Here is a 115,343-nt window from a genome sequence, read left to right as displayed (position 1 = left end):
GGTCGAGGCGCTCATGGGCATCGTTCCGGGTGGTGGCGGCACGCAGTACTTGCGTGAGCGGGTCGGGCGCAACCGCGCTCTGGAGATCGTCCTGGCCGCAGACCTGTTCGACGCCCAGACCGCCGCGGCTTACGGCTGGATCAACCGGGCTGTGCCGGCCGCCGAGCTGCGCGGTTTCGTCGATCGGGTCGCCCGCAACATCGCCGCGCTACCCGACGGGGTCATCGCCGCGGTGAAGCAGGCTTTGCCCGCCGACGACCTCACCGCCGGATACCTGCGCGAGCACGACGCGTGGGCGTCTCAGGTCGAATCGCCGGCCGTGCAGAAGCTGATGGCCGCGGCGGTGCCGAACGGGGTTCAGACACGCGAAGGTGAACGCGACCTCGAAACGCTGATGCGCACCATCGCCCGCTGAGCCTCGGCGGACATTCCGGCGGCGTGGAGGGGCTTGCCGATGCGCGTTGCTCTACGACGGCTGGAGGCCTGACATCGACGGCGTCGGGCCGTACAGCGGCTACCGCGCGACAGCTGCGTCGGGCCAGACGTACTCGGGGGCGCACAGCTCAATCACGGGCGCCGAGCTATTACCTGTCCACGTGCTCGGAGGAGAGCATGTCGCAATGGGTCGGCGTGAGCAATGACCATGTCAGACCTGGACAACGGCCGGAGCTTCTCGGGATTCTGGACTCATCCCAACGGCGGCGCTACGGACTACCTTCAGCCCTTCGCTGACTTCGTGTCCGAGCGACTCACGTACGGCAGTCAACTCGGCCAGTACATGAACCACCCGGATGTCCGGTTCCGCACGGCGACGGTCAAGATCTACAACGGGAGTGACGCTCGGCTGTCCATCCAGCGACCCGGGCAATGGATCATGCTTTCGCCGGGTATCGGAAACAAGGTCTGTCCAATACGGACCCGTTGGAAGTCAGCGCCAGCAACTTCACCGAACACTGGGCTCGATGCGGAGCAGTGGCTGAGCCGGACTTGGTGTTGTCGTCGGCGGCGCCAGCGAGACCAGGCCCAGACGTGGTCGACTGCGTCGGTGACACGCAGGATCAGCTTGGTGGGCAAGCGCCGGATGTCCGCTAGCGTGAGTCCGATCATGCCTGGCTCGCCGACACCGATTCCCCTTTCATAGCCAGGGATCGGGAGACGGCGAGCCAGGCGCGGGTGAGCGGGATGCCGTAGGCGGCGGGGAAAGTGCTGATGTGACGGCGATGGGCCTGGTATTGCTCGGCGAGGGTGGAGGGGGACCGGCCCTGAGCTTGGTAGAGGTGGCGGAACGTGGGTGTAACATCTCGCGGCACGCGACATGGTGATCTTCTCTGACCTGCGGGTTCAGGGGCTATCTCACCTCGCAGGCGTAGTAGACGAAGCCACGGCACTGGCTCTACAACCGGGCCGACGCGAAACCCGAGCCCGTGCACTGTGAACTGGCAGGCCCGTCGGGCAGTAGGTCCATGACAGCCGCGATCGCTGACGGCTGGAGTGAGAAGACTGGGCCCATCACTGCTGTCCACCGTCCGACGGCGCATGTCACGGCGACGATTCGGCGTGCCTGTGCGACGTGACCGGCCGCCGTCACGGCGGTGGCCAGTGTGGACAATGCCCGCGTCTGTGAGTCCGGGTCGGTGATCGAGCGGGCCATGGTTTCGGACTGCTCGTGCCGACCGGCCGCCGCCAAGGCGGTCGCGACGTCCGAGAGGGCCTGCGCCTGCTTGATAGGTTCGGTGATGGCGCGGGCCAGGGTTTCTGCATGGTCGTGCCGGCCGGCTTCGGCCAGTTCTTTCACCACCGTGAGCATCGTACTTTCCTGGAACGTTGAATAGGTGATGGCACGGGCCAGGGTTTCTGCATGCTCGTGACGGCCGGCTTTGGCCAGTTCCTCCGCCACCGCGGACATCCCTTGTGCTCGTGGGTATTCGTCCTCGATGGTGCGGGCCACGGCCTCGGCCTGCTCGAACTGGCCGGTCGTGGCCAGTTCTCCGACCACCTCGAGCGTCACGTATCCCCGCCACGACGGGTCGGCGATGGCGTGCTCCAGGGTTGTGGCCACATCGAGGTGACCGAGCTTGGTGTAGGTCCTTGCCACGGCGGACATCACCACCAATTGGTGGAGCGCATTGGTCACGGCGCGGGCCGCGGTCTCGGCCTCGTATGTCAGCTGTACGGCCCGCTTGTGCTGGCCGGCTGACATCAAGGCGTTCGCGAGGTCGCACAACGCCCACGCTTGTGGCTCCGGGTCGGTGAGCGACCGGACCACGCGCTCGGCTCGGACGACGACCTTCGTGGCCGCCCGGGGCTTGCCGGCCTTGGCCAGTTCCTCCGCCACCCCAGCCAGATCGCGCGCCGGAGAATCCGGGTCGGTGAGCGCACGTGTCATGGACTCGGCTCGTGCGAAGACTCGCGCGGCTTGTCTGCGCCGGCCGGCTTTCGTCAGCAGCACCGCCAAGTCCAGCGTTGCTCGCGTCTGCTCGTCTGGGCGGGTGATGAGGCGGATCGCCGCTCGAATGTGGCCGGCGACCTGGGCGGCCTGTTTGTGCTGACCGACCTCGATCAGCGCGGCCGCCACTGCGGACAGTGCTGCCGCCTGCCGGTTGGGGTCGTCGATCGAGCGGGCCACGGTCTCGGCTCGCTGGTGCAGGTTGTCCTGGCTCAGCGCTCGCGCTACCGCGGTCAGCTCTTCCGCCCGCGACGCCGTGTCGATGAGCGCCCGGGCCGCGGTCTCGGCCAGCTCGTACTGGCGGGCCTGGACCAGGGCGTCCACCAGGGCCGATGTCACCACGGCCACTTCGTCCACGTCGGTGACGGTTCGTGCTGTGGTCTCGGCCAAGGCCGCGAGGCGGCCGGCTTGCTCATGTTGACCGGTGCCGCCCAGCACTCCGGCCAGCTCGGCCAACGCCTTGGCCCGCCGTTCCGGGTCGTTGATCGACAGGACGACGGCCTCGGCGCGTGCTGAGGTCTGTTCGGTGCCGGCCAGCGCGACCGCGACCTCCGACAACGCCGATGCCTGTTGGTAAGGGCCGTCGATGGAGCGGGCCAACGTCTCGGCCTCCTGATGGTGACCTGCCTCGCTCAGCGACTTCGCCACCCGGGACAACGCCCTCGCCTGTCCATCCGGATCGTCGATCGAGTGGGCCACACGTTCAGCCCGCTCGTGTTCGCCGACCTCGGCCAGCACCCGGGCAAGGACGGCCAACGCCGTCGCCCGCTTCTTCGGATAGGCGATCGAGCGGGCCACGTCTTCGGCTTCCTCGTGTTCGCCGGCCTTCGCCAGGGTTTCGGCCAGGTGTGACAGCGCCGAGGCCTGCTCCTCCGGGTCCACGATCGCCCAGGCCATCGCTTCGGCCTCAACGTACCGGCCCGCGTGGGCAAGCACTTCCGCCAGGTTTGAGAGTCTCTCCGCCGGCTCGTCCGGGTCGTCGGTCGAGCGGGCCAGGGTTTCCTGCTCGGCGATGATCCGCAGTGCTCGCTCGTGCTGGCCGCCTTCGGCGAGTGCGTCCGCCACCGCGATCACCATCCGTGCCTGCCGCGCCGGATCTTGGATCGACCGCGCCAGGGTCTCGGCCCGCTCGTGCTGGTCGGTGTAGAGCAGTTCCCAGACCAGATCCGACAAGGCCCTGTTCTGGGCCTCCAGGTCGGCGATAGCGCGGGCGAGGGTCTCGGCCTGGTCGTACTGACCCAGACGGGCATGCACTCGGACCGCGGCGTATGTCGCGTCCGTCCGCTGCTTCGGATCGGTGATCGCCGAGGCCGCCGCGACAGCCCGGGCAACGACCTGGGCGGCCTGCTCGGGCTTGTCTGCCTCGATCAGCGCTTCCGTCAGCGCCGTCAACGCCTGCGCTCGGTGATTTCGGTCGATGATGGTGAGGGCCACGGCTTCAGCCCGCTCGTACTGCTCGGTCCGGACCAGAGCTCCCGCCAGATCTTCCAACGCCGATGCCAGATAGGACGGATCGGTGATGCCGCGAGAGATGGTTTCGGCCCGCTCGTGCTGTCCGTCCTCGGCAAGTGCACTTACCAAGGCCGCCAATGCGGAGGCCCGATCACGCGGATTCGTGATGGCAGCGGCCACGGTCTCGGCCTCCGTGTACTGCCCGGCCTCGGCGAGTGCTTTCGCCAGGTGCCCCATCGCGGCTGCGTGCCAGATCGGGTTGGTGATGGAGTTGGCGAGGGCTTCGGCGCGCGCGTACTGACCGATCGTGGCCCAGACGCCGGGCAGCTCGGAGGGGATGTGGCTGTTGCGGTCGGCGAGGCCGTCGCGGTGGCGGGCGAGGAGGAGAGCGGCTGTCAGGTCCGGGTCGTCCTGGGCGGCGATCGCCTCGTGAGCGGCGGCGATCTCGGCAAGTGCGGCGGCGTCCCCGCCGGTCAGGTCGAGCATCCTGTCATGCCGGGCCGTGTCCAGGGCGCAGGTGATGAGTCTGCCGGTGTCGTCAGTGGCCCGCAGCAGCTGGAAGTAGCCACGCAGCAGGTAGACAGGGCTGTCGGCGGGCCAGTCTTGCGCGCGGTACTGGTCAGCCCAGGCGTGCAGCCGGTTGCGGTACCCGGCAAGGATCTCCCCGCCGAGTGCGTCCCGGGCCGCGGTCTGCAGGTTTTCGTGGGCCAGCAGGTAGACCCGCTGCGACCCGTGATAGGTGGTCCTGGCGGTGAACGTGCGCCCGCTGACCTCCTTCAGGATCTGGCCGATTGCGTACGGCGCCAGCTCGGTCAACGCAGCCAGGTCCGCGGCGGTCAGGCCACCGCCTGCCGCGACGAGCAGGCCGAGCAGGTCCCGGTGGACGGTCGGGGCGTCGGCGAGCAGGTTATGCAGCTCGTGCTCGGCGGCGTCCTTGATAGCCAGTGCGAACGAGGAAGTGGACAGCGGATGGATGATCCGCGGATCGCGCAGTGGATGGTCCTGCGACACGTCGTGGGGGATGTCGGGGTTCAGCCGTCCCGCCACGACCACTTTCAGGCCGTGGCCGAGCTGCTTGGGCAGCAGGCGGGCGATACTGGACTGGCCCGTTGCCGGGCCGCGGTCCTCGTCGAGGCCGTCCACCACCAGTACCAGCCGTCGACCCGCCTCCGCGCAGCTTCGCGCGGCCCTGCGCAACAGCAGCCGACGGTGCCGGTCGCGTTCTGCGGGTGTGAGTCCCTCGGGCACGCTCTGCCCGAGCAGCTCTTCCAACTGGCCGAGCAACGATTCGGTGAACGCGGCTGCGTTGTCCTGGCCGGCCTGGCGGGCGGTGATGAAGAACGACACCACGACCACCCCGGCCGGCGGGTTCAGGACGAACGTCGACATCAACGCCGACTTGCCTGCCCATGCCGGTGCTCGCCACCACGTGTACCCGGCCTCGCCACGGCAGAAGGCGGCCAGCTCGGCCAACTCCGCCGACCGACCCCGCAACCCGTCGACGGGGGCGATCTCAGCGACCAGCTCGAGCTGCTGGCGGTACCCCGATCGCGTCACCGGCCGCGCCGAACCCTGGTACACGGGCCCGGTGTAGTGGTGGAGCGTGTCGATCGAGTGCGCGGCCACCGCGCCGCCGGAGGCACGAATCCCACCGGACACCGCCGGCGTAGGCCGGCCGGGATCGGTTCGCCCGGGGTGCGACGAGATGCCGGGGGAGCCGGGTGCGGTCAGCCGCGTGACCGGCCCGGCGCCGAAGGGTCCGGTGGCGGGGTCCCGAGATGGACCCCGCCGGTGATGTTCCAGGCCGCCACCGAGCCGGATTCGGCGTGCACATCCACATCGCCGGCGATCGCCGTAGAGCCGGCGCCGACGGCAGTCGGTCCCTCCGCGGCCCGCAGCTGTGTCACGAGGTCCGTGACGGCTTTGGTGAATTCGGCATCTTTGGCGGCAGCGGCCTGGATGGCCAGCTCGACTCGTTGCCGGGTCAGGTCGCTGACCTGCTCGTCAGTCGCGGCCTCGTCCCTCAGGTCCTTCCATGCAGGATCCAGCCCGAGCTTGGCGGCCACCATGTCGTGCAGCCGATCCAGACTGCCGTCGACGACCGCGTTCACCTCCGCGTCCAACCGCCCCGCGGCCCGCCGAACCTTGCGCACCACCCAAGCGATCCCATACCCGACGACGACACCCGCCTCGACCATCACGTCGCCCACCTCACCGTCTCGTATTCGACTGGTTACATCTTGCCTGATCAACAGCAGGCTCGGCTCGCACTCGATCCGGTGGTCGCCCGGTCACCGCGGGCCATCGGAAATCGCGCGAGGGACCGGTCGCCATGGACAGGTCAAGGGGTGTCGCTCGTCGACCAGCTCCTCGACGTCGTAGACCGGGCGGCCCTTCTCACCGCCGGCCAGCTGCGCGCGGGAGATCACCCGGCACAGCCGGTGATACCCCTCCTGCTGCCTGGCGATCACCAGCAGGTGTGATCCAGCGGGGTCCGGTTCCCCGTTCTGGGGAGATCCGGCGGCGGTGGTGGCCGCCGGTGGCGTTGCTGATGATCGTCCCGACGTTCGCGCTGCACCAGTGCGTCCAGCTTGATCAGTTCAAGCTCGCCGCCCGTACCGATCCGCGCACGGGGCTCCTGAACGCCGTCACTTGGCACGAGCAAGCCAGGACAGCGCTGGACCGTGCCCGCGCGACCGACGGACGGGGTGGTGTCCTGATGATCGACCTGGACTGGTTCAAGCGCATCAACGACACCCACGGCCATCCGGCGTCGACGAGGACGAAGCCCATGCCATCGCCGAACGCATCCGTACGCGGATTCGCGTCGATGGTCTCGTCGGCTCGGTGCGGACGAAGCATGCCGGCGGCGAAGAAAAGGATGCCCGCCGGATCAGTCGTCGAGCAGTTCGGCGAAGCGCTCCGGGCTGATGTTGCCGCCGCTGATGATCACGCCGACCTTGCCCGGCGCGGTGACCTGGCCGCTGAGCAGTGCGGCGATACCGGTCGCCCCGCTGGGTTCGAGGACGAGCTTCAGTCGCTCGAAGGCGAACCGCATTGCGTCCCGGATGGCGTCGTCGGTGACCAGCGCGATCTCGTCGACGAGGTGCCGGTTGATCGAGAACGTGAGCTCGCCGGGGATCTCGGCGGCCTGGCCGTCGGCGATCGTGCGGGGCACGGGGATCGTGACGCGGTCGCCGGCCGCCAGCGAGCGCTTGGTGTCGTCACCCGCGGCCGGCTCGACGCCGACGACCCGGATGCCGGGCTGCAGCGCCTTCGCGGCCGTGGAACTGCCCGCGATGAGGCCACCGCCGCCGACCGGGACGACCAGGGTGTCCAGGGAACCCGCGTCCTCCAGCAGTTCCAGGGCCGCGGTGCCCTGTCCGGCGATGACGTGCGGGTGCTCGTAGGGCGGGATCAGCGCGAGCCCGCGCTCGGCGGCCAGCGCCTGCCCGATCGCGACCCGGTCGCCGGTGTAGCGGTCGTAGGTGACGATCTCGGCGCCGTAGCCCCGGGTAGCATCCACTTTGGACTTCGGGGTGTCTTCCGGGACGAGGATCACCGCGCTGCTCCCAAGTTCCCGCGCGGCGAGCGCGACGGCCTGGGCGTGGTTGCCCGAGGAGTAGGCGGCGACGCCCTTGGCCAGCTGCTCCGGTGTGAGCCGCGAGACGGCGTTGTACGCGCCGCGGAACTTGAAAGCCCCGATGCGCTGCAGGTTCTCGCACTTGAGCAGCACTTCGGCGCCGACGAGGTCGTCGAGGGTGCGCGAGCGCACCACCGGGGTCCGGTGCGCGACGCCGGCCAGGCGGACGGCGGCGTCGCGGATGTCGTCGAGGGTCACGGGCGCGGTCATGGTGCTCCTGGGGTGCGGATGTCGGAGAGGTAGTTGTAGGCGGAGGCGCGGGAGATGCCGATGCGGGCGGCGACCTGCGGGACCGCCCGCCGCACGGCGAAGACGCCGCGGGCGTGCAGGCTGCGGAACAGGTCGAGCCGCTCGTCGCGGCTGAGTGCGGCCCAGGGTTTGTTCAGGCGCAGCTGGTGCTCGTCGACGATCGCGTCGACCACGGCGTCGATGTCGTCGCCGAAGGTGGTCGTCGGTGGTTCCGCGGTCGTGCCGACGTCGGCCAGTTCGCCGACGAGGGTCCGCAGCTGGCCCAGCGCGGTGACGTCGAGGTTCACGCAGAGCGCGCCGAACACCGCGCCGCCGCTGTCGCGGACCAGCATCGTCGAGGACTTCACCAGCTTGCCGGAGGCGGTGCGGGTGACGTAGTTCAGCTGGTCCTCGGCGTCGTCGCCCTGGGCGAGCAGGCCCATGCCGATCTCGCTCATCGAGCCGCCGACGGTGCGTTCGGTGACCGAGCCGGCGATCGCGACGACCGAGCTGTCCGGCTGCCGGAAGTCGTGCACGACGACCTCGCAGAACGAGCCGAGGGTCGCGGCGATGCCGTCGGCGACCGGGGCGAGCGCCGCGAGGATCGCGTCCCGCTCGGGAACCTCAGGCATCCCGCACCCGGGCGAGCGCCTCGACCTCGACGACGGCGCCGTAGGGCAGCGACGCCACTCCGACGCAGGTGCGCGCGGGCCGTGGTTCGGCGAAGAACTCCTCGTAGAGGGCGTTGAGGCCGGGCCGGTCGGCGATGTCGGTCAGGTACGCCACGACCTCCACCACGTCGGCCCGGCTCGCGCCCACCGACCGCAGTGCGGCGTCGAGGTTCGCGAAGGCCTGCGGGCATTCGGCGTCGAACCCGCCCGGTACCAGGTCGCCGGTTCCGGTCACGCCGAGCCGTCCGGAGACGGAAACCAGGTCGCCGCTGCGGAAGGCCGGCGGGTAGGGGTGCTCGTTGGTCATGGACATAGCGTATATCGAGTGGACGGACTGTCCAGATGGCCTGCGTCACGCCGGTCGCACGTACGCTCCGGCGTCGATGGGGCCCGGCTCCGGCTCGTGGTGCCGGGCCCCCTGACGTGGAGCGGATCAAGCCGCGGCGCAGGCTGCCGTGACGCCGTCGGCGCTTCCCGTTCCCTGGAAGCCGAATTCGGTGGACTGCCCGGCCGCGACGCTGCCGTTGTAGCTGACGTTGGTCCAGTTCACCGTGCCGCTGGTGCCGCTGTTGCCGGCGCTCCAGCCGTTGGTGACGGTCGCGCCGGAGGGCAGGTTCGTCGTCACGGTCCAGCCGCTGAGGGCGGTCGTTCCCGCGGTGACCTTGACCGTCGCCACGAACCCGCCGTTCCACGAGTTGAGGGAGACCGAGGCGCTGCACCCGCCGGACTGGGGGGTGGTCGTCGTCGTGGGTGTGGTGGGAGTCGTCGGGGTGGTCGGTGTCGTCGGCGTGGTGGTCGCGCCGCCGGCGTTCAGGGCGTCGAGGACACTCGTGTAGGCGGCCTTCTTGTTCCCGTTGCTGTCGAACAGGAGCGGGTTTTCACCCGTGCGCCAGGAGTCGCTGTCGCGAATGCCCCAGACGGTGATGCCGGCGCAGCGGGCGACGGCCATGCAGGCGCGCGTGACGGTGCCGTAGACGCTTGCCTGGTTGGAGCCGGAGATGTCCAGTTCGGTGATCTGGACTTCGACGCCGAGGTCGGCGAACCGCTGCAGGTTGGCCTGGTAGTCGCCCGGAGCGGAGTTGGAGAGGTGGGACTGGAAGCCGACGCAGTCGATCGGGACGCCGCGGGACTTGAAGTCCTGCAACATGTTGTAGATTCCGGTGCTCTTGGCGTTGACCCCGTCGGTGTTGTAGTCGTTGTAGCAGAGCTTCGCGCCGGGATCGGCGGCCCGCGCGGCGCGGAAGGCGGCTTCGATCCAGTCGTTGCCGGTGCGCTGCAGGTTCGAATCACGCCGGCCACCGCCGCCGCCGTCGGCGAAGGCCTCGTTGACGACGTCCCACGAGTAGACCTTGCCTTTGTAGTGGGTGGCGACCTGGGTGACGTGGTTGATCGCGGCTTGGCGCAGGGCGGAGCCACTGAGGCCCTGGGCCCAGCCGGGTTGCTGCTGGTGCCACAGCAACGCGTGCCCGCGGACGCGCTGGCCGTTGCTCACCGCCTGGTTGAGGATGCGGTCGCCGCCGCTGTAGCTGAACTGGTTCTGGTTCGGCTCGGTGGCGTCCCACTTCATCTCGTTTTCCGCGGTGACCATGGTGAATTCGCGGTTCAAGATGCCCGTGTAGGTCGCGTCACCGAGCTTGCCGGCCGAGACGGCGGTGCCGAAGTACCGGCCGGTCTGAGCGGCCGACGCACCCAGCGTCGTGGCGGCGCCGGCCGAGGTGGCGAGCACCAGCGAAACCCCGAGCGACGTCGCCAGGAACGTCGAGGCGATTGCCGCACGGGACAATGACCGCGATGTCATCTTCATGTTCACACCTTCCGGAGTGCACCTGGGGGCCAGGCGGGGACGAGCTTCAGTTGACGTTGGCCGAGAACGAGTTGACCGCCAGGCCGACTCCGCCGCTCCACGGCTCGAAGCCGGCTTGGACGCTGGTCAGGTACCAGGAACGATCGACGCGGGTGCGGGCGTCGACGTCGTTGACGAAGTCCATGACGTTGAACGACCAGCCCGCGATCGGGGACTGGGCGACGTAGGAGACCACGTCGTTGCCGCCGTTGTTGCCCTGCCACACTTCCCAGCTCCGGCCGCCGAGACTGGTGGTGCCGACCCGGCCGCCGACCGGTTGCACCGATCCGGTGCGGTTGAACCAGATCATCAGTTCCATCTGGTTGACCCCCGTGGTCTTCGCGGTCGGGTCCATCCAGATGTCGTAGGAGGCGTCGAAGGTGGACCCGCCGACGTAGGTGTAGGAGATCGAAGACGGGGCGCTGCCGATCCGGTTCAGCTGGCGCGGCAGGTTCGTGCCGGGGGAGCAGTTCCCGTAGTGGCAACCGACGTAGACCGCCGGGTACGACAAGGGGGCGCCGCCACTGGTGGATCCCTGCTGGGTCTGGATCCGGAAACCGCTGCCGGTGACGTTGATGCACTGCTGGGCGCTGCTGCCCCATCGGTTGTTCATGACGACGTACCGGCCACCGATCGTGGTCGTCCCGTACTGGTCGCAGATCAGGGTGTCCGCGTGTGCGGCCGGTGCCGCCGTGAGGGCGGGAGCCACGAGCCCGGCTGTGATCAGTGCTACCGCGGACAGAGCGTGCTTCAGTTTCACGTGCCGCCTCCACCTCGTCGTGGGAGTGTGCCTGGGAGCGCTCTCAGGCGGGCCGCTTCCGATGAAACCACAGGGGAACCGGTGAGCAAAGAGTTCACCCGTGATCAATTTTCCTTTCTTCCGAAGAAAGTTCGCCGGTGATTGCCAGGGGGCCTGGGTGGCGGCTACCGTGCTGGGAGCGCTCCCAGTCCGGATCACCATCGACGCCGACGAAGACGAGGAGATGGCGTATGCGGGCAACGAAGTCGCGGGCCGGTCTGGCCCTGCTGGCCGCGGTGGCGCTCGGGGTGACGGCGATCGCCGTGCCCGCGGCGGCCGCGGACTACGAGCGGGTGCTCAACGGCACCTTCTCCGGCGGCACCCTCGACCCGTGGTGGGCCGGGGCGGGCACGAGCGGCCGTGTCACAGCCGGGGAGTTCTGCACGGACGTGCCCGGCGGCACCGCCAACGGTTACGACGCGCTAGCGGGCCAGAACGGGGTGCCGTTCGAGGCGGGACAGCCGTACACCCTGAGCTTCGACGCGCACGCGACGACCACCCAGCAGATCTCCGCCGTCGCGGGTGAGGCCGTGTCGCCCTACCGGCAGATCTCGCGGACCGACCTGACGGTGACCCCGTCGACGCAGCACTTCACGGTCACCTTCTCGTCCACTTTGGACTTCCCGGCCGCCGGTAACGGCCAGCTGGCGTTCTGGTTCGGCGGTCAGGCCGCCGCCAACACCGTGTGCCTGGACAACATCTCCCTCGTCGGCGGCGTCGTGCCGCCCGGCGGCCTGCCGCCGACGAGCGGCATCCGGGTGAACCAGGAGAGCTACGTGCCCGGACTGCCCAAGCGGGCGACGCTGATCAGCGACTCGACCTCGCCGCTGACGTGGACGTTGAAGAACGCCGCCGGGAGCGCGGTGGCCACCGGCCGGACCACACCGCGGGGCGCGGACGCGGCCTCCGGTGAGAACATGCACGAAATCGACTTCTCCGCCTACGACACCGCGGGCACGGGCTACACGCTGAGCGCCGGGGCCGAGACGAGCTTCCCGTTCGCCATCTCCGCCGACGCGCTGCAGAAGCTACGTCAGGACTCGCTGGCGTTCTTCTACCACCAGCGCAGCGGGATCGCGATCGACGCCGCGTACGTCGGGGCCGCCTACGCGCGCCCGGCGGGGCACGTGAACGTCGCGCCGAACCAGGGTGACGACAACGTCCCCTGCCGTTCGGACCTGAACTGTGGCTACACCCTCGACGTGCGCGGCGGCTGGTACGACGCGGGCGATCACGGCAAGTACGTCGTCAACGGCGGGATCGCCGCCTGGGAACTGCTGGACCAGTACGAGCGGGCGCTGCGGCTGGGGGACGCGAGCGCATTGGGAGACGGCAAGCTGGCGATCCCGGAGCGGGCCAACGGCGTGCCCGACATCCTCGACGAAGCCCGCTGGGAGGTCGACTTCCTGCTGAAGATGCAGGTGCCGGACGGCAAACCTCAGGCGGGCATGGTGCACCACAAGATCCACGACGCGCAGTGGACGTCCCTGCCCACCCGGCCCGACCAGGACAGCCAGCCACGCCGGCTGTCCCCGCCGAGCACCGCGGCGACCCTGAACACGGCGGCCGTCGCGGCGCAGGCGTCCCGGCTGTGGCGGACCATCGATCCGGCGTACTCGGCGAAGCTGCTCGCCGCGGCCGAGAAGGCGTATGCGGCGGCGAAGGCGAACCCGAACGTCCTGGCCGACCCGAATGACGGCACCGGCGGTGGGACGTACAGCGACAACACCGTGACCGACGAGTTCTACTGGGCCGCCGCCGAGCTGTTCACGACCACCGGGAAGAGCGGCTACCGCGCCGACGTCACCGGCTCTTCCCTCTACCGCGGGAAGAGCTTCACCACGCACGGCTTCGACTGGGCTTCGACGGGCGCGCTCGGGGACATCACGCTCGCCGTGGTGCCCACCGACCTGCCGGCGGCGGACGTCACGGCGATCAGGACGGCGGTCACCACGACCGCCGACAGTCACCTGGCGCAGATGGCGTCGATGGGGTACCCGGCGCCCTACCGCACCGCCGACGGCTCGTACGAGTGGGGTTCCAACGGCCTGGTGGCCAACAACGGCGTGGTCCTCGCCCTGGCGTACGACTTCACGAAGCAGGACAAGTACCGGGACGGCGCGTTCGCGGCGATGGACTACCTGCTGGGCCGCAACCCGGCGAACTACTCCTACGTCTCGGGCCACGGTGACCAGCCGGTGAAGAACGTGCACCACCGGTTCTGGGCGCACCAGCTGGACGCGTCGCTGCCGACCGCCCCGCCCGGCGCGCTGTCGGGCGGTCCCAACAGCGGCCTGCAGGACCCGACCGCGGCGCGGCTGCTGGCCGGCTGCGCGCCCCAGCGGTGCTTCGTCGACGACATCCAGGCGTACTCGGTCAACGAGGTCGCGATCAACTGGAACTCGGCGCTGGCCTGGCTGGCCGGCTGGACCGCCGAGAAGTCGTCCTCCACAGTGGACACGACGGCTCCGACGGCCCCGGGCACCCCGGTCGTGTCCGCGATCTCCAGCGGCGGTGCGACGCTGACGTGGACGGCGGCCGAAGACCCGGAGAGCGGTGTCCGAGGCTACGACGTCGTCCGGGTGACCGGCTCGGCCCGCACGGTCCTCACCACCGTCACCGGAACGACGGCGACGGTGACGGGGCTCTCGCCGTCGACCGCCTACACCGTGGTCGTGGTGGCGCGCAACGGCGCGGGCCTGGGGAGCGCGGACTCGCCTGCCGCGCAGTTCACCACCCGGCCGGCCACCCCGGCGGGCGGGTGCCAGGTGACGTACGCGGCGAACACGTGGGACGGCGGCTTCACGGCCACCGTCACGCTGAAGAACACCGGCACGACCGCGTGGACGACCTGGAAGCTGGGCTTCACCTTCCCAGGCACCCAGAAGGTGACGCAGGGATGGTCGGCGACGTGGGCGCAGTCCGGCGCCAATGTAACCGCCACGGCCATGCCGTGGAACGGCTCGGTGGGCCCGGGGCAGTCGGTCGCGATCGGGTTCAACGGCAGCTACGTGGGGAGCGATCCGAATCCGTCGGCATTCGCGGTCGACGGAAGGGCGTGCGGCTGACGACCGACCCGCTCGCCGGAGCCCCGAGGATCCGGCGAGCGGGTGTTGTCGTCCGTGAGCCGGGCGGGTGGTGGCCGCGGAACGCGTACCTGTTTCGTCGCTCGCATCGTTTCCCACAAGCGTCGACGACCGGGAGCGTGCTGCGACCGGGGGAAGGCCGGCGGGAGGGACGCTTTCAGCGCAGCGTCCACCGCTGGTTCGCTTGCCCGCCGCAGGCCCAGAGGATCAGCTGGGTGCCGTTGGCCGTGCCCTGCCCGTACGCGTCGAGGCAGAGGTTCGACTGGACCCCGGTGATCGTGCCGTCGGCGTTGACGGTCCACTGCTGGTTGGCCTGGCCGTGGCAGTCCCAGACGATCACCGGAGTGCCGTTGGCCGTGCCCTGGCCGGACGCGTCGAGGCACTTGGTCCCGCCGACGGTCAGCTCCTGGCCGGTACGGGTCCACGCCTGGCCGGCCTGTGCGCCGCAGTCCTGCAGCCGAACCTGGGTGCCGTTGGCCGCACTCGCGGCGTCGAGGCAACGGCCTGACTGCGTGCCGACGATCTGCCGGGCCGTGGACGTCCCCGGCGTGCCGATGCTCCCGGGCACGGACTGCAGGGCCCCGAACCAGGTGGCGGCCATCTTGTCGTACCCGGTGGCGGTGGGGTGGATGCCGTCGGTCAGGTCGGCGGCGGTCAACGCGGCGTGCATGTCGACCAGGTGCACGCGCTTTCCGGCGTTCCGGTTGCTCTGCACGATGCCGGGGATCGCCGAGTTGAACGTGCGGACGGCGGACTCCTGTCCGGAGTTGGCGAGCGGGATGATCGTCGCGACGAAGACCTCGGCGTCCGGTGCCGTCGCGGTGATGTGGTCGATCAGCCCGGACAGCCGGGCGGGCGCGCGGCCGACGTCGTAGTTCTGCAGGACGTCGTTGGTGCCGATGTGCAGCAAGACCGTGTGCGAGCCGGTGTTCCGCAGCCAGGTGACGACGTTCGCGTCGATCTGGTCGATGCGCCAGCCCGGGTGGCCCTCGTGGTCGTGGTCGCCGAGGGCGGCCGGGCCGTTGTACTGCGAGCCGGTGAAGTCGACCTGGTAGCCGCCTGCGCTCAGGCGCTGCCACAGCCCGATCCGGTACCCGCCGGGCACCTGCGTGCCTTCGGTGATGGAGTCGCCCAGCGGCATGACCCGGACGCCGCCGTTGGACTCGGCGGCCGCCGGGGTGCCGGGGAGGAACGCGCTGAGGAACAAGGCCGCGGCGGCCGCGGCGAATCGGATTCTCATGGCTCTCCTCGATCGTTCAGCCGAAGGTCCACTTCTGGTTGGCCTGGCCGGTGCAGGTCCACAGCCGGACGGCGGTGCCGTTGGCCGTGGCGCTGCCGGTCACGTCCAGGCACAGTCCGGATTGGACACCGGTGACGGTGCCGGCCGAGGTGACCTGCCAGCGCTGGTTGGCCCCGCCGTTGCAGGTCCAGATGACGATCTTGGTGCCCGGTGTGGTGCCCTGCCCGGAGGCGTCCAGGCACCGGGCGCTGTCACCGCTGTAGACGGTCAGTTCCCCCGCGGTCGTGCGTGTCCAGGACTGGTTGGCGCCGCCGGTGCAGTCCCAGATCTGCACCTGGGCGCCGGGGGTGGTGCTGACGCCGTTGACGTCCAGGCACCGGCCCGGGCCGGCCGCGCGCACCGGGCTCGCGGCCGGCCCGGTGCCGCCCGGGCCCGCGGCGGCGATGACCTGCTGGGCGCCCGAGGGCCAGCTGGTGCCGCTCACCTGGACGTTGCCGCTCAGGACGTTGTTGTGCGGCGACCCGGTGGCCACGTTCGTCGCGCCGCCGTTGTACCAGTTGCCGCTGAAGGTGCTGTCATTGGTGTTGTTGGTGCCGCTCGCGTTGGTGAAGGCCCAGACCCCGGAGTCCTGGATCACGTTGGCCGACAGGGAGACGTAGCGGGAGCCTTCGTCCAGGTACAGGCCGACCGTGTGGTGGTTGTCGTACACGTGGTTGTGGTCGATGGAGCTGCCGGGATTGGCGGAGAGGTTGTAGAGGCTGCCGCCGTCGTGCATGAGCTTCTTCGTGCCGTGCACCCGGTTGTAGCTGACGACGGTGCCCCGCAATGTCGTCGCCGTGGAGTACACGGGCTGGTAGTCGTACAGGCCACGGTTGCGGTAGTCCTGGCTGCCGCCCGGGTCGTTCGCACCCCAGCCCCAGCCGACGTCGATCCCGTCGTAGGTCAGGTTCGAGACGTCGTTGTGGGTGATCACGGCGTGCGCGACGTAGGTCGACAGGATGCCGGCCATTTCCCGGTAGTCCAGGGCGACCCGGCTCACGGTGTTGTTCGACAGCGTGATGTCGCGGTTGGTCATCGCCGGGTTCGACGGGTGGTGGGCGTCCGGCCGTACGCCGCCGGCCACGATGCCCGCGCCCGAGTCCTCGGTGAAGGTGTTGTGGTCCACGGTGATCGACGACGCTCCGAGGCCGACCCCGGACGCGTGCGCGTTCGCGTCGTTGCCGATGCCCAGTGCCACCTGCCCGAGGTGGGTGAAGGTGTTGCCGCTGAACGTGATCCCGGTGGCGGCCGAGACCTGGACGGCGGCCGGTGCCTGCGCCCAGCTGTTGCGGGCGCCCTCGAACAACGGGCAGCCGGACTGACAGGAGCTCAGGAAGTCACCCGGCATCGACGCCGCGGCCGGGAGGAACGTGCCGCTCTGCTGGTTGGCGTAGCCGACCGACGTGCCCGGCGTGAGCCAGGTGGTGTGCTCGAAGTGCAAGCCGCTGAAGGTGAGGCCGCGCACGGGGTTGTCGTAGCTGCCGCTGATCCGCAGCAGCGACGTCAGCCGCGGCAGCTCGACGTCGTGACTGCCGGGCACCCAGCCGCTCGGCGCCTTGTAGTAGAGCTTCCCGGCCTGCGGGTCCAGGTACCACTGGCCGGTGTTCTTGAGGAACGAGTAGGAGTTCTCGAGGAACAGCTGGCCGCCGCCGAAGGGTTTGGCGAGGGTGTCGTAGCCCCAGTTGTTGTTGTTCCACGCGGGTTGCTGCATGACGATCGACGTACCGCTGACGTGATCGACGGGGGAGTAGCGGTCGGTGAAGGAGTTCTGGCTCTCCACCTCGATCCGGTTCTGCTGCGGCAACGTCGCGAGGTAGTTCAGCGCGGAGTTGACGATGGTCATGCCGGACGTCGTGATCTGCACGTCGCCGCGGGAGATCGGGATCGACGCGCGCGGCGCCAGCGCCCCGTCCACGAACAGCTGCCGCGAGTCGGCGCCCTGCGGCACGGACGCCGCCCAGATGTTCTGGCCCGGGTCCTGCACCGCCCAGCCGGTGACCTGCGAGCCGCCGGACAGGATCGGCGTCTGGCCGGAAGCGGCCTGCCAGGTGACGGTGTGGCCGTTCTGCCCGGAGTCGGCGCTGGTGAACGTCAGCGGGGCGGAGAGCCGGTAGGTGCCGCCCGCGAGCTGCACGACGACGTCGTTGGCGGCCGACCGGTCGCGGGCCAGATGCTGCGCCTTGGCCGGGGTGGCGACCGGCTGGTCGAGCGTGCCGGGGTCGGCGTCGTCGCCGGTGGGCGCCACGGCGATGGTGACGGTCGCGGCGTGGGCGGGCGGCGCGGCGAACGCGGTCACCACGAGGGCGGTGACGAGCGCGGCGGCCACGGATCCGGTGCGCGGCGGCATGGCTGTACCTCTCCGGGAACGGGGGACATCGGGCGCCGGGTGTCCACAGTGGACTGAGGAGCCGGCGAGGATGTGTACGACTCATACGAGGCCAAGGTGGGGCCGTCGTCAAGAGACGAAAGGAGGCATCGCCGCCGTTCGATCTTTCCACCTGGGGGAACGCATGTAAGTTTCATTCCGCGCGCCGGCGCTGTTGACCGGACCGCCGGGCCGCGAGGTACAGTCACTGGCCGGCGCCCACTGAGTCATACTCATCGGGTGACCCGCAACGAGGAAGCCGCACCGCCCGCGCCGTACCGGCCCGGCTACGAAGTGGTGGCCGAGCAGATCCTGCACCTGATCGCCGAGCTGGAGCTGCGGCCCGGTGACCGGATGCCGACCGAGGTCGAGCTGGCGGCGCGGATGGGAACCAGCCGGACCGTGGTGCGGGAGGCCGTGAAGATCCTCTCGGCGATCGGCCGGGTACGCGCGCACAAGGGACGTGGGCTTTATGTGTCCGACGACGAGGGCATGCTCGGTGCTTCCCGCTGGGGCGGTTTCTTCCTGCCCACCGATCTCGACCACGTTTACATGCTCTTCGAGTTCCGCCGGGTCCAGGAGACCGCGGCCGGCCGGCTGGCGGCGGCGAACGCCACCCCGTTGGAGCTGCGTGCGATCGAGACCGCCGCCGAGACCTGCCGGCAGGGTCACCTGAGCGGTCAGTCGGACCTGTTCGACCGCGGCGACGACGACTTCCACCTGTGTGTCGCGACCGCGTCCCACAACCAGTTCCTCGTCGCGGCCGTACGCGAAGCCCGTCGCCTGCAACGCCAGACGAACATCATCGGGATGTCCGGCGCGGTCGGGGGGCACGCCGCGAGCGCGATCGACGAGCACGCGGCGATCTACCGGGCGATCCGGGACGGCGACCCGGAGGAAGCGGCCCGGGCGGTCGCCGTCCACCTCGACAACACCCTGGAGGACTACCGGCGCGAGATCCAGCGGCGGCTCTTCGACCAGTGAGCGCGGGAGTGCGTACCCGGGGACCGGCTTCGGGTACGCAGTCCTGTGCTCATTCCTTTGTGGACATCCGTGATCGAGGGACGGCCGCGATGCGTTGCGGGTGAGTAAGTTTCACCGCGCATTGACCTTTGCCGCCGCGCACTCCTATCTTGGCTTCAGGTTCGGTAACCGAGCGATTTCGGAGCGCGCATCCCGCGCACTCCTTTCCACTCCTGAAGAGGAGTACCCGTGACGACGCTGTCCCGTACTCTCCGCGTGGTTGTCCTGGTCGCCGCCGTGGTCCCGGGGTTCGCGGCCCCCGTGTCCACCGCTGTCGCCTCGCCCGCGGCGGCCTTCAAGGTCCTGGTGTTCTCCAAGACCACCGGCTTCCGCCACGACTCCATCCCCGCCGGGATCGCCGCGATCCGGCAACTGGGGCAGCAGAACGACTTCGCGGTCGACGCCACCGAGGACGACGCGGTGTTCACCGACGCCGGCCTGGCCCCGTACGCCGCCGTGGTCTTCCTGTCCACGACCGGCGATCCGGTCGGCACGCAGGCCGGGAAGGACGCCTTCCGGCGGTACATCGAGCACGGCGGCGGGTTCGCCGGCATCCACACCGCGTCCGACAGCGGGTACGACTGGGCCTGGTACGGCCAGCTCGTCGGCGCCTACTTCAAGCAGCACCCCGCGCAGCAGAACGCACTTGTCAAGGTCGAAGACCAGAACCACCCGTCCACGCAGGGGCTGCCGGCCCAGTACACCCATTACGACGAGTGGTACGACTTCCGGGCCAACCCGCGTCCGTCCGTGCACGTGCTGACCACTGTGGACGAATCCAGCTACTCGGGCGCCGCGATGGGCGCGGACCACCCGACCACGTGGTGCCACGACTTCGACGGCGGCCGCGCCTGGTACACCGGCATGGGCCACACCAACGAGAGCTTCGGCGAACCGAACTTCCTGCACCTGCTGCTGGGCGGGATCCGGACGGCGGCCGGGGCGCTCTCCGCGGACTGCTCGGTCCCCACCGCGCCGCCACCGTCGGGCAAGCAGGTCGTGGGTACGCAGTCGGGCCGGTGCGTGGAGGTGCCGAACGCCTCGACGGCGAACGGGACGCAGGTGCAGCTGCGGGATTGCGCGGTGGGCCAGGCGAACCAGACGTGGACCTACACCGCGGGCAAGCAGCTGATGGTCTACGGGAACAAGTGCCTGGACGCGTCCGGCCGGGGAACGGCCAACGGCACGCCGGTGATCATCTGGGACTGCACCGGCCAGCCCAATCAGCAGTGGAATGTTAACGCGAACACGATCACCGGTGTCCAGTCGAACCTCTGCGTGGACGCTTCCGGCCGCGGTACGGCCAACGGTACGAAGGTCATCCTCTGGTCCTGTGGCGGCCAGGCCAACCAGCAGTGGAGCCTGCGATGAGACGTCTGCTCGTGTTCCTTCTCCTGCTGCCCCTCGCCGTCGCCGGGGTGGTCCTGACCGCCGGTCCGGCCGCGGCCGCCGGTCCGGCCGCGGCCGCCGCGCTGACCCGCGTCACCGGCTTCGGCGCCAACCCGACCAACCTCGGCATGTACCTGTACGTGCCGGACGCTGTGGCGCCCAAGTCGGCGTTGCTCGTGCTGGTGCACTACTGCGGCGGCTCGGCGAGCGCGATCTTCAACGGCAACGGGCACGACTACGCGACGGCCGCCGATCGCTACGGCTACCTCGTCGTCGTCCCCGAGGCGACCCGGGACGGCCACTGCTTCGACGTGTCGACGAAAGCGGGCCTGACCCGCGACGGCGGCAGCGACACCACCGGCATCATGGCGATGGTCGCCTGGACCCGCCAGCACTACAACGTGGACCCGGGCCGGATCGTGGTCAGCGGATTCTCTTCGGGCGCGATGATGACGAACGTCCTGGCCGCGCAGTACCCGGACGTCTTCGCCGCCGGATCGGCGTTTTCGGGCGTGCCCGCGGGGTGCTTCGCCACCACCGACGGCTCCCTCTGGAACAGCCAGTGCGCGGGCGGCAACGTCGTCAAGTCCGCGCAGCAATGGGCCGATCAGGCCCACGCGATGTACCCCGGTTACACCGGTGCCTACCCCCGGATGCAGCTGTGGCACGGGAACCAGGACACCACCCTGGCCTATCCGAACTACGGCGAGGAGATCAAGCAGTGGACGGCCCTGCGCGGGCTGAGCCAGACGCCGTCCTTCACCGACCATCCGCAGTCGTCCTGGACGCGCAACCGCTACGGCGACACCGGCACCCAGGCCACCGTCGAGGGCATCACGATCGCGGGGACCGGCCACACCCTGCCGCAGACCGGGATGATCGCGTACGCCCTCTCCTTCCTCGGCCTCGACAGCGGTGGCGGCGCGACGGCCACCGGCGGTCCGGTGCGCTCGGTGGCCGCGGGCCGGTGTCTCGACGTCCCGGGCCAGTCGACCACCCAGGGCACGCGAACCCAGGTCTGGGACTGCCACGGCGGCACGAACCAGACGTGGACGACCACCGCGGCCGGGGAGCTGACCGTCTACTCCGGTGGCGCGCTGCGCTGCCTGGACGCCGAGGGCGGCAGCACCGCACCGGGCACGGCCGCGATCATCTGGGCCTGCCACGGCGGGGCCAACCAGAAGTGGCTGGCCAACTCCGACGGCACCGTCACCTCGGCGCAGTCGGGCCTCTGCCTCGAGCTCGCGGGATCGACCGCGAACGGCACCGCCGTGCGGCTCGGGACCTGCACCCACGCCACGACCCAGTTATGGACCCGGAACTGACCGGAGGGAACCGCATGATGACGAAGTTCAGACGGCTGTTCGTGTCCGTCGCGATCGGCGCGCTGCTGGCCATGGCCGGGAACGCCGAAGCCGCTGTGCCCCGCGAAGCGTCGACGTCGGCGGCGACCGCGGGCTGTGGCCAGGCCCCCGGCCTGGCGAGCGGCAGCCATACGATCTCCAGCGGCGGCCAGAACCGCAGCTACATCCTGCGGGTCCCGGCCGACTACGACAACTCCCACTCCTACCGGCTGTTCGTGGGGCTGCACTGGCGGGGCGGCACGGCCAACGACGTCGACTCCGGCGGGACCGACGGGTACAACTGGTCCTACTACGGGCTCCGGCGGCTCGCGGACAGCGCGGGCAACAACACGATCTTCGTGGCGCCGCAGGGCAACGGCAACGGCTGGGCCAACCCGGGCGGCCAGGACGTCACGTTCGTCGACGACCTGCTGAAGCAGCTCGAGGCGGCGCTCTGCGTCGACACCTCGCAGGTCTTCGCGGGCGGGTTCAGCTACGGCGGCGCCATGAGCTACGCGCTCGCCTGCGCGCGGCCGACGGTCTTCCGCGCGGTCGCCGTCTACTCCGGGGCGAACCTCAGCGGGTGCAACGGCGGCACCCAGCCGGTCGCCTACATCGGGATGCACGGCATCGGGGACAACGTCCTGCCCATCGCTTCCGGCCGTTCGCTGCGCGACCAGTTCGTCCGGAACAACGGCTGCACCGCGCAGAACCCGCCGGAACCCTCGAGCGGCAGCCATACCCACATCGTCACCGCCTACTCCGGCTGCCGGACCGGGTACCCCGTGGTCTGGGCCGCGTTCGACGGCGGCCACGACCCCGGCCCGCGCGACGGGTGCACCTGCAGCGGCTGGCAGACCTGGACGTCCGGCGAGGTGTGGAAGTTCCTCACGCAGTTCGACTCGTCGACCCCGCCGGCCGGGGCGCCCGTGCAGGTCGGGGTGAACTACACCCTGGCCGCCGAGCACAGCGGCAAGCTCCTGGACATCAGCGGCGTCTCCACCGCGGCCGGTGCCCTGCTGCAGCAGTGGCCGGCCACCGGCGGGCAGAACCAGCAGTTCGACTTCCTCGACTCCGGCGACGGCTACTACCGCGTCCGGGCCCGCCACAGCGGCCTGGTGCTCCAGGTGGCCGGGACCGCCACCGGCGCGGACATCAGCCAGCAACCGGACTCCGGCGCCGCCGCCCAGCAGTGGCGCGTGACCGACCTGGGCGGCGGGGTCGTCGGCCTGGTCAACCGGCTGAGCGGCCTGTCCATGGACGTGTGGGGAGCCTCGACCGCCGACGGTGCGCGGATCTCCCAGTGGAGCGCCACCGGCGGCGCCAACCAGAGATTCCGGGTCCAACGCGCCTGAAACGCCCGTTACCCGGCGGTATTCTCAGTGAGCCCTGCAGAGACAAAGACGTCTTGGGAGAGCGAACGTGTCGTCCGTCGAGTTGCCCCAGCTCCGTCCGACCCTGGCCGACGTCGCGCGGGCGGCCGGGGTGTCCACCGCCACCGCGTCCCGCGTGCTCAACGGCTTTCCGCGGGTCCGGCCGAAAACGCGCAAGCAGGTGGAGTCGGCGATGTCGGCTCTGGGTTACGCCCGGCAGAGAGCCGCGCGGGCGACGGCGGGGCGCACCGGATCGGTCGCGCTGGTCGTGTGCGAGGAGGTGCTGCGGCTGTTCGCCGACCCCTACTTCGCCCGCATCTCCGCCGGCGCCGGGAAGGAGCTGACCGAGGCGGGCCTGCAGCTCGTCCTGCTCACCGTGCCCGCGACGGAGAACTACCAGGCCCCGGTGGTGCGCTACCTCGACGGCGGCCACGTCGACGGCGCCCTCGTCGTCGGCATGCACGGCCGCCGCCCGCTCGACCTCGACTGGCTCGGCATCCCGGTGGTGTTCGGCGGGCGCCCGGTCCGCGAAGGGGACTGCTCGTCCTACGTCGACGTGGACAACCGGGGAGGTGCGCAGCGGGCCACCCAGCGGCTCATCGACGCGGGCCGGCGGACCGTGGCGACCATCGCCGGACCGCAGGACATGACCGCCGGCGTGGACCGGCTGCTCGGCTACCGCCAGGCGGTGGCGGGTGCCGGGCGCGGCGACCGCGGGCTGGTGGTGTTCGGCGACTTCGGCCAGGCCTCCGGCGAGCACGCCACCACCCGCCTGCTGGACCGCCGGCCGAAGGTCGACGCCATCTTCGCTGCCTCCGACATGATGGCGGTCGGCGCGATGCGAGCCCTGCACCGTGCGGGCCGGCGGGTGCCCGGTGACGTGGCCATCATCGGGTTCGACGACCTGCCGATCGGCCGCCGTACTGATCCGCCGCTCACCACCGTGCGCCAGCCGATCGAAGAGATGGGCGCCCGGATGACGGGCGAGCTGCTCGCGATGCTCGGCGGCTCGGCCACGCCCCGCTGTGCCGTGCTGGACACCAAGCTCGTCCTGCGTGCGACGGCATGACTTTTGTGTTAGCGCTAACAATCCGTTGCGGAGCGATCCGCAGTGCTCGAAGGAGGATTCGTGACCACTCGAGTCAAGCCGGTGCGCGCCGTCCTGGTGCCGGCCGCGTTGCTGGCGGCCGCGCTGACCGGCGCGCCACCGGCGTCCGCGGCGTCGACGTCCCTCACGAGCGCGGCGTCAGGGCGGTGCCTGAACGTGACGGGCGGCGTCGACACACCAGGCACGGCGCTGGAGATCCGGGACTGCACCGGCCAGGCGAGCCAGAGCTTCGAGTTCAGCTCCACCGGTGAACTGCGGGCGCTGAGCGGGACGCGGTGCGTGGACGCCTACGGCAACCAGACGGCCCCCGGCACAGCGGTGATCATCTGGTCCTGCACCGGCGGGGCGAACCAGCAGTGGCGGCAGAACACCGACGGGTCGATCACCGGGGTCCAGTCGGGGCTGTGCCTCGATGTGAACGGCGCCGGCACGGCCAACGGCACCGCGGTCATCCTCTGGACGTGTCATGGTCAGAGCAACCAGCGGTGGAACGCCGGGGTCCAGCCGTCGGGCACGGGCCCGTGCGACATCTACGCCTCGGGCGGCACGCCGTGCGTCGCCGCGCACAGCACGGTCCGCGCCCTCTACGGCTCCTACAACGGAAATCTGTACCAGGTCCGGCGAGCGTCCGACAACGCGACCCGGAACGTCGGCGTCGTGGCGGCGGGCGGTGCGGCCGACGCCGGGGCCCAGGATTCCTTCTGCTCCGGCACTTCCTGCGTCACCACGGTGGTCTACGACCAGTCCGGGCGCGGGAACGACCTGTGGTACCAGGGATCGAGCGTCGTTCCGGGCTCCAGCCAGAGCAGCCCGGCGAAGGCGACCACGGAGTCGCTCACGGTCGGCAGCCGGAAGGCGTATTCCCTGTACATCAACCCCGGCAACAGCTACTGGCGGGACGGTCACTCGACCGGCGTGCCCACCGGCAGCGCCCCCGAGGGCATGTACATGGTGACCAGCGGGACGCACGTCAACAGCGGCTGCTGCTTCGACTACGGCAACAGCGAGACGACCAGGAAGGCCGACGCGGCCGGCGCGATGGACGCGCTCAACTTCGGCAAGCAGTGCTGGTTCGGCGGGTGCTCCGGCAGCGGCCCGTGGGTGCAGGCCGACCTCGAGTGGGGGCTCTACCCCGGCGGCAGCCAGTCGTGGAACCCGAACCAGCGCGCGTTCACCAGCAAGTTCGTCACGGCGGTGCTGAAGAACAACGGGACGTCCCGGTTCGCGATCAAGGGCAGCGACGCCCAGTCCGGCAGCCTGACGACGCTGTGGGACGGCGGGCTCCCGAGCGGGTACAGCCCGATGAAGAAGCAGGGCGCGATCGTGCTGGGCAGCGGCGGTGACTGCTGCAAGCCCGGTGGCGGCGCCAACCTGAGCGCCGGCACGTTCTACGAAGGGGCGATGGTCGCGGGTTATCCGTCCGACGCGACCGAGAACGCGGTGCAGGCCAACATCGTGGCGGCCGGTTACCGCTGAGGCCGCATTCCCGGGGAGAACCGAACGCCCGAGCCGCGACGGCTCGGGCGTTCGGTCTTGCCGGCGGCTCGGTAGTGCGGGCTGATGGTGGCTCGCGTGGTCCACGCGGGGATCTTCCGGCTGGAGGCGCGGCCCGGGAGGTGACGATGGAGGATTGGGGACGTTGGGTGGCCAGAATCCTCCATCTTCGAACGCGGAGGGCTCGTGCTTTCGGCTGCTTGCCGGGTGGTTCAGACGCGGCTCCACCGCTGGTTCGGCTGCCCGTTGCAGCTCCAGAGGATCGCGTGGGTCCCGTTGGCGGTGCCCGCGCCTTCGGCGTCCAGGCACAGTCCTGAATGGACGTTCCGGACCGAGCCGTCCTGGCCGATCGTCCACTTCTGGTTGTCCTGACCGCTGCACGGCCAGCTGATCACCCGGGTGCCGTTGGTGGTGCCCTGGTGGTCGGCGTCGAGGCACTTGTCGCCGAACACGCGGACCTCGCCGTTCTCCCAGGTGGTCCAGAGCTGGTTCGCCGCGGTCTGGCAGTCCCAGATCAGCGTGCCCGCGCCGGCGGCCGTCGAGGCGCTGTCGACGTCCAGGCAGCGCCCGGATCCCGTGCCGCGCAGCCGGGACGTCGTGGCGGCCAGCGGGGAACCGCCGGACACGCGGTACGCCGCGACGCCGTGGGCGGGCACGCTCGCGCTGATCGGGCCGCCGGTCGTGGACGTCGCGCCGGTCCACACGTCGGTCAGGGTGAACGCCGTGCCGGAGAGCCCGATCTGCGCGGCGGTCGTGCTCACGGTGGTCGTGGCGCTCCCGCGGTTGAGCAGCGCGACCGCGACCGTCCCGTCGGCCAGCGGTTTGGCGAAGACCTCGGCGTTGCCGTCGTCGCGCACCCGGCGGCCCCCGGCGCCGAGCCGGTCCTGGTCGATCGCCAGCAGACGCGGGTTCCGCAGCACGGCGCCGATGTCGGCCGACATCGTGCGGATGTCGTTGCCCGCCATCAATGGCGCGGCCATGAGCGCCCACAGGGCGAAGTGGGCGCGGGACTCGGTCAGTGACAGCCCGGGCCGGCCGACCACGAGCATGTCCGGGTCGTTCCAGTGCCCCGGGCCGGCCTGCGCGGCCAGCGGCGCGGTGACGTCGAGGACGTTGCCCACGCCCATCGGGTAGCTGTTGGTGTTGCCGTTCTGCCAGATGTCCAGCAGGTCTTCGGTGGTGCGCCAGAGGTCCGCGACCTGGCCCCAGTCGTACTTGTCCCCGGTGATGGCGTGGTAGCTGTTGGGGTTGATGCTGTAGACGATCGGGCGCCCGGTGGCCCGCACCGCGTCACGCATCACCGTGAACCGGGCCACCTGCTCGTCGCGCGTGCCGGCGGGGGAGCACCAGTCGTACTTGAGGTAGTCCACGCCCCACGACGCGAACGTGGTGGCGTCCTGGACCTCGTGCCCCGCGCTGCCGGTGGAACCGGGGTAGGTGCCGGTCCGCTGGGCGCAGGTGCGGTCGGTCGGCACCTGGTAGATACCGAACTTCAGGCCGAGGCCGTGGATGTAGTCGCCCAGCGCCTTCATGCCGCTCGGGAACTTCGACGAGCTGGCGCGCAGAGCGCCCTGGGAGTCGCGTTGCGGGTCGAACCAGCAGTCGTCGACGACGACGTACTGGTAGCCCGCGTCCTTCATCCCGGACGAGACCATCGCGTCCGCCGCTTGGCGGATGGCGGTCTCGTTGACGCCGCAGCCGAAGCTGTTCCAGCTGTTCCAGCCCAGCGGCGGGGTGAGCGCCGGGCTGCCGGGCGCGGCCACGGCGGCCGGCGCGGCCGGTGTCACGGTGGCCAGAGCCAGGGCGGTGAGCAGGTACAGGATGCGGTGACGCGGTCGAACGGGCATCGTCGCCCCTTTCCGTGTGTGGAGGCGCGAAGTCAGGCGGCGAACTGCCACCAGTTCACGTTGAACAGGTAGCCGCTGCCCCCGGTGAACCGGAGGTACAGGTCGTGCGTGCCGGTCGCCCCGGTCACCGGGCAGGACACGCTCGTCCAGGTCTGCCAGCCGCCCGTCCCCGGCACGGTGCAGGTGCCCGCCAACGTGCCTCCGGTGCTGTCCAGCCGGAGTTCGATCCGGCCGCCGGCGGCCGCGGAGGCCACTCGCGCGGTGAAGGACCGGGCACCGGAACCGAATGCGGCGCCCTTGACCTTGATCCAGTCACCGTTCTCGAGGTAGCCGACGTTCATCCCGCCCTCGGTGGACGGCTCGGTCTCGACGCCGGACTCCCCGGCGATCGTCTCCGCTTCCTGTCGCGTGAACGGGTTCAGCGTGCCCACCTGCGGTGCGCCCGCCGCGGTCATGGTGATGGTCGGGATGCTGCCGTCGGAGTTGTACGTGAACTTCTCCACGGCGACCGAGCGCGTGTAGCCACCGCCGCCCGGCAACGCGCCGTTGTGGTAGAAGAAGTAGGAGTTGCCGTTGAAGTCGATCACGCCCGGGTGGTTGGTGAAACTGGCGCCCTGGGTGGGCATGACCGTCCCACGGTATGTCCACGGCCCGGTAGGGCCGGGAGCGGTCGAATAGCCGATGAACTCCGAGCAGCAGTTCGCCGCGAACACGTTGTAGTACAAGCCGTTGCGCTTGTAGACCCAGGGCCCTTCCTCGAACAGGGTCGGCCGGCTCGCGTTCCCCGTGCGCGTGCCGAACCCGGTGGTGGTGAGGGGGATCTGCGTCGGTCCGCTCGAGTAGGAGATCATGTCGGCGTTGAGCTTCACGTACCACAGGTGCGGGTTGCCCCAGTACAGGTAGGCCTGCCCGTCGTCGTCGACGAACACCGTGGGGTCGATCTCGCCGTTGCCGACGAGCGGGTGCCCGAGTGCGTCGTGGAACGGCCCGGTGGGGCTGTCCGACACGGCCACGCCGATCGCCATCGCGCCGGTCGCCCGGACCGTCATGGGGACGTACCAGTAGAACTTGCCGTTGCGGTAGACGGTCTGGCCCGCCCAGGCGTTGGCGCTCGCCCAGGTGAAACTGGCCAGGTTCAAGGGGGAGCCGTGGTCGGTCCAGTTCACCATGTCCGCCGACGACCACACCCGCCATTCCTTCATGGTGAAGTACGTCGAGCCGTCTTCGTCGTGTCCGGTGTAGAGGTAGACGCGGCCGTTGTACACCAGCGGCGCCGGGTCGGCGGTGTAGATGGTCTGGACGATCGGGTTGTCCGCCCGGGCCAACGCCGGGAACAGCCCGAGAAGGCAGAGCAGTCCGGCGATCAGCGCGAGTCCACGCCGGGGTTTGAAGATCGCCGAAGGTGAGGACGCGACTTTCACAGGTGCTCCTTGGGTTGTGGTCACCGTTGCTCGCGCTCCAGAGCCAGGCGAAAAGCAGTGTGGCACGGTGCTGTTCACGCTCACAAGGATTCGTCACGGCGCATGAAAGTTTCACTGTGCCCGCACGGTCCACGCTGGGGTTTCGCCGCGCGTTTCGATTGGTTTCGCCGCTGGGGTTGACCCTCGGCTTCACCTGCGCCTAAACAGTGTTAACGCTAACGTTCCGGAGCCGAGGAGGCATTCCCGCCATGCCCGAGTTCAGCCGCCGCACGATGCTGGGTCTGATCACGGTGAGCGGCGCGGCGACGGCCGGCCTCCTGCGTGGCGGGGCCGCGTGGGCCACCGCCGGGCCGGGCAGCTACACGCCCTCGTGGTCGTCGGTCGACCAGCACCCGCCCGCGGCGGAATGGTTCCAGGACGCTAAGTTCGGCATCTACTTCCACTGGGGTGTCTTCAGCGTCCCGGCGTTCGGCAACGAGTGGTACCCGCGGAACATGTACGTCGGGGGTTCGGCGGAGAACAACCACCACCAGGCCGTGTACGGTGACCCGTCGGCGTGGCCCTACCACAACTTCGTCAACGGGGCCCGCGACAAGGCCGGGAACTGGGTGCAGTTCGCGCCGAAGCTCGAGTCCGCGGGCGGGAACTTCGACCCGGGGGAGTGGGCGCAGCTGTTCGCCGACGCCGGCGCCAAGTTCGCCGGACCCGTCGCCGAGCACCACGACGGTTTCTCGATGTGGAACAGCGTCGTCAACGAGTGGAACTCGGTCGCCAAGGGGCCGCGGCTGGACCTGGTCCGGCTGCACGCCGACGCGATCCGCGCGCGGGGCCTCAAGTTCATGGTGTCGCTGCACCACGCCTACCACTTCACCGGCTACTACGACCACGTGCCTTCGCAGTCGGACTCCAGCCTGCGCAAGCTCTACGGCCAGCTGGGCTCGACGGCGGAGAACCAGCTCTGGTACGACAAGCTGGCCGAAGTCGTCGACGGCTACCAGCCGGACCTGCTCTGGCAGGACTTCAACCTGCCCCGGGTCGACGAGTCCCGGCGGCTGAACTTCCTTTCGTACTACTACAACAAGGCCGTCGCGTGGAACAAGGACGTCGTCGCGACCTACAAGGACGGCTTCGACAACCGCGGCGAGGTCTTCGACTTCGAGCGCGGCGGACCGGCCGACATCCAGAACCCGTACTGGCTGACCGACGACAGCATCTCCAGCTCCAGCTGGTGCTACACGAGCGGAATCGGCTACTACTCGATGAAGGCGATGCTGCACTCGCTGATCGACCGCGTCAGCAAGAACGGCACCATGCTGCTGAACATCGCGCCGATGGCCGACGGCACCATCCCGTCGGGACAGCGGACGATCCTGCTCGGCATCGGCGACTACCTCGCCCGCTTCGGGGAATCCGTCTACGCGACCCGCGCCTGGTCGGCCTACGGCGAAGGCCCGACGCAGATGGGCGGCGGTTCCTTCACGACGCCGCGCGAGGGCACCAGCCGCGACATCCGGTTCACCCGCAGCAAGGACAACACCGTCCTGTACGCCACGGTCCTGGGCTGGCCGGGCAGCACGCTGGACATCGGGACGCTCGGCTCGGGCCGGATCAACCTCGGTTCGCTGCAGTCCGTCCGGCTGCTCGGCGCCACCGCCGGGTCCTACACCGACCTGCCCGACCGCACCCAGGACGGGTCCGGGCTGCACATCCGGCTGCCGTCGGCGCCGTTCAGCGCCCCGGCGTACGTGGTGAAGCTGACCTTCGCCGGCCAGATCCCGGCCCCGGGGTCCGGTCCGCTCCCCACGAGCTGGGCCCGGATCGCGAACGTCACGACCGGTCTCGTGCTCGACAGCGGCGGGAACGTCGCGGCCGGATCGGTGCTCAAGCAGTGGTCCTACGACGGTTCGGCCAACCTGCACTGGCAGCTGGTGGATCTGGGCACCGGGTACCACCGGATCGTCAACCGCACCAACGGCATGGTCGCCGACAGCGGCGGCCGGACGGGCAACGGCGTCAACGCGGTGCAGGCGGCCTGGACCGGGAGCGACAACCAGCAGTGGCGGCTGGCCGGGCTCGGGAACGGCCGCTACCAGATCGTCAACCGGGGCACCGGCACCGCGCTCGACGGCGCGGGCACCACCACGGCCGGCTCCCCGGTGGTCCTGTGGGCGCCGAACAGCAGCACCAACAACCAGTGGACCGTCACAGCCGTCTGAACCCTGCGTCGGAAGCGAGAACAGCCATGCCAACCCTGTTCCGGAGGGTGCGAGCCTCGATGGTCGCCGTCGTCGTCCTGGCCGGCGGTGTGGTGGCCGGTGCCGCGCCGGCCGAGGCCGCCACCTCGATCACGATCAACGGCGGTTCTGCCGGCCGCACGTTCGACGGCGTCGGCGCGGTCAGCGGCGGGGGTGGCAACAGCCGCCTGCTGATCGACTACCCCGAGCCCCAGCGCGGCCAGATCCTCGACTACCTCTTCAAGCCGGGGTACGGCGCCGCGCTGCAGATCCTCAAGGTGGAGATGGGCGGGGACACCAACTCCACCAGCGGGGCCGAGCCCAGCCACGCGCACTTCCGCGGCGACCTCGACTGCAACCGCGGGTACGAGTGGTGGCTCATGGAGCAGGCCAAGGCGCGCAACCCCGGCATCAAGCTCGTGGGTCTGCCCTGGGGCGCGCCGGGCTGGATCGGCAACGGCACCTTCTTCTCCAATGATTTGACCGGCTACTACCTTTCGTGGCTCGGGTGCGCCAAGCAGCACGGGCTGACGATCGACTACCTCACGACCGTCCAGAACGAGAAGCAGTGGAGCGCCGACTGGACCGTCACGATCCGCAACGCGCTCAACGCCAACGGGTACAGCGCCGTCAAGCTCATCTCCGGTGACTCGTGGCCGGGTGACTGGGGACCCGCGAGCGCCGTCTCGACCAACACGGCCTACCGCAACGCGACCGACGTGCTCAGCGCCCACTACACGTGCGGCTACCTCAGCGCGCAGACGTCCTGCAGTGTCCCGTCCAGCGTCACCAACACGGGCAAGACCCTGTGGTCCAGCGAGAACGGCTCCCAGGACTACAACGACGGCGCCAAGCCGCTGGCCCGCGGCATCAACCGCGTCTACCTCGACGGCAAGATGACCGCGTACCTCAACTGGGACCTCATCGCCGCCACCACGCCGAACATCCCCTGGCCGACCGTGGGCCTGGTGCTGGCCAACCAGCCGTGGTCGGGCTACTACTCGGTCGGCAAGGACGCCTGGGCCCTGGCGCACACCACCCAGTTCACCGCACCCGGCTGGAAGTACCTCGACGCCTCCAGCGGCTACCTCGGCGGCAACCGCGCCAACGGCAGCTACGTCTCGCTGAAGTCCCCGAGCACCACCGACTACAGCACGATCATCGAAACCATGGACGCCACTTCGGCCCAGACGCTGAACCTGAACGTCACCGGCGGCCTGTCCACCGGCCAGGCGCACGTGTGGGCGTCCAACCTGAACTCGAACAACCCCGCGGACCACTTCGTGCACACGACCGACATCACGCCGTCCGGCGGAGCCTTCTCCCTGACCGCCCAACCCGGCTACCAGTACACGATCACGACCACCACCGGACAGGGCAAGGGCACCGCGACCAGCCCGTCGCAGGGGTCGCTGAACCTGCCCTACAGCGACAACTTCGACGGGTACGCGAAGGGCAAGGAAGCCAAGTACCTGATGGACATGGAGGGCGCCTTCGAGACGTCGTCGTGTGGCGCCGGCCGCTCCGGCACGTGCGTGCGCCAGGCCGCGCCGCAGAAGACGATCCCCTGGAAGAAGTTCGTCGATCCCTACGCGCTGCTGGGCAACGTGGCCTGGAGCAACTACACGGTCAACGCGGACGCGCTGCTGGAGAAGTCCGGGTACGTCGAGCTGCTCGGCCGGGTCGGTTCGCAGGACACGGGCAACCAGGGCGCGGTGAACGCCTACTACCTGCGGGTCAGCGACACCGGCGCGTGGTCGATCCGGCGCAACAACACCAGCCAGCAGGTCACGACCCTGCGCAGCGGCACGACGACCGGGCTCGGCACGAACAGCTGGCACAAGCTGTCACTGGGCTTCTCCGGCAGCACCATCACCGCTTCCGTGGACGGCGCCGTGCTCGGCACGGTCACCGACAGCACCTTCCCGGCCGGCCAGGCCGGGATCGGCACGAGCACGGGGGAGACCGCCCAGTTCGACAACCTCGCCGTGACGGGCTCGGGCGGCGGATCGACCTCCGTGCTGCGCAACACCGCTTCGAGCCGGTGCCTCGACGTCCCGAGCGCGTCGCAGACCAACGGCACCCAGGTCACGTTGTGGGACTGCAACGGCGGCGGCAACCAGCAGTGGACGCTCACCTCCGGCAAGCAGCTGGAGGTGTACGGCGCCAAGTGCCTCGACGCCGAGGGCGCGAGCACGGCGGCCGGCACCCGGGTGATCATCTGGGACTGCACGGGCGGCACCAACCAGCAGTGGAACGCCGGCACCGACGGCATGATCACCGGAGTCCAATCAGGACTGTGTGTCGGCCCGAGCGGCACCGGGAACAGCGCACCGGTGACCCTGCAGGCCTGCACGGGCAGCGATGCTCAGAAGTGGGCCCGAAGCTAGCCCCGGTGTCCCGCCGAGGTCACCGTGTTGGCCACTCCGGTCGTCATGTTGGCCACTCCGGTCACTGTGTTGGCCGTTGCGGTCGTCACCGGAATCGTCGCGCAGGCGTCACGGCACCCGGAACGGCCAACACGCCAACCGGAGTGGCCAACACGCCAACCGGAGTGGCCAACACGCCGACCGGAAGGGCCAACACAGAAGCGTAAGAGAAGCCGGATCGCCTGGTACTCGTTCGTCCGGACAAAGGAGTTCGCTGATGGTCGCAAAAGCACGATGGAGAAGGTTGTCGCAAACCGCGGGTGCCGTGGTGGCGCTCGCCGCGGGCGCGCTGGCCGGCCCGGCCGTACCGGCGCAGGCCGCGACGCAGGGGCCGTGCGACCTCTACGCCGCCGGCGGCACGTCCTGCGTCGCCGCGCATTCCACCACGCGCGCCCTGTACGGCTCGTACAACGGTGCCCTGTACCAGGTCCGGCGGTCCTCCGACAACGCGACGCGGGACGTCGGCGTCCTGAGCGCCGGCGGTGTCGCGAACGCCGCGACCCAGGATTCGTTCTGCGCGGGCACGACGTGCCTGATCACCGTCATCTACGACCAGTCCGGCCGCGGCAACCACCTGACTCAGGCCCCGCCGGGCGGGTTCTCCGGCCCGGCGGCCGGTGGGTACGACAACCTCGCCAACGCGGCCGCCGCCCCGATCACCGTCGGCGGCCAGAAGGCCTACGGCGTGTTCGTGGCCCCCGGCACCGGCTACCGCAACAACAACGCCACCGGCACCGCGACCGGCGACCAGCCGGAGGGCATGTACGCGATCTTCGACGGCACGCACTACAACGGCGGCTGCTGCTTCGACTACGGCAACGCCGAGCGCAACAGCCGGGACAACGGCAACGGCACCATGGAGGCCATCTACTTCGGCAACATCAAGGTCTGGGGCTACGGCGCCGGAAACGGCCCGTGGATCATGTCCGACCTGGAGAACGGCCTGTTCTCCGGAATCAACCAGCGGTACAACGCCAACGACCCCAGCATCAGCCACCGCTACCTCACCGCGATCATCAAGGGCGAGTCCAACCACTGGGCCATCCGCGGCGGCAACGCGCAGTCCGGTGGTCTGTCCACCTTCTACGACGGTGCCCGCCCCAACGTGTCCGGGTACAACCCGATGCGGAAGGAAGGCGCGATCATCCTCGGCACCGGTGGTGACAACAGCATCGGCTCCGCGGGCACCTTCTACGAAGGCGTGATGACGTCGGGCTACCCGTCGGACGCCACCGAGAACGCCGTACAGGCCAACATCACCGCCGCCGGGTACGGCACCGGCGGCGGCGGCACCAGCACCGGGCCGCTGCACGCGGTGGGCGCCGGCAAGTGCCTCGACGTCCCGGGATCCACCACGACGGCCGGCACCCAGCTGCAGATCTACAGCTGCAGCGGCCAGGCGAACCAGACCTGGACCCGCACGTCGTCGAACCAGCTGACGGCCACCGTCGGCGGGCAGACGCTCTGCCTGGACGCCTCGGGCAACGGGACCAGTGCCGGGACGAAGGTGGTGACCTGGTCCTGCAACGGCCAGGCCAACCAGCAGTGGACCGTCAACTCGAACGGCACGGTCACCGGCGGGCAGTCCGGTCTGTGCCTGGACGTGACGAGCGCGTCCACGGCCAACGGCGCGCTGGTCGAGCTGTGGACCTGCAACGGCGGCAGCAACCAGCAGTGGACGCTGGGTTAGGACCATCGAAGGAGGAACGAGGTTGTCATGACTACCAGCCCATTCCGGTGGCGGACCGCGCTCGCCGCCACCGCGACCGCCGGTCTCGCGGCGAGCGCCCTGGTGTTGTTCCCCGGCGTCGCGGGAGCGGCGAGCACACTCGGGGCCGCGGCGGCGCAGAGCGGAAGGTACTTCGGCGCCGCGATCTCCACGAGCCACCTCGGCGAATCGGCCTACGTGAACACGTGGACGTCCGAGCACAACGGCGTCACCCCGGAAAACGAGATGAAGTGGGCCACGGTCGAGCCGAACCGCAACCAGTTCAACTTCGGGCCGGGGGAGCAGATCGTCAGCCAGGGCCGCGGCAAAGGGATGAAGATCCGCGGGCACACGCTGGTGTGGCACGGGCAGCTGGCCGGGTGGGTGAGCGGGCTGGACGCGAGCAACCTGCGCTCGGCGATGCTGAACCACATCAGCCAGGTGGCCGGCCACTGGAAGGGCCAGCTCTACGCGTGGGACGTCGTCAACGAGGCGTTCGAGGAGAACGGCACCCGCCGGCAGTCGGTGTTCCAGCAGAAGCTCGGTGACAGCTACATCGAGGACGCGTTCCGCGCGGCTCGCACGGCCGACCCGAACGCCAAGCTCTGCTACAACGACTACAACACCGACGGCGTCAACGCGAAGAGCACCGGGATCTACACCATGGTCCGGGACTTCAAGAGCCGGGGCGTGCCGATCGACTGCGTGGGCTTCCAGAGCCACCTCGGCTCGAACTCCAACCTCGGCAGCTACCAGGCGAACCTCCAGCGCTTCGCCGACCTCGGCGTCGACGTGCAGATCACCGAGCTGGACGTCGGCGGCTCGGGGTCCGGTCAGGCGAACGTGTACCGGCAGGTCGCGCAGGCCTGTATGGCGGTCTCACGCTGCACCGGCATCACCGTCTGGGGCGTCACGGACAAGTATTCGTGGCGTTCGGGGGACACACCGCTGCTGTTCGACGGCAACTACGGCAAGAAGCAGGCCTACACCGCCGTCCTCGACGTGCTCAACGGCGGTGGCGGAAGCGGCGGTGATGGCGCGGTGCGCGCCGTGGCCGCGAACCGGTGCCTGGACGTGCCCAGCTCGTCGACCACCGCCGGTACCGCGCTGGCGATCTGGGACTGTCACGGCGGCACGAACCAGCAGTGGACCCGCACGAGCACCGGGGCGTTGACCGTCTACTCCGGAAGTTCGCAGCGGTGCCTGGACACCGCGGGCGGCGGGACCGCCGCCGGCACCGCGGCGGTGATCGCGAACTGCACCGGCGGCAACGGCCAGAAGTGGACGTCGAACTCCAACGGCACCCTCACGAACGGCCAGTCGGGCCTGTGCTTGGACGTCTCCGGCGCGGCGACCACCAACGGAACCGCGGTGATCGTCTGGACCTGCAACGGTGGGACCAACCAGCAGTGGGCCGGTGGGTGACTCAGATCGTCACCCGGCACTCATCCGCGTGGATGAGGCGGGTGGCGCACCACCCGGGGGTCCAGGTCCTTTCGGGCTCCCGGTCCGGGCACCTGGTAGGTCCGGGCGGCGTTGTGGTGGAAAACCGCTTCGGCGGCCGCGGCGGGGTGGGTGGCGAGCGCGTCGCCGATCAGGTCCCGCCACGCCCCGTGATCCGTGGCCAGGGTCAGGACGGGCCAGTCGCTGCCGTACAGGCACCGGCTGGGGCCGAACGTGTCCAGGGCTTCGCGCACCGCGTCGACCACGACCGGGCGAGCGGTGCCCGGGGTGGCCTCGGTGGCCAGTCCGGACAGCTTGCAGAGGACGGTGGCGTGCCGGGCCAGCCGGCGCAGGTCCCGGCGCCACCGCTCGTACCCGGGGCCGCCCGGCGTGGGCTTGCCGAGGTGGTCCAGGACGATCGTGGTCCGCGGGCAGGCGGCCGCCAGTTCGGTCAGCTCGGGCACCTGGTGGGCGCGGACGCACGCGTCGAACGGCAACCCCGCCTCGCCCAGCAGCCGCACACCCGCCCGGAACCCGCGGTCGCGGAGGAAACCGGGCGCTTCGTCCTGCACGTTGCGCCGGACCCCGACCACGAACGGATCACCGCCGTACCCGGCGAGGAACCGGTTCGTCGCTGCCGGGCTTTCGACGTCGACGTGCGCGACCATGCCGCGGATCCACGACCGCCGCCGCGCTTCCTCCCGCAGCCACCCGATCTCGCCGGCGGCATCCGCGGGCGCTCGTCCCGCCTCGACGACAATGACGTCGCTCCGGAGACGTCCCGGGAAGTCGCCGGGGGTGAACGGCCGGTTCAGGGCCGCGATGCCGTCGAGCCAGGGGTAGCGCAGCTTCCGCGGGTCCCAGAAGTGCACGTGCGCGTCGAGGACCCCGGTCACACCGGCGCTCCCCGCAGCCGGTTCTCCGGGCGGCCGCTGGGCCACGGGAGATCGCGGACCGGTTCGAGGCAGGCTTCCTCCGGCTCGGTCTCCCCGAGCGTTGTCCGCTTCACGGAGCGCCTGCGGAGGCCTGCTCGTCGAACGGGGTGGCGTAGGACGGCGGACGGGCACGCAGGGCGAGCCGCAGGGTCAGGCGGACGCGGGTGGAGCGGGGCAGCTCCACCTCCAGCCACGGGCCTTCGACGTCGATCGACGCGGACGTCACCGCCGGCTCGCCGTGGCCGTAGTCGTAGAGATCGCCGATCCACGACGGGTCGTCGCAGACGCTGTGGCGGGCGGTGCGGATGTGGTGCTCGGCGAACGCGCCGGCCTGCACGATCACCGTCCGCCGCTCTTCCGGGTCGAGGTTGACCAGGTCGAGCACGGTCGCGTCCGGGTCGATGCCGGAAACCAGGGCCGACACCGACGGCGGCAGCCCCGGGCGCCGCGCCTGTGCGTCGTAGTAGCGCACGCGGGCCTGCTGCAGGCCGCCGTTGTAGACGACCTGCGGAGCGCCCCAGGTGAGCTGCACCAGCGCCTCGGTGACCACCGGGTTGGACTGCTGCCACAGGTGGATGTCGGCTTCGGGGACGTCCCGGTCGCGGTAGCGCTCCATGCGGGTCAGCCGGTGGCGCACCTGGGCCTGCGCCGCGGCCAGGATCCGCTCCGGGTAGCCGGGGTCGTCGCCGGCGAGGAAGGCGAACCAGGGCTCTTCGTGACCGGCTTCTTCCTTGCTGCGGAAAGGCCGCACGGTACGCCAGTCGTAGCCGCTCGCGGTCCGCAGCCGGTCGAGGCGGTCCCGGTCGCCGGCCGAGGCGGAGTGGTGCCACAGGGCGACCGGGACGCCCATCAGCATCGGGTTGTAGTCGAACCAGCCCCGGTCGTCGTGGCGGAAGGGAACGTGCAGCGTAGGCGTGCGCACGTCCTCGCACAGCTGGACCGACCACTTGGAGCCGAGGCTGGAGTCCGCTTCGGTGAAGGCCATCACCTTGCCCTGGGCGATGATCTCGTCCAGGGCCGGGCGCACCAGGTCGGTGAACGTGTCGTCGCCCGTGGCGAGCGCGGCCGCCAGCGCGCCGACGACGGCGGCGTGCCCGACGCTGTACCAGCCGTGCGGCCACGACCAGCCGTAGTGCCCGCCGTACCAGCGACCCTCCAGCAGCCCGCCCACGGTGCCGTCGGGCGCGACGTTGTCGGGCAGGATGCCGCCGTTGGCGGCCGCGCGCTCACGCCAGGCGCCCACGTACTCGGCGAGCCAGTCGCGGTAGCGCCCCTCGCCCGACAGCAGCAGGGCGTTGAAGACCAGCCCGGACGCCGCGAGGTTGACCGCGGTGTCGCCTGTCCCCATCCGCCGGTGCATCTGCTCGCCCAGCGCAGAGTCGTCCGGTGGCAGCCACTCCAGCGGGAAGCCGTACGTCATGGCCTCCCGGGGCAGCCATGGGTACGCGCCGCCGTCGAAGAGCCCTTCGCGCGCCGGGTCGCTGCCGTTGTGGGGACGCCGGATGATGCGGTGGACGGGATCGTAGTTGCCGTGCGCGGGATCGACGTAGAGCTCCGCGAACCGCAGCGCCCGGTCCCGCCACCGCCCGGGCGCGGCCATGCACAGGAAGTACAGCAGCAGCAGGCTTTCGCCTTGGTGGAACCAGTCGTAGCCGCGTTCGTATTCGTCGTGCAGCATGCCCAGCTCGGTCAGCTGCCGGGTGACGCCCTCCCAGTGGTGCTCGGACTCGGTGAGCAGGTCGTCGGCGCCGCCGAGCAGGTAGAGCTGGGGCCAGTTGAAGAACGTCTCGTAGAAGTCGTCCACGCCGTCGCGGGTGGTGAGAACGCCCTCGTACCGCAGCCGTCCGTCCGGGCCGGTGAAATCACGGGCGAACCGGCGCCACGCCCGGTCGAGCAGGGCGAACAGCTCGCGTTGCGCGATCGCCCAGCCCGGCGGTTCGAGCAGGGGTACCGAGGCGGTGATGACGGGAGGCATCAAAGTTCTCCATGGAGGTCACTCCTTAATTGCGCCGGCGAGCATCCCGGCGACCAGGAAACGTTGGGAGAAGAGGAAGACGACGAGGACCGGGGTGATCGCGAGCAGGGTGGCCAGCGCCAGTTCCGGGCGCTCGACCGCCGCGGTGCCGGCGGTCGGGTTGAACTGCGGGACGGCGTCGAGGAGGGTGCCCAGGCCGACCTGGACGGGGAACTGGCCGCTTTCCGGGAGCAGAACGTACGGCAGGAAGTAGTTTGTCCAGTTGGCGACGAAGCTGAAGAAGCCGACGAGGGCGACGATCGGTGCGGCCAGGGGCAGGGCGATGTGGCTGAACGCGCCGAACTGCGAGCAGCCGTCGAGCTTCGCCGCGTCGATCAGGTCGCGGGGGAGTGCGGTGGAGAAGTAGATGTAGGTCAGGTACACGCCGAACGGGTAGAACGAGTACGGCAGGATGATCGACCACATCGAGCCGATCAGGTGGACGGCGTTGACTTCGAGGAACAGCGGGACCACCAGCGTCGCGTTCGGCATCAGCATGACCACCAGCGTCGCGACGAGCAGCGTGCGCCGGCCGCGGAACCCGGTCATCGCGAGGGCGTAGCCGGCCGGGATCGCCACGCACAGCGTGATCGCGAGCGCGATGAAGGAGTACAGCGCGGAGTTGCCCAGCCACCGGAAGATCGCGCCGTCCCCGAACGTGGTCAGCGCGGACCAGTTGTCCCCGAGAGCGTCCCACGAGCCGAACGACAGCGGGTTGCCGTGCACGAGCTGGTCGTCGGTCTTGGTCGCGGCCAGCAGCAGCCACAGCACCGGAAGCACGAAGAAGATCGCGAACAGGGCGAGCACCAGCACCGAAAGCGGGTTCGGCAGCTTCCGGCCGGGGCTAGTCGGCATCGAAGAACCCCGATCGGGCCACGAACACACCGGCGACGGCCACGCCGATCACCAGCAGCTCCACCGAGATGGCCGCGGCCGTGTTCACGTTGTCGTTCTGGAACGCGAAGTCGTAGGAGAGCTGGTTGAGCGAGTAGTCGCGGCCGGCGACCCCGACGCTCGCCTGCGAGAGCAGCTGCGGTTCGACGAACAGCTGGGTTCCGCCGGCGAAGGCGAGGATCACCATGTAGACGATCCACTTGCGCAACAAGGGGATCTGGATGCGCCACGCGGTCTGCCACGCGCCCGCGCCGTCGATCCGCGCCGCTTCCAGCAGGTCGGGGGAGATGGTGTTCAGCGCGCCGTACATCACGACGATCCAGCCGCCCGCTCCCGTCCAGAAGGCGATCATGGTGAACAGGACCGGCAGGTGCCCGGGTGCGACGACCTCGCCGAAGGTGTCGAAACCCAGCGCCCGCAACAGGAAGCTCACCGGGCTCACCGACGGGTCCAGCATGAACAGCCAGACCAGCACGCCGGCCGCACCGGCCAGCGCCCCGGGGATGTAGTAGAGGAACCGCAGGGCGGTGCCGGCCGCCCGGGAGGCCAGCCGGTGCAGCACCAGGGCCAGCCCGACGACGAACACCACCAGCGACACCAGCCAGCACAGCAGGTAGAGCGCCACGTGCCCGACAGCGGAGAGGTACCGGAAGTCACCGGCGGCCTCGACGAAGTTGGACAGGCCGGCGAAGCGGTCACCCGCGTCGGTGAACGCGAAGTAGATCGCGTAGACCGTGGGCACGACCCCGAACGCGACCAGCAGGACGACGTAGGCCGCGACGAAGAGGTGCCCGGCCCGGCCCGGCCAACGGGTCCGTCGCCGGGACGGCTGGGTAGCCGTGGTCACTGGCTGACCTCGTACCCGTTGGACTTCGCGTAGTCGGTGATCGCTTTCTGCCAGTCGGGCAGCAGGGAGACGATCGTCTTCCCGGCGGTCTGGCCGGTGGTGACGGTGGCGGCCCAGATCGCCTCCTGGCTGAACTGCCCGTAGCCCCAGCCCGGCCACACCTGTGCGGCGGCCGTCTGCAGCGGCCCGGTGATGTCGCCGGCGTAGTACCCGCTGGCCGTCTGCTTCGCCAGCCAGGCCTTCGCCGCGCCCGTGTTCGCCGGGTAGCCCGGTGCGACCTGGCCCTGGTAGTCAGGCGCGGTGGTCACCCAGGTGAGGAAGTCGGTGGCGTCCTTGAGGTTGGCGCTGTGGGCGGACAGCAGCCAGGTGCCCCCGCCGACGTTGCCGACCGACGGGGCGGTTTCGCCGGCCCACTGCGGCATCGGCGCGACGCCGATCTGGCCCTTGGGCGTCTTCAAGGACTCCTGGAAGATCGACCCGCCGAACCAGGACGGCCCCGGCAGCATGAGGATCTTGTCGCCGGAGTTCTTGTCGAAGTCCGAGCTGAACACGCTGCTGGTGGACATCGAGCGGTTCGCGACGAGGGTGTCGAGCAGCGCCGCCATCCGGGTGCAGGCCGGGCTCGTGGTGTTGACCTTCACCGCCTTCGGGCCGGTGATCTCGTTGGCGCCGCACTTGGCGGCCCACAGGTAGATCTCCGGGGTGAAGTTGTCCCCGGCCGTGCCGACCAGGTAACCGAGGTGCTCGGTGGCGACGCGCTGACCCAGCGCCTGGTACTCCTCCCAGGTCTTGGGCACCTGGTAGTTCCACTGCCGCATCAGCGAAGCGTTGTACCAGAGCACGGTCTGGGCGAGGTCGTTGCGCAGGCAGTAGAGCGTGCCGTCCACGGTGCAGGGGGCGTTGGCGCCGGGGGCCCAGCCGCTCAGCGTCGCGTCGGGGATCTGTCCCTTGTTCAGGGGCGCGGTGAAGCCGGCCTGCACCGCCCACGAGGTCTCGTTGTTCTGGGTGCTGAACACGACGTCCGGCCAGCCGCTGCGGGTGCGGTTGAACAGACTGACCTTGGTCCGCAGGTAGTTGGAGCCGTTGGCGTCACCGTCGTAGGTGACGATGTTCAGCTTCGTCGCCGGGTGCTGCTTCTGGTAGAGCTGCGCGGCGGGCAGCCGCGTCGAGTCGATCCACACGGTGAGCGGTCCGCCGGTCTGCTGGACGGGCTGGAACCCGGTCGGGGCGCCGGTGCCGCTGCCGCCGTTCCCGCACGCCGTGACCGCCGCGAGGACGGCCGCGACGCCGAGCGCCAGTCCGGCGGACCGCCGGCGGCGCTGAGCTGATCTCCTGGCTCCGGGGGCTGGGGCTGTCATGAGCTACTCCACTCCATCGTGGTGCCCGCAAGCCGAACTGATCAGACAACGGCATACGGCCATGTGTCGGACACATCTCGTGTTGCTGGATGCGGCTTCCATGAGAGTCCGTCCGATGTCCGTAGTCAAGAGGGGGCGAGCCCAAAAATTGGTAGGACTTATCTGCGGATCATCAATCCGAATGTATGCTTCACACCGACGGTGAGCGGGAGGTGCGAGTGGTGGACGGCGGGCACGCGTCGATCGACCCCGGTCCGGCCCGCGGCGACGCGCCGGAGACCCGATCGCCGACGTCGTACCGGCCCGGTTACGAGCTCGTCGCCGAGCGGATCCTCCGGCTCATCACCGAGCTGCGGCTGCGGCCGGGGGACCGCATGCCCACCGAGAACGAGCTGGCGTCGCGGCTGGGCAGCTCCCGCACCATGGTGCGGGAGGCGGTCAAGATCCTCTCGGCGATCGGCCGGGTACGCGCGCAGAAGGGACGGGGCCTGTACGTCGCCGATGACGAGGGGATGCTCGGCTCGGCGCACTGGGGCAGCCTGTTCCTGCCGACGGACCTCGAGCACATCTACATGCTGTTCGAGTTCCGCCGGGTCCAGGAGATGACCGCCGGCCGGCTGGCGGCGACCCGGGCCACGCCGGGCGAGCTGCGGGTGATCGAAGCGGCGGCGGAAACCTGCCGGCAGGGCCACCTCACCGGCGAAGCGGCTTTGTTCGACCGCGGCGACGACGAGTTCCACCTCGGCATCGCGGCCGCGTCCCACAACCAGTTCCTGCTGGCCGCCGTGCGTGAGGCGCGGCGGTTGCAACACCAGTCCAGCACGATCGGCCTGCACGGCACCGTCGGCGAACACGCGGCGGAAGCGGTCGAGGAGCACGTCGCGATCTACCAGGCGATCCGGGACGGCGACCCGGAGGCGGCCGCGCGCGCCGCCGCCGTCCACCTGGACAACACCCTGGAGGACTACCGCCGCGAGATCCAGCGGCGGGTTTTCGGCTGAGCTCACCGCTGGGTGGCGGCCTCCACACCGCGCCACCGGTGATCGAGTCGCCGCTCGAGACGGTGGGGATTCCCCGCGGTGGCGGCGATGCGGTCCCGGATCATCGTGGCCCGCGCGTCGCCGGGTAGTCACTAGCCCTGCCGGTCCAGCCATTCTGAAATCACTTGGTTTGTTTCTTCGGGCATTTCCTGCTGGATCCAGTGACCGCAGTCCAGGCCGGCCACTTCCACGTTGGGAACGAACTCTGCCAGTTTTTCGAACCTCGGGACCGCGAGGTCCCGATCGCCGTAGATCATGAGGGTGGGCTGCTTGATGATCGGGTCCGCGTCCGCCAGCTGGTGCCAGTTGCGGTCGAGGTTCCGGTACCAGTTGATGCCGCCGGTGAACCCCGACGTCTCGAACGCGGAGACGATGACGGCCAGGTCGCTGTCGCTCATGACGGGCTCACCGAGTGGTGTTTCCGCCTTGGCAAGATTGATGAATTCCATGCCCGGCTCAGGGGGTGCGGGGGGGGGGGGGGGGCACGTTCTTCCGGTAGAGGTTGCGGATGAACTGGGAGGTGTTGTCATCGAACACGGCGTCCGCGACGCCCGGCTGCCGGTTGAAGTGGACGAAATAGAAGTCGCCGCCGAGGAAGGTTTCCATGACCTCGATCCACGGTGTTTCTCCGCGCTCCTGGTAAGGCAGGCTCATGGTGATCAGCTTGTTCACCCGGTCGGGGTGCAACAGGGTCAGCCCCCAGACGACGAACGCGCCCCAGTCATGGCCGACGAAAGTGGCGTCCTCGTAGCCATGGTGATCCAGGAGCGCGACGAGGTCGCCCGTCAGGTGTTCGATGTCGTAGTCCGTCACCTCGGTCGGGCGGGAGGAGTTGCCGTAGCCCCGCTGGTTCGGTGCGATGACGTGGTAGCCGGCTGCGGCGAGGACGGGCATCTGGTGACGCCAGGTGAAGGCGTGCTCCGGCCAGCCGTGGCAGAGCACGATGGGTTTTCCCTTGTTTTCTCGGCCTGCTTCGAATACTTCGAGTTCCACGCCGTTGACTGGAACAATGGCGGGCTCGGGAAAATCGGCTGGATCGAACATTGAATTTTTCCTAATCTTTCATGGTTTCAGGCGACGAAAGCACTCCGGCGATGGCGTCGGCGCACCCCGACGGGCCGAGGGCCGGCACGTCGTGGGTGGTCGGACTCGTCGATGAGGCCGCGACACCCATCTTGCCGGCTAAACCGGTCACCCCATGACCGGTTTTATGTGGAATTGTGGCCACCGTGCGAACCGACCGGCTGGTGGCCGTCCTCCTCCTGCTGCAACGGCGCGAGCAGGTGACAGCGGCTGAAGTCGCCCAGGAGCTGGAGGTCTCCGAGCGCACCGCCCGCCGCGACCTCGACGCCCTGGCCATGGCCGGGGTGCCCCTGTACCCCATACAGGGCCGAGGCGGTGGCTGGCGCCTCGTGGGCGGCGCCCGCACCGACCTGTCCGGGTTGACCGCGGGTGAAGCCCGCGCCCTGTTCCTGGTTGCCGGCCCGGCCTCGTCTGCGACGCCGGCCGTGAAAGCAGCCCTGCGCAAGCTCGTCCACGCCCTGCCGGAGCCCTTCCGGGTGCAGGCCGAGGCAGCGGCGTCGTCGTTGGTCATGGACCCGCAACAGTGGGGGTCGGATCGGGTCGAGCGCCGACCACCTCGTTTCCTCGACGAACTCCAGGACGCGGTGATCCGCGGCGTCCAGGTGCGGCTCGGCTACGTCGACAGCAACGGCGCCGAAACCGAGAGGGCCGTCCACCCGCTGGGCATCGTCACCAAAGGTCCGTCGTGGTACCTCGTCGCCGGCACCGAGGCCGGCCGGCGGACCTTCCGGATCGACCGCGTGTCGTCCGTCGAACCGACCGGCGATCCCGTGCACCGGCCCGAGGACTTCGACCTCGCCGAGAGCTGGCACGAAATCGCCGGCGAGATCGACCGCAAGCGAATGCCGCTGGAAATCCAGGCGGTGTGCGTGCTCCACGGGATCGGCCTGCTCCGGATGGGGCTCGGCAGCCGGCTCCAAGTGGGCGGCGCCACGACCGACGGCCGCGTCAAGGTCATGATCCGCGGCTACGACGAGTACACGCTCGCCGGCGAACTCGCCGGACTGGTCGAATGGCTCGAAGTGACCGGCCCTCCGGGCGTGCGAGACCACCTGGCGTCGATCGGCAACGCACTCGTCGCGCGATACGACTGAGGCCGTCCCACAGCGTCGAGGCCTTTGAGGAACATCGGAAGAGAATCCGACCGCGCCCGCCTGCAGGCTCGCCTCGAACCGCTGGAACGACGCACGCATCCGTTCACGGTGGCACCGCCCCGCGCGGACGTGGCCCGGGTCCGCTGGGTCGAATCCGAGCTCGTCGACGAGGTCGTGTCTCGCACGTTCACCAGCGCCGGTCGCGTCCGCCACACCGCCTGGCGCGGCCTACGCGACGATCGCAAACCCGGCGAGGTCATCGCCCCCGGGAGCGGTGCCGGCACCCGCCACGGCAATGAGGCCGACGCCGTCTGCAACGGTCGCTGCCGAGCGCCCGAAAGCGGCACACGCAGAGCCGGCGCTGCTGGGGGACAAGGTGACGGTTCAGGTCGTGAACCGGCGGCTGACCATCTCGAACCTCGGCAAGTTCCGCTACCCGCAGGCTGGGTTCACCAAGGGCGAGGAGATCAACTACTACTCACGGGTCGCCCCGGTCCTGCTGCCGCACATCGCCGACCGTCCCGTGACATTCATCCGCTTTCCCAAGGGAGTGGCGGCCAGCAGTTCTTCGAGAAGAATGTTGCGAGCGGCGCTGCGCACCGTCCGGCTGCCCACCTCCGGCACACGCTCCGGTCGCGGGGAGGAAGTCATCGAATACGTCTTTCTGGACGAGCTGGCGGCCCTGGTGTGGGCGGCAAATACGGCCGCGCTCGAGCCGCACGTCCCGCAATGGCAGATCGATCCCGGCGGCGGGCGCCTACCGCCGGATCGCCTGGTGCTCAACCTCGATCCGGGGTCCGGGCGTCGATTGTGGAGTGTTGCCGGGTCGCTGAGCGGCTCCACGCTCTCCTGGAGGCTCACGGACTCACCCCCATTGCGAAACTTCCGGATCGAAGGGAATGCAGCTTTACGCTGCGACGAATCGGCGCACCGGCCGCGTGTTCATCGACTGGTCGCAGAACAACCCGAAGAAGACCACGATCGCCGCGTACTCCCTGCGCGGTCGCGACCGTCCCACCGTCTCGACACCGATCACCTGGGCCGAAGTCGCAAGCTGTTCCCACGTCACCCAGCTCACTTTCACCGCCGACGACGTCCTCGACCGCATCCAGAGATACGGTGACCTCCTCGCCTCGCTTGATGACAGCACAGCGCCACTGCCCGAACGGTGATGTAGTTCCGGTCTCGCGCTTAGCCTGTGGCAAAGGTAGGGCCCGGCGACAGACCGCGGTGGGATCTGCCACCAAGCCAAACTACGACAACCAGGTCGTCGGCATCGCCCGCGCGCTGACGCCGTCGCCGCGCGGCGAGCTGGAGATCACCGACGTCAACCTCACCTACGTGCGCCAGGACCGCGCGACGCTGGTCGAGCTGAGCCGCGGGTTCGCCTGGCTCGACACCGGCACGCACGATTCGCTGCTCGAGGCCGGGCAGTTCGTGCAGGTGCTGGAGCACCGGACTGGTGTGCGCATCGCCTGTCTCGAGGAGATCGCGCTGCGGATGGGCTTCATCGACGCCGACGAGTGCTTCACGCTGGGCTCGGAGCTCGCGAAGTCCGGCTGCGGCGACTACGTCAAGGTCGTCGCCGTCGCAGCCGGAGCTTCGGCCTGAAGCTTACGGGTAGACCCGCAACGCCGAGGCCTTGTCGTTCATGCTGCCGAGCCCGTAGCACGTGTAGCAGGTGATGCTGGCGCCGCCGGGGCCGGGCAGGTCGTAGAGCGTGCCGTGGCTGCACGTCCCGACACCCTCCCAGGACGACAGGACGTTGTTCTGGACGATGGTGCTCCACGTCCAGGTCCGGCCGCCCGAGCAGCCGGGGCTCGCGACGTCGAACCACCAGCAGGTTCCTTCGAAGTTGCTGTCACGGCATCCGTAGCCGACGTGCACGTTGGCGGCCACCGTGTCCGGTGCCGCCAGGGTAGCCGGCCCGCACAGGGTGCGTGCCGCCGTGACGACGTTCGTGTTCCCCTGCTGCTCGAATGCCGTCGCCTGGATCGTGCAGGCCTCGCGAGCGGACGCGGCGGCCCCGGAGCTCGCAGTGGTCGTCGCGGACGCGGGTGCCACCAGCCCCACCGCCAGCAGCAACCCGGCGGCCATACTCAGTAATACGGCGATCGGCCGACATTTCACCATGGACTTCTCCCCATCGTCGAGGTTGTCAGAACCGGACGGCTCGATCCTCGCGCCGTTCCCGGTTTCCACCACACCTTTCGACCAGGTTCGAGGTCTCCGCGGTCACCATTGTCCGACCGGGGTCGGCCGGCCGTTCAACAAGGCGACGCCCGTGGCCGTGAGGTGGTGCATCACCGAGGCGCCGTCGCGATTGCTGGTGATGAGGCCGGCGTCTCGCAGGATTTTCGTGTGATAACTGATCGTCTGCGCCGAAATCCGCAATCGGCCGGCGATCGCGCCGGTGGCGAGCGCGCCGTTTCCGGCCAGGTCGAGAATCCTGGCTCGGGTGTCGCCGAGCAGATCGCCGAGCGTTTCCCCGGCTGCCGCGCACCGGCCGTTCCCTGACAGCCACCGGGGATCGTGCCGGATCGGCAGGACCAGCACCGGCGCGAGGTCGCGGTCGAACAGCGTGACCGGGCGGCGGACACAGCAGAAGGACGGGACGAGCAGCAGTCCCCGGCCGTCGAGGTGCAGGTCGCGGTCATGGGGGTAGCGGACCAGCAGCGACGGTGGCTGCCAGGCGCAGCCGGGACCGAGCGACCGCAGCAGCGCCTCGCTGCCCCTGGTGGTCGTGACGCGGGCGTACTCCTGGCGCACTTCCGCCAGCCGCAGGTCGATCAGCGACCGGAACGGGGCGATCGCGGCGTCGTAATAGGTCCGCAACGCGCGGCAGACGTGCGCGACCGCGTCTTTGTCGCCGGTGGCGAGCAATCGTGCTCGCGGTGGGAGGAATCGCGCGTGGGCCAGCCGGGTGAGCTGGATCGAAAATTGCGTCTTGGGGGTGCACCGCACCGCGTCGATGCCGGTGGCGATCTCCCCCGTTCCGGTCACCGGGGTGAGGAAATCCGGAAAGTAGTGTGCGCTGGGGTTGATGACGTTGAGGAAAGCCACCACCGCTGCCCAATCGGGCGACCGGAATTCGGCCAGCCTCCGTCGCCAGGGGTCGAACACGAGGTCCGGCTCCCCGGATTGCAACAAGTGCAGGCTCAGCACCACTTCCCACATCCAGTCCGTGGCCGTGGCCAGCCGCAGCCTGCCCTGGTCCTCGGCCGTGAAATGGATGCGCAACAACCCCTCGGTGTTCACCGGCTCCCCCTGAGCGATCCTGGCGCGACAACCGTCGGCGCCTTGGCGTGAAGTGCACCGTCCAAGTGTGGGATCGCATTCGGGCGCCGAAGTGCTACTCGGCGCGGTTGAGCCGCCGGGGCCCGCAACCCGGGTCAGAACGGGCGGCGTGCCATCTCTTCGAGCCGCCGGATGCCATCCGCGATCGGCGGGTGGGTTGAGAACAGCTTGCTCAGGCCCTCACCGGGGCGGAACGGGTTCGCGATCATCAGATGCGACTGCTACACCAGCTGCGGCTCGGGCGCTACGGCGGGCGCGCGTTCCCGCGTCCCGCGTCCGCAGCGCCGACGCCAGGCCTGGCGGGTCGTCGGTCAGCTTCGCGCCGGTCCGCGTTGGCCTGGTACTCCCGCGACCGGCTCACGCCCATCCGGATGACCGCCGCCGCGATCTGGCCGACGAAGATCAGCAGCAGGTGACCAGCGGGCTGCTGTCGCGGTTACCGCCGCCGAAGAACAGCGCGATGTTCGCGAGCGCGTTGGTCACGCCGGCCAGCTCACCTTCACCGCCGACGACGTCCTCGACGATCCGTGGATCGTCTCGCTGCGCCTCGAGAAGCGCGGGCTGAAGCGCCTGAAAGTTCGCCATTCGTGACGAGTGCGTGGCGATGCTCCGGCCGGACCGCCTACCTCGAGAACAATCCGGGGAGCGTCCAGCAGTTGTTCGGGCAGGGCCAGGTAGCGCGCGACAGCGACGAGCGCTGCGGCGGCGTCCGGCAGGCGCGCCTTGTCGCGGCGCTTGGTGCGGGCATGGCTGTTGCGGGCGTCGGCACGCTCGGCGGAAAAGGCAGCTCGTCGCGGACGGCCGCCGACCGGGCCCCTCGTCGGGGCGGCAGCTCAACGCCGTCCCGCGCCGAGCGCCGAACGTCGTCCGCCCGGCGCGGCCGGGCCGCCGCGTCGGCCTGCTCGAACGCAGCCGCCGAGCTGACGTTGACCGGCTCTCAGGGGGTCTCGTTCGCGAGGCGGTAGAAATCCGCGGCCGACACGGTGTCCGGCACTCCGAGCTCGGCCGCGATCGCGGCGATCCCGGTGGCGCCGGTTGCGAGATCGGCTTGGCCGTCGGTGGTGAAATACGGCGCGATGAACCTGTCGTAGTGGGCGCGGGCCTCCTGCTCGGTGTGCCCCCCGAGGAATGTCCGCAGGTGCCGCACCGTGGTGTCGGGATCCTCGTGGAGCACTCGCAGGGCGCGCCGGTGGGCGCGGACGACGGCCCGCACCGCGGGGTCGTCCGGCGAGACGTAGGTGGGGTCTACGGCCACGCCCACGGTGGGGATCCGGAAGTGGTCGCCGATCCAGCCCAGCAGCTGCCAGCCGTGTTCGGCGGCGACCGCTTCCGGGGCCATGGTGCTGCCGACGTAGGCGGCATCGATCTCACCCGAGCGCAGGCGGCGCAGGTCCATGCCGTAGTCGCCGGGCTGCCGCACGACGCACTGGACGTCGCGGTCGGGGTCGAGCCCGGCCTGGCGCAGCACGATGCGGGCGAAGCAGCCGGGCGGGGTGTGCGGGGCGTGCACCGCCAGCCGCTTTCCGGCCAGGTCGGCCAGTGAGGTGCCGGACCGGGCGAGGAACCAGAACAGCGGGCGGTCGGTGTTGACGGTCAGTGCGACCCAGGGGGTGCCGTCGGTCAGCCGGGACAGCAGCGCGCGGCCGAGCCCGATGGTGGCGCCGTGGCGCAGCCTCGCGATGTCCCAGGCGCAGCCGTCACGCAGCGCGACGTGCACGTTTTCCTCGGCGTAGAAGTCCTCTTGGTCGGCGATGTAGGCGACGAGTTCTTCGTGCAGGCCTCGTCCGACGTAGGCCAGATCGATGGTGGGCATGCGCGTCCTTCCTCAGTACATCGCCATGCCGCCGTTGACCGCGGCGGTGGTACCGGTCATGAAGGCGTTGTCCTCACCGGCGTAGAACGCGACGACGTGGGCCACGTCGGCCGGGACGGCCAGCCGGCCCAGTGGGGTGGCGGCCACCTGCCGGCGCTTCTGCTCGTCGTCGAGCACGTGGGAGATCTTGGTTTCGGCCACCGGGCCGGGTTCGACGACGTTGACGGTGATGCCCTGTGGGCCGAGTTCCTGGGCCAGGTAGCGGGCGAACTGGGTGAGCGCGGCCTTGGCCGTACCCAGCGCGATCATGCCCGCGCGCGGCCGGCGGCTCAGGCCGGTACCGAGGTAGATCAGCCGGCCCCAGTTCTGCTCGGTCATGGCGGGCAGCACGGCTTTGGTGACCACGAACGCGGCGCGCAGCTCGCCGTCGAGCTTGCCGCCCAGCTCGTCCCAGGTCATCTCCTGGAACGACTTGATCGCGTAGGGGGTGAGCGCGTTGTGCACGAGGACGTCGACGTCGCCGCCCCAGGTATCCCGGACCCGATCGAGCATGGCGTCGACGGCCGCGACGTCGCGTACATCGGCTTGGACAGCGATGGCCTGGCCGCCCGCGGCGTCGATCCCGGCGACGACTTCCTCGGCCGCCTGGGCGCTGCGCAGGTAGTTGACCACCACCCGCATGCCGCGTTCGGCCAGCAGCCGCGCGGTGGCCGCGCCGATTCCGCTGCTGGCTCCGGTCACCACTGCGACCCTGCCGGGTGCCCCGGTCATGACGTGACCTCACTTTCGCTGCCGGAGCGGATCGCCCCGTGAAGGATGGTGTCGATGGTCGCGCGGAGCACATCGGCCGCGGTGCAGCCGAGCTCGCGCGGCAGCGGCGAGTTCAGCAGCCGCTCCACCGCGCCGCGGGTGATCTCGCCGAGCAGCGCGGGGGGAGCGGAGAGCAGGCCACGCCGATGACCGTCTCGGAACAAAGCGTCCAGCCGCTGGTAGACGACCGCGTCGATGCGCTGTTCCACGTGCCGGCGCAGGACCACGTCACCACGCCCGGTCGCGAGCTGCGTCGCGCCGATCCGCTCGAGTTCACCGCACGCCGCGATCAGGAATTGCCGTACCTGCTCGCCGAACGACGTGTCGCGGGCTTCCTCGGCCGCCGCGGCCAACGTGCGCTCGACCGCGGCGAACTGCCGGTCGAGCACAGCGGTCATCAGGCTGCGCTTGTCGGGGAAGTGCCGGTAGATCGTCTTCTTGGCCATCCCCAGGTCCCGGGCCAGCTCGTCCATGCTCACTCGCCCGGGGCCGGGCGCGGCGAACAACCGCCCGGCCGCCTCGAGGATGAGATCGGCGCGCCACTGCTCAGAAACCGAGGAAACTGCTCTGGTTTCCATAGTTTCGATAGTGGCCTCGCGGCTGCCCGATGTCAATGCGGGGTCGAACTTCGAGGCTGTGCCGGGCCCGCCGAGCGGTCGGTCGGCGCAGGCGTGCCGAGGCGTGCTCCGCAGTTGGAAAACGGGGGTTGCCGTGTTGGAAAATCACCAGGAAAGTCGAAGATTCCCTATTGATCAAGGTAATCTCCCGCTATGTGAGATTTCGTCGTCCGGTTGGCCATTTGTCGGATTCTCTTCCCGGCTCTGGATCTGCTTTCTGTGATCTTTGTCGCCGCATCCGCGTTACACGCCAACCGGGTGATCCCGGAAGGTAGAACAGCGCGGCTCTATTCGCGTTGGCAAGTTGCGGATAGTCGCAGGTCGACAGGCTTTCGGGACGTTAAACCCGTCATTGGTGGTATAGATTCGGCAGAAGGGTGAAGCGGTCGTCGTGATGTGACGTCCGTTGAGTGACGGACTTCCTGCGCTTTTCTTGAAATCTGCGCCGATGCTCCGTTTGGCGGTACGAGGCTGATCTCGACTGGGTAACGTGAATGGGGAATCCGGCTATTGGGGGATCACGGAACGCTGGATCGACCTACTTTTCGTTCGGGTGAGCCGGCTCGCCCGGCATCAGAACGTGTTCCGAAGTTTGCTGCTGTACCGTTGAGGTGAGAAAGGATCTTCCGCATGTGTTCGCGATCAACACTGCTCTGCGTCGCCCCGCTTTATTGACAGGGTGGCAAAAACTCTTCGGCGCTGGTAGACGCGGTTCGCCGCGCTCTGGGCAAGTGGCCCACGCAGGCCGATACCACATCGGGAAATCTCGATAAACCCGACTTTCGTATTTTCTTTCGCCCGGCTTGTCGGGCGCTGATGCCATCGTGCTCGAAAGGTTCTGGAATGCCGTTATCTGACGTCCCGGTCGTCGCGACCGGGGCGGCGTCCGTCAGCGAGCCGACGCCCGCGCACCTCGCCGAACTGTTCCAGGCGCAAGCCGCTCGCACTCCTCTCGAACCGGCTTTGACCGGCGCGGACGGGACGCTGACCTACGCGGATGTGAACGTCCGGGCGAACCGGCTGGCACGGGTGCTCATCGAGCGCGGCGCCGGGCCGGAACGGATCGTCGCGCTCGCGCTGCCGCGGTCGGCCGATCTCGTGGTCGCGCAGCTGGCGACGGCCAAAGCCGGGGCGGCTTTCCTGCCGATCGATCCCGGCCACCCCGCCGAGCGGATCGCTTTCATGCTCGCCGACGCCCGGCCGGTGCTCGTCGTGACCCGCTCGACGGCCGATCCGGCCGCCGCCGAGCCCGCCGAGTCCGCCGACTCCATGGCCACGGTCGCTCTCGACGAGCCCGGACTGCTCGACGGCCGGTCCGGCGACGACCCCACGGACGCGGACCGGACGCGCCCGCTGCGCGTCACCCACCCCGCGTACCTGATCTACACCTCCGGCTCGACCGGCGTACCCAAGGGCGTGCTCGTCACCCACCGCGGCCTGGCCGGCTTCTTCGCCGCGATGCGGGACCGGTACGACGTGCGGCCCGGCGACCGGGTCCTGGAGTTCTCCTCGCCCAGCTTCGACGCCTCGATCCTGGAGCTCGGCATGGCGCTGCCCTCGGGGGCAGCGCTGGTCGTCCCGCCCGCGGGCCCGCTGCTGGGCGACCGGCTCGCCGAGGTCCTCGCCGCGCACCGCGTGACCCACGCCCTGATCCCGCCGGTCGCGCTGGCGACGTTGTCGCCCGCGCACGCCGCGGCCCTGCCCGACTTCCGCACGGTGATCGTCGGCGGTGACGCCTGCCCGCCCGAACTGGTCCGGACCTGGGCGCCCGGCCGCCGGATGATCAACTCCTACGGTCCCACCGAGTCCACCGTCGTGGCCACCTGGAGCGACCCGCTCGTGCCCGGGGGAACGCCGCCGATCGGCCGGCCGCTGCCGGACACCACGGTGTACGTCCTCGACGAGTCGCTGCGCCCGGCCACCACCGGTGAACTCCACCTCGCCGGGCCGAGCCTGGCCCGCGGCTACCTCGACCGGCCGGGACTGACCGCGAGCCGGTTCGTGGCCGACCCCTTCGGCGCACCGGGCACCCGGATGTACCGCACCGGTGACGTCGTGCGCCGCACCGCGTCGGGCGAGCTCGAGTTCGTCGGGCGGACCGATCACCAGGTCAAGATCCGGGGCTTCCGGATCGAGCCCGGCGAGATCGAAGCGCTGCTGCTGAGCCGCCCGGACGTCCGCGAAGCGGTCGTCGTCGCCCGGGAAGACCAGCCTGGCGTCAAACGGCTGGTCGCCTACGTCGTCGGGGACGCCGATCCGGCGGCGCTGCGGACGGCCGTGGCCGACCGGCTCCCGCCGTACCTGGTCCCGGCCGCTTTCGTGCCACTCGACCGGATGCCCCTGACCGGGCACGGCAAGCTCGACCGCGACGCCCTGCCGGAGCCCGACTGGGCGGCGCAGGTGCGCGCGACCCACACCCCGCCGCGGACGGCGGCCGAGCGGATTCTGGCCGAGATCTGGGCCGACCTGCTCGGGGTGCCCGACATCGGGGTGGACGCGGACTTCTTCGAACTCGGCGGGGACTCGATCCTCGGCGCGCGGGCCCTGGCCCGGATCCGTGCCCGCTTCGGCGCGGACCTGTCACCGCGGGTGGTGTTCGACGCCCGGACCATCGCGAAGCTCGCCGCGCTCCTGCCCGACGGCGACCGGCCGGCGAGCGGCCGGATCGAGTACGTGACACACGAAGACGTCGTGCCGATTTCGCCGGTCCAGCGCCGGCTGTGGCTGCTCGACGAGCAGAACCCGGGCAGCACCGAGTACAACGCCGGTGTCGGGCTCACCCTGTCCGGTCCGCTGGATCGCGAAGCCCTGCGGACCGCGTTGGCCGGCCTGGTCGCGCGGCACGAGGCGCTGCGGACGACCTTCCGCACCGTCGACGGGCACGGCTTCCAGGTGGTCGCCGAGACCGCCACGATCCCCTGGCGGGAGGTCGACGCCGGCGCCGACCTGGACGCGCTGCTCGCGGCCGAGCTGGACCGCCCGTTCGACCTGGGTCGTGGACCGCTCACCCGGGCCACGCTGATCCGTCTCGGTCCCGGCGAGCACCTCCTTCTCCTGTGCCAGCACCACATCGTCACCGACGGCTGGTCGGTCGGCCTGCTCGTCGACGAGCTCGCCGCGCTGTACGCGGGGGAGGAGCTCGCTCCGGCGCCGATCGGGTACCGCGACTACTCCCGGTGGCACCACGAGCGCCTGGCCGGTCCGCTGCGCGAGCGGCAGCTGACGTACTGGCGGGAGCGGCTGGCCGGGCTGGAGCCCTTGGAGCTGCCCACCGACCGGCCGCGTCCGCCCGTCCGCGAAACGCACGGCGCGATCCGCCGTTACCCGCTGCCGGACGGACTCGCCGCGCTCGGCCAGGACACCGGCGCCACCCTGTTCACGACGCTGACGGCGGTGGTCCAGCTGCTGCTGGCCCGCTACACCGGCCAGGACGACGTCGCCGTCGGCACCGCGGTCTCCGGCCGCGACCACGACCAGCTCGAGCGCCTCGCCGGGTTCTTCGTCAACACGCTCGTCCTGCGCTCCGCCGTCGACCCGGCCCAGTCGTTCGACGTCTTTCTCGGCCAGGTCAAGGAAACCGCGCTCGCGGCGTTCGCCGCCGGCGAGGTGCCCTTCGACCAGGTCGTCGACGACCTGCGGCCGGCCCGTGATCCGGGCCGCACGCCACTGGTGCAGGTCCTGCTCGTGCTCCAGCAGGACCTCGTCCGGCCCCGGGAGGCGGGCGCCCTGCGTCTGGGCGAGCACGATCTGCCCCGCCCCCGGGCCCGGTTCGACCTCGTGCTGGAGTTCCAGCCGCAGGGTCGCGGCGTCGCGATCGAGTACGACACGGCCCTGTTCGACGCCGCGACGATCGACCGCTTCGCCGGGCACCTGCGGGTGCTGGCCGAAGCCGTCGTCGCCGACCCGCACCGGCCGGTGGCCGAACTGTCCATGATGGACGACGCCGAACTGGCCCGGCTCGGCGACCTCGAGCGGGGCCCGGCGGTCCCGGTCCCCGCGCTCACCCTGCCCCGCCTGTTCGAGGCCCAGGTGACCCGGACGCCGGACGCGGTCGCCGTCGTCTGCGACGGCCGGCAGCTGACCTACCGGGAACTCGACGACCAGGCCAACCAGCTGGCCCGGGTCCTGCTCGACCGGGGCGCCGGGCCCGAGCGGCTCGTCGCCGTCTCGCTGCCGCGCACGGAACGGATCCTGGTGGCGCTGCTCGGCGTCCTCAAGTCCGGCGCCGCGTACCTGCCGGTCGACCCGGCCTACCCGGCCGACCGGATCGCGCTGATCCTCGACGACGCCGCCCCGGTCCTGCTGCTGACGGCCGACGGCGAGGGACCCGGGCCCGCGCTGGCGTTCGACGACCCCGGCCTGCTCGCCGGCCGGTCGACGGCGCCGGTCGGCGGCGGGCCCGACCCCGCCAACCCGGCCTACGTGATTCACACGTCCGGCTCGACCGGCCGCCCCAAGGGTGTAGTGATCGCCCACCGCAGCGCGGCGAACCTGATGGCGTGGGCGGCCGCCGACTTCGGCGCCGTCCTGCGGCCCGGGTCGACCGTCGTCGCGTCGACGTCGCTCAACTTCGACGTCTCGGTGTTCGAGATCTTCGCGCCGCTGATGGCGGGCGCCACCGTCGAGATCGTCCGGGACGTGCTGGCCCTCGGCGAGCAGGCTGACGCCGGCCGGGAAGTCGGCCTGGTGAGCGGCGTGCCGTCCGCGTTCGCGCAGCTCCTGTCTCAGGGCGCCGTTTCGGTGCGGCCCTCGACGGTGGTCCTGGCCGGTGAAGCCCTGACGCTGCACGCGCTGCGGGACATCCGGAAAGCCTTGCCGGACAGCCGGATCGCGAACATCTACGGGCCCACCGAGTCCACCGTGTACGCGACCGCGTGGTACCACGACACCGACCGCACGCCGCCGATCGGCCGCCCGGTCGCCGGGATCCACGCCTACGTGCTCGACGCCGGGCTGCGGCGCGTGCCCGTCGGCGTCCCGGGGGAGCTGCACCTCGGCGGCGCGGGTGTCGCCCGCGGTTACCTCGGCCGGCCGGGCCTGACCGCCGGCCGGTTCGTCGCCGATCCCTTCGCCGCCCCGGGTGCCCGGATGTACCGGACCGGCGACGTCGTGCGCTGGACCGCGCGAGGCGAGCTGGAATACCTGGGTCGCGCGGACGACCAGGTCAAGATCCGCGGTTTCCGGATCGAGCCGGGCGAAGTGGAGGCCGCGCTGCGGCAGCACCCGGACGTCGCCGAGGCGGTCGTGGTCGCGCGCAAGGACGCCGGGCACCAGCGGCTGGTCGCCTACCTGGTGCTCGGCGGTTCGGTCACCCCCGCGCAGCTGCGGGAGTTCCTCGCCGGCTCGCTGCCCGCGCACCTGGTGCCCGCGGCGTTCGTGCCGCTCGACCGGCTGCCGCTCAACCCCAGCGGCAAGCTCGACCGGCGCGCCCTGCCCGCCCCCGACTGGGCGGGCACCACCACCCGCGTGGCGCCGCGGACCCCGGCCGAACGCCTGCTCGCCGGGATCTGGGCCGAAGCGCTCGGGCTGCCCGAGGTCGGCGTCGAGGACAACTTCTTCGAGCTGGGCGGCGACTCGATCCTCAGCATCCGGCTCGTGTCCGAGGCCGCGAAAGCCGGCCTGAAGATCACCACCCGCGACGTCTTCCGGCACCAGACGATCGCCGCGCTCGCCGCGGCCGCCGGCACGTCGGCCCCGGCCGTGGCACGACAAGCGGCGACCGGGGCGGTGACGCCGACCCCGATCCAGCGCTGGTTCCTCGACGGCGACCCGGCCGATCCGGACCAATTCGCGCAGGAGCTGAGCGTCCGGCTCGCCGACGACGTCGACGAGGCACGGCTGCGGGCCGCGGTGAACACCGTGGCCGGGCACCACGACGCCCTGCGGCTGCGGTTCCGCCGCACCGAGGCCGGCTGGACGCAAGCCCACGCCGAACCGGGCGACACCGACGTCTTCGGCGCGACGATCGACCTCGAGCACGGCCCGCTGCTGCGCGCGGACCTGACCGGGACGACGTTGCGCCTGGCCGTGCACCACCTGGTCGTGGACGGCGTGTCCTGGCGGATCCTCCTGGAGGACCTCGACCACGCCTACCACGGCCGCGAGCTGAGCCCCAGGACGACGTCCTTCCAGGACTGGTCGGCCCGGCTCGCCGCGCACTCCTTCGACGAGGACCTCGACCACTGGCGCGCCGTCGACGGCGCCCAGATCCCCCTCGACGCCGACGGCGTCGACACCGTGGCCGGCACCCGGACCGTCACGACCCGCCTGGACGCCGAGCTGACCCGCACACTGCTGCAGGACGTCCCGGGCGTCTACCGGACCCAGGTCAACGACGTCCTGCTGGCCGCGCTCGGCCGCGCCCTGGGCCGGTGGACCGGCACCGAGCGGGTCCTGCTCGACCTCGAAGGCCACGGCCGCGAAGAGCTGTTCGACGACGTCGACCTGTCCCGCACGGTCGGCTGGTTCACGTCCCTGTTCCCGGTCGCGCTCGACGTGCCCGGCGGCGACTGGGGCGAAGCCCTGAAACGGACCAAGGAACAGCTGCGCGCGATCCCGGCTCGCGGCCTGTCCTACGGCGCCCTGCGCTACCTGACCGGCACCGCTCCCGAGGTGACGCCCCGGCTCAGCTTCAACTACCTCGGCCGCTTCGAGGTGGCCGGCGACCTCTATCGGGGCCTCGAACGGGACCTCGAACTGTCGCAGAGTCCCGACGCGATCCGCGCGCACGCCGTCGACGTCGTCGCCCGCGTCACCGACGGCTGCCTGGAGATCACCTGGTTCTACTCCGACCGGCTGCACCGCGAAGCCACCATCGGCGCGGTCGCCGACGACCTCGTGCACGGCCTGGCGGAGATCGCCGCCCACTGCGCCGACCCGGCCGCCGGCGGCCGCACGCCGTCGGACTTCCCGCTGGCGCACCTGGATCAAGCCGGCGTGGACACGATCGCCGGCGACGGCCGCGATGTCGAAGACGTCTACCCGCTCACCCCGGCCCAGACCGGCATGCTCTTCCACGGCCTCACCGGCGACGCCCGCTCCGCCTACCTCCAGCAGATCGCGTTCGTGCTGACCGGCGTCCCCGACCCGGCCGCCCTCGCCCGGGCGTGGCAGCACGTCGTGGACCGGACCCCGGTGCTGCGCAGCCGGGTCGTCTGGGACGGCGTCGACGAGCCCGTGCAGGTCGTCCACCGCCACGTCACCCTGCCCGTCGAGCACCGCGACTGGACGACCGAGCCCGAGGACCTGGACGCCGTGCTGGCCGCCGACCGCGCCGCCGGGCTCGACCTGACCGCGGTACCGCTGACGCGGCTGCTCATCGCCCGCCTCTCGGCGACCGAGGTCCGGGTCGTCTGGACGTTCCACCACCTGCTGCTGGACGGCTGGAGCCTGTTCCAGGTGCTCTCCGACGTCTCGGCGGCGCACGCCGGCCGGGCGCTGCCCACCCGGCGCCCGTTCCGCGACCACGTCCGCTGGCTCTCCGAGCAGGACCGGCCCGCCGCGGAAACGTACTGGCGCGAGCAGCTTTCCGGGCGTCCCGAGCCCGTCCGGCTGCGGCCCGACCGCACGCCCGAGCGGCACACCGTCGAGTCGACGGCCTCGCTGCGGGCCGCCGTGCCGGCCGGACCGCTGCGCGCCGCCGCGCAACGCCACGGCCTGACCCTGAACACCCTCGTCCAGGGCGCCTGGGCCGTGGTGCTGGCCCGCTACGGCGGCCGGCCGGAGGTCTGCTTCGGCACCACGGTCGCCGGGCGGCCCGCCGGACTGCCGGGAGCCGACGAGATCACCGGCATGTTCATCACCACACTGCCGCTGGTCACCGACGTCGACGACCGTGCCCGGGTGTGCGACTGGCTCCGGGACCTGCAAGCCGCGCAGGCCGACGCCCGGCGGTTCGAGTACGCGCCGCCGGTGACCCCGTTCGACACGCTCCTGGTCTTCGAGAACTACCCGGTCACCGACGGGCTCGGGCTGCGCGAGCTGCGCGGCGTCGAGAGCACCAACTACCCGCTCAGCGTCGTCGCCTACCCCGGCGAGGAACGCCTGGACCTGGCCTTCGGCTACGACCCGGCGCTGTTCGACGCCGAGACGGTCGCCGGGTTCGCCGGGCACCTGCGCACTTTGCTCACCGAGCTGGCGGCCGGCCTGGACAAGCGCGTCGCCGACCTGCGGATGCTCACCGACGCCGAGCGGTACGACGTCCTGGTCCGGTGGAACGACACCGCGCACGACCTCCCGGCCGCGACCGTGCCGGAGTTGTTCGCCGAGCAGGTCCGGCGCCACCCCGATGCGGTCGCCGTCACCGGCGGCGAAACCCTGACCTACGCGGAACTCGACGTCCGCGCCAACCGGCTGGCCCACCGGCTGATCGCGCTCGGCACCGGCCGGGACGACCTGGTCGCGCTGCTGCTGCGCCGGTCGGCGGACGTCGTCGTCGCCCAGCTCGCGGTGCTCAAGGCCGGCGGCGCGTACCTGCCGCTGGACGCCCGCGCGCCCCGCGAGCGGCTGACGGCGCTGCTCGACGGTGTGCGGGTACTGGTGACCGACGACGCGAGCCGGACCATCCACAGTGGACCGACCGTGCTGGTCGGCGAGCCCGTCGACACGCCGGCGGAGGCGCCGGATGTGCTGCTGCGCCCGGAAAACCTGGCCTACGTGATGTACACGTCGGGGTCGACGGGCACACCGAAGGGGGTGGCGGTGACCCACCGGGACATCGTCGGGCTGGCCCTGGACCGGTGCTTCGCCGGACCGGCGCACCGGTCCGTGCTGATGCATTCCCCGCAGGCGTTCGACGCGTCGACGTACGAGGTGTGGGTGCCGTTGCTCAGCGGCGGCCAGGTGGTCGTCGCGCCGCGGGGCGGCATCGACGCCCGGGTGCTGCGTCGCGTGGTCGACGCGCACGGGGTGCGCGCGCTGTTCCTGACGTCGGGGTTGTTCCGGGTGCTGGCCCAGGAGGATCCCGCTTGCCTGCAGGGGGTTCGCGAGGTGTGGACCGGCGGCGACGTGGTTCCCCCCGCCGCGGTGCGCCAGGTGCTGGCGGCGTGCCCCGGCCTGGCCGTGGTGGACGTCTACGGGCCGACCGAGACGACGACCTTCGCGAGTCACCTCGTCCTGCCGCCGGGCGAGCCGGTGCCGGACGTGCTGCCGATCGGCCGGCCGCAGGACAACATGGCGGCCTACGTGCTCGACGCCGGGCTGCGGCCGGTCCCGCCGGGCGTCGTCGGCGAGCTGTACCTCGCCGGCACCGGGCTGGCCCGCGGCTACCTGGGCCGGCCGGCCCTGACGGCGGAACGGTTCCTGGCCGACCCCTTCGGCGCGCCGGGGACCCGGATGTACCGCACCGGCGACCTCGTCCGCTGGTCCCGCGCCGGAGTGCTGGAGTTCGCCGGCCGCGCCGACGACCAGGTGAAGATCCGCGGCTTCCGGATCGAGCTGGGGGAGATCGAGACCGCGCTCACCGCGCACCCGGACGTCACCGAAGCCGTCGTCGTCGCGGTGGAGAGCGCCGGGACCAAGCGGCTCGTCGCCTACGTCGTCACGACCGGGACGCCGGACCTGCGCGCGTTCCTGCTCCGGTCCCTGCCGGACTACCTCGTCCCCTCGCTCTACGTCCCGCTGGAAGCGTTGCCGCTCAACGACAACGGGAAGGTGGACCGGCGGGCGCTGCCGGCGCCGGATCGTGCGCCGGAGCGGGCGTACCGCGAGCCGGACACGGCGGCCGAGCGGCTGCTGGCCGGCATCTGGGCCGAAGTCCTGCGGCTGGACCGCGTCGGCGCCGACGACAACTTCTTCGAACTCGGCGGCGACTCCATCCTGAGCATCCAGGTCGTCTCCCGGGCCCGCCGGGCCGGGCTGGACCTCATGCCGGGCCAGGTGTTCGACCACCCGACCGTCGCCGCGCTCGCCCTCGTCGCGAGCACCGCCCCCGCCGCCGTCACCCTCGACGAGGGACCGGTGACCGGCGAAGCACCGCTGACGCCGGTCCAGCGCTGGTACCTCGACCCGAAGCCGGTGCACCCCGAGCAGTTCGTCCAGTCCGTCTCGATCGAACTGCCCGCCGTCGACCCCGTGGCGCTGCGCCGCGCCCTGCGGGAACTCCAGCTGCACCACGACGCTCTGCGGCTGCGGTTCACCGGCAGTGGCCAGCACCACGCGTCCGAGGCCGTCGACGTTCTCGGTGCCACCATCGACCTCGAACGAGGACCGCTGCTGCGGGCCGACCTCACCGGCACCACGCTGACGCTCGCCGCGCACCACCTGGTCGTCGACGGCGTCTCGTGGCGCATCCTCCTGGAGGACCTGGAAACCCTCCTCGCCGGTGGTGAGCTCGCCGCCCGCACGACGTCCTTCCGCGACTGGGCCCGCACCTTGGCCGAGCACACCGCCGCGGGCGGTTTCGACGACGAACTCGCCCACTGGGCGGCCACCGGCGCCGACCCGGCCCTGCCGGTCGACGCCACGGGCGCCAACACCTACGGGTCCGCCCGGTCGGTGACCGTGCGGCTGCCCGCCGAGGCGACCCGGGCGGTGCTCCACGACGTCCCGGGTGCGTACCGGACCCAGGTCAACGACGTCCTGCTGACCGCGCTCGGCCGGGTTCTCGCGGACTGGACGGGCCGCGACCGCGTCCTGGTCGACCTCGAAGGGCACGGGCGTGAAGACCTGTTCCCCGGGGTCTACCTCTCCCGCACGGTCGGCTGGTTCACCTCGATCTTCCCGGTCGCGCTCAGCGTGCCCGGCGGCGACTGGGGCGACGCGCTGAAGCAGACCAAGGAACAGCTGCGCGCGGTGCCCCGCCGGGGGGTCGGCTACGGCGCCCTGCGCTACCTCGCCGGCACCGCCCCGCACGTCGAACCCGGGATCAGCTTCAACTACCTGGGCCGGTTCGACCACGGCGGCGGCCTCGACGGCGCGGCTCACCCCGGACAGACCCGCGGGCACCTGCTCGACGTCGTCGGCGCGGTCGTCGGCGACCGCCTCGAACTGACCTGGCACTACTCGGACCAGGTGCACACCGAGGACACCGTCCGCCGGCTGGCCGACGCGCTGCTCGCCGCGCTCACCGGGATCGTCGGGCACTGCGCCCGTCCGGACGCCGGCGGCCGTACGCCGTCGGACTTCCCGCTGGCCCGGCTCGACCAGTCCGCCGTGGACCGGCTCGCCGGGACCGGTGCCGCGGTCGAGGACATCTACCCGCTGACCCCGATGCAGTCGGGCATGGTGTTCCACAGCCTCGTCGACGGCGCGGCCGGGACCTACCTCAACCAGGTGCGGTTGCGGCTGTCCGGCGTCACCGACCCCGAACGCCTGGCGCAGGCCTGGCACGACGTCGTGGCGGCCACGCCGGTGCTGCGCAGCCGCGTCGTCTGGGACGGCCTCGACGAGCCCGTGCAGGTCGTCGAGCGGTCCGCGCCGGTGCCGGTCGTCCAGCTCGACTGGACGACGCTGGACGAGCGGGAGCGCGCGAGCGAGCTGGCGCGGTTCCTCGACGCGGACCGGGCACTGGGCTTCGACCTGGCCGCGGCGCCCCTGCTGCGGCTGGCGTTCGCCCGGCTGCCCGGCGGGGACGTCCTCATGCTGTGGACGTTCCACCACGTGCTGCTCGACGGCTGGAGCGCCGCGCAGGTGTTCGGCGAGGTCTGCGCCCGGTACGCCGGCGACACCGTTCCGGGGCACCGGCCGCCGTTCCGCGATTACCTGCGCTGGCTCGGCGAGCAGGACACCACCGCCGCCGAACAGCACTGGAGCACCGAGCTGGCCGGCGTGCGGACACCGACGCCGCTGCCGTACGACCGCCGCCCGCGGGAGGCGCACCGCGCCCGGTCCGCCGCGTCGATCCGGGTGTCGGCGCCGATCGACGGGCTGCGGGAGCTGGCCCGGCACGCCGGGCTGACCCTCAACACGATCGTGCAGGGCGCGTGGGGACTCGTGCTGGCCCGCCACAGCGGCGAAGCCGACGTCGTCTTCGGCACCACCGTCTCCGGGCGCCCCGCCGACCTGCCGGGCGTGGAGTCGATGGTCGGCCTGTTCATCAACACCCTGCCCAGCCGGATCACCGTCCACGAAGGACAGCCGGTCGCCGCGTGGCTGCGGGACCTGCAAGCCGCCCAGGCACGCTCGCGCCGGTTCGACTTCGTGTCACTGGCCCGGATGGGCGCCTCGCTGTTCGACAGCATCCTCGTGTTCGAGAACTACCCCTTCGACGCCGACGCCATCGCGGCGTACGGGATCGGCCTGCACGAGGAAGGCGACCTGCAGCCGACCAACTACCCGCTCAGCGTGGTCGTCACGCCGGGCGAGCGGCTGGACGTGTCCTTCGACCACGACCCCGACCTGTTCGACGCGGCCACCATCGAGCGGCTGGCCGGGCACCTGCTCCTCGTCCTGGACCGCATCGCCGCCGGTCCCGGCCGCGCGGTCGCCGAACTCGACCTGCTGACCGAGGACGACCGCGAAAGCGTGCTGCGGACGTTCAACACCACCGCCCACCCGGTCGCCCCGGCGACGGTGGTGAGCCGGTTCGCCGACCAGGTCCGCCGGACGCCGGACGCCCCCGCGCTCGGGCCGCTGTCCTACGGTGAGCTGGAGACGCGCGCCAACCGGCTCGCGCACCGGCTGATCGCGCTCGGCGTCGGCGTCGAAGACCGCGTCGGGCTGCTGCTGGAGCGGTCGGCCGACCTGGTCGTCGCCGAACTGGCCGTGCTCAAGGCCGGTGCCGCGTACGTCCCGGTCGACCTGCGCGCGCCGGCCGCCCGGATGCGGCTGATGCTGGCCGAAGCGGACGTCTCCGTGGTCGTCGCCGACCAGTCCCGTTCGGACGTCCACAGTGGACCCACGGTGCTGGTCGGCGAACCCCTCGACGGGCCGGAGACCACGCCGGAAGTGCCGGTGCGGCCGGAAAACCTGGCGTACGTGATGTACACGTCCGGGTCGACGGGGACGCCGAAGGGTGTGGCGGTGACCCACCGCGACGTCGTCGGCCTGGCGTCGGACCGGTCCTTCGCGGGCGAGGCGCACCGGACCGTGCTGCTGCACTCGCCGCAGGCGTTCGACGCCTCGACGTACGAGGTGTGGGTGCCGCTGCTGGGCGGCGGCCGCGTGGTCGTCGCGCCGCCGGGAGACCTCGACCCCGAGGTGCTTCGCGGTCTTGTCACCGAGCACGGGGTGAGCGCGCTGTGGCTGACCGCGGGCCTGTTCCGCCTGCTGGCGCAGGAGGATCCCGCGTGCCTGCGCGGGGTCCGGGAGGTGTGGACCGGCGGCGACGTCGTCCCCGCGACCGCCGTCCGCCAGGTGCGCGACGCGTGCCCGGGCCTGACCGTCGTCGACGGTTACGGCCCCACCGAGACCACGACCTTCGCCAGCCGCTGCGTCCTGCCGCCGGACGAGCCGGTGCCCGACGTGGTGCCGATCGGCGGTCCCCTCGACAACATGGCCGCCTACGTCCTCGACGCCAGGCTGCGGCCGGTCCCGCCGGGGGTGGCGGGGGAGCTGTTCGTCGCCGGCACCGGCGTCGCGCGCGGCTACCTCGGCCGGCCCGGGCTCACGGCGGAACGGTTCGTCGCGAACCCGTTCGGCGCGCCGGGGGCGCGGATGTACCGCACCGGCGACGTCGCCGGATGGTCGGCCGGCGGGGTGCTGGAGTTCGTCGGCCGGGCCGACGACCAGGTCAAGATCCGCGGCTTCCGGATCGAGCTGGGCGAGATCGAGAACGCCCTGACCGCGCACCCCGGCGTCGCCGAAGCCGTCGTCGTCACCCGTGACAAGCGGATCGTCGCCTACGTCGTCACCGCTGCGGCCACCGCCGAGCTGCGTGCGTGGCTGCAGCGGGACCTGCCCGACTACATGGTGCCCTCGGCGTTCGTCACGCTCGACGCGCTTCCCTTGAGCCGCAACGGGAAGGTCGACCGGCAGGCGCTGCCGGAGCCGGCCGCCGAGCCGGTGGCCGGGTACCTGCCGCCCCGCACGGAGACCGAACGCGTCCTCGCCGGGGTCTGGGCCGACGTGCTCGGCGTGCCCGCCGTGGGGATCGAGGACAACTTCTTCGAGCTCGGCGGCGACTCGATCCTGAGCATCCAGGTCGTGTCCCGGGCGCGGCGTCACGGCCTCGCGCTCACCCCGCGGGACCTGTTCGCCCACCAGACCGTCGCGGCGCTGGCCGTCGCCGCGGGGACGGCCGCGGTGACCGTGGCCGAGCAGGGCCCGGTCAGCGGCGCCGTTGCCCTGACCCCGATCCAGCACTGGTTCTTCACCGGCGACTTCGGTGCCGCCGCGGACTTCACGCAGTCGGTCCGGGTCGAGCGGGCCGAACCGTTCGACGTCGAGCGCCTGCGCGCCGCGCTGGCCGCACTGGTCGAGCACCACGACGCGCTGCGCATGCGGTTCACCGGCGACGGCCAGGTCAACGCCGCGGCCGAGCCGGCCGAGCTCCTCGGCGCCGTCATCGACGTCGCCGCCGGGCCGCTGCTCACCGCCGAACTGCTCGAACCGGCCGTGCTGCGGCTGACCGTCGACCACCTGGTCGTCGACGGCGTTTCGTGGCGGATCCTCCTGGAGGACCTGGAAACGGCCTACGAGCGGCGCCCGCTCCCGCCGAAGACGACGTCGTTCCGCGACTGGGCCAACCGGCTCGCCGCCCGGGCCGAAGCCGGCGGCTTCGACGACGAACTGCCGTACTGGCGCACCGCTCTCGACGTCGAGGCAGGCCTGCCGGTCGACGGCGCGGCCGCAGACGGCACCACCGAAACGGTCACCGCGCGCCTGGACGCCGAGCTGACCCGGGCCCTGCTGCAGGACGTCCCCGGCACCTACCGGACGCAGGTCAACGACGTCCTGCTGGCCGCGCTCGGCCGGGTCCTGGCCCGCTGGACCCGGCGCGACCACGTGGTGATCGACCTGGAGGGGCACGGCCGCGAGGACCTGTTCGACGACGTCGACCTGTCCCGCACGGTCGGCTGGTTCACCTCGATGTATCCGGTCGCGCTGCGGATCGACGACGACTGGGCCGCCCTGCTCAAGTCGGTGAAGGAGCAGCTGCGCGCGGTGCCCCGCCGGGGCGTGGGCTACGGCGCGCTGCGGTACCTGACCGGGACCGCGCCCGCGGCCGACGCCGAGATCGGCTTCAACTACCTGGGCCGCTTCGAAGGCGCGGCGGGCAGCCTGGACTCCGCCGCCGGCGCCGGCGCGGGCCGGGCGCACCTGCTCGACGTCGTCGGCCGGGTGGAGGCCGACACCCTGGAGCTGACCTGGTACTACTCGCCCGGGGTGCACACCGCCGAGACGGTCGGGCGGCTGGCCGCCGACCTGGTGGCCGCGCTCGGCGAAGCCGTCGCGCACTGCGCCGGGCCCGGGGCGGGCGGCCGGACGCCGTCCGACTTCCCCCTCGCCGGGCTGGACCAGGGCCACGTCGACCGGATCGCCGGCGACGGCCGCACCGTCGCCGACATCCACCCGCTGACCCCGATGCAGGCCGGCATGGTCTTCCACGGCCTTTCCCAGCAGGCGCAAGGCGTCTACTTCGAACAGGTCACCGCCGTCCTCGACGGCGTCGCCGACCCGCACGCGCTGGCCGCGGCCTGGCAGCACGTGGTCGACCGGACGCCGGTCCTGCGCGGCCGCGTCGTCTGGGAGGACGTCGCCGACCCGCTGCTCGTGGTGCACCGCGACGTGCGCCTGCCGGTCACCGAACTCGACTGGCGGGACCTCGACACCGGCGAGGCCCTGCGCGACCTGCTCGCCCGCGACCGCGCCGAGCCGTTCGACCTGGCTGAGGCACCGCTGCTGCGGGTCACCCTGGCCCGGCTGCCCGGCGACGCCGTCCAGCTCCTCTGGACGTTCCACCACGTCCTGCTGGACGGCTGGAGCGTCTTCCAGGTGCTGTCCGACGTCTGCGCCGCGTACGCCGCCCTGCGCGACGGCGCCGCGCCGGTCCTGCCGAACCGGCGGCCGTTCGCCGACTACGTGACGTGGCTGGGCGCACAGGGCCAGGCCGGCGCGGAGGAGTACTGGCGCCGCGAACTCGGCGATGTCACCGAACCGACGCCGTTGCCCTACGACCGGGTTCCGGCCGTCGCCCACGAGGCCAGTTCGTCGGTGTGGGTCGGCCGGGACCTCGACGAGGACCGGACCGCCCGGCTCGCCGCGTTCGCCCGGCGGGAACGGCTCACCGTCAACGCGATCGTGCAGGGCGCGTGGGCGCTGCTGCTGTCCCGCCACAGCGGCCAGGACGACGTCTGCTTCGGCGCGACCGTGTCCGGCCGCCCGGCCGGGCTGGCCGGCGTCGACGACATCACCGGCATCTTCATCAACACCCTGCCGGTGCGGGTCTCGGTGGACCCGGCCGCCCCGGCCGCGGGCTGGCTGCGCGACCTGCAGGCCGCGCAGGCCGAGTCGCGCCGCTTCGAGCACGTCCCGCTGACCGCGGTGCAGGGCTGGAGCGGCGTCGAGGGCGGGCAGAACCTGTTCGACAGCATCGTGGTGTTCGAGAACTACCCGGTGACCGCCGACGATGTCGCCAGTCATGGCGTGCGCCTGCGGGACCTCGACGCGCGGGAGACGACCAGCTATCCGCTGAGCGTCGTGGCCTCGCCGGGCCCGCGGCTGTCGCTCGGCCTCGGCTACGACCCGGCGCTGTTCGACCCGGCGACGATCGAGCGGCTGGTGGGGCAGCTCGAGCACGTGCTGAACGCGCTGGCCGACGAGCCGGACCGTCCATTGGGGACACTCGACGTCCTGACCGCGGCCGAACGCGACGAGATCCTGGTGGCGTTCAACAACACCCGCCACGACGTCGGGCCGGTGACCCTGACCGACCTGATCGAGGCACAGGCGGCCCGGACCCCGGACGCCGTCGCGGTGCTCGCCGGCAATGAGAGCCTGACCTTCGCCGAACTCGACGCCCGGGCGAACCGGCTGGCGCGGGCGCTGGCCGCGCGCGGCGCCGGGCCGGAGCGGATCGTCGCGCTCGCCCTGCCGCGCTCGGTGGCGATCGTCGTCGCGCAGCTGGCCGTGCTCAAGACCGGCGCCGCCTACCTGCCGATCGACCCGGACTACCCAGCCGAGCGGATCGCGTTCATGATCGAAGACGCGGCCCCGGTCGTCGTGGTGACCCCCGCCGAGCTGGCCACCCTCGACGGTGCGGACGCCTCGGCCGAGCCGCTCGCCCGGACCGCGGCGCTCGACGCGCCGGCGTACGTGATCTACACGTCCGGCTCGACCGGCACCCCGAAGGGCGTCGTGGTCACGCACGCCGGCCTGGCGAGCTTCTCCGGCGCCGAGATCGACCACTTCGACGTCCGGCCGGGCGACCGGGTGCTGCAGTTCTCCTCGCCCAGCTTCGACGCCTCGGTGCTGGAACTGGGCATGGCGCTGCCGGCGGGCGCCGCGCTGGTCGTGCCGCCGCCGGGCCCGCTGCTCGGCGAGCAGCTCGCCGACGTGCTGCGGGACCAGGGCGTCACCCACGCCCTGATCCCGCCGGTGGCGATGGCGAGCGTCCCCGACGTGGCGCTGCCCGCGTTCCGGACGCTGGTGGTCGGCGGTGACGCCTGCACGGCCGATCTCGTCACCCGCTGGGCGCCGGGCCGCCGGATGATCAACGCCTACGGCCCCACGGAGATCACCGTGGTGGCCACCTGGAGCGATCCGCTGGAGCCGGGCCACACCCCGCCGATCGGCCGGCCGATCCGCAACGCCCGCGTCCACGTCCTCGACGCCGCGCTGCGCCCGGTGCCGATCGGGGCGCCGGGGGAGCTGTACGTCTCCGGTGCCGGCGTCGCCCGCGGCTACCTGAACCGGCCGGGGCTGACCGCGACGCGGTTCCTCGCCGATCCCTTCGGCGCGCCGGGCACCCGGATGTACCGCACCGGCGACCTGGTGCGGTGGCGGCCCGGCGGCACGCTCGAGTTCCTCGGCCGCGCCGACGACCAGGTCAAGATCCGCGGCTTCCGGATCGAGCCCGGCGAGATCGCGGCCGCCCTGCGGACCCACCCGGACGTCCGCGACGCCGCCGTCGTCGCGATCGACCAGCGGCTGGTCGCCTACGTCGTCGCGGGCTCGGTCGCCGGGCTGCGGGAGCACGTCGCCGCGACCCTGCCGGCGCACCTGGTGCCCGCCGCCTTCGTCCCGCTCGCCGCGCTTCCCTTGACCGCCAACGGAAAGCTCGACCGGCGAGCGTTGCCGGAGCCCGCGGCGCCGGAGGCGGGCGCGGCGTACGCGGCCCCGGAAACCGAGACCGAAGAGGTCCTGGCCGCGATCTGGGCCGAGGCGCTCGGCGTCGACCGGGTCGGCGTCGAGGACAACTTCTTCGCCCTCGGCGGGGATTCCGTGCGCAGCCTGCGGATCACGTCGATGACCAAGTCCGCCTTCGACGTCCAGCTCACCCCCAAGGACGTGCTCGCCGCCGGCACCGTGCTGGCGCTGGCCGAGCTCGTCGAAGAACGGGTCCTGCGGGACCTCGAACGGCTCGCCGCCGGCCAAGACCTCTGACAGACCCCGAGAAAGGAAACCGACATGCAGGACGACATCGAGTTCCAGGTGCTGGTCAACGACGAGGGCCAGTACTCGCTCTGGCCGCTGACCAACGAGGTGCCCGCGGGCTGGCGTGCGGACGGCTTCCGCGGCGGCCGCCAGGAGTGCATGGACCACGTCGACGAGGTGTGGACCGACATGCGCCCGCTGAGCCTGCAGCGCCAGATGGCCGCCGACGCCTAACCCGCCCCGCCGGGCCAACACACCGCCCGGGACGGCCAACACGGCGCCCGGAACGGCCAACACGGCGCCCGGAACGGCCAACACACCGCCTGGGGGCGGTGTTGCCGGCGAGTTGGCTGTTCCGGGCAGCGAGTTGGCTGTTCCGGGCAGCGAGTTGGCCGGAACGGACCGAGAAACCTGCCCCTCGCAGGCAGGCACCCTGCCTGCTCATGATCACCCGGCCCGCCCCAACCCACTCGGAAGGTTTCCCGCTAGTGCCCTCTCCTTCGACATCCACCCAGTCCCTCCACCACACCCCGGCTCAGGACGGCCCCGCCGCTCTCGGGGACGACCGCTTGTGGCGGCTGCTCGCGGGCCTGGCCCGCAAGCACCGGGTCCCCGCGGCCCAGCTGGCGGTCCACGACGGCGGCCGGACGCGCTCCGTCGCCGTCGGCGACGTCACCGCCGCCGCGAAGTTCCCGGTCGGCTCCATCACGAAGGCGTTCACCGCCGCGCTGGCGATGCTGCTCGTCGCCGACGGCGACCTGGACCCCGGTGACGCGCTCGGGGACCACCTCGCCGACCTCGGCCCCCAGGTCGGCAGACCGACGCTCGAGCAGGTCCTGAGCCACACCGGCGGTCTGCCCGCCGCGCTCGGCGCCGCGGAGAGCACCGGGTCGGCCCGCCGGTACCTGCGGGCGTGCCGCGACGCCGGGCTCGTCCAGCCGCCCGAGCTGGGCTTCTCCTACTCCAACGTCGGTTACGTGCTCACCGGCTACGTGGTCGAGGCCATCACCGGCATGAGCTGGTGGGAGGCGGTGGACACGCTCCTGCTGGAGGCGCTCGGGATCGTCCCGGCGTTCGTCGTCGAGCCGGGGGCCCGGCGCCGGGCCGACACCCACGTCAGCGGGCACGCGGTGCACGCCGTCACCGGGCGCGCCCGGCCGGTCGCGCAGACCCTGAGCGGCGTCGAGGCCGCCGCCGGCGCGCTCGCCCTGAGCGCGGAGGACCTCGTCGCGTTCGGCCGGATGTACTGCGGGGGCGAGAGCCCGCTGCCGGCGGACCTGCTCGACCTGATGCGGCGGCCGGTGCCGGGGGCCGAACCCTTCGGCCTGGCCGACGGCTGGGGTCTCGGCCTCGCCGCCTACCGGGGCGCCGACGCGGACTGGACCGGCCACGACGGCACCGCCGACGGCACCTCGTGCCACCTGCGGGTGGACCCCGGGCACGACCGCGTCGTCGCGCTCACCACCAACGCGGGCACCGGCTCGGCGCTGTGGGTCGACCTGGTCGCCGAACTGCGCGCCGCCGGGCTGCCGGTCGGCGACTACGAGCTGCCCGGCGACGGGAAGCGGGCCGTCCGCCCGCCGGCCGACCTGTCCGGCAGCTACACCAACGGCGACCTCGAGTACCACGTCGACGTGCGCGCCGACGGCGGCGCGGTCCTGGTCGTCGACGGCGAGGTCTACCCGGAGCTGGCGGTGCTCGACAACGGGGCGTTCTCGGTGCGGGAGCCCGGCACCGGCCGCCGGATCGTCGGGGGCCGCTTCCTGACCGATCCGGCCACCGGGACCGTCAGCGCCATGCAGGCCGGGGGCCGGGTCGCCCGCCGGCGCCGCAAGGCGTCCTGACCCGCCTCGACCGACCGCCCGGATCACCCCGAAGAGTGCTGTGAGGAAAGCGAACCATGACCACCTCGAGGAAGAGCCGCATCGACGCGCTGCCCGCCGACCTGCGCGAGACGCTCAAGCGCCGGCTGGCCGGGCGGGCGGAGCGCACCGACGTCATCGGCCGGGCCCCGCGCGAGGACGACCTGCCGCTGTCGTTCGCCCAGCAGCGCCTGTGGTTCCTCGACGAGTTCCGGCCGGGGGAAGCCGAGTACAACAGCGCGGTCGGGCTGCGGCTCACCGGGGCGCTCGACACCGCCGCGCTCACCGGCGCGCTCGGGGAACTGGTGGCGCGCCACGAATCCCTGCGCACCACCATCGACGACACCGGCGGCACGCCGGTGCAGGTCATCCACCCGGCCCCGGAGGTCCCGGTGCGGACGGTCGACCTGACGGCCGATCCCGCGCTGCGGCCCGCCGACCTCGACGAGGTGCTGGGCGCCGAGTACGCCCGGCCGTTCGACCTGCGCCGCGGCCCGCTGGTCCGGCTGCTGCTGGTACGCGTCGCCGCGGAGCACCACGTCCTGCTGCTCACCGCCCACCACGTCGTCACCGACGGCGAGTCGATGGGCATCCTGGTCGGCGAACTCGGGGTCCTGTACGCGGCCGCCGTGCGCGGCGAACCGGCGGGCCTGCCCGAACCGGCGATCCAGTACGCCGATTTCGCGGTGTGGCAGCGGAACCGGCTCGCCGGCCCGGCCCTGGACCGGCACCTCGCCTACTGGACCACCCAGCTGGCCGGCGTCGAACCCCTCGACCTGCCGGCCGACCGGCCGCGGCCCGCCGTGCGCACGACCGCGGGCGCGCTGCACGGCTTCCGCGTCCCGGCCGACGTCGCCGCCGCGCTCGCCGACCTGGCCCGGGCCCACGACACGACGCTCTACACCGTGCTCGTCGCGGCCTGTCAGGTGTTGTTCGCCCGGTACACCGGCCGCGACGACGTCGCGCTCGGCACCGTCGTCTCCGGGCGGGGCCGCCCGGAGCTGGAACGCACGGTCGGCTTCTTCGTCGACACCGTCGTCGTCCGGTCCACAGTGGACTCCGCCGCGCCGTTCGAGGCGTTCCTCGACGCCGTCCGCACGACGGTGCTGGAATCCTTCGACCACGCCGAAGCACCGTTCGAGAAGCTCGTCGAAGCGCTGAAGATCGAGCGTGACCCCAGCCGCAACCCGTTGTTCGACGCCATGGTGCTGCTGCACGGGCGCCCCGGCGGGCAGCCGGACTTCGGCGGGCTCACCGTCGAACCGGTCGAGGTGGCCCGGCGCGCGGCCAACTTCGACCTCACCGTCGAGTTCCAGCAGACCGACGGCGGCCTCGAAGGGTCGCTGGAGTACAACACCGACCTGTTCGACCGGCGGACCGTCGCCGCGCTGGCCGAGCACCTCACCGTGCTGCTCACCGGCATCGCCGCCGACGCCGCCCGCCCGGTCGGCGAACTGCCGCTGCTCACCGGCGCCGAACGGCAGCGGCTCGCCGAGTGGAACGACACCGCGCTGGACGTGCCCGCGGCCACCCTCACCGAGCTGTTCGAGTCCCAGGCCCACCGCATCCCGGACGAGACCGCGCTGGTCGCCGGCGCCACCGCGCTGAGCTTCGCCGAGCTGAACGACCGCGCCAACCGGCTCGCGCGGCACCTCGTGGCGCTGGGCGCCGGCCCGGAACGGGTCGTCGCGCTCGCCCTGCCGCGCACGGCCGACGCGATCGTCGCGCTGCTCGCGGTGCTGAAGGCGGGCGCGGTGTACCTGCCGATCGACCCGGCTCTGCCCGCCGACCGGATCGAGCTGCTGCTGAGCGACGCCCACGCCACGCTGGTCGTCACCCACACCGGTGACGAGACCACGCCCGGCGCCGGGCTCGTCCTCGGCACGCCGGAGACCGCCGCCGCGCTGGAGCAGTACCCGGCCACCGACCTGTCCGACGCCGACCGCGTCGCCCCGCTGCGGGACACCAACACCGCGTACGTCATCTACACCTCGGGCTCCACCGGCCGGCCCAAGGGCGTGGCGGTGCCGCACCGCAACCTCACCAACCTGCTGGTCAACCACCGCCACGACTTCGCCGTGCCGGGGCAGCGGTTGCGGGTCGCGCTGACCGCGACGCTCTCCTTCGACACGTCGCTGGAGGGCCCGGTGCTGATGGCGGACGGCCACGAGCTGCACCTCATCGGCGACGACGTCCGGCTGGACGCGCACGCCCTCGTGGACCACATCGCCGAGCACCGGATCGACTTCCTCGACCTGACCCCGACCTACCTGCGCCGGCTCGTGCCCGCCGGGCTGCTGACCGACCCGCGGCACCGCCCGAAGATCCTGATGCTCGGCGGTGAGGCCCTCGACGAGACGCTCTGGCGCGCCCTGGCCGACGCCGAAGTGACGGTGGCGCACAACTTCTACGGCCCGACCGAGTACACAGTGGACGCGGTGTCGTGCCGGGTCGGCGCGACCGCCCGGCCGGTGCTCGGCCGCCCGCTGGCCAACACCCGGGCCCACGTCCTCGACCAGGACCTCCGGCCGGTGCCCACCGGCGTCGCGGGCGAACTCTGCCTGGCCGGCGCGCAGCTGGCGCGCGGTTACCTCGGCCGGCCGGGCCGGACCGCCGGCAGTTTCGTCGCGAACCCCTTCGGCGCGCCCGGCGAGCGGATGTACCGCACCGGCGACCGCGTCCGCTGGACGGCGGACGGACAGCTGGAGTACCTGGGCCGCCTCGACGACCAGGTCAAGATCCGCGGCTTCCGCGTCGAACCCGGCGAGGTCGAGGCCGCGCTGCTGCGCCTGCCCGACGTCTCCGCGGCCGTGGTCGTCGCCCACCGCGGCGACGACGGGCACGCCCGGCTGGTGGCCTACGTCGTCGCGGCCGGCCCGGCCGCACCGGCGTCCGCCGACCTGCGCCAGGCCCTGCGGGCCACCCTGCCCGACTACCTGGTGCCCTCGGCGTACGTCCCGATCGACGCCGTTCCCGTGACGCCGCAAGGGAAGGTCGACCGCCGGGCCCTCCCGGCGCCCGGCGTCACCGACGACGGCGATCAGGCCTACGTCGCGGCGCGGACCGCCGTCGAGCACCAGCTGGTGGCCATCTGGGCCGAGGTGCTCGGCAACGACCGCGTCGGGGTGGAGGACAACTTCTTCGGCCTCGGCGGCGACTCGATCCTGAGCATCCAGGTCGTCGCCCAGGCCCGTCAGGCCGGGCTGCGGCTGACCTCGCGCGACATCTTCCTGCACCAGACCATCGCCGGTCTCGCGACCGTGGTGCAGACCGCCGCGGCGCTCACCCCGGACGTGTCGGCGCCGATCACCGGACCCGCGCCGCTGACGCCGATCCAGCACTGGTTCTTCGGCACCCACGGCCCGCTGGACCACTTCACGATGTCGCAGCTGCTCGAACTGCCCGCCGACGTCGACCCCGACGCCCTGCGGACCGCGGTGGACGCGGTCGTCGCCCACCACGAGGCCCTGCGGACCCGGTTCTTCCACCTCGACGGCGAGTGGCGGCAGGAAGTCGTGCCGACGCCGCCGACCGGGGTGCTGTGGAGCCGCGACCTGTCGTCGCTCGGCGAAGCCGGGCAGCGCGCTGGGATCGAAGCCGCGGCGGGCCAGGTGCGCGCCGGCCTGGACCTGACGACCGGCGTGGTCGCCGGGGCCGTGCTGCTGGTGCGCGGCACCCGGCCGCCGCTGCTGTTCCTGGCCGTGCACCACCTCGTGGTCGACGGCGTGTCGCTGCGGGTGCTGCTCGCCGACCTCGACACCGCCTACCACCAGGCCCGCGCCGGTGCCGCCGTCCGGCTGCCAGCGGCGGGCACGACGTTCACCCGGTGGGCGCACCTGCTGCGCGAGCACGTCCGCTCCGGTGCCTTCGACGGCGACGTCGAGCACTGGACCCGGGTGGCGGGTCGCGTCCCGACGGCCCTGCCGGTCGACCACGACGGCGCCGGCACCACCGGCTCCGCGCGGACGCTGACCGTGGCCCTCGGCGCCGACGACACCGACGCCCTGCTGCACCGGGTCCCCGCGGCCTACCGGACGCAGGTCAACGACGTGCTGCTGAGCGCGCTCGGCCGGGCCTTGGCGGACCGGACCGCGCAGGACGGCGTCCTGATCGCGCTGGAGGGTCACGGCCGGGAGGACGTCCTCGACGGCGTCGACCTCTCCCGCACGGTCGGCTGGTTCACCACGCAGTTCCCGGTGGCGCTCGACCTGCCGCCGGCGGGGGACTGGGGCGCCACCCTGAAGGCGGTCAAGGAGCAGCTGCGGGCCGTCCCGCGCCGCGGCCTCAGCTACGAGGCCCTGCGCCACCTCGGCGATCCCGGGCACGCCCTGCAGACGTTCCCGCTGCCCCAGATCTGCTTCAACTACCACGGCCGCTGGGACGGCGGAGGCGGCGGCGAAGGGCTCTTCCGCGGCCGGCTCGACGGCACGGGCGCGGACATCGCGCCGGACGAGGCGAACACCTACCAGCTGGACGTCACCGGCGTCGTCGACGGCGGCGAGCTGTCGCTGACGTGGAGCTACTCCGAGCAGGTCAACGACCGAGAAACGGTGGCGGAGCTGGCCGAGGCGATGCTGGCGGCGCTGCGCGAGATCGTCGCGCACTGCGCGGAACCCGGCGCCGGTGGGCGCACGCCGTCCGACTTCCCGCTCGCCCGCCTCGATCAGTCCACAGTGGACAAGATCGTCGGCGACGGCCACGACGTCGAGGACGTCTACCCGCTCACGCCGCTGCAGGCGGGCATGCTCTTCCACAGCCTGCTCGACCCGGCCGCCGACGCCTACGTCGACCAGGCTCGGATGCTGCTCGACGGCGTCCGCGACCCGGAGGCGTTCGCGCGGGCCTGGCAGCAGGTGGCCGACCGGACCCCGGTGCTGCGCACCCAGCTGGTCTGGGACGGCGTCGAGGAGCCCCTGCAGGTGGTGCGCCGCCGCGCGGTCGTGCCGATCACCCGCCACGACTGGCGCGGCCTGTCCGAGGCCGAGCAGGCCGCCGAGCTGGACCGGCTCTCGGCCGAGGACGCCGCCGCCGGGATGGACCTGGCCGCCGCCCCGCTGATGCGGCTGGGCGTCATCGCGCTGAGCCACGACCGGGTGCTGCTGATGTGGACGTCGCACCACATCGTGCTCGACGGCTGGAGCCTGGCCCAGATCTTCACCGAGGTCGTCGAGCAGTACGCCGCGATCACCGGGAGCCGGGTCCCGCGCGTCCCGGCCCACCGCCCGTTCCGCGACTACCTCGCCTGGCTGGCCGCACAGGACGTCACCGCGGCCGAAGAGCACTGGCGCGAGGTGCTGTCCGGCTTCGCCACGCCGACGCCGCTGCCCTGGGACCGGTCACCGGCCCAGGCGCACCGGACACGGACCGCGCAGCCGGTCCGCGGCTCGCTCACCGCCGCGGACACCACCCGGCTGCGGGACGTCGCCCGGCGCCACGGCCTGACCGTCAACACCCTCGTGCAGGGCGCGTGGGCGCTGCTGCTGGCCCACCAGAGCGGCGAGGACGACGTCGTGTTCGGCACGACCGTCTCCGGCCGGCCCGACGACCTGCCCGGCGTCGAGACCATGATCGGGATGTTCATCAACACCATCCCGACGCGCACCCGGATCGACCGCGGCGAACCGGTGCTGCCGTGGCTGCGGCGCCTGCAGGACGAGCAGAACCGCGCGCGGCGCTTCGACTTCGTCGCCCTCGGGCGGCTGCGCTCGCTCAGTGATGTCCCGTCCGGGGACGTCCCGGCCGGGCAGAACCTGTTCGACAGCATGGTCGCGTTCGAGAACTACCCGTTCGACGAGCACGCTGCCGCGCGCGCCGGCGTCACCCTGCGCGAGGTGACCGCGCTCGACGCCACCACCTTCCCGATCACCCTGCGCGCCTACGCCGGCGAGCACCTGGGCTTCGAGCTGGCCACCGACCCGGCGCTGTTCGACGCGGCTACGGCCGAGGCGCTGGCCGCCCGGCTGGAGACCCTGCTGCTGGCGCTCGCGGAGAACCCGGACCGCACGATCGCCCGGCTGCCGTGGCTCTCGGCCGCAGACCGGGCGCACCTGCCCGACGCCGCGGACCCCGTTTCGCTGCCCGCGCCGACCATCACGGACCTGTTCGCCGCTCAGGTCGCCGCGACGCCGGACGCGATCGCCCTCACCGGCGAGGGCACTTCTCTGTCCTACGCCGAACTGAACGCGCGGGCGAACCGGCTGGCGCACCGGCTGGTCGCGCTCGGCGCCGGACCCGAGCGGTACGTCGCCCTGCGCCTGCCGCGCTCGCCGGAGCAGGTCGTCGCGATCCTCGCCGTCCTCAAGGCCGGGGCCGCCTACCTGCCGATCGACCCGGCCACACCGGACGAGCGCGTCGAGCGGATGCTCGCCGACACCGAGCCCGTCGCCGTCCTCACCCCCGACGACGTCGACGCGACCGGTCCGGACACCGACCCGCCGCCGCGGTGCGCCCCCGGGCACCCCGCCTACGTCATCTACACCTCCGGCTCGACCGGGCAGCCCAAGGGCGTGGTGATCCCGCACCGCAACGTCACGCGGCTGTTCGCCGCCACCGCCGGCCGGTTCGGCTTCGGCGCGGACGACGTGTGGACCCTGTTCCACTCCTACGCCTTCGACTTCTCCGTCTGGGAGATCTGGGGCCCGCTGCTGCACGGCGGCCGGCTCGTCGTGGTGCCGCACGCCGTTTCCCGGTCGCCGCGGGAGTTCCTGCGCCTGCTGGCCGACGAAGGCGTCACCGTGCTCAACCAGACACCGTCGGCGTTCTACCAGCTCTGCCGCGCCGACGAAGACGACCCCGAACTGGGTGCCCGGCTCGCGCTGCGGCACGTGATCTTCGGCGGCGAGGCGCTCGACACCCGCCGGCTGGCCGGCTGGTTCTGCCGCCACGGGAACACCCCGCGGCTGGTGAACATGTACGGCATCACCGAAACCACCGTCCACGTCACCCACCACGACCTGGTGCCCGACGCTCCCGGGCTCGTCGGTGACGTCCTGCCCGACCTGCGCGGCTACGTCCTCGACGCCGACCTGAACCCCGTGCCCGCGGGAGTACCGGGCGAACTGCACGTCGCCGGGGCCGGCCTGGCCCGCGGCTACCTCGGCCGCCCCGGGCTGACCGCCGCCCGGTTCGTCGCCGACCCGTTCGGCGCGCCCGGGTCGCGGATGTACCGCTCCGGGGACCTGGTGTCCCGCACCGAAAGCGGCGCGCTGCGCTACCGCGGGCGTGCCGACCAGCAGGTCAAGATCCGCGGCTTCCGCATCGAACCGGGCGAGATCGAGGCCGCCCTGCTCGCCCTGCCGGAGGTCGGCTCGGCGGCCGTCCTCGCCCGCGAGGACGAGCCCGGCCGCAAGCGGCTGGTCGCCTACGTCGTCGCGGCCGACCCGCACGACCCGCCCGCCGCGGCCCAGCTGCGCGAGCGGCTGGCCCGGTCGCTGCCCGAGTACATGGTGCCGTCGGCGTTCGTCGCGATCGACGTGATGCCGTTGACGCGCAACGGAAAACTCGACCACCGCGCGTTGCCAGCGCCGGAAGCCGCCGGCCCGGCGGCCGCGGAGTTCGTCGAGCCGCGCACCGACGCCGAACGCACGGTCGCCGCGGTCCTGGCCGCCACCCTCGGCCTGGACCGCGTCGGCGCCGAAGACAGCTTCTTCTCCCTCGGCGGGGACTCCATCCTCAGCATCCGGCTGGCCTCCGCGCTGCGCGACGCCCTCGGCGTCGACGTCTCGCCGCGCAGCGTGTTCGACACCCCGACGGTCGAAGGGCTCGCGGCGAGCCTGGCCACCGCGACGGTGGCCGTCGCGGCGATCCCCCCGGTGAGCCGCGAGCACGACCTGCCGCTGTCGTTCGCCCAGCAGCGCCTGTGGTTCCTCGAGGAGTTCGCCCCGGGCAGCACCGACCACGTCACCGTCTTCGGCGTGCGGCTGCGCGGCGCCCTGCGGGCCGACGCCCTCGCCGCGGCCCTGACCGCCCTGATCGCCCGGCACGAGTCCCTGCGCACCACGTTCGGCGTCACCGACGGCAAGCCGCGCCAGATCGTCGGCGAGCCGTGGGAACTGGCGCTGCCGGTCACCGACCTCTCCGGCGACCCCGGCGACCTGCACCGGCTGCTCGCCGACGACCTCGCCCGGCCGTTCGACCTGACCCGCGGCCCGCTGCTGCGGGCCCGGCTCGCCCGCGTGGGCCCGGACGACCACGCCCTCGTCCTGTCCCTGCACCACATCGTCACCGACGGCTGGTCGATGGGCGTGCTCGTCGGCGAACTCGCCGCCCTCTACGGCAACGAGCACACCGAGCTGCCCGCGTTGCCGATCCAGTACGCGGACTTCGCGGCGTGGCAACGGGAACTGCCCGTCGATGACCAGCTCGGCTTCTGGCGCCGGCAGCTCGACGGCCTGCGCCCGCTCGACCTGCCTGCCGACCGCCCCCGGCCGGTGACCCGGACGTCGCACGGCGCCGAGCACGAGTTCACCCTCGGCGCCGAACCGCTCGCCGGCCTGCGCCGGCTGGCCGCCGACCGGGACACGACCCTGTTCACGGCCCTGGCCGCGGCCTGCCAGCTGGTGCTGCGCCGCTGGTCCGGGCAGGACGACGTCGCCATCGGCACGATCACGTCCGGCCGCGACCACCCCGAGGTGCAGCACCTCGTCGGGATGTTCGTCAACACCGTCGTGCTCCGGTCGCGCCTCGACGGGCGCCGGGACTTCGGGGAGCTGCTGACCACCGTCCGCCGGACCGTCCTGGACGCGTTCGCCCACCAGGACGTGCCGTTCGAGCGGATCGTGGACGAGCTGAGCTCCGAGCGCGACACCAGCCGCACGCCGCTGTTCGAGGTGCTGGTGACCCTGCAGAACGCCGGCAACCGGCTACCCGCCCTCGCCGGGCTGGCCGCGAGCGATCTCGAACTGCCGATGACCACCGCCGGGTTCGACCTCAGCATCGAGTTCGAGGAACGCCCCGAAGGCTTGCGCGGCCTGCTGAACTACAGCACCGACCTGTTCGACGCGGCCACGATGGGACGCTTCGCCGAGCACCTGACGGTGCTGCTCACCGCCGTCGCGGCCGATCCCACGCGGCCCGTCGACGCGCTGCCGCTGCTGCCCGCGGCCGAGCACGACCTGGTCGTCGAGACCTGGAACGCCACTGACCGCCCGGCGCCCGGCGTCACCGTGACCGAGCTGTTCGAGGCGCAGGCCGCGCGCACCCCGCACGCGACCGCGCTGGTCTGCGGCGACACCACGCTGACCTTCGCCGAGCTGAACGCCCGCGCGAACCGGCTCGCCCGCGACCTCGCCGGCCGCGGCGCGGGTCCGGAGCGGTTCGTGGCCGTTTCCCTGCCTCGCTCCGCGGACGTCGTCGTCACGCTCCTCGCCGTGCTCAAGGCCGGGGCCGTGCTCCTGTACCTGGACCCGGAGCTGCCGTTCGTGCGCAGGGAAGCACTGCTCGCCGACACGCGGCCGGTCGTCGTGGTCACCGAACCGATCTCCGTCTCCGACCCGGTGTCCGGTGTGGACCTCACCGACGCCGACCGCCTCGAGCCGCTCAGGCTCGACAACGCGGCCTACACGATCTACACCTCCGGCTCGACCGGCGTGCCCAAGGGCGTCGTCGTCAGCCACCGCGCGCTGGCCAACCTGGCCCTCGACCACGCGGGCCTGTTCACCGCCGCGGCCGGGAAGGACCGCCTGCGGGTCGCGCTGACCGCCGCGTTCTCCTTCGACGCGTCGTGGGAAGCGCTGCTGCTGATGCTGACGGCCGGGCACGAGCTGCACGTGATCGACGGCGACACCCGCCTCGACCCCGCACTGCTCGCCGAATACGTGGCGGGCCACGGCATCGACCTGGTCAACTCGACGCCGTCGTTCGTCCGGCACCTGCTCGACGCGAGCGAACACCGCCCGTCGGTGCTGCTGCTGGGCGGCGAGGCCGTCGGGGACGCACTGTGGCGCGAACTCGGCGCGAGCGACGGCGTCACGGCGTTCAACATCTACGGCCCGACCGAGTGCACGGTCGACGCGACCCTCGTCCGGATCGGCGCGACCGCGCGGGAAGTGATCGGCCGCCCGGTCGGGAACGTGCGGACCTACGTCCTCGACGAGCGGCTGCGCCCGGCGCCGATCGGCGTCCCCGGCGAACTGCACCTGGCCGGCACCCAGCTCGCCCGCGGGTACCTCAACCGGCCCGGAACGACCGCGAAGAAGTTCCTGCCGAACCCGTTCGGCCCGCCCGGCAGCCGGATGTACGCCACCGGCGACCGCGTCCGCTGGACCCGCGACGGGCACCTGGAGTACCTCGGCCGCGCCGACGACCAGGTCAAGATCCGCGGCTTCCGGATCGAGCCCGGCGAGGTGGAGGCGGCCCTGCGCGCCCTGCCCGAGGTCACCGACGCGGTGGTCGTCGCCCGCCGCGACGACGGCCACGCGCGGCTCGTCGCCTACGTCGTCACGAAGGACGACCCGGGTGACCTGCGGACCCGGCTGAAGGCGGCCCTGCCCGACCACCTGGTGCCGACGGTGTTCGTCCCGCTCGAGCGGCTGCCCTTGGCGGCCAGCGGCAAGGTCGACCGCCAAGCGCTGCCCGCGCCCGCCCCGATCGTGGCCCCGGTCGCCGGCCGGACCGCGCCGCGCACGCCGGCCGAGCGGCTGCTGGCGTCGATCTGGGCCGACGTCCTCGGCGTCGGGCAGCCGGGGGTGGACGACAACTTCTTCGCGCTGGGCGGGGATTCCATCCTGAGCATCCAGGTCGTCTCCCGGGCCCGGCAGCACGGCCTGCGTCTGACGTCCAAGGACGTCTTCCGCCACCAGAACATCGCCGAGCTGGCGCTGGTCGCCGGCACGGACGTGCCCGACGGTCCCGAGGCGGCGTTCACCGGCGCGGCCCCGCTCACGCCGATCCAGCAGTGGTTCTTCGACACCGGCCACGACCGGTTCACGATGTCCACAGTGGCCGAACTCGATCCCGACGTGGACGTCCCGGCCCTCACCACCGCCCTGGCCACGGTGCTGTCCCGCCACGACGCGCTGCGCACCCGGTTCACCCGCACCCGCGACGGCTGGCGGCAGGAATTCTCTGCCGACGCGGAGATCCCCGCGCTCCGGCAGGTCGACTTGTCCACTGTGGAGGGAGACGTCGACGCGGCGATGCGCACCGCCGCGGCCGAAGCCCGCGCGACCCTGAGCGTCGGTGACGGCCCGCTCGTCGCGGCCGTGGTGTTCACCTTCGGCCCGGCGCGGCCGCCGTCCCTGCTGGTGACCATCCACCACCTGGTCGTCGACGGCGTCTCGTGGCGGATCCTGCTCGCCGACACCGAAACCGCGTACCGCCAGGTCCTCGCGGGCCGGCCGGTCGACCTCGGCCCGGGGACGACCAGCTACTTCCGCTGGGCGGACCGCCTCGCCGCGCACGTCCGCGACGGCGGGCTCGACGCCGAACTGCCGTACTGGACCGAGGTGCTCACCGGCCCCGCCGCGGACCTGCCGGTCGACGCGGCGGGGGAGCCCACCGGCGCCCGCACGGTCACCGTGGGCCTGGACGCCGCCGCCACCGACGCCCTGCTGCACCAGGTCCCCGACGTCTACCGCACGCAGGTCAACGACGTCCTGCTCAGCGCGCTGGGCCGGGTCCTGGCCCGGTGGACCGGGCACGAGCGGGTGCTCGTCGCGCTGGAAGGACACGGCCGCGAGGAGATCTTCGAGGACCTCGACCTGTCCCGCACGGTCGGCTGGTTCACCGCCGAGTTCCCGGTCGCGCTCACGCTCCCGGAGGCCGAAGACTGGGGACCGACGCTCAAGGCGGTCAAGGAGCAGCTGCGGGCCGTGCCCGGCAAGGGCCTCGGCTACGGCGCGCTGAGCCGGCTCGTGCCCGACTCGCCGCTGCGCGACGGCCGGACCCCGCAGATCTCGCTGAACTACCTCGGGCAGTGGACCGCCGCCGGCGACGACGGCGGCCTCTACCGGGGCTTCGGCGGTGACCTGGGCGACGACGAGGACGCCCGGCCGCGCAGCTACCTGCTCGACGTCGTCGGCATCGTCGACGACGGCCGGCTCGAGCTGGCCTGGACGTATTCCCCGGAGGTGCACCACGAAAGCACCGTCCGGCGCCTCGCCGAACAGCTCACCGACGCGCTGCGCGAGATCGTCGCGCACTGCGCCACTCCCGGGGCCGGCGGCCGCACGCCCGCGGACTTCCCGCTCGCCCGGCTGAGCCAGCGCGAGCTGGACGTCGTGGCCGGCGACGGCCGGGGCGTCGAGGACGTCTACCCGCTGACGCCGCTGCAGGCCGGCATGGTCTTCCACACCCTGTTCGACAGCGGCTCCCCGGCCTACTTCGAACAGGTCCGCGTGCGCCTCGCCGGGGTCGCCGACCCCGCCGGGCTCGCCGCGGCCTGGCAGCGGGTGCTGGACCGCACCCCGGTGCTGCGGACCCGGCTGGTCCTGACCGGCGTCGACGAGCCCGTCCAGGTGGTGGACCGCGCGGCCACGCTGCCGGTCACCCACCACGACCTGCGCGACCTCGACCCGGCGGCCCGCGAGAAGGCCGTGCGGGACCTCCTGGAGGCCGACCGCGCCGTCCCGTTCGACCTGGCCCGCGCCCCGCTGACCCGGCTGGCGATCGCCGCCCTGCCCGGCGACGAAGCCGACCTCGTCTGGACGTCCCACCACGTCCTGCTCGACGGCTGGAGCTCCGCCCAGGTCTTCGCCGAGGCGTGCGAGCAGTACGCCGCGACGGGTCATCAGGCCCGGCCGGGCCTGGTGACCCGCCGCCCGTACCGCGACTACCTCGGCTGGCTGGCCGAGCGCGACCAGACCCGCGCCGACGAGTTCTGGCGCGCCACCCTGGCCGGCTTCGACGCCCCGACCGCGTTGCCCTACGACCGCCCGCCGGCCGAAGCCCACCGGTCCCGCTCGACCGACTCCGTCCGCACCGAGCTGGCCCCGGCCGCGACCCTGCGGCTGCGGGAGTTCGCCCGGACCCACGGCCTCACCGTCAACACCGTCGTGCAGGGCGCCTGGGCGCTGCTGCTGTCGCTGCTGTCGGGGGACCGGGACGTCGTGTTCGGCACCACCGTGTCCGGCCGCCCGGCCGACCTGGCCGGCGTCGAAACCATGATCGGCATGTTCATCAACACCATCCCCACCCGCGTCCGCCTCGACGGCACCCAGCCGGTCGCGGCGTGGCTGGGCGAGCTGCAAGCGGCCCAGAGCGAGGCCCGCGACCACGACTTCGTGTCGCTGGGCCGGCTGCGGCCGCTCAGCGACATCGCCGCCGGGCAGAACCTGTTCGACAGCATGGTGGTCTTCGAGAACTACCCGATCAGCGAACCCGCCACCACGGGCGCGCCCCGGGTCGTCGAGGTCGCCTCGGCCGACGCCACCAACTTCCCGCTGTGCCTGCGCGCGTCCCTCGACGAGGGCCTCGCGCTCGACCTCGCCTACGACCCGGCGCTGTTCGACGCCGGCTCGATCACGGCCATGACCGACCGGCTCGGCCTGCTGCTCGACGCCGTCACCGCCGATCCCGCCCGCCCGCTGGCGCGGCTGCCGTGGGTCGACGGCGCCGAACGCGCCCAGGTGCTCGCCGACGCCCACGGCCCGGGCAGCGCCGCGCCCGCCGCGACGGTGCCCGCGCTGTTCGCCGAGCAGGCCGACCGCACTCCCGACGCGCCCGCCGTCGTCGCCGACGTCCGGACCCTGACCTACACCGAGCTGGACGAACGGGCGAACCACCTGGCGCACCGGCTGATCGAGCTGGGCGTCGGCGCGGAGGACCGCGTCGGCCTGCTGCTCGAACCGTCGGCGGACCACGTCGTCGCCGAGCTGGCCGTGCTCAAGGCGGCCGCGGCCTACGTGCCGCTGGACACCCGGGCTCCGCACGAGCGGCTGCGGACCGTGCTCGCCGAGGCCGCGGTGTCGGTCGTGGTGGCCGGGCCGACCTGGGTGACCACCGCGGAGGCCGTCCACAGTGGACCCACGCTGACGGTGGGCGAACAGCGATCCCCGTCGGCGCCGAAACGCACGGTGGATCCCGGCACTCTCGCCTACGTGATGTACACCTCGGGCTCGACCGGGACGCCGAAGGGCGTCGCGGTGTGCCACGGCGACATCACCGCGCTGGCCCAGGACGGCCGGTTCGCCGGTGGCGCCCACACCCGGGTGCTGGCCCACTCGCCGCTGGCCTTCGACGCCTCCACCTACGAACTGTGGGTCCCGCTGCTGTCCGGCGGCGCCGTGGTCCTGCCCGACGCCCCCGACCTGACCGTGGAATCGTTGCGGCGCGCGGTGTCCGCGCACGGCGTGACGGCGGCCTGGCTGACCGCGGGCCTGTTCCGGCTCCTCGCCCACGACGCCCCGGATGCCCTGCGCGGCCTGCGCGAGGTGTGGACCGGCGGCGACGTCGTCCCACCGGCGGCCGTGCGGGCGGTCCAGGCCGCGTGCCCCGGCCTCGTCGTGGTCGACGGTTACGGCCCCACCGAGACGACCACGTTCGCCACGTCCTTCCGGGTGACCGGGAACGTGCCCGACTCGATCCCCATCGGCCGCCCGCTCGACGGCGTCCGCGCCTACGTGCTCGACCGCGACCTGCGCCCGTTGCCGGCGGGCGCGCCGGGCGAGCTGTGCCTCGCCGGACCCGGCCTGGCCCGCGGCTACCTCGGCCGTCCGGGCCCGACCGCCGACCGGTTCGTCGCCGACCCGTTCGGCGCGCCGGGGGAGCGGATGTACCGCACCGGCGACGTCGTCCGCCGCGACGCCGACGGCGACCTGGTGTTCCTCGGCCGCTCCGACGACCAGGTCAAGCTGCGCGGCTTCCGGATCGAGCCCGCCGAAGTGGAATCCGTGCTGGCCGCCCACCCTGCGGTCGCGCAGGCGATCGCGACGGTCCACACGGACGCCGCCGGCACCCGCCGGCTGGTCGCCCACGTCGTCGCCACACCGGGGCGCACCGCCGGCCCCGACGAGCTGCGGGCGCACGCCGCCGAGACCCTGCCCGAGTACATGGTGCCCGCGGTCGTCCTCGTGCTGCCCGTCCTTCCGTTGAACCGCAACGGAAAGGTCGACCGCCGGGCGCTGCCCGCGCCGGACGGCCCGATCCCCGCCCAGCGGGCGTACGTCCCGCCCGCCACCGTGACCGAACAAACCGTCGCCGAAATCTGGCAGCGGCTGCTCGGCACCGGCCGGGTCGGCGCGCAGGACAACTTCTTCGAGCTCGGCGGTGACTCGATCCTCAGCATCCGGCTCGTTTCGCGGCTGCTGGCCGAATTCGCCGTCTCGATGTCGCCACGGGCGGTGTTCGCGCACCCGACGGTGGCCCGGCTCGCCGCGGCGATCGACACCGTCGGGGCCGCCCGCACCGCCGCCGACCCGATCCCCGCCGCGCCCCGCGACCAGGCGCTGCCGCAATCCTTCGCCCAGCAGCGGTTGTGGTTCCTCGACGAGTTCGAGCCGGGCGGCACCGAGTACGTCACGAGCACGGCCGTGCGCCTGCACGGCGAGCTGGTCGTCGACGCGCTCGCCGAGGCGTTCACCGGCCTGGTGGCCCGGCACGAGCCGCTGCGCACCACGTTCGCTTCGGTCGACGGCCACGGCGTCCAGGTCGTGCACCCGCCGACCGCGGTGCCGGTGCCCGTCACGGACCTGAGCGACCACCCCGCCGACACGCGGGAAGCGGCGCTGGCCGAGGTCCTGCGGGCCGACGCCGAGGAGCCGTTCGACCTGCGGGAAGGCCCGCTGTTGCGGGTCAAGCTCATCCGGCTGGCCCCGCGGGAGCACGTGCTCACCGTGACCGTGCACCACATCGTCACCGACGGCTGGTCCAACGGCCTGATCGCCGAGGAGATCGGCCTGCGCTACACGGCCGCGCTGCGCGGCGAGGCGGCGGACCTGCTGCCGCTGCCCGTGCAGTACGCGGATTTCGCGGCCTGGCAACGCGGTCTGCTCGCCGAGCGGGTGCTCGCCGGCCAGGTCGCCTACTGGACCGAGCGCCTGCGTGACCTCACGCCGCTGGAGCTGCCCACGGACCGGCCGCGGCCGCCGGTGCGCACCACCAGCGGCGCGACCCGGGAACTGGTCGTCCCGGCCGCGGTGACCGCCCGGCTCGAGCAGGTGAGCCGGCAGCGGGGGACCACCCTGTTCACCACCCTCGTCGCGGCCTGCCAGGTGCTGCTCGGCCGCTGGGCGGGGCAGGACGACGTCGCCGTCGGCACGGTCACCTCCGGCCGCGAACGCGCCGAGCTGGAAAGCCTCGTCGGGTTCTTCGTCAACACCCTGGTGCTGCGGTCGCGAGTCCGCCCGGAGCTGCCCTTCACGGACTTCCTCGACGAGGTCAGCGCCGGCGTCCGCGCGGCGTTCGACCACCAGGACCTGCCCTTCGACCGCGTCGTCGACGCCGTCCAGCCCGGCCGGGACCCCAGCCGCACCCCGCTGTTCCAGGCGATGGTGGTGCTGCAGAACAGCCCGCGGGAACCGGCCCGGCTGCCCGGCCTCGAGGCCGAAGACGTCGTGCAGCCCGCGACCGCGGCGAACTTCGACCTCACCGTTGAGTTCCAGCCGGACCACGGCGTGCTGCGCGCCGCCCTGACCTACAACACCGACCTGTTCGACGCCGCCACGATCGACCGCCTCGCCGAGCACCTGAGCGTCCTGCTCGGCGGCATCGCCGAGAACCCGGCGCGGCCCTTGTCGCGGCTGCCGTTGCTGGGCGAGGACGAACGCCACCGGCTGCTCGGCGCGTGGAACGACACCGGTCGCGCGGTGGCGCCGGGCACGCTGCCCGAACGCGTCGAAGCCCGGGCCCGGCGGACGCCGGAGGCGATCGCGGTCGTCTCCGCCGACCACGGCACCCTCACCTACGCCGAGCTCGACGCCCGCGCCGAGCGGCTGGCCCGGGTGCTCGCCGCGCGCGGCATCGGCCCGGAACGGATCGTCGCGCTGGCCCTGCCCCGGTCGGTCGACATCATCGTCGCGCAGCTCGCCGTCCTGAAGGCGGGCGCGGCGTTCCTGCCGGTCGACCCGACCTACCCGCTCGAACGCATCACCTACATGCTCACCGACGCCCACCCGGCGCTGGTGCTCACCCTCGACGCCCTCGCCCCGCCCGTGCCCGACGGCGTCCCGGTGCTCTCGCTCGACGACCCGGCCGCGTTCGCCGCGGACCCGGACGTACGGCTCACGCCGCCGCGGCCGGGCAGCCCCGCCTACGTGATCTACACGTCCGGGTCGACCGGCCGCCCCAAGGGCGTGGTCGTCACCCACGCCGGGCTGACCGGCTTCGCCGACGCGGAGGCCGAGCACCTGCGCGTGACCGAGGGCGACCGGGTCATGGCGTACTCGTCGCCGAGCTTCGACGCCGCGGTGCTGGAGCTGTGCCTGGCCCTGCCCGCCGGCGCGGCGCTCGTCGTGGTCCCGCCCGGCCCGCTGCTGGGGGAACCGCTCGCCGAGTTCCTCACCACCCACGAGATCAGCCACACGCTGATCCCGCCCGCCGCGCTGGCGACCGTCCCCGAGGTTCCCCTGCCGCACCTGCGCACGCTCGTCGTGGGCGGCGACGCCTGCCCGGCGGAGCTGGTGGACCGCTGGGCCCCCGGCCGGCGGATGATCAACGCCTACGGCCCCACCGAGTCCACGGTCGTCGCGACGTGGAGCGAGCCGCTCGCCCCCGGAGCCGCGCCCCCGATCGGCCGGCCGATCCCGAACACCCGCGTCTACGTCCTCGACGACGCGCTCACGCCGGTCCCGATCGGCGTCGCGGGTGAGCTGTACGTCGCCGGGCCGAGCCTGGCCCGGGGCTACCTCGACCGGCCGGGCCTGACCGCGGACCGGTTCCCGGCCAACCCGTTCGGCGCGCCGGGGGAGCGGATGTACCGCACCGGCGACGTCGCCGGATGGACCGCGGCCGGGCAGCTCGAGTTCACCGGCCGGGCCGACGACCAGGTCAAGGTCCGCGGCTTCCGGATCGAGCTGGGGGAGGTCGAGTCGGCGCTGCTGCGCCACCCGGGCGTCACCGCCGCCGTCGCGGCCGTGCAGCAGGACGAATCCGGGCACAAGCGCCTGGTCGCCTGCTTCGTCGCGGCCTCGCCGGACGACCCGCCCGGCGCCGCCGAGCTGCGCGGGTTCCTGGGCCGGTCGCTGCCGGGACACCTGGTGCCCTCGGCGTTCCTGCCGCTGGCCGCGCTCCCGCTCGGCCCGAGCGGCAAGGTCGACCGGCGGGCCCTGCCCGTGGTCACCGCGACGGCCGAGCCGGCCGCCCGCCACGTCGAACCGGTGACGCCCGCCGAGCGCGTGCTCGCCGAGGTGTGGGCGCAGGTGCTGGGCCTGGACCGGGTCGGCACGGAGGACAACTTCTTCGAGCTGGGCGGCGACTCCATCCTGAGCATGCAGGTCGTGTCCCGGGCCCGGCAGGCCGGGCTGCGGCTGACCGCGAAGGACATGTTCCTGCACCAGACCATCGCGGCACTGGCCCCGCAGGCGACCGCGGTGTCCGAAGCGACCGAGCCCGACGGGCCGGTCGTCGGCCCGGTGCCGCTGACCCCGATCCAGGACTGGTTCTTCGCGACCAACACCGTGAACCCGCACCACTTCAACCAGTCCATGCTCGTCGACCTCGCCGACGGCTTCGACGCCGGCGCGCTCCGGGCCGCCCTGGCCGCGGTGTGGGCCCACCACGACGCCCTGCGGATGCGGTTCGAGCAGACCGCGGACGGCTGGCAGCAGCACAACGCCGGCCTCGACCCGGGACCCGAGCTGCGGCACCACGACCTGACCGCCGTCGCCGCGGCCGAACGCCCGGCGGCCCTGGAACGGATCGCCGACGCCGTCCACGCCGGTTTCGACCTGACCCGGGGCCCGCTGCTCGAAGCCGTCCTGGCCACCGCCGAACCGGGGTGGCGGCCGCAGCTCTTCCTGGCGGCGCACCACGTCGTGGTCGACGCGGTCTCCTGGCGCATCCTGCTCGACGACCTCGACACCGCCTACCGGCAGGCGCTCCGGCGCGCCGCGATCGACCTCGGCCCGCGGACGACGTCGTTCCGGGACTGGTCGCACCGGCTCGCCGAGCACGTCCGCGCCGGCGGGTTCGACGACGAGATCCCCTACTGGACGGGCCTTCCCGCCTCCGGCGCGCTGCCGGTGGACCACGACGGCGGGAGCGCCGGAACCGGCGAAGTCACCGTGGTCCTCGACGCCGAGGACACCAACGCCCTGCTGCGCTCGGCCCCCGCGGCGTACCGCACCCGCGTCAACGACGTCCTGCTGACGGCGCTGGCCTGGGCCCTGGCGCGGTGGACCGGCCGCGCGGACGTGTCGATCGCCCTGGAGGGCCACGGCCGCGAAGACGTCCTCGACGGCGTCGACCTGACCCGGACCGCCGGCTGGTTCACCACGCTGTACCCGGTGGCCCTCACTGTGGACACCGGCACGGACTGGCGGACGCTGATCAAGTCCGTCCGCAAGCAGCTGCGTGCCGTGCCGGGCAACGGGTTCGGCTACGGCGCGCTGCGCCACCTCGGCCCGCCGGACGTCCGGGAGAAACTCGCCGAGACCGGGCCGCAGCCCGGGATCTCGTTCAACTACCTCGGCCAGTGGGACGGCTCGGGGGCCGCCGGGACGGCGACGTCGGAGAGCCTGTACGCCGCCCAGCACGGTTCGCTCGGCCACGACCACGACCCGGCCGAGCACCGCCCGTACCTGCTCGACCTGGTCGGCGCGGTCCAGGACGGCGAGCTGGTGTTCTCCCTGATCCACGCACCCGATCGCCACGACCGCCGGACCGTCGAGGCGGTCGCCGGGGACTTCGCCGACGCCCTGCGGCAGATCGCCGCCGACAGCCGGGCTCCCGGCGGCCGGAACGAGCGCCGGTGACCCCGCCGCTGTCCCGGAACCGGGACTACCGCCTGCTGTGGGGCAGCCAGGCGCTGTCGGAGGCCGGCTTCGCCGCGTCGGTCATCGCGTTGCCGCTGCTGGTGCTCGCGGTGACCGGCTCGCCCGCGCTGTCCGGGCTGGTGCTCGGCGTCGACGCGATGGCCCAGCTGGTCGCCGGGCTGCCCGCCGGCGCGCTGGCGGACCGCTGGAACCGCAAGAAGCTCATGCTCGGCTGCGAGGCCGTATATTCGCTGGCGGTGGCGAGCCTGGTGGCCACCGTCTGGTGGGACGTCGTCAGCATCCCCCAGCTGATCGCGGTGGCGGCGGTGATGGGCTGCTGCCGCTCGCTGTTCGGCCCGGCCGAAGGCGCGACGCTGGCCCGGATCGTGCCCGCGGCCCAGCTGCCCACCGCGGTGGCGATGAACTCGGCGCGCGGCGCGCTCGGCCAGCTCTCGGGCACCGCGATCGGCGGGTTCCTCTACGGCCTCGCGCGGGCCGTCCCGTTCGCGTTCGACGTGCTCGCCCACACGATCTCTTTCGTGGCCCTGTGTTTCGTCCGGGCACCGCACCGCGAGACCGAGCCGGCCGCCGATCAGCACCTGGGCCGGGAGATCGTCGAGGGCCTGCGCTGGGTGTGGGAGGAGGTGCACGTGCGGGTCACCGTGCTCTGCGCGGTGAGCCTGAACTTCTTCTTCAGCGCCTACTTCATCGTCATCATCGTCCTGGCCAAGGACCGGGGGATCTCCTCGGGCGAGATCGGCGTGATGGCCGCGATGCTCGGCGTCGGCGGGGTGGTGGGTTCGCTCGTCGCGCCCTGGCTGCAGCGGCGGCTCAGCCCGTACGTGTCGATCGTGAGCGTCTTCTGGGTGCTCACCCTGCTGACCCCGCTGGCGGCCGTGATCCACGACGGCTACCTGATGGGGGCCCTGTTCGTCGCCATGGCCCTGCTCCCGCCGACCGCCAACACGACGATCGGGACCTACCAGCTGCTGCTCACGCCCGACCGGCTGCGCGGCCGGCTGACCAGCGTGATGGGCGTGATCGGCGGGGTGTCCGCGGCGACCGGGCCCGCTTTCGGCGGCCTGCTGGTTCAGGCCGTCCCCGGGACCGGGGCCGTCCTGCTGTGCACGGCGGGGATCGCGCTCGTGACCGTGATCGTCACCTGCAGCCCGACCCTGCGGCGGTTCCCGCGCAGCGACGCCCTCACCACCGGCGCGACCGCACCCCAGCCGGTGGGCGGCCGGCACCACGAACCACCGGGGCCGGCCGCGGCCCCGCACCCCACCGACGGCCCGACGACCACCGAGGAGACCCAGCCATGAGCACCCAGGACCTGTCCGGTGCACCCGCTTTCGCCTTCGAAGACCTCTTGGCGCGCTCGGCCGGGCTACGCGAACGTGGTGGCCCGGTGCACCACGACGAGGAGAGCGGGACCTGGCGGGTGCTCGACCATCCGTCCGTCTCGCGCGTGCTGTCCGACCCCGCCGCGTTCTCTTCGGATTTCAGCGGGCTCACCCCCGTCCAGGAGGACTTCGAGACCTTCCGCAAGGGCAACTTCGTCGGGATGGACCCGCCGGACCACCGCAAGCTGCGGACCCTGGTCACCCAGGCGTTCACCCCGCGGGTGGTGGCCGGGCTCGAGCCCCGGATCCGGGCCATCACCGGAGAACTGCTCGACGAGGTCGCCGGTGCCTCCCGGATCGACATCGTCGAAGCGCTCGCCTACCCGCTGCCGATCATCGTGATCGCCGAGCTGCTCGGCGTCCCGGTCGCGGACCGGCCGCTGTTCACCCGGTGGGCGCAGGTGCTGTTCGGCGGGGACCAGCTGGGGGAGTCGCCCGACATGGCCGACATCCAGCGCGCGCTGGACACCATCGCCCCGACCATCCGGGAGATGAACGCCTACATCCTCGACCACATCCGGCAGCACCGCACGCACCCGGGTGACGGGCTGACCAGCCGGCTCGTGCAGGCGGAGTTCAACGGCGAACGACTCGAGGATCAGGAGATCGTCGGGTTCGTCGCGCTCCTGCTGGTCGCCGGGCACATCACGACGACCGCGTTGCTGGGCAACGCCGTGGTCAGCTTCGACCGGAACCCGCTCGCCGCGGCCGCGTTGCGAGCCGACCCGGCAGGCTTGCCGACCGCGCTGGAGGAGGTGCTCCGGATGCTGCCGCCGTTCCCGGAACTGGGCCGGCGCACGACGAAGGAGGTCGAACTGGGCGGGCGCACCATCCCCGCGGACGCGATCGTGATGGCCGACCTGGCCGCGGCCAACCGCGACCCGGCGATCTTCGACCGGGCCGGGGAATTCGACGCCGGCCGGAGCCCGAACCCGCACCTCACCTTCGGCCACGGCATCCACTTCTGCTTCGGCGCTCCGCTGGCCCGGCTGGAGGGCCGGGTGGCGTTCGAGGTCCTGTTCGACCGCTACCGCGACCTCGCCGTCGCCCCTGACGACCGCGTCGAGTTCCAGAACCCGGCCGTGATCGTCAGTGTCAGACGGCTCCCGCTCGACGTCGTGCCCGCTTGATCTCACCAGGGGTTTCCGGCCGTTTCTTGGCCAGGCCGGAAAAGCTGCGCACCTGCGGGCTTTCCCGCGGGTGCGCGGTCTGCGGAGTCAATTCCAGGGCAGGGCCGGTTGCGTGTGCCTGGTGGCAGTTCGATGACGCCGGAGGACTGGTGACAGCACGTGGTTTGCCGGCTCGGACGATTGCGCGATTGGTCCAGTGGGCGCGGAATTCGGGCGAGGAGGTCGATGTCGATGACGCTGCGTTCGTCGGACCTCGATTGGGGATCGGAGTCTCGGCCGGTTGTAGTCGACCAGCCCGAACACCACCAGGGCGTATTTGCGCATGACTGCCCAGCGCCGCCTTCCGGGTCCGGCGGCGGCTTCCCCGCCGGACTGCGGTCCGGGACCGACCTCCACCAATGCGCGCCGCGTCCTTGCTTACCGCCGAAGGCGCGGCGTTCGCCCGCGGGCCGGTCCCGGCTTCGGATCGGGAGGGTTTCAGGCCGTGACCGGGACGACGACGACCTTGCCGTGCACCGCGCCCTCGGCGGCCCGTGCATGCAGCGCCGGCAGCTCGGGCAGCGGCACCCGTTCGGCGACGTCGACGCGCAGCTCGCCGCGGTCGACCAGTGCCACCAGCTTCGCCAGCTGTTCGGCGTCGCTGCGGACGAACAGGTCGATGCCGCGCACGCCGCGTTCCTCGTCGGCCGGAGCGGGCATCCACACCGTCGTGTTCACCACGACACCGCCCGGCCGGACCAGCGTGACGAGTGCGGCCAGCTCCGCCGGGTCGACCGGCGCGAGGTTGAGCACGATGTCGACCTGCTCGGTCACCGCCGCGGTCACCCCGGTGGTGGTGTGGTCGACGACTTCGTCGGCCCCGGCCGACTTGACCGCGTCGCGGCTGCTCGGGCTCGCCGTGGCGATGACGTGGGCCCCGGCGCCCTTGGCCAGCTGCACGGCGTACCCGCCGACCGCCCCACCGGCGCCGTTGATCAGCACGCGCTGCCCGGACTTCAGCTTGCCGTGGTCGAACAGCGCCTGCCACGCGGTCAGCCCCACCACCGGCAGTGCGGCCGCGTCGGCCAGCGGGACGCTGCCGGGTGCGGGCGCGAGGACCTCGGCCGGCGCGAGGACGTACTCCGCGGCGGCGCCGTTGCCGTCCATCGGCAGGAAACCGATGACTGCGTCGCCGACCTGGAGGCCGGCTACGCCGTCACCCAGCGCGTCGACCGTGCCGGCGACGTCGATGCCGGGAGTGTGCGGCAGTTCCACCGGGATGGGGCCCTGCATGAAGCCGCCGCGGATGTTGCCGTCGACGGAGTTGAACGACGTCGCGGCGACGCGGATCCGGACCTGCCCGGCTCCGGGAACCGGCTGCTCGACGTCCTCGTAGCGCAGGACGTCGGGGGCGCCGTAGTCGTGGAAACGCACTGCCTTCATCGGAGTTCTCATCTCTGCTGAGACTGTTTTGCTTCGAGTTCGAAGCAACTGCGGCCTACGCTACTGCTGCTTCGAATTTGAAGCAAGTGAGGTCGGTCACGGCTTCGGCAGCACGACCCGCGAGTCGCGGGGGAGGGGACGCGCCGAAGGTTCCCGTGATCCACACGGACCTCAGGATCGTGGCCGTGGGCTCGATCAGCCTGGGCCGGTTTGGCCCACCCTGACCACAGCCGGCCCGCCGGCGGCGCGGATGACCTCGCCGAGCCGGGCCGCATCGGCCGAGTCCGGCGCCGCGGTGAGGACCACTGCCATCAGGTCATCACCGGGAACGTCGAGCAGGGTGCCGTCGAGCGTGATGTCGCCACCGTCCGGATGCCGGAACGCGGCGCGATTCTCGTAGGCGGAGACCGTTTTCGGGGTGCGCCACAGGTCGTCGAACGGACGGCTCGTGCTCCGCAGCTCGTCGACGAGTTCGCCGAGCGACGTGTCGGCCGGGTAGCGCAGGTACGTGTCACGCAGCCGGGCGACGAGCACGGCCTGGAAACCGGCCCGGTGCTGCTCGGTTCGATCGATCTCCCCGCGTGCGTCGCAGAACGTGCGCCACGCGACGTTCCAGTCCCGGGCGGACCCGCTCGCCGTCCCGCCTCCCAGCGCCATCCACGCACCGTTGACGGCGATGACGTTCCACGCCGCGTCGGTCAGGAACGCGGGGGTGTCGTCGAACCGCTCCAGCAGCCGCATCGCCGCCGCCCCGGCTTCGCGCGGCACCTGCCCGTCGACCGCGGCATAACCGGCGAGTGCGCAGAGCCGCTCGTAGTCCGCCCGTCCGACCCGCAACGCGCGGGCGATGGCGGTCACCACGCCGGCCGACGGGTGACGCCGCCCCTGCTCCAACCGCCGGATGTAGTCCGCGGACACCCCGGCGAGCTCGGCAAGCTCCTCCCGCCGCAGTCCACGGACCCGCCGCCCGTTGCCCCGCGGCCCGCCGACCGGCAGCCCGGCGGCGGCGGGTTCGGTGTGCTCACGCAACCAGCGGACCGCGGACCCCAGGTCGGACAAGGACATGACGCAAGTGTGCAGCAGCGGAGCGTCCGCTTTCGCTCGACCCCTTCGAATTCAAAGCAGTAGGCTCCGGTCATGTCTGACGCACCACCGTCGCTCGACTCCGTGCAGCTGGGCGCCTACTTCGACCTCATCGAGGTGACCAGCCTGCTCCGGCACGCGGTCGAGCAGCAGCTGCGTGAGGCCGGCGATCTCAGCTACGTGCAGTTCCAGCTGCTGGCCCGGCTCGGGGACTCGCCGACGGGCAGCCACCGCATGACCGACCTGGCCGACGGCGTGGTCTACAGCCGCAGCGGCCTGACCTACCAGGCGGGCCTGCTCGAGAAAGCGGGCCTTGTGACGCGCGCCTCGTCTCCGGACGACGAGCGGAGCACCACCGTCACGATCACCGAGGCCGGGCGCGCGCGGCTCACCGAAGTACTGCCCGGGCACATCGAGGTGGTCGGCGGCCTGCTCTTCGAACCGCTTTCACGCGACGACGTCGCGACCCTCGCCGGCCTGTTGGCGCCGGTGCGAGACCACATGCGCTCGACGCCTCCCCGTTCGGCCGCGCCCCGCCGCCGCACGAAGGGAGGCTGAGGGCCCGGTCCCGGGTGGACGGCCGGCATCGAGTCGCCTGGGGACCGAGGCCAACTCGCTCGTCGGCGAGCTCCGGGCGCCCGCACGGCGTGGAGGGAGGTGAGATGGTCGCAGGGTGACGAGAAGTGCTGCGGAGTTCGGCCGCTGGTACGCGGACCGATGAGCGGAGCCGGACTCGATGAGGTGGTCGCACGGCGCAGCGGTTCCCGATCCGCTCAGGCAGCTGCCGCGGGGCTGGATTCGTGAACGTCGAGGTCACCGACAAACCGGCATGGCGTCCGGCCGAACGAGCGCCGTGGACCCGCATCCGGAGTTTCGATCTCCGTTCAACCCCGCTCATCTGCAGCAAAGACGAACGACCGCACATCGGCATGAGAGTGCGTCGCTCACAATTGCAGTAGAGGTGTAACAGTGTGCTTGAGAAGTCGCTTAATCGGTGGTGCGGAGTGACTGCCAGACCGCTGTATTCCGGTCCGACGCACTCAATCCACAGGCTCCGTCGATGTCGCGAACCTGTGCCCGCCTCTTCAGCTGTGTGGGGTCTCGTTCGCGTAAGGCTCGTCAGCCTGACCTGCTTGCTTAGTTGCCAGGCGATCGTCGATGACGTTGTGTCGCGACCTCGAACGCGCAAGCCTGGCAGCGGGTGAGGTGCGCCGACGCTCTGTTCTGGGCAGCAAGAGTCAGCTCGTCATCGACGAGGGCTGCGACGGCGTCCGGAAGCAGATGCGACTCGGGGAGCCCCCAGCCGCGAGGTGCCGCTTCGCGTCCCTCGTCGGATGGGTACGGGCGTTCAGCCTCCTGCTTCGGCTCTCTTCCAGTGGCGTCCTTTTTCCTCGCCGATTTCAGTTTTTTCTCGCGTCGCCTGTCCTGGACCGCCTTGATGCGGCGGGGAAGTCCCTCGATGAGGACGGCTGCGAGGGCGTCGGCGACCCAGAAGGGGCGTGAGAGTCGGGGGACGGCGTAGAGCTCGGCGACAAGTTCGGTGCGGCGTGGGTCCTGTTTGGGATAGAGCCTGACGAGGAGCCGGAGTACGAATCCGGGGGCGAAGCCGTAAAGGGCAAGGGCGACCAGCAGGGTTTGCCAGGAGGCGACGGCGTCGAGCAGCTTAGCCATCGGCCAACCCCAGGCGAGTGTTGCGGGCCTGCGTGGCGACTTCGACGGCGCGGGCCGCGGCCGCAAGCTCGAGCTGACCTTTGTCGGTCAACTCGTAGTACCGCCTTGGCGGCCGCTTCTCGGTGAGAGTGTTGGGGTCTTCCCAGCCATCGGTAACGAGGCCTTCGTTGAGGAAGCGGGTCAGCATCGGGTAGAGGACGCCGGAGGCGACACCGGAGACTTTACCGAGGGAGTAGCCCCAGTGGCGTCCATTGGGATCCTCCAGGAATGCAGCCGCCACGCGGGCGAGCGCCTTCGTCCTCTTCATATCGCTAATCCTACATAGGTAGCCGCCCTAAAGCTATATAGGTAGCTGTGGTCACGCGAGCTCGTCGACATGGGTGCTCGCCCTGCAGCCGCCACCGCGCGGTCCTTCCGTACCGGCAGACGGGTGGCGCCGAACATCCGCTCGTCGGCATGTGCGGACGTGCGCGCACGGTCTACCAGGTCAGCAGGATTTTGCCGAAGGCGGTGTTGTCTTCCATGCTGCGATTTGTCAAGGCTTGGGGTCGACGCCGGATCCGGGGTCGGGGCCTGCCGGAATCCGAAGTTGCGTGCGCACGGCGATGTAGTACTTCTTTTGGTTGTTCATCAATTCGGTGTGCACTGGCTTCCAGGTTTCATCGTGAGGCGTGACTTTCCGCAGTGCGAGCTCTCTGAGGTAGTACACCCCGCGTATCACCTGCCTGCCTGCCTCGATGACTTCGGGTGTTCCAATCAAGGCAACCTGCTCGAAGTCGCTACGCATCTTGGCATGCAGCTCATCGAACCGATCCCGCGATTTGGCGGTTGCCTCCTCCGTTTCGCCATGCGACAGCAACTGTGACAAACGTGCTGCGCCGTCTCGCCCGTCCCTCGCCGAGGCGGCGAACGACGAAAAAACTGCGAAGGCAGGCTCATCCCACCGGTAACGAAGTTTGCGTCTATCGGCCCAGTAGGTCAGAAGGCCGTTGGCGACGAAGCCAAAGACAGCACCGACAAGAACAGTAACTACGGCCGACAGGTTCACTCGGACCCTCCTACGAGTACCGATAGGTGCAACACGACAAGCGCCGATTCCGGTCTTCGCCGCTTAGGTCTTCCGCCATGCTTCGGGCCTGCCTCTGCGAGCGAACGTGTGGCGGTTTCGTGGCGCGTCGGCGGCCGGGCGTCACCACAAGACGGCTGCCACAGCGGCCGCGACAACGGTGACGGCTTCCGCGAGCACCAGCTGACGTTCACTCCAGCGGAGTCGGGTCGGCGCCACCTACTGTTACAGCCCCATCGGAAGGATGAAATCCGTACCGGCTCGAAGCACGGTCCTGCAGTCGAGGGCACCCCGAAAGACCGCGAGCCCCGTTGAACGCATGCTCATCGGCATGAGCGCGCGATCGCGGCAGCGCGGTCAGCGGCAAGAGAGTGTACTGCGCTACCGCCCAATTATCCGATGGGCTTGCCGGCTTACGTTGACTGCCGATCGGTGGGCGGTTGCACCGCTCCGGCCACATCGTAAGAGGATCTTCGGCAGCGACGAAATCCTCGAAGCGATGCAGGCCCGAGCCTGCCGAAGCCCGAGCGGCTCCCGCCGTATCAGGACTTTCGTTGCTCCCGTCGGACCATGTAACGCCAAAGGCCCGCAAAGAACAACCAAGTAAGAACAGCCCCCACCACCGCACTGATCACATTATCCGTACGGAAGCTCCACTGATGCAGACCAGCCTTCACGAGCAGGTCGACGACGAACGCGACCACCAGAAGCAGCAGGAACGGCCACCACGCCAGTGTCCGAAAATATCCGCGCCGCACGATGTTCTCGACATCCACGCCCGCCCCCTTCACTCGCACGAGGCAGCCCGAAGACGCACCAGAGCCCTGCCCACTCTGGTGCGCTCACGCAGGAACACGACTCCGACAACGGCGAAGAAGACGACACCGAGCAAGCCAAGCCAACCACCGGATACCGCCTTGAGCACGCTGAAACCGGCAGCCAGCGAGAGGGCGATCAGCGTGCCCTTCCGACGGCGACGGTGCTGCGCCAGCTGGTAGACCCCCAGCCGAATCGCCGCCGCGCACAGCTGAGGATCGTCCGGCACTCGACCGGTGCGACTGGCCCGGGCAGCGCCGCGGAACTGCTGCCAGGTCAGATCGCTTCCGGCAGCACGCCACATCTCGCGCTCCGAGCGGGCGGTTGCCGGCCCCATCATCGCACCGAACACCATGCCCGCTGCGACGCCGATCACCGTCACCACCCACCACGGGGCTTCGGGCAACGACACCGTCGTCACCACCAGCACGATGCCCGCAGCAAACCCCGCTCCGGACATCACTCCGATCTTCCACGCCCGCCAAGATCCCCCTCGCGTCCCCATTCATCCATCTTCGCCCCATCCGGGTACGACCGCCCAACGACTACGCCCTACGGCCCATTCGGAAGATGGTGCCCAGGTCAAAGCGCTGTGCTGCTCAGGCCTGGTCTGAGATCATCGCCCCGGTGGGGAGACGGCTCGGGCATCGCGGCAACGACCAGGTCGCTGAGGTGCAGTGGCGCGCTATCCGCGACGACGTCGTCCGGGTACGCGCACGAGGCACCGGCTCGTCGCCGGCCGGCAGAGTTTGTGGCGAGCCTGGAGGACGTCCTGTTCCGCCACGCCCCCGGGAGTACCGGCCCGAAGCCGAGACGATCACTCCGCGGTGCCCGAGGCAACCTCCGAACCCGACTTCCTCCGCATCGTCCACGACGGTTGCCCACCTCTTGTATCTCCGCGAAGGGGACCTGCTGCAAGAACGCCGGCCGGGGTGCGGTACCGGGGGCGCCACCGGGTTCGGCCTCGGCACATTGAACAAGGCTATAGGTTCGCCCTACAACAAGTAGCCATTCGGTCTCCTGGTCCGGGTCGGTACCAGCCCGGGCCAGGAGCCGGACCGTCGATCGGAGGGGTGACTGCGGTGCCGGCGAACCGGAAGAGGACGTATCTCGTCAGCGGGCTCTTGGCGCTGGTCGCGGTGGTGTGCGCGGTCGTCGCGGCGACCGCTGGGCCGGCTTACCTGCAGTACGTGGCGATCGGTCCTTCTGCGCGGCCCTCGCTTGCCTGGTCCCCCTGTTGTCCCGCCGGGCGGAGTGACGGGGACGATCTCGCTCCCGATGGTCGTCAGATCAGCAGGAGCTTCGCGATGTGGCCCGTCGACGCGGGTCCTCGTCGTACCCGAAGAACGAACAGCGCGAGGTGGCGCCTGGAGAGGCGGGGTGCCAGGCGCAGGACTTCGGCAGTCCGCTCGTCGACATGACCGGACGTGAACGAGCGATCAGCGGCATGTGCGGACGTCTCAGCGGCGTCCGCGTTGTCTTACTGCGGCTCGGGTGAGAACGACGCGGGCACTGTCCTGCGGGATCGTGGTGCCGGCACCTTCATGTTCATGGTGGTGCTGCACTACTCGCCGGACCAGCGCGCAGAACGGAGCCGCAACCCTGCACCCGGCCGGAGCAGTGACCGTGGGAACGTGTGGTCGTAAAGTAACCGCGATGTGAAGGAACGAAAAGCGATTTCGGACAGCCGCGCTAACGACCAGGGCAGGGCCATGACGCCGTCTGCTGGCGACCTTCCACCGTTGACGCGGGAGAACGGCTTAACCTTCGAAGTTCTGCGATCAAGCACAGTCGTGTGGCTGGCGGTCGTCATGGTCGTGATCGGCGTCGGTGCTGCGGCGTCGCTGGTGCTTGCTTTTGGAAGGGGTGACCCGCGGAACAGCCTGGAGGCGATCAAGACCGCTGGCACAATAGTGGTCGGCTCCGGTGGTGCGGTCGCCCTGTGGCTCGCGGTTCGCCGCCAGCGGACTGCGGAGCTGGCCATCGCACAGAAGGATCGCGAGCTGCGGCAGAAGGACCTCGAGCAGGCGCACACCGCCCGCGAGGCGGTGGAACGGCGGGTCACCGAGCTGTACACGATGGCCGCCGCCCAGCTCGGCTCCGAGCACGCGCACGTGCGGATCGCGGGCGTCTACGCACTGGAACGCCTTGCGCAGAGCAACCCTGATCAGCGCCAGGTCATCGTCAATCTGCTTTGTGCCTATTTGCGCATGCCTCACATCACCGATGACACCGGTTCGACGGATCCCGACCCGGACCGCGAACTGCGCGGAACTCAGGAACGACAGGTTCGGCTGACGGCCCAACGCCTCCTGGCCGCGCACTTGCGGCGAGACCAATCGGGTGACGGGTTCTGGCCTGACATCACACTGGACCTGGTCGGCGCCACTCTCTTCGACTTCGACCTCGACCGCTGCCGTCTGCGCGGCGCCACATTCGACGGTGCCCTGTTCGACGGTCGCGCTGAGCTCAGTCTGGCCGAGTTCACCGGCCCGGTGTCGTTCGACAACGCCCGGTTCACCGGCGGCGCCCGGTTCATCAACACCGTGTGGGCGGAGTCCGCCACCTTCACACGGGTACGGTTCGACCGGGAAGTCAACTTCGAAGAAGCCACATTCCGGTCGAACGCCACCTTCGACTCAGCGCAATTCGAGAAGACCGCCGACTTCGGCGGTACGCGATTCGACTTCGTCTGGTTCGACGACGCGCACTTCGTGAAAGCAGCAATTTTTGACGGTGCGCGGTTCGCGGGCCGTGCTCAGTTCGGTGCCGACAAGTACACCGCACCCCAATTCGACGGTCGAACCTTCTTCCGTGCCGCGCGGTTCGACCAGCACGTGGTTTTCAGTGGCGCTCGGTTCGCCGAGACCGTCTTGTTCGACGACGCGGTCTTCCACGAGTTCGTCGGTTTCAACGACGCGGTTTTCGCGGACAGTGTGATCTTTACCGAGACAAAAATGCTTGCCGAGGCGAGGTTCCGTAGAACCCGCTTCGACGGCCAAGCTCTGTTCGGGGGTTCTGAGTTCGGCCGACATGCCAACTTCGACAACGCCCTGTTCGGCGGGGAGGTCAGCTTCAGCAAGGTGACGTTCACCGGCACCGCCACCTGCGAGGGCGCATATGCCCGCCTGGATGTGGACGACCTCCGCATCTGGCCAAACGCCTGGCTGCTCGCCACACCGCCGACCCCGGACATGAAACGGCTGCCTGACCTGCCTGGCCGCTGGGGCCGCCTGTACGACCGGTAACGACCTCAATCCCTTGACCCAACCAGATATGGTCCCGAGGATGTGGCCGACGGTGGCGCCGAACGTCCGCTCATCGGCATGAGCGCGCGCTGGGCCTGCGGAGCGCTCTTGTCGTGACCGTTGGCTACAGTGCAGGTCATGGCCGACGGTCTGCATCGTGTCCTGATCGGGATGGCTGCGAACCCGGCTGCCCCGCTTGATGTTCTGGTGCGGCTCACGGCTGTTCGAGCCGCGGCGGTGGAGATCGCGTGGCGGCAGCGGGATCTGCCGGACACCGTGGTGGAACGACTGCTGGACAGCGGCGATCCGACCATCGCGCTGGCCTTGGATTCGCCAAGCCAAGCCAATCCGAGACGACCCGGCAACGGATCGCGGCGCACCCGGACGTCGAGGTCCGGTGTGCGCGCAGCAGATTCGTCGAACACTCCATCCGGGCCGGCACTCGGGTCATGCCCGATGACCTCGCCGGATACGCGGGTCCGGGCGGACTCGTCGGGCTTGCCGATCACGAGGACCCCGTGCTGCGCGCGGCGGTCGCCAGGACGTGGGACGCCATGCCGGTCGCGTTGCGGCGGGAACTGCTCGCCGATCCTGATCCGCGTGTCCGCAAGGCCGCGGCGGGCTTTCCGCACCCGCCTGCCCCCGCCGATATGCACGCCGGGCTGCTGGTCGACGACGCCACCCGTGGCGAGGTGGCGTCCTACGCCGCGCTGACGGCACAGGCGGTGCGGAGTGTTCGGCGGGCGACGAGGAGTTGCGCGCCGAAGTGGCGATCAACCCGACCCTCCCAGCCGAGGCCCGCGACCGGCTGGCGGAAGACCCGAGCCCGTACGTGCGCTCACGTGTCCTCCTCCGCGAAGGCCTGCCGGAGGACCGCCGCAGACGATTGCACGCGGCATTGCTCGCCGAACGGGAGGACGCGTTCGGCGAGGTCACGATCGCCTTGACGGTGCTCGACCACGACGAGCCCTCCTGGCTGCCCGCCCGGCCGCTCGCCGAGCGCATCGCTTACCTCGACTCGCCGATCCCGTGCTTCCGGCGGTGCGCCGCGAGGTCTGCGGACCTGCCCGCGGACGTGGTGCGACGGCTCCACACTCACGAGGACGTCACGGTGCGGCGGATCGTGGCACGCCGACCCGATACACCGGCAGATGTGCTCGAACGCCTGGTCAGCGAACACGGCGAGAGTCCCAAGGAGCGGCCAGGTCACACGGAGCACCCGAACTTCCCGACGGAGGCTTTCGCCGGACTGGCGAAAGCCGATGACCCTCGTCGACGCGTACTCGCCACGGAAGACACCGACCTGCCGGCCGAGTTGATCGCGGCCCTGGCACAGGACACCGAGGCGTTCGTGCGCGCTGCCGCCGCTCGTCATCGGCGCATCCCCCTGCCATTGCTGGAGATCCTGCTGACCGATGACTCTCTCGAGGTCGTCAAGGCAGCTGGTGCGAACCCGGCGCTTCCCGCCGACCGCATGCGCGCACTGCTCGACCGAGCCGGACTGTAGCGCCGGGATCCCCGCCTGGCTCGGCAGATCGTCGTCTGCGCCGTACATGCCCGCTATTCGGCACGGGCTCGGCGTGACGCGCGAGGGGCCGCACGGTCATGGCCGTCATCGCGATCGAGACCGCCACCACCGGAGTCGGACTCCGGGTGCGGTGACCAGTGCAGCGGCCGCATACCCTCCGGCCGTCAGGGCCAGCAGCGACACGGCGTTGAGCTGTCCGTCGCGCACGTCGAGGTCAAGCCAGAGCGGATCCAGCAGATGCCACATCGCCACCACGGGAACGGGAGCGAGCAGGGCGACCAGCCCCGCCCGTTCCAACCTTGCCGCCCACAGCAGCGGCCAGGCCGCCAACGCCCCGGCCGGCAACCCCAAGACCACGATGCTCAAGGCCCCCAGCTCGGCGCGTGACAGGGCCGCGTCCAAGGAAGCCGTCTTCATCACCGTCAGCCAGACCAGCCCCAACCCTCCGCCCACCACCGCGGCCGCCCCACACCGCCGGGCTCGCCGTTGCCTGCTTGGCCGGGGCCCCGCCGGCACGCCATGGTGATCATCCACGCCGAGAACGGTAGGCCGTTCCCGGCCTGCGGCACCATGAGTAGGACTACCCGATCTCTCCTGGACCGGTCTCCGGACGCGACCGTCCGCCCCCGGCAATGCTCGATCAGCGGCATGATCGAACGTCGACGGCGTTGGTGTCGCCCCCTGTCAGCGCCAGGCAGCCGCGCGTGATGATCGGCGCCGAGAACGCGGCCTGCGCCGGATCGGTGAGTAACGGCAGCACGGTGTTGAGCTCTGCCAGACAGGACGCGATTGCTGCGCGTCGCCACGCTCCGAGCCGACCGCCGCTGGACAACCACGAACTGATGCAACCCGCGGTGTGAGCGTCGAGCAGGACCATGTCGATGGCGGCGATTTCAGCACCGCGTAAAGTAGGCGGAAAGGGTGCGCGCACGTGCGCGTCCCATAGCCGTGCAACCTCGTCTGCCGCCACAGTGGCCTCCCGCCGAGCAGCGGGCAAGCGCGCCGCTGCCCTGACAGCTCTCCGACGAATCTCATCATGAGCGCGCGATCACGCATAGTAGTCGAGCGTGTAACGCCGATGGAGCCCGGCGCGACTAATCAGCACGCCTACGCGGAGGAAATTGGTCCGGGCATGAAGTGTGGGGGAACAGAGTGACCGACCTTATCGAGGCAAGCGCCGGTGAACACTCCGTGCTTGACGTCGTTTTCGTGCACGGCCTCGACGACGACACCCGCAAAGCTGGTCAGGCAAGTCGAACACGACGTTTTGGCCCGAGTGGTTGGCCCAGGACGTCCCCGGGCCGAGCGTCTGGTCACTCGGCTACGACGCGGCTTCGAGCAGCCACACCAGCAGCGAACGACTCCACGGCTCCGTCCACTCCGGCACCCTGGCCTGCCGCCATGACCTCGCCGACGCCGAAGCCACATTCGGCGGGCATCATTCCACTACCAAGATCCTCCGGTCCAACGTGCGCCGTGTACAACAGGAACGTCAATGAACGGAAACGCGCCTGCACGAGCGAAGTGGCTTACGCGCGCTCATCGGCATGAGCGAGTGCCTGCCTGGCACAGCGGCGGACTCGCGGCATTTGAGGTTGGTCGGCGTGGAGCGGCCGCGGTCCCGAAGATCACCGCAGCAGGCCGGACTTCGTGCTCACGGTTCGCCTCCCGTCCGGGTTGTCCGGTGTTCGCGTGTGCCGGGATGATGCTCGGGTGAGACGGGGAACGTCCCGGGGGCGCGGGTCGTGGCGCTCGGAGGTTTCCTGGGGCTGGTGGCGATTCTGGCCGCACTTGGTGTCGCTTTGAAGACCGGCGATCTCGCGACCACAGCGAACTGGGCCCAGCTCTTGTCGGTGGTCTTGGCCATGCCGACGCTGGTGGTTCCCTTGTGGCTGTGGTGGCGCCGGAGCGCGAGACCGCCGGCGGGAGCCGTGGTGGGGATGGGCGGCGTGAAAGACGTGCTGGCCGGGCTGGTGGCGGATCAGTGGCGTGGGGAAGCCAAGCTGCGGTCGCTGGATGTTCCCCACCCGATTCCGGTGCGGTGGCGCGTCACTCACGAACACGACGTGCTGGATCACCATGCCAATCTGCCTCCGGCGGCCATGCTTTTCGCCGCGACCAGCGAAGACATCGGCACGTTGACAGCGAAGTTCCGGACGATGCGGCGACGCCGGCTGGTCGTCCTCGGTGGTCCTGGCAGCGGGAAGACCACTCTGGCCGTGCAGCTGCTTCGCGGGCACGGACACGAGGATGAACCGGTGCCGGTCCTGTTGTCGGTGGCCGGCTGGGACACCGTCGCCTTCCCGCGGTTGCACGACTGGATCGCCCTCCGGCTTTCCGAGGACTACCCGGCGCTGCGTGCACCCGATTTCAGTCCGGACACGCCGCGGATGCTGGCTGTCCGACGCCAGATCCTGCCGGTGCTGGACGGTTTCGACGAGCTACCAGAGCCGGCCAGGGCTGCGGTGATCACGGCGCTGAACCGGTCCATGGACGGTGATGACCAGCTCATCCTCACCAGTCGCACCACCGAGTTCACCGCCGCGGTCGGCGCCGCCGGTGTCCTGGTCTCGGCGATGGTCATCGAGCCTGACCCGCTTGAGCCCGAAGCCGCTGCCGACTACCTCCAACGATGTCTGCCCCAGCCGCGCCTGCCCGGAGAGGAATGGGGGGAGATCCTCGCCGGTTTGCGTTCGAGGTCCGGAGCGGGCGCTTCCGCGGCTGTGGCCGAGATCGCGGCCACGCCACTCGGGTTGTGGCTGCTGCGCAGCGTCTACCTCACCCCCGGAGCCGACGCCGGAAGACCCGACGCGGCCGAGCTGCTGCCGTCCGGCTCGTTCACCACGGTGGCAGCCTTGCGAGCCCACCTTTTCGACCTTCTCATTCCCACACTCATCAGCACGCGCCGCCCCGGCGAGGACCCGGCAACCCTTTCCTGCCCCGCCGTCATTGGGACCCGGCGCAGGTTCGGGCCTGGCTGGGGTACATGCCTGGATCGATGCCCAGCTCGCGGGCGACCTCGGAGATCGTGCGGCCGGAATCGATCACGCGGTGAGCAGCCTCGACCTTGTACTCCGCCGGATACGACCGGCGCTTGCGAGGAGGCATGAAGACATCCTTCCAGCAGGACAGCTGGTCCTGCTAACTCGGTGTCCACTACCCGGGGGAACCTCAAGCGGCGGCGTCGTCCGCGTTCGGTGCGATCACCGGTGGTGTCGGTGGCAAGATCTCGAAGGCGATCAAGGCCGTCAAGCGCTTCGGCGGCAAGATCGACCACGTGAAGCAGGCCGGCCATATTCGCGGAACGACCGAGTACGCGAACCGGATCAAGACCCGCAAGGGTGAGAACTCCGCGTTCTTCTTCGGACATCGTTGGGCCAACTTCCGTACCCGGCTCGGAGCGGCGTTTGGCCGGGCGGCGAAGAACTCCCCGCACATCCGTAAACTCAGGTGCCCTATCCCGTCGGCCGGAGCCGGTGGGGGCAGCGGCAGTGGACAGTACGGGTGAGCCACGGTAAGCAGGGAATGCACGGTTCACCGTGGCATTAGGGACAGGCGATCGCATGGAAGAGTTCCCCGGCTACGCGCGCCGGGCATACGGCGACTTGCGGAAGCCAAACTATGGCTTCTTCTCGCAGGCACTGCGTGATCGGCCCTGGGAACCCTTGGTGGAACGGTTACGAAGGTTCTTACGTGTGGAGGACTGGACCGACCGTGAGGACGATGTCAGTTTCTCGTACGAGATGCAGGTGGGTCGGAGTTCACCGGCCTGGTCTCTGTGGTTGTCGGCGGTGGGGCCGTTCGCGTTGTTGGCCTACAGTTCGACGGGCGGGGAGTTGCTTCGGTCCGATGTGGTCGTCGACGTCGGTCCGGAGGCGCCCCCGGAAGGAACAGAAGTCGTTACATTGCTCCGGGACGCCGGTGTTCGCTTGCTGAGCGCAGACGAGGTCGAAACGACGGTGGACGGCTTCCGTCCGTGGGACGGCCGCTTTCCTGTTTCCTTGTTCGTGGTGCTGTTCGGCGATACAGACGTTCCGTGGTGGCACGCGTCGTAGGCCGGGAAATGATCGTCCATGGCGGCCCGCGTCCGGTGTTTCGGGCCGCCATGGGGTGGAAGACACCTCGCCGTCCGAGGGATGTTCGCGGAGCACAAGAGCTATAAGTCAGGCGGCCGAGACATGTCCAACCCGCTGTCGGGGCAGGCAAGACGGCGCCCGCTCGACCGCGGCCGTGGGCGGCGTGGCGGCGCGATCGGAAGATGTGGAGATGCTAGGCGGGCGAGGCGGTGTCCGTGTCGGCGCCGTTGTCGGCCTGGCGTTCGGTGCGTTCGGTTCCGTGCCAGTCCAGGCACAGCACGGTGGCGTCGTCCTGGAGTTGACTGCGGCAGGCGTACCGCACCGCCCTGGTCACCGCCCGCACCGCTTCGCGGGCGTGGAGCCCCGCGGTGTCGCGGATCACCGCGGGCAGGTCGACGTCGGCGGCGTCGCGTTCGAACATGCCGTCGGTGATCAGCACCAGCCGGTCACCGGGGCGCAGGTCCAGCCGTTGCACCTGGTACTGGTGCGGCTTGAAGCCGAAGAGCAGGTCGACCTCCAGCTCGATCGGCTCCACCACACCGTCACGCAGCAGCAGCGGCGCGGGATGTCCCGCGTTGACCAGCTCGACCCCTCCCGTGTGCAGGTCCACGCGCAGCAGCAACCCAGTCGCCACTGACATCTCGCTGCGGTCCAGCATTGCCTGGTTGGCTTGGCGGGCCTGCTCCGCCAGGTCACGACCGGCTCGGCGGGCTCCGCGCAGCGCCCCGACCAGCAGGGTCGCGATCAGTGCCGAGGTCACATCGTGACCCACGGCGTCGGTCATCGACAGGTGCAGGGTGTTGCGGTCCACGGTGTAGTCGTAGGTGTCGCCGCCGATGTCGTCGGCGGGCACCAGGGCGCCGGCGACGGTGAACTGGGCGGCCTCGCAGCAGGACGCCGAGGGCAGCAGCTGGTGCTGGATCTCCGCGGCCAGGCTCATCGGGGTGGTGCGCCGGCCGACGAGGTAGCGGTCGGTGAAGCGGCGGTCGGTGATGATGACGTACGCCAGTGCGTGCGCGGCTTCGCTCAGGTGCGCTAGCACCTTCTGGTCGCAGAAGGGCACGGTCACCTCCAGGACACCGATGCAGTCGCCGCGGTTGGTCACCGGCAGCACCACCCGCGCCCCGTCGTCGTTGCGTTCCTGCCAGGGCTGCTGGGTGCGCAGCACCCCCTCGTAGTCGCTGTCGCGCAGTTCGACCGGCTCCGGGTCGCGTCCGTCCGGGTCCCGCGCGGTCGAGGTCAGCCGCACCAGGTGTTCCTCGACGAGATCTACCAGCAGGAAGGAGACGTCGAAGGCACCCAGTCGCTTGGCCAGGTCGCGCGCGACGACCTCGACCGACTCCACCGGCGGTGCGCTCTCGGCCGCCGCCAGCACATCACCCGGTCCCAGCACCCCACCGTCCACAGCCACCTCCGACCAGTGCGAGCTCACACAACCTCATCATCCACACCGCCCCGCCGCAGCGCGAACGAGGTGTGGTGCGACGGGGTTCACCGCGGCCGCCGCTGACGACGGGACCGATCCTGCCCCGGCGCCGGAATGTCAGTGCTGCTGGTCGGGTCCTCGCGCTGCGATGTCCGCGGCCTCCCGGGCCGCCCAGGCCGGCGCAGGTGCACGAGGAGGCCGTCCAACCGGTCACGGTCGGCTCGGGCGATACCGCGCATCTCCTCGACCGCCGCATCCGTAACGCGAGCGAACTCGACCTGCGCCGCAGCCACGACCGCGAGTGCCGCGACACGCTCCCCGGCGTGGCGGCCGCTCACGCGGCATCCCGGGCAGCGGAGAGCCGCCGGGCCGCGGCGGCCTGAGCGGCGAGCAGGTCCCTACCGCGGGCCTCGGCGACGACACTCTCCGCGGTACCGACCGCGATCTGGTGCGCCAGCGTGCGCTGCTTGGTCTCGGCCAGCCGCTCCGGTACACCTGGGTCGGTGATCCGGTCCCGCTCGGGACCACCCTCGGACGGCTCGGTCATGATCACCACGTTTCCTGTCGCGTGGGCAGCGCGTGTCCCGTGTCGTTCACCGTGTCGGCTCGTCGGGTGTCAGGCGCCGAGCCGGTTGTAGATGCGCCCGGCCAGCGACGCGGCCAGCTGGTTCACCGCGCCCAGCGGGTCGAGCTGGGCGAACTGCCCGAGCAGCTCCGCCGCCGCGTAGGCCTCGGCCTCCGACAGCACGGCCGCGCACCGCTCCCGCCGGCCCCGCTCCAGCAACCGTGTCAAGGCTTCGGCGTATTCGGCCATGTCACGCACTCCGACCAGGCCGTATCGCTCGTCCAGCGGGCTCTGCTGCGTGATGTCGTCGCTCATGGCCCTGCGTGCTCCTCGTCACCCGTTCGACTGTCTTCAGAAAATCTATGCCGCCCGGAGTAGACATTCAATGACCGACGTGTGTAGTGTTCTGCTCATACCGAGAGAGACAACGTCAAGCAGGCGCGGGAGATGACGTAACTACCCGCGAGGTGAGACAAGACGGTCAGGCAGCACGGAGCCGATCAAGGGAACAAGGTTTCGGCTGGTGACCGGGAGCAGTACTCCAGGACCGGGTCGTGAAGAAGGTTCGACCGAGCAGTACCGGTCCGGAGTGGACGTGTAGGACGCGGGCAGAGGACGTGTGCCCGTGAAGCTGAGTATGTACAGCAGTTGCGGTATCGCTAGGTGAAGTTCAGCAAGATCAGTAGTTGTTGTGTGTAAGTGCAGTGGCAGGACATGTCAGGTGGCCGGGGCCGATCAGTGAACGGGGCTCCGGGCAGTGACCAGCGGCGTCAGCGTGCTGGGACCGATCGGTGGAAGGGTTCCGGCAGTGATGTCCGCAGCAAGCGAAGTAGCAGTGGCAGTAACTGGTAAGTGGAAAACACAGGAGAGAAGGGAACGGGAGCATCATTGGATCGCCCGCAGCGGCCAGGCAGTAGTGCTGCGCGGGTGCCGCAGTTCCATCGAGTTCGGAGGTGGTGCTCGGTCACGAGTAAGCGATCCCCGCACGATCCGGTTTTTCGTCGGATGCGGGTGCAGGACGCTGGCGGTCGCGCCGGTTGACAATGGTGAAGATCCCTATCCTTGAGGACCCCGGGTGCCGCGGTGGCACCCGGGGTCCTCTGTGACGTGGAGGCGGAATGATCCCTGATCAGCAAGGCCCGGTCACGTCCAGCGGGGCCGGCAAGTTCGATGACGAGCAGTACCCCGGTTACACGATGGGCCGGGCCGCCGACATGCTCGGCACCACCCAGGGTTTCCTGCGCAGTCTCGACGAAGCCGGTCTGATCATTCCGCAACGTTCGGCGGGTGGGCATCGCCGCTACTCCCGGCACCAGTTGCGGTTGGCCGCGCGGGTGCGGGAGCTGGTCGATGGGGGTACCGCCATCGACGCCGCCTGCCGCATCATCACTCTCGAAGACCAGCTCCACGAGGCTCAGCGCCGCAACGCCAAGCTTCCCGTCGGCGGCTGAATTCCCGAGTCGGCACGCGGCCCTGGCGCCGTGTGCCGATCGACAGCCCAAGCCACAATCGTCCTTGGCCATCGCGCGGACGGTCCGACCATCGGCGCCTGTTACTCGCCACCGCACCCCGATTAGACAAGGCCTGATGGCGTCGCGCGTGCCAGCCGACCCCGACCTGAGCATCTCCACTCTGCATGGATTCCTTGTCGCGGTGGCCCAGGTACCGCGACGGTGGCAAGGCGGCGGTCAGGGCTGCTTTGAGGTCCAGCGCAGCGCAGTGCCTGGTGCAACACCGTGATCAGCTTTTCGTCGTCGGCGTAGGACGCGGTCTCGCCGATCGGCAGCCAGAGTTCGCTGTCAGTGCTGTCACCGCAGATGCGGGAGACCAGGATTCCGGTGTAGGACACGCCGGTGTGGTCGGCGGTGTCCGTCGACGCGTCGATTCCGGTGGACTGGGGGTCGAGGGTGACGCTGCGGTGTTGGGAATGCAGGGTGACCCGTCGCGGATGATCGGTCATGACGGTGCAACTTCTTGTGATGGCGGCGGACGAGAAGGTGGCGGGCTGCATGCTTGGAATGAAGATCGCGTCGGCGTTCCCGCTGGTTACAGCGGTTAGGGGCGACCGCAAGTGTTTCCCCCTCGCGGGGGAGGGTGCTGTCTGCCGAACATCGTGTGCGAAAGGAACCATCGCGACGTGCTCGGAACTGTGGGCAAACGAGCAATATCGTGCCGTTATGAACGCTGCCGTACGGGTAAGTGGGGGGCCCGGGGCCGGATACAAGCGGTCGGACGGCACTCGTCACGATCAGCCGGTCTACCCACGCCATAGGCGCCGACACTCGTTCACTCGGTCGAGTGATAAAGCTTGATCATTTGGGTGACGCTTTGTGTCTGCCGGTAACCCATATGGCTGTCGCGGCGACCTTCAGGGCAGCACCGTGGCCGCGCGGCGTCACAGGAGACGCCGCCCGGGTGGTGAGGAAGGAGGCCATCCGTCGATGATTGCGGATCCTGCACGTCGGCTCGGCCTGACCCCCTGGGCCTGCTCCGCCCGGCATGACCGGCGCGCCCACTCGGACCGGCTGCGGCGGCTGACTTTCCTGCTGCTCGCCGCGGCCGCGGTCGTGCCTGCCGACATGATCGCCGGGACCCTCGCCCCCGTCCTCGCCGGGGCGGCGGCGGTGGCCGCCGCGCTGGTGCTTGTCGCGATCTGGCGGTGGCGTCACCGTACCCGCCAGATCGAGCAGATCCTCTCCGACGAACTCGACCACCGCCACCGCACCTGACCGGTCGCGTTTCTCGGCCGCGACATAGGGCGGCAAAACGCCATGAGGCTTCCCGAGGGGTTGGTCGTCGGAAGTCGAGTGTGGCGAGGAGGTCGATGGCTAGCGTTGGCGACAGCGGTTGGTGCTACCTGCGGCTCGACCACGCCGCTGGGGACCGGATTGCTCGGTTGCGCCGACGCCCGCCCGCCAGCTGATGCACCTCGTCCAGTCGCTGGAACCGTACTCGTTCAGATGCAGCTGGCCTTGACTTTCGCGCTGCTACCCGGTGGCTGGAAACGCCCAGCCGCTCGCCTGCGCCGCGGCGCGCTTATCGTGCTCGGAAAGCAGGTCAATGCTGGCCAGCCGGGCAAGATCGTCGGTGATCCGCCGGTGCAGATCCGTGGCAGCCAACCTGAGTTGGGCCAGCTCGGCCAGGGTCACCTTCTGAGTCCCTGCCGCTCCTGACTGGACCGTTCCCGGTTCGGTGGACACGGGGTGAGGGTCGCCCGGTCCTTCGGGAGACATGAGTATGGGTTCGACACGCCGCCGATTTACCGAGGAGTACAAGGCGCAGGCGGTAGCGTTCGTCATC

At 71.0% G+C, this 115,343-nt stretch carries 65 protein-coding genes and 7 pseudogenes (1 of these 72 running past the window's edge); 33 read left to right on the top strand and 39 right to left on the bottom strand.

From position 1 onward, the window contains the following. On the top strand, positions 1–415 hold the final stretch of the coding sequence (locus tag ACLJQZ_RS04150; RefSeq protein WP_410618674.1) for an enoyl-CoA hydratase/isomerase family protein. The gene continues 419 nt to the left of window position 1, outside the view; 415 of the gene's 834 nt are visible here — the last part of the coding sequence; its start codon lies off the left edge, out of view; the stop codon is at positions 413–415. 978 nt (positions 416–1,393) lie between these two features. Here ACLJQZ_RS04150 and ACLJQZ_RS04145 read toward each other — a convergent pair. Both ACLJQZ_RS04145 and ACLJQZ_RS04140 read right to left on the bottom strand, forming a co-directional pair. After that, positions 1,394–5,479 carry a hypothetical protein gene (locus ACLJQZ_RS04145; RefSeq protein WP_410618673.1) on the bottom strand — a complete coding sequence of 1,362 codons (4,086 nt, stop codon included), beginning with the start codon at positions 5,477–5,479 and terminating at the stop codon, positions 1,394–1,396. Positions 5,480–5,625: 146 nt separating this feature from the next. After that, positions 5,626–6,099 carry a hypothetical protein gene (locus tag ACLJQZ_RS04140; RefSeq protein WP_410618672.1) on the bottom strand — a complete coding sequence of 158 codons (474 nt, stop codon included), beginning with the start codon at positions 6,097–6,099 and terminating at the stop codon, positions 5,626–5,628. Between the two features lie 147 nt (positions 6,100–6,246). On the opposite strand from ACLJQZ_RS04140, the gene ACLJQZ_RS04135 reads away from it, so the two are divergent. Both ACLJQZ_RS04135 and ACLJQZ_RS04130 read left to right on the top strand, forming a co-directional pair. Continuing rightward, a complete protein-coding gene (locus ACLJQZ_RS04135; protein WP_410618671.1) occupies positions 6,247–6,381 on the top strand; it encodes a hypothetical protein in 135 nt (44 codons plus the stop codon). Between the two features lie 68 nt (positions 6,382–6,449). Beyond that, a pseudogene (locus ACLJQZ_RS04130) lies at positions 6,450–6,611 on the top strand (GGDEF domain-containing protein); the annotation flags it as partial. A 180-nt stretch (positions 6,612–6,791) separates the two neighbouring features. Here ACLJQZ_RS04130 and ACLJQZ_RS04125 read toward each other — a convergent pair. The 5 genes from ACLJQZ_RS04125 to ACLJQZ_RS04105 form a co-directional block, all read right to left on the bottom strand. Continuing rightward, on the bottom strand, positions 6,792–7,751 hold the full coding sequence (locus ACLJQZ_RS04125) for a pyridoxal-phosphate dependent enzyme (RefSeq protein ID WP_410618670.1): 960 nt from the start codon (positions 7,749–7,751) through the stop codon (positions 6,792–6,794). After that, complete coding sequence (locus ACLJQZ_RS04120; RefSeq protein WP_410618669.1) at positions 7,748–8,401, bottom strand: transcriptional regulator; 654 nt, start codon at positions 8,399–8,401, stop codon at positions 7,748–7,750. The genes ACLJQZ_RS04125 and ACLJQZ_RS04120 overlap by 4 nt, the downstream gene beginning before the upstream one ends. Next, positions 8,394–8,747, bottom strand: coding sequence for a RidA family protein (locus ACLJQZ_RS04115; protein ID WP_410618667.1), 354 nt, complete (start codon positions 8,745–8,747; stop codon positions 8,394–8,396). Before ACLJQZ_RS04115 ends, ACLJQZ_RS04120 begins: the two co-directional genes overlap by 8 nt. 126 nt (positions 8,748–8,873) lie before the next feature. Next, positions 8,874–10,244, bottom strand: coding sequence for an endo-1,4-beta-xylanase (locus tag ACLJQZ_RS04110; RefSeq protein ID WP_410618666.1), 1,371 nt, complete (start codon positions 10,242–10,244; stop codon positions 8,874–8,876). 46 nt (positions 10,245–10,290) lie between these two features. Continuing rightward, positions 10,291–11,043 carry a GH12 family glycosyl hydrolase domain-containing protein gene (locus tag ACLJQZ_RS04105; protein WP_410618664.1) on the bottom strand — a complete coding sequence of 251 codons (753 nt, stop codon included), beginning with the start codon at positions 11,041–11,043 and terminating at the stop codon, positions 10,291–10,293. A 230-nt stretch (positions 11,044–11,273) separates the two neighbouring features. Here ACLJQZ_RS04105 and ACLJQZ_RS04100 point away from each other — a divergent pair, with 230 nt between their 5' ends. Beyond that, a complete protein-coding gene (locus ACLJQZ_RS04100) occupies positions 11,274–14,150 on the top strand; it encodes a glycoside hydrolase family 9 protein (protein WP_410618662.1) in 2,877 nt (958 codons plus the stop codon). 175 nt (positions 14,151–14,325) lie between these two features. Here the strand turns inward: ACLJQZ_RS04100 and ACLJQZ_RS04095 are convergent, their stop codons facing one another. Further along, on the bottom strand, positions 14,326–15,408 hold the full coding sequence (locus ACLJQZ_RS04095) for an RICIN domain-containing protein (RefSeq protein ID WP_410618660.1): 1,083 nt from the start codon (positions 15,406–15,408) through the stop codon (positions 14,326–14,328). Positions 15,409–15,424: 16 nt separating this feature from the next. Then, complete coding sequence (locus ACLJQZ_RS04090; protein WP_410618659.1) at positions 15,425–17,794, bottom strand: RICIN domain-containing protein; 2,370 nt, start codon at positions 17,792–17,794, stop codon at positions 15,425–15,427. 258 nt (positions 17,795–18,052) lie between these two features. On the opposite strand from ACLJQZ_RS04090, the gene ACLJQZ_RS04085 reads away from it, so the two are divergent. The 6 genes from ACLJQZ_RS04085 to ACLJQZ_RS04060 all read left to right on the top strand — a co-directional run bounded on the left by ACLJQZ_RS04085 (position 18,053) and on the right by ACLJQZ_RS04060 (position 25,524). Next, positions 18,053–18,796, top strand: a complete 744-nt coding sequence (locus ACLJQZ_RS04085) for a FadR/GntR family transcriptional regulator (RefSeq protein ID WP_410618658.1) — start codon at positions 18,053–18,055, stop codon at positions 18,794–18,796. 228 nt (positions 18,797–19,024) lie between these two features. After that, on the top strand, positions 19,025–20,206 hold the full coding sequence (locus ACLJQZ_RS04080; RefSeq protein ID WP_410618657.1) for a ThuA domain-containing protein: 1,182 nt from the start codon (positions 19,025–19,027) through the stop codon (positions 20,204–20,206). Next, a complete protein-coding gene (locus ACLJQZ_RS04075; RefSeq protein WP_410618656.1) occupies positions 20,203–21,549 on the top strand; it encodes a PHB depolymerase family esterase in 1,347 nt (448 codons plus the stop codon). The genes ACLJQZ_RS04080 and ACLJQZ_RS04075 overlap by 4 nt, the downstream gene beginning before the upstream one ends. A 14-nt stretch (positions 21,550–21,563) precedes the next feature. Continuing rightward, positions 21,564–22,922 (top strand): RICIN domain-containing protein, encoded by a 1,359-nt coding sequence (locus ACLJQZ_RS04070; RefSeq protein ID WP_410618655.1) that lies wholly within the window; start codon positions 21,564–21,566, stop codon positions 22,920–22,922. A gap of 67 nt (positions 22,923–22,989) precedes the next feature. Then, the gene (locus ACLJQZ_RS04065; protein ID WP_410618654.1) at positions 22,990–24,009 is read left to right on the top strand and encodes a LacI family DNA-binding transcriptional regulator; all 1,020 of its coding nucleotides are present in this window, start codon (positions 22,990–22,992) and stop codon (positions 24,007–24,009) included. Between the two features lie 60 nt (positions 24,010–24,069). Continuing rightward, a complete protein-coding gene (locus ACLJQZ_RS04060; RefSeq protein ID WP_410618652.1) occupies positions 24,070–25,524 on the top strand; it encodes an arabinofuranosidase catalytic domain-containing protein in 1,455 nt (484 codons plus the stop codon). Between the two features lie 230 nt (positions 25,525–25,754). Here ACLJQZ_RS04060 and ACLJQZ_RS04055 read toward each other — a convergent pair whose 3' ends face one another. Then, positions 25,755–27,389, bottom strand: a complete 1,635-nt coding sequence (locus ACLJQZ_RS04055) for a glycoside hydrolase family 27 protein (protein ID WP_410618651.1) — start codon at positions 27,387–27,389, stop codon at positions 25,755–25,757. A 32-nt stretch (positions 27,390–27,421) separates the two neighbouring features. Then, on the bottom strand, positions 27,422–28,810 hold the full coding sequence (locus ACLJQZ_RS04050; protein WP_410618649.1) for a glycoside hydrolase family 43 protein: 1,389 nt from the start codon (positions 28,808–28,810) through the stop codon (positions 27,422–27,424). A gap of 248 nt (positions 28,811–29,058) precedes the next feature. On the opposite strand from ACLJQZ_RS04050, the gene ACLJQZ_RS04045 reads away from it, so the two are divergent. The 4 genes from ACLJQZ_RS04045 (at position 29,059) to ACLJQZ_RS04030 (ending at position 36,606) form a co-directional block, all read left to right on the top strand. Continuing rightward, positions 29,059–31,026, top strand: a complete 1,968-nt coding sequence (locus tag ACLJQZ_RS04045; protein ID WP_410618648.1) for an alpha-L-fucosidase — start codon at positions 29,059–29,061, stop codon at positions 31,024–31,026. Between the two features lie 26 nt (positions 31,027–31,052). Next, positions 31,053–33,434, top strand: a complete 2,382-nt coding sequence (locus ACLJQZ_RS04040) for a ricin-type beta-trefoil lectin domain protein (RefSeq protein WP_410618647.1) — start codon at positions 31,053–31,055, stop codon at positions 33,432–33,434. A 256-nt stretch (positions 33,435–33,690) separates the two neighbouring features. Further along, positions 33,691–35,163, top strand: coding sequence for an arabinofuranosidase catalytic domain-containing protein (locus ACLJQZ_RS04035; RefSeq protein WP_410618646.1), 1,473 nt, complete (start codon positions 33,691–33,693; stop codon positions 35,161–35,163). Positions 35,164–35,190: 27 nt separating this feature from the next. Further along, positions 35,191–36,606 carry an endo-1,4-beta-xylanase gene (locus ACLJQZ_RS04030; protein WP_410618645.1) on the top strand — a complete coding sequence of 472 codons (1,416 nt, stop codon included), beginning with the start codon at positions 35,191–35,193 and terminating at the stop codon, positions 36,604–36,606. A gap of 20 nt (positions 36,607–36,626) precedes the next feature. Here the strand turns inward: ACLJQZ_RS04030 and ACLJQZ_RS04025 are convergent, their stop codons facing one another. The 5 genes from ACLJQZ_RS04025 to ACLJQZ_RS04005 form a co-directional block, all read right to left on the bottom strand. After that, positions 36,627–37,520, bottom strand: coding sequence for an amidohydrolase family protein (locus ACLJQZ_RS04025; RefSeq protein WP_410618644.1), 894 nt, complete (start codon positions 37,518–37,520; stop codon positions 36,627–36,629). Between the two features lie 109 nt (positions 37,521–37,629). Next, positions 37,630–39,534, bottom strand: a complete 1,905-nt coding sequence (locus ACLJQZ_RS04020; RefSeq protein WP_410618642.1) for a hypothetical protein — start codon at positions 39,532–39,534, stop codon at positions 37,630–37,632. 18 nt (positions 39,535–39,552) lie between these two features. Continuing rightward, positions 39,553–40,428 carry a carbohydrate ABC transporter permease gene (locus ACLJQZ_RS04015; protein WP_410618640.1) on the bottom strand — a complete coding sequence of 292 codons (876 nt, stop codon included), beginning with the start codon at positions 40,426–40,428 and terminating at the stop codon, positions 39,553–39,555. Further along, the gene (locus tag ACLJQZ_RS04010) at positions 40,418–41,314 is read right to left on the bottom strand and encodes a carbohydrate ABC transporter permease (protein WP_410618639.1); all 897 of its coding nucleotides are present in this window, start codon (positions 41,312–41,314) and stop codon (positions 40,418–40,420) included. Before ACLJQZ_RS04010 ends, ACLJQZ_RS04015 begins: the two co-directional genes overlap by 11 nt. Further along, positions 41,311–42,672 carry an ABC transporter substrate-binding protein gene (locus tag ACLJQZ_RS04005; RefSeq protein WP_410618638.1) on the bottom strand — a complete coding sequence of 454 codons (1,362 nt, stop codon included), beginning with the start codon at positions 42,670–42,672 and terminating at the stop codon, positions 41,311–41,313. Before ACLJQZ_RS04005 ends, ACLJQZ_RS04010 begins: the two co-directional genes overlap by 4 nt. 221 nt (positions 42,673–42,893) lie before the next feature. Here ACLJQZ_RS04005 and ACLJQZ_RS04000 point away from each other — a divergent pair, with 221 nt between their 5' ends. Next, the gene (locus tag ACLJQZ_RS04000; RefSeq protein WP_410618637.1) at positions 42,894–43,673 is read left to right on the top strand and encodes a FadR/GntR family transcriptional regulator; all 780 of its coding nucleotides are present in this window, start codon (positions 42,894–42,896) and stop codon (positions 43,671–43,673) included. Positions 43,674–43,804: 131 nt separating this feature from the next. Here the strand turns inward: ACLJQZ_RS04000 and ACLJQZ_RS03995 are convergent, their stop codons facing one another. Next, positions 43,805–44,161 carry an alpha/beta fold hydrolase gene (locus ACLJQZ_RS03995; protein WP_410618636.1) on the bottom strand — a complete coding sequence of 119 codons (357 nt, stop codon included), beginning with the start codon at positions 44,159–44,161 and terminating at the stop codon, positions 43,805–43,807. A gap of 7 nt (positions 44,162–44,168) precedes the next feature. Then, entirely contained in the window at positions 44,169–44,756 is a 588-nt protein-coding gene (locus tag ACLJQZ_RS03990) for an alpha/beta fold hydrolase (protein WP_410618635.1), read from the bottom strand. 185 nt (positions 44,757–44,941) lie between these two features. On the opposite strand from ACLJQZ_RS03990, the gene ACLJQZ_RS03985 reads away from it, so the two are divergent. The 5 genes and pseudogenes from ACLJQZ_RS03985 to ACLJQZ_RS03965 form a co-directional block, all read left to right on the top strand. Further along, positions 44,942–45,889: a helix-turn-helix transcriptional regulator gene (locus ACLJQZ_RS03985; protein ID WP_410618633.1), complete on the top strand. Its 948-nt coding sequence runs from the start codon at positions 44,942–44,944 to the stop codon at positions 45,887–45,889. Positions 45,890–45,913: 24 nt separating this feature from the next. Then, positions 45,914–46,072: pseudogene (locus ACLJQZ_RS03980) on the top strand (hypothetical protein); the annotation flags it as partial. Positions 46,073–46,184: 112 nt separating this feature from the next. After that, positions 46,185–46,640, top strand: a pseudogene (locus tag ACLJQZ_RS03975) (DNA ligase D); the annotation flags it as partial. Between the two features lie 148 nt (positions 46,641–46,788). Then, entirely contained in the window at positions 46,789–47,061 is a 273-nt protein-coding gene (locus ACLJQZ_RS03970; RefSeq protein WP_410618631.1) for a hypothetical protein, read from the top strand. Between the two features lie 82 nt (positions 47,062–47,143). Then, positions 47,144–47,500 (top strand): annotated as a pseudogene (locus ACLJQZ_RS03965) (sugar phosphate nucleotidyltransferase); the annotation flags it as partial. A 3-nt stretch (positions 47,501–47,503) separates the two neighbouring features. Here ACLJQZ_RS03965 and ACLJQZ_RS03960 read toward each other — a convergent pair. From ACLJQZ_RS03960 to ACLJQZ_RS03935, 6 genes and pseudogenes are all read right to left on the bottom strand, one after another. Beyond that, positions 47,504–47,986, bottom strand: a complete 483-nt coding sequence (locus tag ACLJQZ_RS03960; protein WP_410618630.1) for a hypothetical protein — start codon at positions 47,984–47,986, stop codon at positions 47,504–47,506. A 138-nt stretch (positions 47,987–48,124) separates the two neighbouring features. Further along, positions 48,125–49,147 carry an ArsR/SmtB family transcription factor gene (locus ACLJQZ_RS03955; RefSeq protein WP_410618629.1) on the bottom strand — a complete coding sequence of 341 codons (1,023 nt, stop codon included), beginning with the start codon at positions 49,145–49,147 and terminating at the stop codon, positions 48,125–48,127. Positions 49,148–49,281: 134 nt separating this feature from the next. Then, positions 49,282–49,684, bottom strand: a pseudogene (locus ACLJQZ_RS03950) (M48 family metalloprotease); the annotation flags it as partial. 439 nt (positions 49,685–50,123) lie between these two features. Next, a complete protein-coding gene (locus ACLJQZ_RS03945; RefSeq protein WP_410618628.1) occupies positions 50,124–50,999 on the bottom strand; it encodes an ABC transporter substrate-binding protein in 876 nt (291 codons plus the stop codon). Positions 51,000–51,011: 12 nt separating this feature from the next. Continuing rightward, positions 51,012–51,740, bottom strand: a complete 729-nt coding sequence (locus ACLJQZ_RS03940) for an SDR family NAD(P)-dependent oxidoreductase (RefSeq protein WP_410618627.1) — start codon at positions 51,738–51,740, stop codon at positions 51,012–51,014. A gap of 26 nt (positions 51,741–51,766) precedes the next feature. Next, positions 51,767–52,387: a TetR/AcrR family transcriptional regulator gene (locus tag ACLJQZ_RS03935; RefSeq protein WP_410618626.1), complete on the bottom strand. Its 621-nt coding sequence runs from the start codon at positions 52,385–52,387 to the stop codon at positions 51,767–51,769. An 882-nt stretch (positions 52,388–53,269) separates the two neighbouring features. Here ACLJQZ_RS03935 and ACLJQZ_RS03930 point away from each other — a divergent pair. From ACLJQZ_RS03930 to ACLJQZ_RS03905, 6 genes are all read left to right on the top strand, one after another. Then, a complete protein-coding gene (locus ACLJQZ_RS03930; RefSeq protein WP_410618625.1) occupies positions 53,270–70,909 on the top strand; it encodes a non-ribosomal peptide synthase/polyketide synthase in 17,640 nt (5,879 codons plus the stop codon). A gap of 24 nt (positions 70,910–70,933) precedes the next feature. Beyond that, positions 70,934–71,134 carry an MbtH family protein gene (locus ACLJQZ_RS03925; protein ID WP_247050600.1) on the top strand — a complete coding sequence of 67 codons (201 nt, stop codon included), beginning with the start codon at positions 70,934–70,936 and terminating at the stop codon, positions 71,132–71,134. Positions 71,135–71,388: 254 nt separating this feature from the next. Next, positions 71,389–72,744 carry a serine hydrolase domain-containing protein gene (locus tag ACLJQZ_RS03920; protein ID WP_410618624.1) on the top strand — a complete coding sequence of 452 codons (1,356 nt, stop codon included), beginning with the start codon at positions 71,389–71,391 and terminating at the stop codon, positions 72,742–72,744. Between the two features lie 56 nt (positions 72,745–72,800). Beyond that, positions 72,801–92,609: a non-ribosomal peptide synthase/polyketide synthase gene (locus tag ACLJQZ_RS03915; protein ID WP_410618623.1), complete on the top strand. Its 19,809-nt coding sequence runs from the start codon at positions 72,801–72,803 to the stop codon at positions 92,607–92,609. After that, positions 92,606–93,931: an MFS transporter gene (locus ACLJQZ_RS03910; protein WP_410618622.1), complete on the top strand. Its 1,326-nt coding sequence runs from the start codon at positions 92,606–92,608 to the stop codon at positions 93,929–93,931. Before ACLJQZ_RS03915 ends, ACLJQZ_RS03910 begins: the two co-directional genes overlap by 4 nt. Next, positions 93,928–95,142: a cytochrome P450 gene (locus ACLJQZ_RS03905; protein WP_410618621.1), complete on the top strand. Its 1,215-nt coding sequence runs from the start codon at positions 93,928–93,930 to the stop codon at positions 95,140–95,142. Before ACLJQZ_RS03910 ends, ACLJQZ_RS03905 begins: the two co-directional genes overlap by 4 nt. 477 nt (positions 95,143–95,619) lie before the next feature. On the opposite strand, the gene ACLJQZ_RS03900 is transcribed toward ACLJQZ_RS03905, so the two are convergent. After that, positions 95,620–96,564, bottom strand: coding sequence for an NADP-dependent oxidoreductase (locus ACLJQZ_RS03900; protein WP_410618619.1), 945 nt, complete (start codon positions 96,562–96,564; stop codon positions 95,620–95,622). Positions 96,565–96,759: 195 nt separating this feature from the next. Beyond that, positions 96,760–97,629: a helix-turn-helix domain-containing protein gene (locus ACLJQZ_RS03895; protein ID WP_410618617.1), complete on the bottom strand. Its 870-nt coding sequence runs from the start codon at positions 97,627–97,629 to the stop codon at positions 96,760–96,762. 72 nt (positions 97,630–97,701) lie between these two features. Between ACLJQZ_RS03895 and ACLJQZ_RS03890 the strand changes: the two genes are divergently transcribed. Next, positions 97,702–98,205 carry a MarR family winged helix-turn-helix transcriptional regulator gene (locus ACLJQZ_RS03890; RefSeq protein WP_410618616.1) on the top strand — a complete coding sequence of 168 codons (504 nt, stop codon included), beginning with the start codon at positions 97,702–97,704 and terminating at the stop codon, positions 98,203–98,205. A gap of 579 nt (positions 98,206–98,784) precedes the next feature. Here ACLJQZ_RS03890 and ACLJQZ_RS03885 read toward each other — a convergent pair. The 5 genes from ACLJQZ_RS03885 to ACLJQZ_RS03865 all read right to left on the bottom strand — a co-directional run bounded on the left by ACLJQZ_RS03885 (position 98,785) and on the right by ACLJQZ_RS03865 (position 101,660). Then, positions 98,785–99,318 carry a hypothetical protein gene (locus ACLJQZ_RS03885; RefSeq protein WP_410619073.1) on the bottom strand — a complete coding sequence of 178 codons (534 nt, stop codon included), beginning with the start codon at positions 99,316–99,318 and terminating at the stop codon, positions 98,785–98,787. Next, on the bottom strand, positions 99,311–99,625 hold the full coding sequence (locus tag ACLJQZ_RS03880) for a PadR family transcriptional regulator (RefSeq protein WP_410618615.1): 315 nt from the start codon (positions 99,623–99,625) through the stop codon (positions 99,311–99,313). The genes ACLJQZ_RS03885 and ACLJQZ_RS03880 overlap by 8 nt, the downstream gene beginning before the upstream one ends. 228 nt (positions 99,626–99,853) lie before the next feature. Then, entirely contained in the window at positions 99,854–100,366 is a 513-nt protein-coding gene (locus ACLJQZ_RS03875) for a hypothetical protein (RefSeq protein WP_410618614.1), read from the bottom strand. Between the two features lie 560 nt (positions 100,367–100,926). Further along, the gene (locus ACLJQZ_RS03870) at positions 100,927–101,160 is read right to left on the bottom strand and encodes a hypothetical protein (RefSeq protein ID WP_410618613.1); all 234 of its coding nucleotides are present in this window, start codon (positions 101,158–101,160) and stop codon (positions 100,927–100,929) included. 11 nt (positions 101,161–101,171) lie between these two features. Further along, positions 101,172–101,660 (bottom strand): hypothetical protein, encoded by a 489-nt coding sequence (locus ACLJQZ_RS03865; protein WP_410618612.1) that lies wholly within the window; start codon positions 101,658–101,660, stop codon positions 101,172–101,174. A gap of 1,198 nt (positions 101,661–102,858) precedes the next feature. Here ACLJQZ_RS03865 and ACLJQZ_RS03860 point away from each other — a divergent pair. Both ACLJQZ_RS03860 and ACLJQZ_RS03855 read left to right on the top strand, forming a co-directional pair. Further along, the gene (locus ACLJQZ_RS03860; RefSeq protein ID WP_410618611.1) at positions 102,859–104,448 is read left to right on the top strand and encodes a pentapeptide repeat-containing protein; all 1,590 of its coding nucleotides are present in this window, start codon (positions 102,859–102,861) and stop codon (positions 104,446–104,448) included. Positions 104,449–105,202: 754 nt separating this feature from the next. Continuing rightward, on the top strand, positions 105,203–105,955 hold the full coding sequence (locus ACLJQZ_RS03855) for a hypothetical protein (RefSeq protein ID WP_410618610.1): 753 nt from the start codon (positions 105,203–105,205) through the stop codon (positions 105,953–105,955). Between the two features lie 105 nt (positions 105,956–106,060). Here the strand turns inward: ACLJQZ_RS03855 and ACLJQZ_RS03850 are convergent, their stop codons facing one another. Further along, entirely contained in the window at positions 106,061–106,417 is a 357-nt protein-coding gene (locus ACLJQZ_RS03850) for a hypothetical protein (RefSeq protein ID WP_410618609.1), read from the bottom strand. Between the two features lie 199 nt (positions 106,418–106,616). Beyond that, positions 106,617–106,946: a hypothetical protein gene (locus ACLJQZ_RS03845; protein WP_410618608.1), complete on the bottom strand. Its 330-nt coding sequence runs from the start codon at positions 106,944–106,946 to the stop codon at positions 106,617–106,619. 895 nt (positions 106,947–107,841) lie between these two features. Here ACLJQZ_RS03845 and ACLJQZ_RS03840 point away from each other — a divergent pair. After that, positions 107,842–108,603 (top strand): annotated as a pseudogene (locus ACLJQZ_RS03840) (NACHT domain-containing protein); the annotation flags it as partial. A gap of 358 nt (positions 108,604–108,961) precedes the next feature. On the opposite strand, the pseudogene ACLJQZ_RS03835 reads toward ACLJQZ_RS03840, so the two are convergent. Beyond that, positions 108,962–109,084 (bottom strand): annotated as a pseudogene (locus tag ACLJQZ_RS03835) (transposase); the annotation flags it as partial. 455 nt (positions 109,085–109,539) lie between these two features. Here ACLJQZ_RS03835 and ACLJQZ_RS03830 point away from each other — a divergent pair. Next, entirely contained in the window at positions 109,540–110,031 is a 492-nt protein-coding gene (locus tag ACLJQZ_RS03830) for a hypothetical protein (RefSeq protein ID WP_410618607.1), read from the top strand. Positions 110,032–110,245: 214 nt separating this feature from the next. Here ACLJQZ_RS03830 and ACLJQZ_RS03825 read toward each other — a convergent pair whose 3' ends face one another. The 3 genes from ACLJQZ_RS03825 to ACLJQZ_RS03815 all read right to left on the bottom strand — a co-directional run bounded on the left by ACLJQZ_RS03825 (position 110,246) and on the right by ACLJQZ_RS03815 (position 112,358). Next, on the bottom strand, positions 110,246–111,484 hold the full coding sequence (locus ACLJQZ_RS03825; protein ID WP_410618606.1) for a PP2C family protein-serine/threonine phosphatase: 1,239 nt from the start codon (positions 111,482–111,484) through the stop codon (positions 110,246–110,248). A gap of 328 nt (positions 111,485–111,812) precedes the next feature. Next, positions 111,813–112,025 (bottom strand): hypothetical protein, encoded by a 213-nt coding sequence (locus ACLJQZ_RS03820; RefSeq protein ID WP_410618605.1) that lies wholly within the window; start codon positions 112,023–112,025, stop codon positions 111,813–111,815. 69 nt (positions 112,026–112,094) lie between these two features. Then, positions 112,095–112,358, bottom strand: coding sequence for a hypothetical protein (locus tag ACLJQZ_RS03815; protein WP_410618604.1), 264 nt, complete (start codon positions 112,356–112,358; stop codon positions 112,095–112,097). Positions 112,359–113,161: 803 nt separating this feature from the next. Here ACLJQZ_RS03815 and ACLJQZ_RS03810 point away from each other — a divergent pair. After that, on the top strand, positions 113,162–113,494 hold the full coding sequence (locus tag ACLJQZ_RS03810; RefSeq protein ID WP_410618602.1) for a MerR family transcriptional regulator: 333 nt from the start codon (positions 113,162–113,164) through the stop codon (positions 113,492–113,494). Between the two features lie 122 nt (positions 113,495–113,616). On the opposite strand, the gene ACLJQZ_RS03805 is transcribed toward ACLJQZ_RS03810, so the two are convergent. Continuing rightward, positions 113,617–114,054, bottom strand: a complete 438-nt coding sequence (locus ACLJQZ_RS03805) for a hypothetical protein (RefSeq protein ID WP_410618601.1) — start codon at positions 114,052–114,054, stop codon at positions 113,617–113,619. A gap of 430 nt (positions 114,055–114,484) precedes the next feature. On the opposite strand from ACLJQZ_RS03805, the gene ACLJQZ_RS03800 reads away from it, so the two are divergent. After that, complete coding sequence (locus ACLJQZ_RS03800; protein WP_410618600.1) at positions 114,485–114,772, top strand: hypothetical protein; 288 nt, start codon at positions 114,485–114,487, stop codon at positions 114,770–114,772. Positions 114,773–115,030: 258 nt separating this feature from the next. On the opposite strand, the gene ACLJQZ_RS03795 is transcribed toward ACLJQZ_RS03800, so the two are convergent. Continuing rightward, positions 115,031–115,192 carry a hypothetical protein gene (locus ACLJQZ_RS03795; RefSeq protein ID WP_410618599.1) on the bottom strand — a complete coding sequence of 54 codons (162 nt, stop codon included), beginning with the start codon at positions 115,190–115,192 and terminating at the stop codon, positions 115,031–115,033. Positions 115,193–115,343 lie beyond the last annotated feature (151 nt).

The sequence above is a fragment of the Amycolatopsis sp. cmx-8-4 genome, from assembly GCF_046548675.1.
In the GTDB taxonomy this organism is placed as follows: Bacteria; Actinomycetota; Actinomycetes; order Mycobacteriales; family Pseudonocardiaceae; genus Amycolatopsis.
This window is presented reverse-complemented; position numbering and strand designations above follow the sequence as displayed.

What these genes read in the sequence shown, in the direction of transcription:
- ACLJQZ_RS04125 (WP_410618670.1), bottom strand. Translation starts at nt 7,751, where the DNA reads ATGACCGCGCCCGTGACCCTCGACGACATCCGCGACGCCGCCGTCCGC.
- ACLJQZ_RS04120 (WP_410618669.1), bottom strand. Translation starts at nt 8,401, where the DNA reads ATGCCTGAGGTTCCCGAGCGGGACGCGATCCTCGCGGCGCTCGCCCCG.
- ACLJQZ_RS04115 (WP_410618667.1), bottom strand. Translation starts at nt 8,747, where the DNA reads ATGACCAACGAGCACCCCTACCCGCCGGCCTTCCGCAGCGGCGACCTG.
- ACLJQZ_RS04110 (WP_410618666.1), bottom strand. Translation starts at nt 10,244, where the DNA reads ATGAAGATGACATCGCGGTCATTGTCCCGTGCGGCAATCGCCTCGACG.
- ACLJQZ_RS04100 (WP_410618662.1), top strand. Translation starts at nt 11,274, where the DNA reads ATGCGGGCAACGAAGTCGCGGGCCGGTCTGGCCCTGCTGGCCGCGGTG.
- ACLJQZ_RS04095 (WP_410618660.1), bottom strand. Translation starts at nt 15,408, where the DNA reads ATGAGAATCCGATTCGCCGCGGCCGCCGCGGCCTTGTTCCTCAGCGCG.
- ACLJQZ_RS04090 (WP_410618659.1), bottom strand. Translation starts at nt 17,794, where the DNA reads ATGCCGCCGCGCACCGGATCCGTGGCCGCCGCGCTCGTCACCGCCCTC.
- ACLJQZ_RS04075 (WP_410618656.1), top strand. Translation starts at nt 20,203, where the DNA reads ATGAGACGTCTGCTCGTGTTCCTTCTCCTGCTGCCCCTCGCCGTCGCC.
- ACLJQZ_RS04070 (WP_410618655.1), top strand. Translation starts at nt 21,564, where the DNA reads ATGATGACGAAGTTCAGACGGCTGTTCGTGTCCGTCGCGATCGGCGCG.
- ACLJQZ_RS04055 (WP_410618651.1), bottom strand. Translation starts at nt 27,389, where the DNA reads ATGCCCGTTCGACCGCGTCACCGCATCCTGTACCTGCTCACCGCCCTG.
- ACLJQZ_RS04045 (WP_410618648.1), top strand. Translation starts at nt 29,059, where the DNA reads ATGCCCGAGTTCAGCCGCCGCACGATGCTGGGTCTGATCACGGTGAGC.
- ACLJQZ_RS04040 (WP_410618647.1), top strand. Translation starts at nt 31,053, where the DNA reads ATGCCAACCCTGTTCCGGAGGGTGCGAGCCTCGATGGTCGCCGTCGTC.
- ACLJQZ_RS04035 (WP_410618646.1), top strand. Translation starts at nt 33,691, where the DNA reads ATGGTCGCAAAAGCACGATGGAGAAGGTTGTCGCAAACCGCGGGTGCC.
- ACLJQZ_RS04030 (WP_410618645.1), top strand. Translation starts at nt 35,191, where the DNA reads ATGACTACCAGCCCATTCCGGTGGCGGACCGCGCTCGCCGCCACCGCG.
- ACLJQZ_RS04020 (WP_410618642.1), bottom strand. Translation starts at nt 39,534, where the DNA reads ATGCCTCCCGTCATCACCGCCTCGGTACCCCTGCTCGAACCGCCGGGC.
- ACLJQZ_RS04015 (WP_410618640.1), bottom strand. Translation starts at nt 40,428, where the DNA reads ATGCCGACTAGCCCCGGCCGGAAGCTGCCGAACCCGCTTTCGGTGCTG.
- ACLJQZ_RS04005 (WP_410618638.1), bottom strand. Translation starts at nt 42,672, where the DNA reads ATGACAGCCCCAGCCCCCGGAGCCAGGAGATCAGCTCAGCGCCGCCGG.
- ACLJQZ_RS03995 (WP_410618636.1), bottom strand. Translation starts at nt 44,161, where the DNA reads ATGGAATTCATCAATCTTGCCAAGGCGGAAACACCACTCGGTGAGCCC.
- ACLJQZ_RS03990 (WP_410618635.1), bottom strand. Translation starts at nt 44,756, where the DNA reads ATGTTCGATCCAGCCGATTTTCCCGAGCCCGCCATTGTTCCAGTCAAC.
- ACLJQZ_RS03970 (WP_410618631.1), top strand. Translation starts at nt 46,789, where the DNA reads ATGCAGCTTTACGCTGCGACGAATCGGCGCACCGGCCGCGTGTTCATC.
- ACLJQZ_RS03960 (WP_410618630.1), bottom strand. Translation starts at nt 47,986, where the DNA reads ATGGCCGCCGGGTTGCTGCTGGCGGTGGGGCTGGTGGCACCCGCGTCC.
- ACLJQZ_RS03945 (WP_410618628.1), bottom strand. Translation starts at nt 50,999, where the DNA reads ATGCCCACCATCGATCTGGCCTACGTCGGACGAGGCCTGCACGAAGAA.
- ACLJQZ_RS03935 (WP_410618626.1), bottom strand. Translation starts at nt 52,387, where the DNA reads ATGGAAACCAGAGCAGTTTCCTCGGTTTCTGAGCAGTGGCGCGCCGAT.
- ACLJQZ_RS03930 (WP_410618625.1), top strand. Translation starts at nt 53,270, where the DNA reads ATGCCGTTATCTGACGTCCCGGTCGTCGCGACCGGGGCGGCGTCCGTC.
- ACLJQZ_RS03925 (WP_247050600.1), top strand. Translation starts at nt 70,934, where the DNA reads ATGCAGGACGACATCGAGTTCCAGGTGCTGGTCAACGACGAGGGCCAG.
- ACLJQZ_RS03915 (WP_410618623.1), top strand. Translation starts at nt 72,801, where the DNA reads ATGACCACCTCGAGGAAGAGCCGCATCGACGCGCTGCCCGCCGACCTG.
- ACLJQZ_RS03905 (WP_410618621.1), top strand. Translation starts at nt 93,928, where the DNA reads ATGAGCACCCAGGACCTGTCCGGTGCACCCGCTTTCGCCTTCGAAGAC.
- ACLJQZ_RS03900 (WP_410618619.1), bottom strand. Translation starts at nt 96,564, where the DNA reads ATGAAGGCAGTGCGTTTCCACGACTACGGCGCCCCCGACGTCCTGCGC.
- ACLJQZ_RS03895 (WP_410618617.1), bottom strand. Translation starts at nt 97,629, where the DNA reads ATGTCCTTGTCCGACCTGGGGTCCGCGGTCCGCTGGTTGCGTGAGCAC.
- ACLJQZ_RS03890 (WP_410618616.1), top strand. Translation starts at nt 97,702, where the DNA reads ATGTCTGACGCACCACCGTCGCTCGACTCCGTGCAGCTGGGCGCCTAC.
- ACLJQZ_RS03885 (WP_410619073.1), bottom strand. Translation starts at nt 99,318, where the DNA reads ATGGCTAAGCTGCTCGACGCCGTCGCCTCCTGGCAAACCCTGCTGGTC.
- ACLJQZ_RS03880 (WP_410618615.1), bottom strand. Translation starts at nt 99,625, where the DNA reads ATGAAGAGGACGAAGGCGCTCGCCCGCGTGGCGGCTGCATTCCTGGAG.
- ACLJQZ_RS03865 (WP_410618612.1), bottom strand. Translation starts at nt 101,660, where the DNA reads ATGTCCGGAGCGGGGTTTGCTGCGGGCATCGTGCTGGTGGTGACGACG.
- ACLJQZ_RS03830 (WP_410618607.1), top strand. Translation starts at nt 109,540, where the DNA reads ATGGAAGAGTTCCCCGGCTACGCGCGCCGGGCATACGGCGACTTGCGG.
- ACLJQZ_RS03820 (WP_410618605.1), bottom strand. Translation starts at nt 112,025, where the DNA reads ATGACCGAGCCGTCCGAGGGTGGTCCCGAGCGGGACCGGATCACCGAC.
- ACLJQZ_RS03815 (WP_410618604.1), bottom strand. Translation starts at nt 112,358, where the DNA reads ATGAGCGACGACATCACGCAGCAGAGCCCGCTGGACGAGCGATACGGC.
- ACLJQZ_RS03810 (WP_410618602.1), top strand. Translation starts at nt 113,162, where the DNA reads ATGATCCCTGATCAGCAAGGCCCGGTCACGTCCAGCGGGGCCGGCAAG.
- ACLJQZ_RS03805 (WP_410618601.1), bottom strand. Translation starts at nt 114,054, where the DNA reads ATGCAGCCCGCCACCTTCTCGTCCGCCGCCATCACAAGAAGTTGCACC.
- ACLJQZ_RS03800 (WP_410618600.1), top strand. Translation starts at nt 114,485, where the DNA reads ATGATTGCGGATCCTGCACGTCGGCTCGGCCTGACCCCCTGGGCCTGC.